The organism is Donghicola sp. XS_ASV15 (assembly GCF_041224595.1).
Taxonomy (GTDB): Bacteria; Pseudomonadota; Alphaproteobacteria; order Rhodobacterales; family Rhodobacteraceae; genus Donghicola.
Map to the genome: position 1 here is coordinate 1 of NZ_JBGFGN010000151.1, position 111,989 is coordinate 111,989.

At 59.0% G+C, this 111,989-nt stretch carries 114 protein-coding genes and 1 tRNA gene (1 of these 115 running past the window's edge); 43 read left to right on the forward strand and 72 right to left on the reverse strand.

Going from position 1 to position 111,989, the window contains the following annotated elements; all coding sequences use genetic code 11:
- Positions 1–135 precede the first annotated feature (135 nt).
- Genes AB9K37_RS12565 through msrP form a run of 3 tightly spaced genes read right to left on the reverse strand, consistent with a single transcriptional unit; the run spans position 136 to position 2,273 of the window.
- Positions 136–726 carry a hypothetical protein gene (locus tag AB9K37_RS12565; protein WP_369839229.1) on the reverse strand — a complete coding sequence of 197 codons (591 nt, stop codon included), beginning with the start codon at positions 724–726 and terminating at the stop codon, positions 136–138.
- Between the two features lie 39 nt (positions 727–765).
- A complete protein-coding gene (msrQ, locus tag AB9K37_RS12570; protein ID WP_369839232.1) occupies positions 766–1,377 on the reverse strand; it encodes a protein-methionine-sulfoxide reductase heme-binding subunit MsrQ in 612 nt (203 codons plus the stop codon).
- Positions 1,377–2,273: a protein-methionine-sulfoxide reductase catalytic subunit MsrP gene (gene msrP / locus AB9K37_RS12575; protein WP_369839235.1), complete on the reverse strand. Its 897-nt coding sequence runs from the start codon at positions 2,271–2,273 to the stop codon at positions 1,377–1,379. The genes msrQ and msrP overlap by 1 nt, the downstream gene beginning before the upstream one ends.
- A 174-nt stretch (positions 2,274–2,447) precedes the next feature.
- On the opposite strand from msrP, the gene AB9K37_RS12580 reads away from it, so the two are divergent.
- Entirely contained in the window at positions 2,448–2,888 is a 441-nt protein-coding gene (locus AB9K37_RS12580) for a DUF302 domain-containing protein (protein WP_369839238.1), read from the forward strand.
- A gap of 191 nt (positions 2,889–3,079) precedes the next feature.
- Positions 3,080–3,559 (forward strand): fasciclin domain-containing protein, encoded by a 480-nt coding sequence (locus tag AB9K37_RS12585; protein WP_369839241.1) that lies wholly within the window; start codon positions 3,080–3,082, stop codon positions 3,557–3,559.
- A 61-nt stretch (positions 3,560–3,620) separates the two neighbouring features.
- Here the strand turns inward: AB9K37_RS12585 and clpB are convergent, their stop codons facing one another.
- Entirely contained in the window at positions 3,621–6,239 is a 2,619-nt protein-coding gene (clpB, locus tag AB9K37_RS12590) for an ATP-dependent chaperone ClpB (RefSeq protein WP_369839244.1), read from the reverse strand.
- Between the two features lie 178 nt (positions 6,240–6,417).
- Between clpB and pyrF the strand changes: the two genes are divergently transcribed.
- Both pyrF and AB9K37_RS12600 read left to right on the forward strand, forming a co-directional pair.
- Positions 6,418–7,131, forward strand: coding sequence for an orotidine-5'-phosphate decarboxylase (pyrF, locus tag AB9K37_RS12595; RefSeq protein WP_369839247.1), 714 nt, complete (start codon positions 6,418–6,420; stop codon positions 7,129–7,131).
- Positions 7,132–7,246: 115 nt separating this feature from the next.
- A complete protein-coding gene (locus AB9K37_RS12600; RefSeq protein ID WP_369839250.1) occupies positions 7,247–8,500 on the forward strand; it encodes a DNA polymerase IV in 1,254 nt (417 codons plus the stop codon).
- Here AB9K37_RS12600 and AB9K37_RS12605 read toward each other — a convergent pair whose 3' ends face one another.
- The gene (locus tag AB9K37_RS12605; protein ID WP_369839253.1) at positions 8,501–9,364 is read right to left on the reverse strand and encodes an N-formylglutamate amidohydrolase; all 864 of its coding nucleotides are present in this window, start codon (positions 9,362–9,364) and stop codon (positions 8,501–8,503) included.
- Between the two features lie 141 nt (positions 9,365–9,505).
- Here AB9K37_RS12605 and AB9K37_RS12610 point away from each other — a divergent pair.
- A tRNA-Val gene (locus AB9K37_RS12610) sits at positions 9,506–9,580 on the forward strand.
- Positions 9,581–9,648: 68 nt separating this feature from the next.
- Entirely contained in the window at positions 9,649–9,774 is a 126-nt protein-coding gene (gene ykgO / locus AB9K37_RS12615; protein ID WP_012177066.1) for a type B 50S ribosomal protein L36, read from the forward strand.
- Positions 9,775–9,907: 133 nt separating this feature from the next.
- Here the strand turns inward: ykgO and AB9K37_RS12620 are convergent, their stop codons facing one another.
- From AB9K37_RS12620 to AB9K37_RS12655, 8 genes are all read right to left on the reverse strand, one after another.
- A complete protein-coding gene (locus AB9K37_RS12620; protein WP_369839259.1) occupies positions 9,908–11,125 on the reverse strand; it encodes a phenylacetate--CoA ligase family protein in 1,218 nt (405 codons plus the stop codon).
- A gap of 10 nt (positions 11,126–11,135) precedes the next feature.
- Entirely contained in the window at positions 11,136–11,960 is an 825-nt protein-coding gene (locus AB9K37_RS12625; protein ID WP_072709367.1) for an ABC transporter ATP-binding protein, read from the reverse strand.
- 70 nt (positions 11,961–12,030) lie between these two features.
- Complete coding sequence (locus AB9K37_RS12630) at positions 12,031–13,323, reverse strand: ABC transporter substrate-binding protein (protein ID WP_369839263.1); 1,293 nt, start codon at positions 13,321–13,323, stop codon at positions 12,031–12,033.
- A gap of 83 nt (positions 13,324–13,406) precedes the next feature.
- On the reverse strand, positions 13,407–14,483 hold the full coding sequence (locus AB9K37_RS12635) for a branched-chain amino acid ABC transporter permease (RefSeq protein WP_369839266.1): 1,077 nt from the start codon (positions 14,481–14,483) through the stop codon (positions 13,407–13,409).
- 29 nt (positions 14,484–14,512) lie between these two features.
- Positions 14,513–14,758 carry a hypothetical protein gene (locus AB9K37_RS12640; RefSeq protein ID WP_369839269.1) on the reverse strand — a complete coding sequence of 82 codons (246 nt, stop codon included), beginning with the start codon at positions 14,756–14,758 and terminating at the stop codon, positions 14,513–14,515.
- Positions 14,759–14,760: 2 nt separating this feature from the next.
- Complete coding sequence (locus AB9K37_RS12645) at positions 14,761–15,720, reverse strand: branched-chain amino acid ABC transporter permease (RefSeq protein WP_369839272.1); 960 nt, start codon at positions 15,718–15,720, stop codon at positions 14,761–14,763.
- Positions 15,721–15,732: 12 nt separating this feature from the next.
- Entirely contained in the window at positions 15,733–16,545 is an 813-nt protein-coding gene (locus AB9K37_RS12650; RefSeq protein ID WP_369839600.1) for an ABC transporter ATP-binding protein, read from the reverse strand.
- A 76-nt stretch (positions 16,546–16,621) separates the two neighbouring features.
- The gene (locus AB9K37_RS12655) at positions 16,622–18,595 is read right to left on the reverse strand and encodes an AMP-binding protein (protein WP_369839275.1); all 1,974 of its coding nucleotides are present in this window, start codon (positions 18,593–18,595) and stop codon (positions 16,622–16,624) included.
- Between the two features lie 192 nt (positions 18,596–18,787).
- On the opposite strand from AB9K37_RS12655, the gene AB9K37_RS12660 reads away from it, so the two are divergent.
- Genes AB9K37_RS12660 through AB9K37_RS12675 form a run of 4 tightly spaced genes read left to right on the forward strand, consistent with a single transcriptional unit; the run spans position 18,788 to position 23,192 of the window.
- Positions 18,788–20,707 carry a PAS-domain containing protein gene (locus tag AB9K37_RS12660; protein WP_369839278.1) on the forward strand — a complete coding sequence of 640 codons (1,920 nt, stop codon included), beginning with the start codon at positions 18,788–18,790 and terminating at the stop codon, positions 20,705–20,707.
- Positions 20,704–21,405 carry a response regulator transcription factor gene (locus tag AB9K37_RS12665; RefSeq protein ID WP_369839280.1) on the forward strand — a complete coding sequence of 234 codons (702 nt, stop codon included), beginning with the start codon at positions 20,704–20,706 and terminating at the stop codon, positions 21,403–21,405. The genes AB9K37_RS12660 and AB9K37_RS12665 overlap by 4 nt, the downstream gene beginning before the upstream one ends.
- Positions 21,406–21,463: 58 nt before the next feature.
- A complete protein-coding gene (locus tag AB9K37_RS12670) occupies positions 21,464–22,117 on the forward strand; it encodes a histidine phosphatase family protein (RefSeq protein WP_369839283.1) in 654 nt (217 codons plus the stop codon).
- A gap of 19 nt (positions 22,118–22,136) precedes the next feature.
- The gene (locus AB9K37_RS12675; protein ID WP_369839286.1) at positions 22,137–23,192 is read left to right on the forward strand and encodes a saccharopine dehydrogenase; all 1,056 of its coding nucleotides are present in this window, start codon (positions 22,137–22,139) and stop codon (positions 23,190–23,192) included.
- A 24-nt stretch (positions 23,193–23,216) separates the two neighbouring features.
- On the opposite strand, the gene AB9K37_RS12680 is transcribed toward AB9K37_RS12675, so the two are convergent.
- The 6 genes from AB9K37_RS12680 to AB9K37_RS12705 form a co-directional block, all read right to left on the reverse strand.
- On the reverse strand, positions 23,217–23,603 hold the full coding sequence (locus AB9K37_RS12680) for a DUF3775 domain-containing protein (protein ID WP_072709349.1): 387 nt from the start codon (positions 23,601–23,603) through the stop codon (positions 23,217–23,219).
- 80 nt (positions 23,604–23,683) lie between these two features.
- Complete coding sequence (locus AB9K37_RS12685; RefSeq protein ID WP_369839289.1) at positions 23,684–24,415, reverse strand: SDR family NAD(P)-dependent oxidoreductase; 732 nt, start codon at positions 24,413–24,415, stop codon at positions 23,684–23,686.
- Positions 24,412–24,960, reverse strand: a complete 549-nt coding sequence (locus AB9K37_RS12690; protein WP_369839603.1) for a DUF3833 family protein — start codon at positions 24,958–24,960, stop codon at positions 24,412–24,414. The genes AB9K37_RS12685 and AB9K37_RS12690 overlap by 4 nt, the downstream gene beginning before the upstream one ends.
- Positions 24,961–24,972: 12 nt before the next feature.
- Positions 24,973–26,196 (reverse strand): MFS transporter, encoded by a 1,224-nt coding sequence (locus tag AB9K37_RS12695; RefSeq protein ID WP_369839292.1) that lies wholly within the window; start codon positions 26,194–26,196, stop codon positions 24,973–24,975.
- Positions 26,193–26,948 carry a DUF1365 domain-containing protein gene (locus AB9K37_RS12700; RefSeq protein WP_369839295.1) on the reverse strand — a complete coding sequence of 252 codons (756 nt, stop codon included), beginning with the start codon at positions 26,946–26,948 and terminating at the stop codon, positions 26,193–26,195. Before AB9K37_RS12700 ends, AB9K37_RS12695 begins: the two co-directional genes overlap by 4 nt.
- Positions 26,945–28,246 carry an NAD(P)/FAD-dependent oxidoreductase gene (locus tag AB9K37_RS12705; RefSeq protein ID WP_369839298.1) on the reverse strand — a complete coding sequence of 434 codons (1,302 nt, stop codon included), beginning with the start codon at positions 28,244–28,246 and terminating at the stop codon, positions 26,945–26,947. The genes AB9K37_RS12700 and AB9K37_RS12705 overlap by 4 nt, the downstream gene beginning before the upstream one ends.
- A 181-nt stretch (positions 28,247–28,427) precedes the next feature.
- Between AB9K37_RS12705 and AB9K37_RS12710 the strand changes: the two genes are divergently transcribed.
- A complete protein-coding gene (locus AB9K37_RS12710; protein ID WP_369839606.1) occupies positions 28,428–29,006 on the forward strand; it encodes a sigma-70 family RNA polymerase sigma factor in 579 nt (192 codons plus the stop codon).
- A 5-nt stretch (positions 29,007–29,011) separates the two neighbouring features.
- Positions 29,012–29,659, forward strand: coding sequence for a ChrR family anti-sigma-E factor (locus AB9K37_RS12715; RefSeq protein ID WP_369839301.1), 648 nt, complete (start codon positions 29,012–29,014; stop codon positions 29,657–29,659).
- A gap of 24 nt (positions 29,660–29,683) precedes the next feature.
- Here the strand turns inward: AB9K37_RS12715 and AB9K37_RS12720 are convergent, their stop codons facing one another.
- From AB9K37_RS12720 to AB9K37_RS12770, 11 genes are all read right to left on the reverse strand, one after another.
- Positions 29,684–30,106, reverse strand: a complete 423-nt coding sequence (locus AB9K37_RS12720) for a lytic transglycosylase domain-containing protein (RefSeq protein ID WP_369839609.1) — start codon at positions 30,104–30,106, stop codon at positions 29,684–29,686.
- A gap of 195 nt (positions 30,107–30,301) precedes the next feature.
- A complete protein-coding gene (locus AB9K37_RS12725) occupies positions 30,302–31,453 on the reverse strand; it encodes a DNA recombination protein RmuC (protein ID WP_369839304.1) in 1,152 nt (383 codons plus the stop codon).
- Complete coding sequence (locus AB9K37_RS12730) at positions 31,450–31,758, reverse strand: hypothetical protein (protein WP_369839307.1); 309 nt, start codon at positions 31,756–31,758, stop codon at positions 31,450–31,452. Before AB9K37_RS12730 ends, AB9K37_RS12725 begins: the two co-directional genes overlap by 4 nt.
- Positions 31,755–33,662, reverse strand: coding sequence for a DNA mismatch repair endonuclease MutL (mutL, locus tag AB9K37_RS12735; RefSeq protein ID WP_369839309.1), 1,908 nt, complete (start codon positions 33,660–33,662; stop codon positions 31,755–31,757). The genes AB9K37_RS12730 and mutL overlap by 4 nt, the downstream gene beginning before the upstream one ends.
- Positions 33,663–33,705: 43 nt before the next feature.
- Positions 33,706–35,004, reverse strand: a complete 1,299-nt coding sequence (locus tag AB9K37_RS12740; RefSeq protein WP_369839312.1) for a M16 family metallopeptidase — start codon at positions 35,002–35,004, stop codon at positions 33,706–33,708.
- Between the two features lie 2 nt (positions 35,005–35,006).
- Positions 35,007–36,362 carry a M16 family metallopeptidase gene (locus tag AB9K37_RS12745; protein WP_369839315.1) on the reverse strand — a complete coding sequence of 452 codons (1,356 nt, stop codon included), beginning with the start codon at positions 36,360–36,362 and terminating at the stop codon, positions 35,007–35,009.
- An 88-nt stretch (positions 36,363–36,450) separates the two neighbouring features.
- A complete protein-coding gene (locus AB9K37_RS12750) occupies positions 36,451–36,912 on the reverse strand; it encodes a DUF3035 domain-containing protein (protein WP_369839318.1) in 462 nt (153 codons plus the stop codon).
- A 55-nt stretch (positions 36,913–36,967) separates the two neighbouring features.
- Complete coding sequence (lspA, locus tag AB9K37_RS12755; protein ID WP_369839321.1) at positions 36,968–37,459, reverse strand: signal peptidase II; 492 nt, start codon at positions 37,457–37,459, stop codon at positions 36,968–36,970.
- A 10-nt stretch (positions 37,460–37,469) separates the two neighbouring features.
- Complete coding sequence (gene purH / locus AB9K37_RS12760) at positions 37,470–39,059, reverse strand: bifunctional phosphoribosylaminoimidazolecarboxamide formyltransferase/IMP cyclohydrolase (protein ID WP_369839324.1); 1,590 nt, start codon at positions 39,057–39,059, stop codon at positions 37,470–37,472.
- Positions 39,060–39,086: 27 nt separating this feature from the next.
- Entirely contained in the window at positions 39,087–40,832 is a 1,746-nt protein-coding gene (locus tag AB9K37_RS12765; RefSeq protein WP_369839327.1) for a heparinase II/III family protein, read from the reverse strand.
- Between the two features lie 81 nt (positions 40,833–40,913).
- The gene (locus AB9K37_RS12770) at positions 40,914–42,188 is read right to left on the reverse strand and encodes an RsmB/NOP family class I SAM-dependent RNA methyltransferase (RefSeq protein ID WP_369839329.1); all 1,275 of its coding nucleotides are present in this window, start codon (positions 42,186–42,188) and stop codon (positions 40,914–40,916) included.
- A gap of 70 nt (positions 42,189–42,258) precedes the next feature.
- Between AB9K37_RS12770 and AB9K37_RS12775 the strand changes: the two genes are divergently transcribed.
- Complete coding sequence (locus AB9K37_RS12775; RefSeq protein ID WP_369839332.1) at positions 42,259–42,438, forward strand: DUF1674 domain-containing protein; 180 nt, start codon at positions 42,259–42,261, stop codon at positions 42,436–42,438.
- Between the two features lie 6 nt (positions 42,439–42,444).
- On the opposite strand, the gene AB9K37_RS12780 is transcribed toward AB9K37_RS12775, so the two are convergent.
- Entirely contained in the window at positions 42,445–42,801 is a 357-nt protein-coding gene (locus tag AB9K37_RS12780; protein WP_369839334.1) for a dihydrodipicolinate reductase, read from the reverse strand.
- An 88-nt stretch (positions 42,802–42,889) separates the two neighbouring features.
- Entirely contained in the window at positions 42,890–43,699 is an 810-nt protein-coding gene (gene dapB, locus AB9K37_RS12785; RefSeq protein ID WP_369839337.1) for a 4-hydroxy-tetrahydrodipicolinate reductase, read from the reverse strand.
- Positions 43,700–43,803: 104 nt separating this feature from the next.
- Between dapB and rbfA the strand changes: the two genes are divergently transcribed.
- The 3 genes from rbfA to truB are packed head-to-tail and all read left to right on the forward strand — an operon-like array spanning position 43,804 to position 45,909.
- Entirely contained in the window at positions 43,804–44,199 is a 396-nt protein-coding gene (gene rbfA / locus AB9K37_RS12790; RefSeq protein ID WP_303961538.1) for a 30S ribosome-binding factor RbfA, read from the forward strand.
- Positions 44,199–44,942 (forward strand): phosphodiester glycosidase family protein, encoded by a 744-nt coding sequence (locus tag AB9K37_RS12795; RefSeq protein WP_369839340.1) that lies wholly within the window; start codon positions 44,199–44,201, stop codon positions 44,940–44,942. Before rbfA ends, AB9K37_RS12795 begins: the two co-directional genes overlap by 1 nt.
- Before the next feature lie 55 nt (positions 44,943–44,997).
- Positions 44,998–45,909, forward strand: a complete 912-nt coding sequence (truB, locus tag AB9K37_RS12800) for a tRNA pseudouridine(55) synthase TruB (protein WP_369839343.1) — start codon at positions 44,998–45,000, stop codon at positions 45,907–45,909.
- Positions 45,910–45,912: 3 nt separating this feature from the next.
- On the opposite strand, the gene AB9K37_RS12805 is transcribed toward truB, so the two are convergent.
- Positions 45,913–47,343 (reverse strand): calcium-binding protein, encoded by a 1,431-nt coding sequence (locus AB9K37_RS12805; RefSeq protein WP_369839346.1) that lies wholly within the window; start codon positions 47,341–47,343, stop codon positions 45,913–45,915.
- 169 nt (positions 47,344–47,512) lie between these two features.
- On the opposite strand from AB9K37_RS12805, the gene AB9K37_RS12810 reads away from it, so the two are divergent.
- The 4 genes from AB9K37_RS12810 (at position 47,513) to rpsO (ending at position 49,714) form a co-directional block, all read left to right on the forward strand.
- A complete protein-coding gene (locus AB9K37_RS12810) occupies positions 47,513–48,025 on the forward strand; it encodes a DUF1643 domain-containing protein (protein ID WP_369839349.1) in 513 nt (170 codons plus the stop codon).
- The gene (locus AB9K37_RS12815; protein ID WP_369839352.1) at positions 48,022–48,294 is read left to right on the forward strand and encodes a DUF5665 domain-containing protein; all 273 of its coding nucleotides are present in this window, start codon (positions 48,022–48,024) and stop codon (positions 48,292–48,294) included. The genes AB9K37_RS12810 and AB9K37_RS12815 overlap by 4 nt, the downstream gene beginning before the upstream one ends.
- An 82-nt stretch (positions 48,295–48,376) precedes the next feature.
- Entirely contained in the window at positions 48,377–49,318 is a 942-nt protein-coding gene (locus AB9K37_RS12820; protein WP_369839355.1) for a calcium-binding protein, read from the forward strand.
- Positions 49,319–49,444: 126 nt separating this feature from the next.
- Entirely contained in the window at positions 49,445–49,714 is a 270-nt protein-coding gene (gene rpsO / locus AB9K37_RS12825; protein ID WP_072709302.1) for a 30S ribosomal protein S15, read from the forward strand.
- A gap of 56 nt (positions 49,715–49,770) precedes the next feature.
- On the opposite strand, the gene ureG is transcribed toward rpsO, so the two are convergent.
- Genes ureG through AB9K37_RS12870 form a run of 9 tightly spaced genes read right to left on the reverse strand, consistent with a single transcriptional unit; the run spans position 49,771 to position 55,059 of the window.
- Positions 49,771–50,382, reverse strand: coding sequence for an urease accessory protein UreG (gene ureG / locus AB9K37_RS12830; RefSeq protein WP_369839358.1), 612 nt, complete (start codon positions 50,380–50,382; stop codon positions 49,771–49,773).
- The gene (locus AB9K37_RS12835; RefSeq protein ID WP_369839361.1) at positions 50,379–51,032 is read right to left on the reverse strand and encodes an urease accessory protein UreF; all 654 of its coding nucleotides are present in this window, start codon (positions 51,030–51,032) and stop codon (positions 50,379–50,381) included. The genes ureG and AB9K37_RS12835 overlap by 4 nt, the downstream gene beginning before the upstream one ends.
- Positions 50,998–51,438 carry an urease accessory protein UreE gene (locus AB9K37_RS12840; protein WP_369839364.1) on the reverse strand — a complete coding sequence of 147 codons (441 nt, stop codon included), beginning with the start codon at positions 51,436–51,438 and terminating at the stop codon, positions 50,998–51,000. The genes AB9K37_RS12835 and AB9K37_RS12840 overlap by 35 nt, the downstream gene beginning before the upstream one ends.
- 4 nt (positions 51,439–51,442) lie before the next feature.
- Positions 51,443–53,203, reverse strand: coding sequence for an urease subunit alpha (gene ureC / locus AB9K37_RS12845; protein ID WP_369839366.1), 1,761 nt, complete (start codon positions 53,201–53,203; stop codon positions 51,443–51,445).
- A 9-nt stretch (positions 53,204–53,212) separates the two neighbouring features.
- Positions 53,213–53,530, reverse strand: coding sequence for an antifreeze protein (locus tag AB9K37_RS12850; protein WP_293710663.1), 318 nt, complete (start codon positions 53,528–53,530; stop codon positions 53,213–53,215).
- Entirely contained in the window at positions 53,527–53,835 is a 309-nt protein-coding gene (locus AB9K37_RS12855; protein WP_369839369.1) for an urease subunit beta, read from the reverse strand. The genes AB9K37_RS12850 and AB9K37_RS12855 overlap by 4 nt, the downstream gene beginning before the upstream one ends.
- Positions 53,832–53,999: a hypothetical protein gene (locus AB9K37_RS12860; RefSeq protein ID WP_177218592.1), complete on the reverse strand. Its 168-nt coding sequence runs from the start codon at positions 53,997–53,999 to the stop codon at positions 53,832–53,834. Before AB9K37_RS12860 ends, AB9K37_RS12855 begins: the two co-directional genes overlap by 4 nt.
- A gap of 24 nt (positions 54,000–54,023) precedes the next feature.
- A complete protein-coding gene (locus AB9K37_RS12865) occupies positions 54,024–54,326 on the reverse strand; it encodes an urease subunit gamma (RefSeq protein WP_072709289.1) in 303 nt (100 codons plus the stop codon).
- A 1-nt stretch (position 54,327) separates the two neighbouring features.
- On the reverse strand, positions 54,328–55,059 hold the full coding sequence (locus AB9K37_RS12870; protein WP_369839373.1) for an urease accessory protein UreD: 732 nt from the start codon (positions 55,057–55,059) through the stop codon (positions 54,328–54,330).
- Between the two features lie 468 nt (positions 55,060–55,527).
- Between AB9K37_RS12870 and urtA the strand changes: the two genes are divergently transcribed.
- From urtA to urtE, 5 genes are all read left to right on the forward strand, one after another.
- On the forward strand, positions 55,528–56,820 hold the full coding sequence (gene urtA, locus AB9K37_RS12875) for an urea ABC transporter substrate-binding protein (protein ID WP_369839375.1): 1,293 nt from the start codon (positions 55,528–55,530) through the stop codon (positions 56,818–56,820).
- A gap of 78 nt (positions 56,821–56,898) precedes the next feature.
- Positions 56,899–58,839, forward strand: a complete 1,941-nt coding sequence (urtB, locus tag AB9K37_RS12880; protein WP_369839378.1) for an urea ABC transporter permease subunit UrtB — start codon at positions 56,899–56,901, stop codon at positions 58,837–58,839.
- A 4-nt stretch (positions 58,840–58,843) separates the two neighbouring features.
- The gene (urtC, locus tag AB9K37_RS12885) at positions 58,844–60,013 is read left to right on the forward strand and encodes an urea ABC transporter permease subunit UrtC (RefSeq protein ID WP_369839381.1); all 1,170 of its coding nucleotides are present in this window, start codon (positions 58,844–58,846) and stop codon (positions 60,011–60,013) included.
- The gene (gene urtD, locus AB9K37_RS12890) at positions 60,010–60,747 is read left to right on the forward strand and encodes an urea ABC transporter ATP-binding protein UrtD (RefSeq protein ID WP_072709283.1); all 738 of its coding nucleotides are present in this window, start codon (positions 60,010–60,012) and stop codon (positions 60,745–60,747) included. The genes urtC and urtD overlap by 4 nt, the downstream gene beginning before the upstream one ends.
- 3 nt (positions 60,748–60,750) lie before the next feature.
- Positions 60,751–61,446 (forward strand): urea ABC transporter ATP-binding subunit UrtE, encoded by a 696-nt coding sequence (gene urtE / locus AB9K37_RS12895; protein ID WP_369839384.1) that lies wholly within the window; start codon positions 60,751–60,753, stop codon positions 61,444–61,446.
- A 44-nt stretch (positions 61,447–61,490) separates the two neighbouring features.
- Here the strand turns inward: urtE and AB9K37_RS12900 are convergent, their stop codons facing one another.
- A complete protein-coding gene (locus AB9K37_RS12900; RefSeq protein WP_369839387.1) occupies positions 61,491–62,003 on the reverse strand; it encodes a hypothetical protein in 513 nt (170 codons plus the stop codon).
- A 368-nt stretch (positions 62,004–62,371) separates the two neighbouring features.
- Here AB9K37_RS12900 and pnp point away from each other — a divergent pair, with 368 nt between their 5' ends.
- Complete coding sequence (pnp, locus tag AB9K37_RS12905) at positions 62,372–64,504, forward strand: polyribonucleotide nucleotidyltransferase (RefSeq protein WP_369839390.1); 2,133 nt, start codon at positions 62,372–62,374, stop codon at positions 64,502–64,504.
- A gap of 124 nt (positions 64,505–64,628) precedes the next feature.
- On the opposite strand, the gene AB9K37_RS12910 is transcribed toward pnp, so the two are convergent.
- Positions 64,629–65,276, reverse strand: a complete 648-nt coding sequence (locus tag AB9K37_RS12910) for a peroxiredoxin (RefSeq protein WP_369839393.1) — start codon at positions 65,274–65,276, stop codon at positions 64,629–64,631.
- Between the two features lie 134 nt (positions 65,277–65,410).
- Here AB9K37_RS12910 and AB9K37_RS12915 point away from each other — a divergent pair, with 134 nt between their 5' ends.
- Positions 65,411–66,838, forward strand: a complete 1,428-nt coding sequence (locus AB9K37_RS12915) for an aldehyde dehydrogenase family protein (RefSeq protein WP_369839396.1) — start codon at positions 65,411–65,413, stop codon at positions 66,836–66,838.
- A 42-nt stretch (positions 66,839–66,880) separates the two neighbouring features.
- Positions 66,881–67,924, forward strand: a complete 1,044-nt coding sequence (locus AB9K37_RS12920) for a serine/threonine protein kinase (RefSeq protein ID WP_369839399.1) — start codon at positions 66,881–66,883, stop codon at positions 67,922–67,924.
- Here AB9K37_RS12920 and AB9K37_RS12925 read toward each other — a convergent pair whose 3' ends face one another.
- Both AB9K37_RS12925 and AB9K37_RS12930 read right to left on the reverse strand, forming a co-directional pair.
- Positions 67,925–68,572 (reverse strand): RluA family pseudouridine synthase, encoded by a 648-nt coding sequence (locus tag AB9K37_RS12925; protein ID WP_369839401.1) that lies wholly within the window; start codon positions 68,570–68,572, stop codon positions 67,925–67,927.
- A complete protein-coding gene (locus AB9K37_RS12930; protein ID WP_369839404.1) occupies positions 68,569–69,027 on the reverse strand; it encodes a GAF domain-containing protein in 459 nt (152 codons plus the stop codon). Before AB9K37_RS12930 ends, AB9K37_RS12925 begins: the two co-directional genes overlap by 4 nt.
- A 213-nt stretch (positions 69,028–69,240) precedes the next feature.
- Here AB9K37_RS12930 and AB9K37_RS12935 point away from each other — a divergent pair, with 213 nt between their 5' ends.
- The 3 genes from AB9K37_RS12935 (at position 69,241) to AB9K37_RS12945 (ending at position 71,639) form a co-directional block, all read left to right on the forward strand.
- A complete protein-coding gene (locus tag AB9K37_RS12935; RefSeq protein WP_369839407.1) occupies positions 69,241–69,591 on the forward strand; it encodes an STAS domain-containing protein in 351 nt (116 codons plus the stop codon).
- On the forward strand, positions 69,581–70,000 hold the full coding sequence (locus tag AB9K37_RS12940) for an ATP-binding protein (protein WP_369839410.1): 420 nt from the start codon (positions 69,581–69,583) through the stop codon (positions 69,998–70,000). The genes AB9K37_RS12935 and AB9K37_RS12940 overlap by 11 nt, the downstream gene beginning before the upstream one ends.
- Positions 70,001–70,061: 61 nt before the next feature.
- Positions 70,062–71,639 carry a gamma-glutamyltransferase family protein gene (locus tag AB9K37_RS12945; protein WP_369839413.1) on the forward strand — a complete coding sequence of 526 codons (1,578 nt, stop codon included), beginning with the start codon at positions 70,062–70,064 and terminating at the stop codon, positions 71,637–71,639.
- A 32-nt stretch (positions 71,640–71,671) separates the two neighbouring features.
- Here the strand turns inward: AB9K37_RS12945 and hspQ are convergent, their stop codons facing one another.
- Complete coding sequence (hspQ, locus tag AB9K37_RS12950; protein WP_369839416.1) at positions 71,672–72,001, reverse strand: heat shock protein HspQ; 330 nt, start codon at positions 71,999–72,001, stop codon at positions 71,672–71,674.
- A 202-nt stretch (positions 72,002–72,203) separates the two neighbouring features.
- Here hspQ and AB9K37_RS12955 point away from each other — a divergent pair, with 202 nt between their 5' ends.
- Entirely contained in the window at positions 72,204–72,788 is a 585-nt protein-coding gene (locus AB9K37_RS12955; RefSeq protein ID WP_369839419.1) for a transglycosylase SLT domain-containing protein, read from the forward strand.
- Between the two features lie 18 nt (positions 72,789–72,806).
- Here AB9K37_RS12955 and AB9K37_RS12960 read toward each other — a convergent pair whose 3' ends face one another.
- From AB9K37_RS12960 to AB9K37_RS12975, 4 genes are all read right to left on the reverse strand, one after another.
- A complete protein-coding gene (locus AB9K37_RS12960; protein ID WP_369839422.1) occupies positions 72,807–73,418 on the reverse strand; it encodes an outer membrane lipoprotein carrier protein LolA in 612 nt (203 codons plus the stop codon).
- 79 nt (positions 73,419–73,497) lie between these two features.
- Complete coding sequence (locus AB9K37_RS12965) at positions 73,498–76,491, reverse strand: DNA translocase FtsK 4TM domain-containing protein (RefSeq protein WP_369839424.1); 2,994 nt, start codon at positions 76,489–76,491, stop codon at positions 73,498–73,500.
- Between the two features lie 12 nt (positions 76,492–76,503).
- The gene (locus AB9K37_RS12970) at positions 76,504–77,700 is read right to left on the reverse strand and encodes an aminotransferase class I/II-fold pyridoxal phosphate-dependent enzyme (RefSeq protein ID WP_369839426.1); all 1,197 of its coding nucleotides are present in this window, start codon (positions 77,698–77,700) and stop codon (positions 76,504–76,506) included.
- Between the two features lie 117 nt (positions 77,701–77,817).
- Positions 77,818–79,149: an amidase gene (locus AB9K37_RS12975; protein ID WP_369839429.1), complete on the reverse strand. Its 1,332-nt coding sequence runs from the start codon at positions 79,147–79,149 to the stop codon at positions 77,818–77,820.
- Between the two features lie 86 nt (positions 79,150–79,235).
- Between AB9K37_RS12975 and AB9K37_RS12980 the strand changes: the two genes are divergently transcribed.
- Entirely contained in the window at positions 79,236–80,462 is a 1,227-nt protein-coding gene (locus tag AB9K37_RS12980) for an FAD-dependent oxidoreductase (protein WP_369839431.1), read from the forward strand.
- A gap of 6 nt (positions 80,463–80,468) precedes the next feature.
- Here the strand turns inward: AB9K37_RS12980 and AB9K37_RS12985 are convergent, their stop codons facing one another.
- From AB9K37_RS12985 to AB9K37_RS13005, 5 genes are all read right to left on the reverse strand, one after another.
- On the reverse strand, positions 80,469–80,651 hold the full coding sequence (locus tag AB9K37_RS12985; RefSeq protein ID WP_369839434.1) for a Trm112 family protein: 183 nt from the start codon (positions 80,649–80,651) through the stop codon (positions 80,469–80,471).
- Positions 80,648–81,295 carry an LON peptidase substrate-binding domain-containing protein gene (locus AB9K37_RS12990; RefSeq protein WP_369839612.1) on the reverse strand — a complete coding sequence of 216 codons (648 nt, stop codon included), beginning with the start codon at positions 81,293–81,295 and terminating at the stop codon, positions 80,648–80,650. The genes AB9K37_RS12985 and AB9K37_RS12990 overlap by 4 nt, the downstream gene beginning before the upstream one ends.
- 26 nt (positions 81,296–81,321) lie before the next feature.
- Complete coding sequence (trxA, locus tag AB9K37_RS12995; protein WP_303964030.1) at positions 81,322–82,245, reverse strand: thioredoxin; 924 nt, start codon at positions 82,243–82,245, stop codon at positions 81,322–81,324.
- A 55-nt stretch (positions 82,246–82,300) separates the two neighbouring features.
- The gene (locus AB9K37_RS13000; RefSeq protein WP_369839615.1) at positions 82,301–83,089 is read right to left on the reverse strand and encodes an exodeoxyribonuclease III; all 789 of its coding nucleotides are present in this window, start codon (positions 83,087–83,089) and stop codon (positions 82,301–82,303) included.
- 205 nt (positions 83,090–83,294) lie between these two features.
- The gene (locus AB9K37_RS13005; protein ID WP_072709244.1) at positions 83,295–83,981 is read right to left on the reverse strand and encodes a response regulator transcription factor; all 687 of its coding nucleotides are present in this window, start codon (positions 83,979–83,981) and stop codon (positions 83,295–83,297) included.
- Positions 83,982–84,146: 165 nt separating this feature from the next.
- Here AB9K37_RS13005 and ribA point away from each other — a divergent pair, with 165 nt between their 5' ends.
- Both ribA and AB9K37_RS13015 read left to right on the forward strand, forming a co-directional pair.
- Positions 84,147–85,235, forward strand: a complete 1,089-nt coding sequence (gene ribA, locus AB9K37_RS13010) for a GTP cyclohydrolase II (protein WP_369839438.1) — start codon at positions 84,147–84,149, stop codon at positions 85,233–85,235.
- Entirely contained in the window at positions 85,232–85,732 is a 501-nt protein-coding gene (locus tag AB9K37_RS13015; RefSeq protein ID WP_369839440.1) for a L,D-transpeptidase, read from the forward strand. Before ribA ends, AB9K37_RS13015 begins: the two co-directional genes overlap by 4 nt.
- Here the strand turns inward: AB9K37_RS13015 and AB9K37_RS13020 are convergent, their stop codons facing one another.
- The 4 genes from AB9K37_RS13020 to AB9K37_RS13035 all read right to left on the reverse strand — a co-directional run bounded on the left by AB9K37_RS13020 (position 85,733) and on the right by AB9K37_RS13035 (position 89,393).
- Positions 85,733–86,128, reverse strand: a complete 396-nt coding sequence (locus tag AB9K37_RS13020; RefSeq protein ID WP_369839442.1) for a hypothetical protein — start codon at positions 86,126–86,128, stop codon at positions 85,733–85,735. It abuts the gene before it with no gap.
- A gap of 60 nt (positions 86,129–86,188) precedes the next feature.
- Positions 86,189–86,842, reverse strand: coding sequence for a YggS family pyridoxal phosphate-dependent enzyme (locus tag AB9K37_RS13025; RefSeq protein ID WP_369839445.1), 654 nt, complete (start codon positions 86,840–86,842; stop codon positions 86,189–86,191).
- Positions 86,823–88,310 (reverse strand): sulfotransferase, encoded by a 1,488-nt coding sequence (locus AB9K37_RS13030; protein ID WP_369839448.1) that lies wholly within the window; start codon positions 88,308–88,310, stop codon positions 86,823–86,825. Before AB9K37_RS13030 ends, AB9K37_RS13025 begins: the two co-directional genes overlap by 20 nt.
- Before the next feature lie 123 nt (positions 88,311–88,433).
- Entirely contained in the window at positions 88,434–89,393 is a 960-nt protein-coding gene (locus AB9K37_RS13035; RefSeq protein WP_369839451.1) for a porin, read from the reverse strand.
- Positions 89,394–89,689: 296 nt separating this feature from the next.
- Between AB9K37_RS13035 and AB9K37_RS13040 the strand changes: the two genes are divergently transcribed.
- On the forward strand, positions 89,690–90,175 hold the full coding sequence (locus AB9K37_RS13040; protein ID WP_369839454.1) for a DUF3576 domain-containing protein: 486 nt from the start codon (positions 89,690–89,692) through the stop codon (positions 90,173–90,175).
- Positions 90,176–90,304: 129 nt separating this feature from the next.
- Here the strand turns inward: AB9K37_RS13040 and AB9K37_RS13045 are convergent, their stop codons facing one another.
- From AB9K37_RS13045 to AB9K37_RS13060, 4 genes are all read right to left on the reverse strand, one after another.
- Positions 90,305–93,226 (reverse strand): COR domain-containing protein, encoded by a 2,922-nt coding sequence (locus AB9K37_RS13045; RefSeq protein WP_369839456.1) that lies wholly within the window; start codon positions 93,224–93,226, stop codon positions 90,305–90,307.
- Complete coding sequence (locus AB9K37_RS13050; RefSeq protein ID WP_369839458.1) at positions 93,223–93,663, reverse strand: hypothetical protein; 441 nt, start codon at positions 93,661–93,663, stop codon at positions 93,223–93,225. The genes AB9K37_RS13045 and AB9K37_RS13050 overlap by 4 nt, the downstream gene beginning before the upstream one ends.
- A 151-nt stretch (positions 93,664–93,814) precedes the next feature.
- Complete coding sequence (locus AB9K37_RS13055) at positions 93,815–95,131, reverse strand: hypothetical protein (protein ID WP_369839461.1); 1,317 nt, start codon at positions 95,129–95,131, stop codon at positions 93,815–93,817.
- 580 nt (positions 95,132–95,711) lie between these two features.
- On the reverse strand, positions 95,712–96,968 hold the full coding sequence (locus AB9K37_RS13060) for a glycosyltransferase (RefSeq protein WP_369839464.1): 1,257 nt from the start codon (positions 96,966–96,968) through the stop codon (positions 95,712–95,714).
- 154 nt (positions 96,969–97,122) lie between these two features.
- Between AB9K37_RS13060 and leuS the strand changes: the two genes are divergently transcribed.
- The 3 genes from leuS to holA are packed head-to-tail and all read left to right on the forward strand — an operon-like array spanning position 97,123 to position 101,214.
- Positions 97,123–99,702: a leucine--tRNA ligase gene (gene leuS, locus AB9K37_RS13065; protein WP_369839466.1), complete on the forward strand. Its 2,580-nt coding sequence runs from the start codon at positions 97,123–97,125 to the stop codon at positions 99,700–99,702.
- The gene (lptE, locus tag AB9K37_RS13070) at positions 99,689–100,189 is read left to right on the forward strand and encodes an LPS assembly lipoprotein LptE (RefSeq protein WP_369839469.1); all 501 of its coding nucleotides are present in this window, start codon (positions 99,689–99,691) and stop codon (positions 100,187–100,189) included. The genes leuS and lptE overlap by 14 nt, the downstream gene beginning before the upstream one ends.
- Positions 100,186–101,214, forward strand: a complete 1,029-nt coding sequence (gene holA, locus AB9K37_RS13075) for a DNA polymerase III subunit delta (protein ID WP_369839472.1) — start codon at positions 100,186–100,188, stop codon at positions 101,212–101,214. Before lptE ends, holA begins: the two co-directional genes overlap by 4 nt.
- On the opposite strand, the gene AB9K37_RS13080 is transcribed toward holA, so the two are convergent.
- Positions 101,211–102,368 carry a TIGR03862 family flavoprotein gene (locus AB9K37_RS13080; RefSeq protein ID WP_369839474.1) on the reverse strand — a complete coding sequence of 386 codons (1,158 nt, stop codon included), beginning with the start codon at positions 102,366–102,368 and terminating at the stop codon, positions 101,211–101,213. The two genes, holA and AB9K37_RS13080, sit on opposite strands and share 4 nt — an antisense overlap.
- A gap of 55 nt (positions 102,369–102,423) precedes the next feature.
- On the opposite strand from AB9K37_RS13080, the gene AB9K37_RS13085 reads away from it, so the two are divergent.
- A complete protein-coding gene (locus AB9K37_RS13085; RefSeq protein ID WP_369839476.1) occupies positions 102,424–102,729 on the forward strand; it encodes an HNH endonuclease in 306 nt (101 codons plus the stop codon).
- A gap of 73 nt (positions 102,730–102,802) precedes the next feature.
- Here AB9K37_RS13085 and AB9K37_RS13090 read toward each other — a convergent pair whose 3' ends face one another.
- Positions 102,803–103,720 carry a rhodanese-related sulfurtransferase gene (locus AB9K37_RS13090; protein WP_369839479.1) on the reverse strand — a complete coding sequence of 306 codons (918 nt, stop codon included), beginning with the start codon at positions 103,718–103,720 and terminating at the stop codon, positions 102,803–102,805.
- Between the two features lie 100 nt (positions 103,721–103,820).
- Here AB9K37_RS13090 and pncA point away from each other — a divergent pair, with 100 nt between their 5' ends.
- From pncA to pncB, 3 genes are all read left to right on the forward strand, one after another.
- A complete protein-coding gene (gene pncA / locus AB9K37_RS13095; RefSeq protein WP_369839482.1) occupies positions 103,821–104,429 on the forward strand; it encodes a bifunctional nicotinamidase/pyrazinamidase in 609 nt (202 codons plus the stop codon).
- 70 nt (positions 104,430–104,499) lie between these two features.
- On the forward strand, positions 104,500–106,737 hold the full coding sequence (locus AB9K37_RS13100; RefSeq protein WP_369839485.1) for a response regulator: 2,238 nt from the start codon (positions 104,500–104,502) through the stop codon (positions 106,735–106,737).
- 56 nt (positions 106,738–106,793) lie between these two features.
- Entirely contained in the window at positions 106,794–108,083 is a 1,290-nt protein-coding gene (gene pncB / locus AB9K37_RS13105; protein WP_369839488.1) for a nicotinate phosphoribosyltransferase, read from the forward strand.
- Here the strand turns inward: pncB and AB9K37_RS13110 are convergent.
- The 6 genes from AB9K37_RS13110 to AB9K37_RS13135 all read right to left on the reverse strand — a co-directional run.
- Positions 108,080–108,331 (reverse strand): hypothetical protein, encoded by a 252-nt coding sequence (locus AB9K37_RS13110; RefSeq protein WP_369839490.1) that lies wholly within the window; start codon positions 108,329–108,331, stop codon positions 108,080–108,082. The two genes, pncB and AB9K37_RS13110, sit on opposite strands and share 4 nt — an antisense overlap.
- Positions 108,331–108,915, reverse strand: a complete 585-nt coding sequence (locus AB9K37_RS13115; protein ID WP_369839493.1) for a helix-turn-helix domain-containing protein — start codon at positions 108,913–108,915, stop codon at positions 108,331–108,333. Before AB9K37_RS13115 ends, AB9K37_RS13110 begins: the two co-directional genes overlap by 1 nt.
- 504 nt (positions 108,916–109,419) lie before the next feature.
- Positions 109,420–109,842 (reverse strand): alternative ribosome rescue aminoacyl-tRNA hydrolase ArfB, encoded by a 423-nt coding sequence (gene arfB / locus AB9K37_RS13120; protein WP_369839496.1) that lies wholly within the window; start codon positions 109,840–109,842, stop codon positions 109,420–109,422.
- Between the two features lie 303 nt (positions 109,843–110,145).
- Positions 110,146–110,772: a queuosine precursor transporter gene (locus tag AB9K37_RS13125; RefSeq protein WP_369839498.1), complete on the reverse strand. Its 627-nt coding sequence runs from the start codon at positions 110,770–110,772 to the stop codon at positions 110,146–110,148.
- A 117-nt stretch (positions 110,773–110,889) separates the two neighbouring features.
- Positions 110,890–111,831, reverse strand: coding sequence for a penicillin-insensitive murein endopeptidase (gene mepA, locus AB9K37_RS13130; protein ID WP_369839500.1), 942 nt, complete (start codon positions 111,829–111,831; stop codon positions 110,890–110,892).
- Positions 111,813–111,989, reverse strand: partial view of an MFS transporter gene (locus AB9K37_RS13135; RefSeq protein ID WP_369839502.1) — the end only. Its footprint extends 1,176 nt past the window's final position; 177 of the gene's 1,353 nt are visible here — the last part of the coding sequence; its start codon lies off the right edge, out of view; it ends in the stop codon at positions 111,813–111,815. Before AB9K37_RS13135 ends, mepA begins: the two co-directional genes overlap by 19 nt.

The window sequence follows — 111,989 nt, forward strand, 5'->3', positions numbered from 1 at the left end:
CATGTTGGTTTTGGTCATCGGGGTCTCCGTGTGGTTCGTGGTTGAAGCGGTCAAACTCCACCTCGACCATACACCTCGATGGCCACCCGGGATTACACCGTTGGCGGTGCGGAAATTACACCACGTGCTCGGACACTAACAGACCCTACGCCGCACCATCCCCATCGCACCCAAAGCGCCAATCAGAAGAAAGCCAGCACCAGGCAGCGCGATCGGAGGAGGTGTATAAGCCTCGAATCCCATGACTGCGAGAACAGTGCGGGCCTGCCAGTTCCAGCTTTCGAAATCGCCATCAATCGTGAATTCAGTGTTCGCGGGAATGATGACATCGTCATCAGCCAGGTCCAGCCAACCCCAAGAATACGAAGGGAAGACCAAATCACCGACCTGAATCGCATCTTCGAGTAAGATAGAAAGCGGCAGGCTGGCACCACTGGGATCCAGCAAGGACGACTTTCCATTCAACGTTGTGATCTGAATGTCCTGATCCGCGACCATGGTCACAGCATGCATATGTGAGTAACCAAAGCTCAGGCCGCTATTTCGGTAAAATCGTTCGGGTGTTCCCGCAGATTCGGCCCAGAATGTGAAAGCCACCCCATCAATCGTCGTCGACACAGTCGAGCTATTGTCCGAGAAAAGTGAAGTCGTGAAATCAACTGTGGCAGCTTGGGCCATTTGGCCCATCGCTACCAGAGCCGCGGCTGTGATCAGTGCCTTTGTCATTTGCGCCCCCAAATGTTGTGACGCAGATGGTCTTACCCCTCAACGTTTAACGAAGGCTTGCCGAAAAGCTGAAAGGGGCATCCAACGCATTGCAATCAGCAACGCGATCACTGCGAGGTAGACGAGCGGCTCTAGCTGAAACCCCTTGGCTTGCATCACCATATGCACTCCGGCAAGCGCGACAGCTGGATACACGAGTTGGTGCAGTTTGCGCCAACGCCCCCCCAGCTTGCGGATCGACCAATTGTTTGATGTCACCGCAAGCGGCAGAAGCAAGACCAAAGACACCATGCCGACAGTCACATAAGGCCGTTTGATAATATCCGCGATAATCTGAGAGGGGATTTGGACATCCAAGACAAGCCAAGTCAGAAAGTGGACCAGCACATAGAAGAAGGCCAGCACACCGATTGGTCGGCGAAGCTTGATCAGTCGCAGCGGTGTAGTGCGCTGCAGAGGGGTCACGCACAGCCCCGCGATCAGCAACCACAGCGCCCAAAGTCCCAAGTTACGCTCGATCACATCCACGGGGTCGGGCCCTAGGGCATTCTGGAACCCTCGAACGTACAGCCAGATGACGGGCACTGCGCCCGCCACATAAATCACCCAGTTCGGGATAGCCCGTACCGACCGGTTCACTAGGTCGATCATCAGAAGTTCTTCCGCAGGTCCATGCCTTGGTACAGTGAGGCGACCTCGTCATAGCCATTGAACATCAAAGTGGGCTCGCGTTTGGCGAACAGACCCGCACCAATCCGGCGCTCGGTTGCTTGGGACCAACGAGGATGGGCGACTTCGGGATTCACGTTGCTGTAGAAGCCGTACTCTCGCGCGTTGGCCATATTCCAACTGGTCGGCGGCTGTTTGTCCGTCAGGGTGATGCGCGAAATGGATTTGGCATATTTGAAGCCGTACTTCCACGGAACAACCAGTCGGATGGGCGCGCCATTCTGATTCGGCATGGGTTTTCCGTAAATACCTGTGGCGAGCAGCGTCAGCGGGTGACGCGCCTCGTCCAGACGCAGACCTTCGCGGTAGGGCCAGTCGAGAACAGGGAAGCGCGTGCCCGGCATTTCCTCGGGGCGTAGGACAGTTTCAAAGGCCACATACTTGGCGCCGCTCTTTACCCCGACCAGATCCAGCAGATCCGCCAATTCGAAGCCATTCCACGGCACAACCATCGACCACGCCTCGACGCAACGGAGGCGGTAGATGCGCTCTTCGATTGTCATTTGGGGGACCAGATCGGACAGCGCGTAATTGCCGGGCTTTTGAACCATTCCGTCAATCTTGATGGTCCACGGATCGGTGGTGAGTTGACCAGCATTACGCGAAGGATCATCCTTGCCGGTCCCAAACTCATAGTAATTGTTGTAGCTGGTAATGTCCTCGAAGCTGTTTGGCTCAAGACCAGCGGCACGCAGAGGGGAGCCAGACAACCCCAGCCCAAGCGCCGCGGCCCCCGCCATCATTTGACGGCGGTTCAGGAACATCGCCTCGGGGGTGACATCATCAGAAGTCAGTGTATTGCGCCAGCGGTTCGCCATCGGATCCTCCTTGAAAGCTCTGCATGACATAGCATCGGCGCCCCTATTGACCAAAAAACTCCTTTTCACACTGTCGTAAGGCACCTGAAACGTTTGACCGCGCCATTGCCAGAAGCCCGAACACCGTGCCATAAATTCATAAAATCGAATTTGTCTTCTCGGGGAGGAAACACCATGAAGCATTGGATCACAGTCGGCCTGATCGTCGCCGCTACGACGGCTGCTGCCGAAGAGCCCTTTATGTATGTCACGGACCAAAGCTTCGACGACGTCACCTTTGGACTGGAAAGTGCGATCATCGACGCAGGGCTCGTGGTCGACCACATCAGCCACACCGGCGAGATGCTGGAGCGGACCCGCGCCGATGTCGGCTCGGACGTGGTGCTGTTCGAGGCCGCCGACGTCTATAGCTTCTGCTCGGCCACTGTGTCACGCAGCGTGATGGAGGCAGACCCCCTGAACCTGATGTATTGCCCCTATGACATCTTTGTCGCCGTGATGGCGGACAAGCCAGGCGAGACCATTATCGGCTTTCGGCCCTACCCAGACGGCCCGATGCAAGAGGTTCACGACCTGCTAGACGGCATCGCACGTGCCGCAATCGGGCTGGAATAACGACCGGTTCAATCACGACCGCTGACGAAAATGTCAGTGGTCTTCTCCAAAAGCGCTGGCTTAGTCGGCAGATCGCTCAGATCAAGAAATTAAAGATGATTTTTTCAGTGATCTTTTTCGCGGCTGGCGCGTACTCCCTGCAACAACGCCAACACTGGGTTGTGACAGAAACTAAATTTTGGAGATACATAATGTTCCGTCGTACTGTTCTTGCTCTTGGTACCGCAGCTCTGATGGCAGGCCCCTCGCTTGCTGAAAGTCATTCCATGGATATCGTCGACACCGCAGCTGGTGCAGGCAACTTCAACACTCTGGCGGCCGCAATCGAAGCTGCCGGTCTGACTGAGACGCTGAAAGGCGAAGGCCCCTTCACCGTATTTGCCCCCAACGATGACGCATTCGCCGCTCTGCCCGCCGGCACGCTGGACACCCTGCTGGCCGACCCCGAGGCACTGGCCGAAATCCTGACATATCACGTAGTCCCCGGTGCAGTCATGTCGAATGACATTGAGGAGGGCATCATGCCTGTCACCACCGTCAACGGTGCAGAAGCAACCGTGACCAATAGCGACGACGTCATCTCGATTGATGATGCGACCGTGGTGGGTGCCGACATCGAAGCATCGAACGGCGTGATCCACGAAATCGACGCTGTGATTATGCCCCAATAATCACCACTCATGCGAAAGGCCCCGGAGAGCGATCTCCGGGGCCTTTTTTTATGTCTGGGTTTTAGTGAACGACGGCGTCATCCGGCTTTGGGCGATTGCTGGCACCCACACGATCACCAATCAACAACCCCTCGGCCCCCGCGCTAACGGTCACGACAGTATCGTCGCGCACATCCCCGCCAAGGATCATCTCGGCCAGCGGGTCTTGCAAGGCCCGCTGGATTACACGCTTCAGCGGACGCGCACCGAAGACCGGATCGTAGCCTTCGTCGGCCAGCCACTTGCGGGCGTCCTCGTCCAACTCCAGCGAGATTTTCCGCGCAGCCAGACGTTTTTCCAGACGGCGCAACTGAATGCTGACAATGCCATCCATATCCGCACGACCCAGACGGTCAAAGATGATCGTCTCGTCCAGACGGTTCAGAAACTCGGGGCGGAAGTGTGCCCGCACCGCATCCATCACATCACGCTTCGCATCAGCGGCATCCGCCCCATCGGGCAGATTACTCAGCGACTGGGCCCCAAGGTTCGACGTCAGAATGATCAACGTCTGCTTGAAGTCCACCGTCCGGCCTTGGCCATCGGTCAGAACACCGTCGTCCAGAACCTGCAAAAGCACGTTAAAGACATCGGGGTGCGCCTTCTCGACCTCGTCGAACAGTACCACCTGATAGGGACGGCGACGGACCGCTTCGGTCAGAACGCCACCTTCGTCATACCCGACATAGCCCGGAGGGGCACCGATCAGACGGCTGACCGCGTGTTTCTCCATGAACTCGGACATGTCGATGCGAACCATCGCGTTGTCATCGTCAAAGAGGTACTCGGCCAGAGCCTTGGTCAGCTCGGTCTTACCCACACCCGTCGGCCCGAGGAACAAGAAACTGCCCAAGGGACGGTTCTCGTCGTTCAGACCAGCGCGGGCACGGCGCACGGCGTTCGACACGGCCTTGACCGCCTGACGCTGACCGATGACGCGGCGTCCCAGCTCCTCTTCCATCTTGAGCAGCTTTTCACGCTCGCCTTCCAGCATCTTGGTGGTCGGGATACCCGTCCAACGCTCCACGACCTGAGCGATCTGCTCGGGGCGCACAGCCTCTTCGACCATGACACCGTCGGCTTCTGCGGTCTCGGCGTCACCTAGCTGTTTTTCCAGCTGAGGGATCACGCCATAGGACAGCTCACCGGCGCGGGCCAGATTACCTTCGCGTTTCGCCTGCTCCAGTTCGGCGCGGGCACGGTCCAGCTTTTCTTTCAGGTCGCGGGCACCGGCCAGCTTGTCCCGCTCTGCCTGCCAACGGGCGGTCAGTTCAGCACTGCGGTCTTGCAGGTCTGCCAGTTCCTTCTCCAGCTTTTCGAGGCGGTCGCGCGAGGCATCATCATCCTCTTTCTTCAGCGCTTCGGCTTCGATCTGCTTTTGCAGGATCTCGCGGTCAATGGCGTCCAATTCTTCGGGCTTGCTGTCCACAGCCATACGCAGACGGCTGGCGGCTTCGTCCATCAGGTCGATGGCCTTGTCCGGCAGAAAGCGGTCCGTTATATAGCGGTGCGACAGGGTTGCCGCCGCCACAAGGGCCGAGTCACTGATCCGCACACCGTGGTGGAGCTCATACTTCTCTTTGATGCCGCGTAGAATACTGATGGTATCCTCGACCGTGGGTTCCTCGACCACGAGGGGCTGGAACCGGCGGGCCAGAGCCGCATCTTTTTCGATGTACTTGCGGTACTCGTCCAGCGTGGTTGCGCCGACGCAGTGCAACTCACCCCGTGCAAGCGCAGGCTTGATCAGGTTGGCCGCATCCATCGCGCCATCGGTTTTACCCGCGCCGACCAGAACGTGCATCTCGTCGATGAACAGGATGATCTCGCCAGCAGCGGCGGTCACCTCGTTCAGAACGGCTTTCAGACGCTCTTCGAATTCACCGCGGTATTTCGCACCGGCGATCAGCGCCCCCATGTCGAGCGCGAGCAGCTTCTTGTTGCGCAGGGATTCAGGCACGTCACCATTCACGATCCGTAGGGCAAGCCCCTCGGCAATCGCGGTTTTACCCACGCCCGGCTCACCGATCAGAACAGGGTTGTTCTTGGTTCGGCGAGACAGGACTTGCATCGCACGGCGGATTTCCTCGTCCCGGCCAATGATCGGGTCGATTTTGCCGTCGGCAGCGCGCTGAGTCAGGTCGGCCGCGTATTTCTTTAGGGCGTCATAGCCATCCTCAGCCGACGCGCTGTCTGCGGTGCGTCCTTTGCGAATGTCGTTGATCGCTTCGTTCAGCTTTTGCGCAGTCACATTGCCTGCATCCAGAGCGTCCTTGGCTTTGGTTTTCACCATCGCCAGCGCCATCAGAATGCGTTCGACAGGCACAAAGCTGTCACCGGCCTTTTGCGCCAGCTTCTCGGCTTCGGCCAGAACTTTGGCAGTGGTCTGGGACATGTAGGTTTGTCCGGCGTCACCGCTCACCTTGGGCAGTTTGTTGACGGCCAGTTCAACAGCTTGAACAACTTGATTGGCCTGACCACCAGAACGCGTGATCAGATTAGCGGCCAAGCCTTGGTCGTCATCCATCAGAGCCTTCAGCAGGTGCTCGGGGGTCAGTTGCTGGTGCCCCTCGCGCATAGCAATTGTCTGCGCGGCCTGAAGGAAACCACGCGACCGCTCCGTGAACTTTTCTAAGTTCATGGCAGTTCTCCTCTATATAAGCGCCCGATTACGGCGATGCCCGCTAAGCGGCACATCATGTTGTGGGCCTCTTACAGAAAGATGGAGTGCACACGCATGGGTTTCAAGAGGTCACACACTCTTGACCGTTCGATTTTCACAGCGCATCACGGGCGAAATTTTCCCACAGGAGACTGCCATGATCGCCGATGACCGCCTGATCGTCGCACTAGACGTGCCGAACGCAATCGAAGGACTGAAAGTTGCCGAAACCCTTGGTGATGCGGTCAGCTTCTACAAGATCGGTCTGGGGATGCTGACCGGTGGCGGTTTGGCCCTGGCCAATGAGCTGAAAGACGAGCACGGCAAAAAGATCTTTCTGGATATGAAGCTGTTCGACATCGGGCAGACTGTCGAGAATGCAGTGCGCGGGCTAGCGCAGTTCGACCTGGACTTCCTGACCGTCCACGGCGACCCCTATGTGGTGAAGGCCGCCAAAGAGGGCGCGGCTGGCAGCAACATGAAAATTCTGGGTGTGACGATCCTGACTTCGCTGGATCGCGGCGATCTGGATGGCGCACTGATCAAAGACGGCGCCATCGACGATCTGGTGGTCGAGCGCGCAGGCAAAGCCTTTGACGCGGGCGCGGACGGCATCATCTGTTCGCCAAACGAGGCGGCGCGTATCCGCGCCCTGGCTGAATCCGAAGGCCGCCTGATCGTGACCCCCGGGGTGCGCCCTGCGGGCAGCGCGACCGACGACCAGAAGCGTATCGCGACCCCCGCTATGGCGGTGGAGAGCGGCGTGGACCACATCGTCTGCGGTCGCCCGATCTGGCGCGCAACTGATCCGCGACAGGCCGCCTTGGACGTGGTTGCTGAAATGCGCGCCGCGGCGGCTCCGAACGCCTGAGTTTGGCACTGACGCGCCACGGCCTGCGGCCGGTTGGGTATTTTTACCAAGATGAAGGAGGCGGGTGCCATTAGGCGTCCGCCTCTCTTATATTTGCTGCCGGAGGTGGGGTCCGATGCCTGCACTGTGTCGCAATTGTTTGCATGAGTTCGAGAACGGGGCGCGATGCCCCAAGTGCCGCAGCCCCCGCGTGGTTGCGCATGAGGAATTGTGGGATCTGGGGATCGCCCACATGGATTGTGATGCCTTTTACGCCAGTGTTGAGAAGCGGGATCGGCCTGAACTGGCCGCCAAGCCGGTGATTATCGGTGGTGGGCGGCGCGGGGTGGTCTCGACTGCCTGTTATGTGGCGCGGATTCGCGGTGTACGGTCCGCCATGCCGATGTTTAAGGCGCTGGAGCTATGCCCCGATGCCGTAGTGATCAAACCCCGCATGGAGGTTTACGCCGAGGTTTCACGTGACGTGCGGGCGCGGATGGAGGCGCTGACACCTGCGGTGGAGCCATTATCCCTTGATGAGGCGTTTATGGATTTGCGCGGGACGGCCAAGTTGCATGGCGCTCCACCAGCGGTTCTGGTTGCGCGATTGGTTAAAGGCATGAAGGACGATCTGGGGATCACCGGGTCCATCGGGCTGTCGCATAACAAGTTCCTCGCCAAGTTTGCCTCAGAGATCGACAAGCCCAACGGGTTCGCGGTGATCGGCAAAGCCGAGACAGCAGACTTTCTGCGCGACAAAGATGTGGGAATCATTTGGGGCGTTGGCGGTGCGACTAGGGCATCGCTGGACCGCGCAGGCATCAGGACCATCTCTGATCTGCTGCGCTGGGACGAGGCGGAACTGGTCGCGCGGTTCGGCAGCATGGGGCTGCGGCTGTACCATCTTGCCCGCGGTGAAGATGCGCGCGCTGTGAAACCCGATCGAGGGATGAAATCCGTCAGCAACGAGACAACCTTTGACGAAGATATCTCGGATATCGACCTGCTGGACGGCCATCTGTGGCGCATGGCTGAGAAGGTTTCGGATCGTGCCAAGGCGAAAGGGATCGCGGGCCGCACCGTGACCCTGAAACTGAAACGCGCGGATTTCCGTCTACTGACCCGTCGCGTGACCCTGACCGATTCGACCCAGTACGCCGACAAACTGTACCGCGCGGCCCGTGGGCTATTGGATCATGCAATAGATGCAGCGCCGTTCCGTTTGATCGGCGTCGGGCTCGGTGATCTGGTGGATAGCGGAGATGCGGATCGGTCCGGCGATCTGTTGGACCCTGACGCAGAGCGGCGCGCCCGCGCCGAAAAGGCCACTGATGCTATCCGTCAGAGGTTCGGAAGTGACGCGATCATCAAAGGGCGCTCTTTGCGGTAATCACTCGGCCGCCATACGCGTGGGCGTTGCCCTCGCAAACTCTGCCATCCCTGCGATCACACGGCCGATCAGCGCCTTGAAGTCTTCATAGCCCTCATGCGGGGTGATCGTCTCTTCGTTCATATAAAGAGAGCGATCTATCTCGATCTGGATCGCGTGCTGATTGCGGCCAGGTCGTCCGTAATGCTGCACGGTGTAGGCTCCCGCAAAGGGGCTGTTGCGTGTGACCACCAAGCCCTCGGCGCGGAACAGGGACTCAAGATGAGCGACTATGGCCAAATCAGCAGAAGCTCCGAAACGGTCCCCCAGAACGACTTGTGGACGCGGTAGGTCGCTGCGCACCAGATTATCGACCGCTTCGTGCGGCATCGAATGGCAGTCGATCAGAATCGCCCGATCAAAGGACGCGCTAGTGTCTTCCATCAACCCGCGCAAAGCCTGATGGTAGGGCACCCAGCATCTCTCGATCCGTTCTTGCGCCGCGCCTTGGGTCATCTTGCCCCGATAGATTGCGCGCCCGTTGGACACCACTCGGGGAATCACACCAAGCCCCGATGCAATTCTCGGAGAGTTGTAGCGGCGGCGGACGCCTTCGATCAGGGCGGGGTCCAGTTCGTCGCGGCTGCGGTTCAGATCCAGATAGGCGCGCGGGAATCGCGCGGACAGAAACGGCGCGCCGTTATCGGGCGCGCTGCTGAACAAGTCGTGGACATAGGCATCTTCGGACGACCGGATGGTGTGCGCGTCAAGGATCGTGCGCTCCATCAAATCTATCGGATATTCATTGCCGCTATGAGGGGATGCAAAGACCACCGCAGTGGTCTGCCGCGCAGGGCGGTCCAATTCGAATATCCGGTGATGCATGGCGGCTCCTTTGAGACAAATCCTAAACCGAAAAGAATCCTTGTCAAAAGCCCTTGAACACCCCGACGACTCCTTTTATAGAGCGCGAACCGAAACGAAGCAGACGGGTTCTTCGGGGCCTTTGACGCAGACATTTGGTAAGCGCGCGTAGCTCAGCGGTAGAGCACTACGTTGACATCGTAGGGGTCACTGGTTCAATCCCAGTCGTGCGCACCACGAATTCACCGGTCCTTTCTGGGCCAACTGCTAACAGGCGCACGCGCGCCGCGACAAGGAGAGATCAGATGAAAGTCAAGAACTCACTCCGCTCGCTCAAGCAGCGTCACCGCGATTGCCGTGTCGTGCGCCGTAAGGGCCGCGTCTACGTCATCAACAAGACGCAGCGCCGCTTCAAAGCCCGTCAGGGCTAAGCGCATCCTGAGCAGCAGAATAAGCCGTCCTTCTGGGGCGGCTTTTTTCTTTGGCGGTCCATGTGATCGTACAGAAAAAAGGCGGCCCTCTGGTTCAGAGGCCGCCTTTTTCGGCATACCGCTTCCTGCCGGATCAGCCGAAAGTGCGCTGGTCGTCGATCACCTTGCCATCATTGGGCAAGCTCCCCACGGGCACACACTCGACCGCACCCTTTAGCTTTAGCACCTCGGCCACAGAGCCTTCGTAGGAGGCCGCATCGTTGCCCCCCTCGATTTGGACCCGCATGACATCCATCTCGCCCTCACGCAGGGCGATGACGCGCGCTTTGGTGATCTCCGGGTGCTTGGCCACCAGTTGGGCGACCTGTTCGGGGCGGACGAACATGCCCTTGATCTTGGTGGTTTGGTCCGCACGGCCCATCCACCCTTTGATCCGTTTATTGGTGCGGCCGCAGGGGCTTGTGCCCTCCATGATCGCGCTCAGGTCACCTGTGGCAAAACGGATGAGCGGGTAGTCGGGGTTCAGGCTGGTCACAACGACCTCGCCCACTTCGCCTTCGGCAACAGGGGTCCCTGTGCCGGGTCGGACGATTTCCACGATCACGCCTTCGTCGATGATCATCCCGTCCATCGCGGGGCTCTCGTAGGCGATGTTACCCAGATCGGCGGTCGCATAGCACTGCAGGCAGGAAATCCCACGATCAGTGTATTCCTGACGCAGACTCGGGAACAGCGCCCCGCCACCCACAGCCGCTTTGGTGATTTTCAGCGCAACACCCATCTCGTCGGCCTTATCCAGAATCACCTTCAGATAATCTGGCGTGCCCGCGTAGGCCGTCGTGCCCACATCTGCTGCCGCCCGCACTTGCAGTTCAGTTTGACCGACACCGGCCGGCAGCACTGCGGCCTGCACAGCCCGGGCCCCACTTTCAAAGATCATGCCCGCAGGCGTCAAGTGATAGCCAAAGCAGTTCTGCACGATATCCCCGCGCCCGATACCCGCCGCGTGCAGGAATCGCCCGACGCGCCACCAATCATGGCTGATCTCGCCGGGTTCATAGATCGGGCCCGGAGATTGGAAGATATGGGCGAACTCGCCCGCCGTTTTGGCCGTGAACCCGCCAAAGGGTGAACTCTGCCCCTGAGCGGCCCCAAGTTCCGACTTTCTCAGAACCGGCAGGACTGCCAGATCGGCCATTCCGTCGATCTCTGACGGATCAATCAGCCCCAACGAATCGCGATATCCCCGCAAGCCCTGCACCGCGCGCAGTTGCGCACGCAAAGCTTCCATCTGCGCGGCCTCACGTTCATCAGCGCTCCGCGTTTCGAGGTCATCAAAATATGTGGTCATCGGCGCCTCCTCAGCTCAGCCAACGCTTGCGGCGGCGATAGCTCCGCACATCGCGGAAACTCTTGCGGCCCTCTTCGGACATCCCGAGATAGAATTCTTTGACGTCTGGGTTTTCGCGCAGATCGGCGGCGCTGCCGTCCATCACAACGCGGCCCGATTCCAGAATGTAACCGTGGTGCGCGTAGCGCAGCGCCACATTGGTGTTCTGTTCGGCCAGCAGGAAGGACACGCCCTCGTTCTCGTTCACCGATTTCACGATCTCGAAGATCTGCTCGACGAGCTGCGGCGCCAGACCCATGCTGGGTTCGTCCAGCAGAATGCACTCGGGACGGGACATCAGCGCACGACCAATTGCGACCATCTGCTGCTCACCGCCCGACGTGTAACCGGCCTGCGATTTGCGGCGCTCTTTGAGGCGTGGGAAATAGTCATAGACCATCTGCAAATCCGCATCGACCGCGCCGCGCCCATCATGACGTGTATAGGCACCAGTCATCAGGTTTTCTTCGACGGTCAGGTGTTCGAAACAGTGACGGCCTTCCATCACCTGAATGACACCCTTTTTCACCAGCGCCGCGGGGTCCAGATCCTGCACCCGCTCGCCTTTGTAGATCACTGAACCTTTGGTTACCTCGCCGCGTTCAGAATGCAGCAGGTTGGAAATGGCCTTCAAAGTCGTTGTCTTGCCTGCCCCGTTCCCCCCGAGCAGCGCCGTAATGCCGCCCTTGGGGACCGACAGACTCACCCCCTTCAGCACAAGGATGACGTGGTTGTAGATCACCTCGATATTGTTAACCTCGAGCAAGGTCTCTTGGGTTCGTCCCGCGTCCAGCATGGCTCTTCTTCTTTGGAAAAATACCTAAAGGTTCTCCGGCGGCGACCCGCGCCGCCGGAGCCGTTTCAGATCAGCTGCCGCACTCGACGACGGGCCAAGGCGCGTTGGCCTCGGCATATTCAGCCGCTTTGGCTTCAGCGAGCGACTTGATCACCGACTGGTCGGCCTGCAGCAGATCGCTGGCTTGGGTGAACTTTGCGCCATCCCATTCCAGAATCCACGCGCCCGAGTGACCGGTGTGGTTCGAGCAAGACGTCGAGAACGGCGGCACCATGCCTTCCATTCCCAGCTCTGCGAGCTTCTCGTCGGTGATGTTCAGGTTCTCGAGACCCCAACGCAGGTCTTTGGGACCGATGGTTGCGTTGCCGGTATGCTCCTGAGCGGCCTTGATGCCTTCGGCCAGCATCATCGACATGACTAGACCACGCTGATAGAAAACGCTGTTCAACTGGTCTTCGGTGGTCTGGGTTTTGCCGGTGTCGATGACGTACTTCTTGATGTCCGCCATCAGAGCGCTGTCAGGCTGCGGCATCGACCAGCTGATCGACTTGTAGCCTTTGCCCTCTTCGCCAACAGCTGCCAGATCGGGATCGTGGCCCGCCCACCAGACGCCATAGAACTGATCCATGGGATAGCGGGTTTTGACCGCTTCTTGGATCGCGGCGCTGTTCATCGCACCCCAGCCCCACATGATCACGTTGTCCGGACGCTCGCGCCGGATTTGCAGCCATTGCGCAGACTGGTTCTGCATTTCTTTCAGGCCAACGGGGACCGGAACCAGTTCAAAGCCATGCTCTTCGGCCATCTGCTCCAGCAGGGGCAAGGGCTCTTTGCCGAACGGGTGGTCAAGGTGCAGGAACGCGATCTTCTTGCCCTTCAGGGTCGACATGTCACCGCCCGCAATGTGCGAAACGATCATATAAGCACCGTCCCAATAGGACGCAGGTGGGTTATACGCCCACTGGAAGGTGCCGCCCTCAGACATGGGGCTAAAGCCATAGCCGGGCGCAAGGATCGGGATCTCGTCGACATTGGTCTTGGGCAGAACCTGCAGGGTGATGCCGGTCGACCAAGGCTGGGTCACGATCGCAGTGCCTTTGGTCTTTTCATAGCACTCGACGCCTTTTTCGGTCGAATAGCCGGTCTCGCACTCCGAGAAATCAACGGGAACACCGCCGACACCGCCATCGCGTTCGTTCAGCATGGTCATGTAGTCAGCCTGACCGTTCATCAGCGGGATACCCAGCGCTGCGAACGGGCCTGTGCGGTAGGCCATGTTCGGGGCATACAGGCCCTCTGCCATGGCTCCGCCTGCAATTACGGTCAGCGCAGTTGCGGCTGCCAGTTTCTTCCACAGTTTCATCCGGTCTCCTCCCTTGGATCACGTGGATGGAATTCAGCGCGCTCCCTCCTCAAAGAGCACGCCAATGGTTGGGCTGCCCCGCGTCAGTGCGGGAACGGCCAGATCACGAGCTTCTCACGGATCAGCGCCCATAGGCGGGCCAAGCCGTGTGGTTCGATGATTAGAAAAAATACGATCAGTGCACCGACGATCATGATGTTCAGGTGTTCGACCGTGGCCGAGCTGATCGGAATGCCAAAGGTTTCAGGCAAGGTGTTCAGGATCACAGGCAGGCCCACAATCAGGATCGCGCCCAAGTAGTTGCCCAAAATCGAGCCAAGACCGCCGATAATCGCGATGAACAGGATGCGGAACGACAGCGGAATGTCGAACAGGTTCGGCTCTGCCGCACCGCGCCACATGAATACGAACAGCGCCCCCGACACACCCACGATGTAGCTGCTGATCGCAAAGGCGGTCAGCTTGGACTTCATCAGGTTAATGCCAATCAGTTCAGCCGCAATGTCCATGTCGCGGGTCGCTTTCCACGTCCGGCCCAGCGTACCGCGTGTCAGGTTGATGCACAGGATGGTCATCAGACTGACGATCCCCAGCACCACATAATACTGCACATGGCTGCTGGCGGTGGGGCCAGCAACGGTCACGCCGAACATCTCCAGCGTTGGCACCTGAATCGCGCCCGAGGCATTGTAGTTGTACAGCCACGCCCACTTCTCGAAAAGCCAGACGAGGAAGAACTGCGCCGCCAGCGTGGCAATCGCCAGATAGAAGCCCTTGATCCGCAGGCTGGGGATACCAAAGGCCACCCCGACCCCCGCCGAGAACACTCCCGACAGCAGGATCGCCACCACAGGGTTCATCCACGGCATGATCGTCACCAGCTTGTAGCAGGCATAGGCGCCGACCCCCATGAACGCGGCAGTCCCAAGGCTCAGTTGCCCCGCATAGCCGGTCAAAATATTCAGGCCCATCGCGGCCAGCGAATAGATCAGGATCGGGATCAGCAGGGTCTGAAACGCGAACTCGCTCGCGGTCAGGGGCAGGATCACCCAAGCAAAGGCCAGAATAACCGCCAGAAGGATGGCATCCTGACGGACCGGGAACAGGGCCATATCTGCCGTGTAGCTGGTCTTGAACTGGCCAGACGTACGATAAAACATCGGTTCTCTTTCTTGTTCTTAACCGGAGATCAGACTGCGGACTCGACGGTGTCTTCTTTGACCGCCCACTTCGGCGGCTGCGCTTTGCCGGCGCGTTCGGAATGGCGGACCAACCACAAGTGCGCCCACATCCCGATCGCTCCACCAGCCGCGGCCAGTAGCACCGCTGTCACCATCCGGTCGGCCTGTCCGGTGTTTTCGGTCAGCGCCAGATACCCAAAGGCCCAGAACCCACACCACGCGACAACGTTCAGAATTGCGATAAGCTTCGGCATCGTCAGACCCTCTCGATAATGCGTTCGCCGAACAGACCCTGCGGGCGGAACAGCAGAACAATCAGCGCCAGAACAAAGGCGAACCACGTCTCGGTGTTGCCGCCGAGCAGCGGCTGGCCCCAGTAAATCTCGAACAGTTTTTCCAAGAGCCCGATCATCAGACCGCCAATGATGGCCCCCGTGATCGATTCCAGACCACCCAGCATCAGAACCGGCAGCGCTTTGTAGGCGATGACCTCCAGCGCAAAGCTGACTCCAGCGCGCGCACCCCAAGCGATGCCTGTCACCAGCGCGATGATACCTGCGATGAACCAGACCAGAACCCAGATCGTCTGCAGGCTGATGCCCACGGACAGCGCCGCCTGATGGTCATCGCCCAGAGCGCGGATCGCACGGCCCATGCGGGTTTTATTGAGGAACGCGAGCAGCGCAATCACTAGCACGGCAGCCACGACCACAGCGGTCACGTCCTTCTGCTCTAGCAAGAGGAAGCCGCCGAAGGGTTCAAAGATGAACTCACCGGTGGGAATACCCAGCTCTTCGGTGATCATGATCTTGTTTTCTCCGCCGAAGATCAGCTCACCAAAGCCGATCAGGAACAGCGTGATCCCGATAGTTGCCATGAACAAGATGATGTCCGGCTGGCCCACCAGCGGGCGGAGGACAACCCTTTCGATGCTGACCGCCAGCACGAACATCACCCCCAGCGATAGGATCACCGAGATCCACGCTGGAACACCCATTTCATGGAAGCCCACCAGCGTCAGCGCGGCGAACACCACCATGATCCCTTGGGCAAAGTTAAAGATACGGCTCGATCGGAAGATCAGCACAAACCCCAATGCGATCAACGCATAGAGGATGCCGGAGACCAGACCCTCCCACAGCACCTGCATCAAGAAGTCAGGCGCCGCGAACATGTCGGCAAAGGGTTGCACCAAAAGGCTATTCAAAAAATCCATCTGCTCGTTCCCTTAGTGCTGCACGCCAAGATAGGCGTCGATCACGTCTTGATTGTTGCGCACCTCGTCGGGTGTGCCGTCGCCAATCTTCTTGCCGTAATCCATCACGACCACGCGGTCGCTCAGATCCATCACCACGCCCATATCGTGTTCGATCAGGGCAATCGTGGTCCCGAATTCGTCGTTCACATCCAGAATAAAGCGGCTCATGTCCTCTTTCTCTTCGACGTTCATGCCCGCCATGGGTTCGTCCAGCAGCAAGATCGACGGCTCTGCCGCCAGCGCCCGCGCCAACTCCACCCGCTTTTTCAGACCATAAGGCAGACGCCCCACGGGCGTTTTGCGGATCGCCTGAATTTCAAGGAAGTCGATGATCTCCTCAACCTTCTCGCGGTTCGCGACCTCTTCGGCGCGCGCCTTGCCCCACCACAGCGCCTGAGACGCGATCCCCGCCTTCATCTTGGTCAAACGGCCCGTCATCACGTTGTCCAGAACAGTCATGCCCTCGAACAGGGCGATGTTCTGGAACGTCCGAGCCACCCCCATCCGCGCCACTTCATAGGGGCGCATTGGGGGACGCGGCGCACCCTTGTACCAGACCGACCCTTCGCTCGGGGTGTAGAACCCCGAAATGATGTTCAACATCGAGGACTTGCCCGCCCCGTTTGGCCCGATGATCGCGCGGATCTCGCCCTCCCGGATGTCAAAGCTGATGTCCTTGATCGCCACCACGCCGCCAAACCGCAGGGTGATGTTCTTCATCTCCATCAAGACGCCGCCGATCTGGCGACCGTCCTCGGTCACGTATCCTGCGCTCGCGTCCATCACTGCGTCCGCTCCTTCAAACACAGGTCCATCCCTTCTTTTTGCTGAAAATACTCATGCTGACTGATCCACCGGTTCATTCGGCTGCCACCCTCTGGGTCGCGACCGGCGCCACTTCGGCATCGCGGATTTCCAGCGTCGCGCGGATCTTGCCCTTGCGGCCATCCTCGTAGGTGACCTCGGTTTCCGTGTAGATGCTCGGCGACCCGTCATAGAGAGCCCCAACGAGATCAGCGAACTTCTCGGCGATGATCTTGCGGCGCACTTTGCGGGTACGGGTCAGTTCGCCATCATCCGCGTCCAACTCTTTGTGCAGCACAAGGAAACGGTGGATCTGGCAGCCCGACAGCATCTCGTCCTGCGCGACACTGCGGTTCACCTCTTCGACGTGGCTCTGGATCGTCTCCAGCACCTGCGGATGCCCCGCCAGCTCCTGATAAGAGGCATAAGCAATATTGTTCCGCTCGGCCCAGTTCCCCACCGCCGTCAGGTCAATGTTGATGAACGCCGTGCAGCGATCTTTGCCTGCGCCGAACACTACGGCCTCGAGGATATTCGGGAAGAACTTCAGCTTGTTCTCGACGTACTTGGGCGCGAACAGGCTGCCATCAGCCATCTGGCCCACATCCTTGGCACGGTCGATGATCCGCAGATGGCCAGTCGAAGGCTCAAAGAAGCCCGCGTCACCGGTGGCGACCCAACCCTCAGGATCCTTGGTGTCGGCCGTGCTTTCAGCATTCTTGTAGTACTCGACGAACGTTCCGGGGCTACGATAGAACACCTCGCCATTCTCGGCGATGCGCACCTCGACACCGGGCGAAGGCACGCCCACCGTATCCGAGCGCACCTCGCCATCGGGCTGCTGCGTGATGAACACGCTGGCCTCGGTCTGACCATACAGCTGCTTCAGGTTGATCCCAAGCGAGCGGTAGAAGTCAAAAATCTCGGGCCCGATCGCTTCGCCCGCCGTATAGCCCACGCGTACGCGGCCAAAGCCCAGCATGTTTTTCAGCGGGCCATACACCATGAATTCGCCCAAGGCGTACTTCACGCGGTCCATCGCACCCACAGATTTGCCGTCCAGAATGGCCGGTCCCACCTTGCGGGCGTGCGCCATGAAGTGATCAAAGATCTTCTTCTTGGTCGGCCCAGCATCCTCCATGCGGATCATGGTCTGGGTCAGCTGGGTCTCGAAAATCCGGGGCGGAGCAAAGTAATAGCTTGGTCCGATTTCCCGCAGATCGGTCATCATCGTCTCGGGGCTTTCGGGGCAGTTCACGCAGAACCCTGTCCAATACGCCTGCCCTATCGAGAAGATGAAATCCCCCACCCACGCCATCGGCAGATAGGCCAGCACCTCGTCCCCTGCCTTCAGATGGTCGAACTCCGACGAGTTCTTGGCGGTTTCGATCATGTTGCGATTGGACAGAACCACGCCCTTGGGCTTACCGGTGGTGCCCGAGGTATAGAGCATCACGCAGGTGCTGTCGTAGTTCAGCTTGGCAGTGCGGCGGTGCAATTCGGGCGTTAACTCGTCGCTCGCCGCGTGCCCTTGTTCCTGAACATGGCTGTATTCGTGCAGACGAGTGTGATCGTATTTCCGCATCCCTTTGGGATCGAGATAGATCATATGCTCGAACTGATGCAGGTCGTCCTGAATATCGATGACTTTGTCGACCTGCTCTTGATCGCCAGCGATCACGAAACGCGCGCCGCAGTGGTCCAGCACATAGGACATCTCTTCGGCGTTTGCATCCTGGTAAAGCGGCACTGGAATGGCGCCCACCGCCTGCGCGGCGACCATGGACCAGTACAGATAAGGGCGATTGCGCCCGATGATGGCGATATAGTCGCCCTCGGCGATACCCATGTTGATCAGGCCAAGCGCCAGCGATTCAATCTCTTTGGCCGTCTCGGACCACGTCCAGCTTTGCCAGATACCGAACTCTTTTTCGCGATACGCCGGTTTGGCCGCGTACAGTCGGGCATTACGCTCCAACAGCGCTGGAAAACTCTCCAGCGCGTCGGACGCAGTATGCGTCAGTGTCACGTTAATTTCCTCCCTTTGTCCGGTCTCCCCTCCGGACAAGCCGCCAAAGCGACTCTTGACCTATTGGGTCATGGTCTCAGCCTGTCGGTCAACTTTTTCCTGAAAATTTCTGAAACCTAACGAATTGTAACAGCCGCCGCGTCGGCCTTGCACCTGCCTGTTCGATAGCGACTAATACCGGTCGGAGGAGACATGTCACAAAGCGATCACGCCATTCACGCGATGACCACGGCGGGGCTGGATTTGATCCAGCAGGCCCTGTCGATTTTCGATTCCGACTTGCGTCTGGTGGTCGCGAACCGCCGTATGCAAGAGATGTTCAATCTGCCCGGCCCATTGGTCACACCCGGCGCCAACTTCGAAGACGTCATCCACTATCTCGCAGAACGTGGAGAGTATGGGCAAATTGATGATATCCCTGAATATGTGGCATCGCGGCTGGACCAAGCCCGCACATTTGCCCCCCATTACATGGAGCGCACCCGCGCCAATGGCCGCGTGATCAGCGTCGAAGGGAACCCCTTGCCCGAAGGCGGCTGGGTCACCGTTTACACCGACATCACCCAGATCAAACGCCAAGAGGCCCTGCTGCGCGCGCGGTCCGAAGAACTGAGCGATCAGGTTCTCGCCTACGCCGAGGAGCTGTCGGGTGCGAACCGCGAACTTGCTGCGACGAACGCCGCCTTGGAACAGGCCAAAGCCCGCGCGAACGAGGCCGAAGCCCGCATCCGACTGACGACCGAGATGATGCCCGCCCACATCGCTCGCGTCGATCTGAACCTGCGCTATACCTATTCGAACCGGCAGCTGTCTTGGGTCATGCCGGGCCGGCGCAAGGACATTCTGGGCATGACCATGACCGAGGCGTTGGGCGAATCCTTTCCCAAGGTTCTGCCCTCGGTCCAGCGCGCCCTGTCCGGCGAATCCGCCGTGATCGAGTTCACCGACGCCCCCACGTCCCGCCGCATCCGCGCAGCCTTTACCCCTGATTTCAGCACTGGCCAGATTTCCGGCGTGAACGTTCTGTCCCTTGATGTGACCGAGGAAACCCAAGCCCGCACCGCGCTCCAGCAGACAAAAAAACGCGAAATGGCAGCGCAACTGACCAGCGGCTTGGCCCATGACTTTTCGAACCTGCTGACGATCATTCTGGGGATGCAGGGGAAACTGGCCCGCATGTCCCTGCCCGCTGATGCGGCCGACCTGATCAGCGCCACGATCAATGCCGCGAACCGTGGCGGGCGGCTGTTGAACAAGATCGCCGGGATCACAGCGGGACGCGAATTGCGCCTGCACGCCGTGGAAATGAATGCCTTTACCAAAGACCTGATTACTCTGGCGCGGTCCACACTGCCCGATGGCGTCTACCTCAAGGTCGAGACTGAACTACTCCAGACGCCCCTGATGCTGGACTCCGGCCTGCTCCAAGACGCTGCCCTAAATCTCGTGCTGAATGCGCGCGACGCCTGCGGGGCCAAGGGGCAGATCACCCTGCGCCTGCGGGCGATTAGCGACACGTGGCTAGAGCTATCTGTCGGCGACACGGGACCCGGCTTTTCCGAAACCGCCTTAAAACACGCGCTCGATCCGTTCTTTACGACCAAAGGCGGCGAAGGCTCGGGCCTTGGTCTGCCGATGGTGTACGACATGACCAAAACAGCGGGCGGCACAGTCACCTTGGGCAACACGTCCCAAGGCGCGCGCGTCACCATCCGCCTGCCCTTGCGCGCCGCCCCCACCGCAGTTGCCCCCGCGCTGGTCCTGTTGGTCGAGGACAGCGATGACATCCGCACCACCGTCCGCGACATGCTGACCGACCACGGCCATTCTGTGATCGAAGCGACCTCTGTCGACGAAGGGCTTGCTCTGGCCCGCGACCTGCCCGACATCGCCTACGTGGTCTCTGACATTTCCCTGACCGGAGAGGCAACGGGGCTCGACCTGCGCGCCGCCCTGTTCGCGACGAACCATCCTGCCAAGATTGTGCTCATGACATCCCTTCCCGAAACACACCCCCATCACATCGCCGCTCGCGCCAGCGGAACGGTGCTGCGTAAACCCTTTGACGCGCCCGATCTGGCCGCGGCTCTCGGGTCGGAGGAGCCAGCATGACCGAACCTCTTGTCACCATTCTGGACGATGAACCCGAGATCCGGCAGCTCTTGGCCGACACGCTCCAAGAGGCTGGCTTTCGCACCATGTCTTTTGGCCGCGCGACGGAATTCGAGGCCGCGCTGAAGTCCTGCCAGCCCGATCTGTGTCTGGTGGATCTGTCCTTGCCGGATCGTGACGGGCTGACCTTGGTCCACAGGCTGGCGCTGGAACAAGGCGCGACGGTCATCATCATCTCGGGGCGTGCGCAGGTACAGGACCGGATCACGGGGCTGGAACTGGGGGCCGATGACTACATCATCAAACCCTTTGACCCGTCCGAGGTCGTCGCCCGCATTCGTGCCCGCCTGCGCAAGGGCAAAGCCACCAAATCCAGCGGGGATACTGCCCAATTCGAAGGCTGGACGGCGCATTTCGACCGCTTCACTCTAGAAGACGCCGAGGGCACAGAAACCCCTTTCAGCCATGCCGAAGGGGCGGTGCTGCGGCTGTTTCTGGAAAGCCCGAAACGTCTGGTCACCCGCGCCTATATGCAGGAAACCTTGGGCGGTGCTGCGGGCGAAAGCTTTGATCGCGCGATGGACGTGCGGATCTCACGTTTACGGACCAAACTGCAAGAAGACCCCAAGAACCCCCGTCTGATCAAAACGATCTACGGGGCGGGCTACATCTTTCTTGGTGATGTGAGCTGGCGATAGGGGTTGCGACCCGCCCTGCCCCCAGCCTAAGCACCAGAGGCAAGAACAGGAGTCGCAGATGACCGAGATTACACTGGTGCGCCACGGGCAGGCCAACACCGGCGCACAGGACGAAGCCAGCTATGACCGCCTGTCTGAACTGGGCCATCGGCAGGCCGCGTGGCTCGGCGAGCATCTGGAAACCGTCGCGCCCTATGACCGTATTATTTCTGGCGCGATGCGCCGCCAGATCGAGACCGCGCAAGGCCTGAACCGCCGCGCCTTGCCCCACGACACAGACGCACGCCTGAACGAGCTGGATTACTTTGGCCTCGCCGAGTCTCTGAAAAACAGCCACGGCGTACCAATCCCGACCTGCGCCACCGAGTTTGCCGCCCACGTCCCCCAAGTGCTGGACGCCTGGCGCAATGATGGGATCCACCCTGATGTCGAAAGCTATGACGCTTTTCACGACCGGATTTTCGCCGCGCTTCGGTCGGCGGCTGGCACAGGCGAGCGCTGCCTGCTGGTCACATCCACAGGTGTGATTTCGACCCTAACCGCGATTGCCTTGGGTCTGGAGACCGCCGCCAAGGTCAAGATGTTCCTGGCTGTTGCCCACACCTCGGTCCACAAATTCGAATTGCGTGGGGATGACTTGTATCTAACCCAGTTCGGCGCGACGCCGCACTTGGATGTGCCCGATCGCATCCACGCTAAAACCCATGCCTGATATACCAAAGGAAACCACGATGACTCACCTCTGGGTCCGCACCGAAAGCCGCCAGAACGAACAGCGCGTCGGCATAACGCCCGAAGGCGTGGCCGAAATGATCGCTGCCGGATATCGGGTCACCGTCGAGGAAAGCAGCCAGCGCATCATCCCGATCACCGCCTACCGCAAGGCAGGCGCCGAAATCGCCCCCGAAGGCAGCTGGCCAGGCGCTCCGAAAGACGCCATCATCTTTGGCCTCAAAGAGCTGCCAGAAGAGGACACGCCGCTCATTCACCGCCACATCATGTTCGGACATGCCTACAAAGGTCAGTCGGCAGGTCAGCGCCTGCTGAAACGCTTCAAAGCTGGCGGTGGAACGCTGTTCGATCTGGAATATTTGGTGAATGAACAGGGGCGCCGCGTGGCCGCGTTTGGGTATTGGGCCGGTTACGCGGGTGCAGCCGTGGCGCTGCGCGCTTGGGCCGCGCAGAAATCCGGCGGGATTTGCCCCCCGATGCAAGGCTACGCCAACGCAAAAACCATGTGCGCCATGCTGCGGGACGAACTGGACCGCACCGGTCAGCTCCGCCCCGACGCCATCGTCATAGGCGCGCTTGGCCGCGTCGGAACAGGCGCGAGCGATCTGTGCGGCGAACTAGGTGTGGACGTGACCAAATGGGACATGAAGGAAACCGCTCACGGGGGACCTTTCCCAGAAATTCTCGAACATGACGTCTTCCTAAACTGCATTCTGGCAGGACCAAACACGCCAGTGTTCGTTCCCGCGTCTGCCAAAGAAGCGGCACGAAAACTGTGTGTCATCGGGGATATCGCCTGCGATCCGGACAGCGACTTTAACCCTGTGCCATTGTACCATGAGGCCACCACTTGGGCAGAGCCCGCGACCCGCGTCCACGACGATCCGCCCTTGGATGTCACCGCGATCGATAACTTGCCCTCGATGCTACCGCTCGAAAGCTCTCAGGATTTCTCGGGACAATCGCTGCCATGGCTGATGCAAATCACAGACACCAATTCCGGTGTGTGGGGCCGCGCGATGGCGACCTATCGCAAGCATCTGATGCACGTATAACAAAGGGGGCCGCGGCCCCCTTTCTCACATGATGTCGTCTTCTTCGTCCTCGGCAGAGATGCCAAATGCGTCCAAACCGCTTTCCAGATATTCCGCAAGCTCGGGCATCCCCAGCAGGTAATCTGCCGTTTCGCTGGTGGCTTCGGACACAACGGTCGCCCGCGCTTCGTCCAGTTCATCAACGGTAAAGGTGTCGCGCCCGATCCACGCCAAGGCGATAAGATCGGTTTGCTCTTCTTCATTCAGATCGCCGATGAAAGAGCGGATCGCGTCATCGTCCATCCGTCCCATGGTTTGCACTTCGTCTTCAGACAGGTCTTCGGTCAGGATTTCCATTTCGCCCGAATTCATCCGCAACTCGTGCGCCAGCAAAATGATCTGAGCAACTTTTGACGAGGATATTCTTAGCATGGCTCATTTCCTTCTTCGGCCCTGATCCAGCATCCGGCGTTCTCGGTCAGCCGTCCTTGATCTAGGGCAACACACAACGATCAAGAGACAATTCGAAAATAGGCCCAGTCCGGCAGGATTTTGGCCACCCGGAATAGCCAGGAAAAGACCGTCGGAAAGCTTCGCGCAAAACTGGGAGAATTCATGTGGTCGAAAATCTCACGCGCCGCGTCATCTGGCTCCATCAGAAACGGCATCTTGAAGTCATTCTTCTCGGTCAGACGGGTTTTGATAAAGCCGGGGTTTACCAATTGCACCCGAACGCCCGTCTTGCGCAGATCGGCATGCAAGGTTTCAGCCAATGACATCACACCCGCCTTTGAGGCGCCGTAGCCTACAGCGCCAGGGAGCCCGCGAAAGCCCGACAAACTGCCGGTAAAGATCAAATGGCCGCGATCCTGCTCAACGAACTTCGGCACCATGACACCTGCCACGCGCATCGCACCACCTAGGTTCACATCTGCCATCAGCGCCATCTTTTCGGCGTCGATGTCTTTGGGCTCCATCGGCCAGTACACACCGGCCAGATAGATCACGCCATCCACGTCGCCCACCTCTTCGGCCGCTTTGGTTACGCTTTCCAAACTGGACACGTCACAGGCAACGGCTTTGGCACGACCGGGGAGCTCTTCGGCCAACTCCTCGAGGCGCTCCTTTGAGCGCGCACTCAGAATGACCTCAACGCCAACTCGGCTTAGTTGATGGGCCAGAGCGCGGCCAAGCCCTTCGCTCGCGCCAATCAACCAATATCTCTTTTCGTTCCAATCCGTCACGTAACCTCCTTTGGGCGCATGGTGGCGACCAGCTCGCCCACCTTGATCCCGAATTTTCTGAACTGGCTACGGTTCATGATTACCCCGTTCGGCGTCAGATACATCCAGTCCGTCACATCCAAAACGTGGCCCCCTGCGTCCTCCATCAGGCGAATCCGGTAGTTGAGCTGCACCGCATCCCCGCGCTGCCATCCCTGTCCCGATCCAACCAGATCTTCGGCCTCGGCGCGGATGCTACCATCGTCAGAAACGGTGAGCTGCCATTCGCGCGCCTGCGTCGAGCCACTGTCATATGTGAAGAATTCGCAGAGCGTCCCTTTGTTCCCGTCCCAACGCCCCTCCATATCGGCACAAAAGCGTGATGCGACACGGCCGGTCGGGCCATAGATCACACCTTCGCACTGGATAGGTCCAGACAGCGTCGAGCGAACGTCGAAAGTGGCCGCGCCATCGTAGTCAGACGGCTTCTGCGCCGAAAAGGATGCTTGGCTGCGAATGATCAAAGACACAGCCAAAGCCACGAAGAATCCTACCGCAATCCACATAACGGTCATTGTCTACAGCTCCTTTTCCATTGGGGTGCGGGTCAACAGACCTATTGCGCACAACTTCAAAACACACGGTACGCCCGCATAGAGTACCGAGAGCGTCCCGAGTGCTTCGGCAGAATTTGGTCCCCCGCTCCGAAAACCTGCCGCTTGCAACAGAGGCAGAAGGACAGCGGCGGCAAGAGCGAGACTTGCTTTGGTGGCGAAGGACCACAGACCAAACCCCGCGGCCCCTTGGGGATCGACCCGAGCCATCCGCGCCGCAAAAGCTGCGGGCAAAATCGTCATATCCGCGCCCAATGCCACGCCTGTGGCGACGCAAATTGCGGCGAACGGCCAAACGTCCCCTGCATCAAGCGAAAGTGCCCACAAGAACGCCGCAACGGACAAGCCCATACCGATCAGCAAAGCGGCGCGAGGGCCAATACGCTGTGCGATCACCGACCAGATCGGCGCGCCGACGGCGGCGGATACAAAGAACAGCACCAAAAGAGGGCCTTCGCTGCCTGCACTGGCAAGGCGGCTTTCGACAAAGAACAAAAACAAAGTCGACGTCACCGCGACCGGCGCTGCGTTCACAATCCCGAGGAGCAGGAGCCACCTAGCGTTCGCGTCCTCGAGCACGCCTCGCAAGTTGGGCAGGCTGGGGTGCTGTCTGATCGACCACTCCGGTGTCATGAACCAAACCGATATACCCGCGCACACTGAGAACACGGCAGCAAACCCCGAGAACGGCTGATCAAAAAGCCTGACCAAAGCGACTGGCGCAATCGCGGCGAGGCAAACGCCGACCAAAGCGCCGCCCTCTCTCCAACCGGCCAATTTTAGATGGGCGCGGCCCGCAGACTCGGCGCGGCTCACCCCAGCGGCGTAGAAAGTGATCGTCAAAAAGCTGTAGGCCGAGAACATGAGCACCAGCATCACAGCGAACCAGACCAGAGGATCAAACGGCGGCGCAACAGCAAACAGACCGACCATCGCGGCGGCCAGAACTGCCATTGCGATCGCCACCGACAGGCCTTTTGATTTGAGCCGCGCCGAAAGCAGGCCAAACAACGGGTCCTGAAACAGGTCCAATAGGCGCAGAACGGCTAGGATCGCCCCCAGACTACCGAGCTCCACTCCATAACTATCGACGTAGAATTTGGGGGCATGGATGTAGATCGGAAGCCCCGCTGCCGCCAAAACACCCGCAAAAACAGAGTAGGGCCAAAGAGGCCGAGCCTGTGTCACCGGCTGACCTCTGTCTCGGGGGCATCAGGGCACGGGCGATAAATGGCGCGCTTCAGCTTGAGCTTCAGCGCCTGCCAAAAGATCAAAACTACCACGCGGCGCGCGCCGAGCGGTCGCCGAACAAGGGACCGCAGAACCGACGTGTTGGTCAGCGGTCGTCTTGGCCCTGTCAGGGTCGCGGTTAGGCCACCTTCGGAGTGGGTTAGATCAATCCATATCCCGATCCGGTCTTCGCGGATGTCAAAGCGGAACTGGTAGTCCCCCGCGATCGGCTGAAAGGGCGAGACGTGGAAGATCTTGCGCGCGACAAGCTTATCCTGCGCGGTGATCTCGGACAGGTCGTCATGATGGCACAAGTAGCTGTGTCGCTGGCCAAAGGTGTTGGTCACCTCGGCAATCACTGCGCGCAATGTCCCTTTTGCATCATAGCAGAGCCAGAAACTAACAGGGTTAAAGACGTGACCAAGCACCCGCGGCTGGGTCAGCAGGACGAGTTTGCCATCAAGCTCAATCCCATTCTCGCGCAAGGCGCGCCGGGCCCAGACAGCGCCCTCGCCATTTTTGGGCGCGCCGCCATGGTCGCGGTCCCGAACAGAGAACACATTGGCCGCATTCCGAGAGAACAGGCTCGGTCCACGCATCGGCTTCTCCGGGTCAAGCATGACGTAGTCGATGCTGTACCGGAAACCATTCTCGATATCGCCCTTGCGACCGTGCCACGTATGCCCCTCGATGTGATCGACCGTTTTCATTCAGCCGCCACCTGTTGTCGAATCCGGGCACGCAGGTTCTCGGCCACTTCGAGCCCGCTACTCAGCCCGTCTTCGTGGAAACCGTTCTTCATCCATGCACCGCAGAACCACGTGTTGAATGCGCCATTGGTCGCTGCGACCTCTTTTTGCGCTTTCATGGCAGCCAGATCGTAGACAGGGTGCATCAGTGTGACTTCATCGTAAATCAGTTCATCCTTGATCTCGCGACGCGAGTTCAAAGTGACGAAGTGCGGATCATTCATGGGGATGGGCTGAAGTGAGTTCATCCAGTAGGTCAGATCAATCCGATCGCTCGGGGCATTCTTGTCTTCGGTGTAGACCCAAGACGACCAACACAGACGGCGCTTTGGCATCACGGACTCGTCGGCGTGTAGTACAATTTTGTTTGGCTGATACCGAACATCCCCCAGCAGTTGGGTTTCGCGGGGTGTCGCATCCTCGAGCAGAGCGAGCGAGACATCAGAGTGAGTCGCAAAGACCACTTCGTCGAACAGCTCCCACTCCCCGCCATGTCCACGAACCTCGGGACCGTTTAGAGTGCGGCGCACGCCAGCGATCGGGGTACCTTTGCGCATTGTCACACCTTTGCGCCGCAGCGCTGCGATCAGGCGCGTCACATACTGGATCGAGCCGCCTTCAACCGTGTACCACTGGTGCTGCCCCTTATGGCTGAGCAGGGCATGGTTCTTAAAGAAGTTGATCAGCGCCAATGCCGGGAAATCCATGATTTCGGCCGTGGGAGTCGACCAGATCGCGCCTGAGAGTGGTGCGAGGTAGTATTTGCGAAACCAGTCTCCAAGCTGAAAATGCTCTAGCAATTCGCCGATCGATGCATCGGGCATACCCTCTGCCGCCTCGACCGCGTTGGCGTTGAACTTAAACACGTCCCGTAGCATCCGCAGATATTCTGGACGGAATAGGTTGCGGCGCTGCGCAAAGACCGAATTCAACGAATTAAAACCATACTCCAGCCGCCCGCCGTCAATGGATGCGCCAAAGCTCATATCGCTTTTGACCGTCGGCACATTCAAGCGCTCGAACAGTTTTACCATATTGGGGTAGTTCACATGGTTGAATACGATGAACCCCGTATCCACGGGCTGATCACCATTTTTGCCCGCTTTTACTGTGCGAGCATGCCCCCCCCAGCGATCTTCGGCCTCGAACAACGTGACATGGCAATCGTCTGACAGGGCATAGGCTGCACCCATTCCAGAGATCCCTCCGCCAATTACCGCGATTTTACGTGTGTAGGGGGCCGAGGTCTCGAAAGGCATTGGGTCGTCTCCTGTGATTATGTCCATGTTACGTAGAGCCAAGCCAAGCGGATGAAAAAAATAATTGGTCAGTGATCCAGTTTTCCTCGTGCGTCGTAATAGCGGTATGTTGATGGAACAGTTGGACATTTCGGAAAACAGGTTGCCAGCACACGCCAAGCGTCGTGTTATGGGTGCTGACATGCGCCCTCAATCCCCGAAAGGCTCCAGAGTGCCTGACGCCAAAACACAACCGACCCAGGATTGGACAAACCATATCCTGCGTATCCGGAACCAAGATCAGGTCGCGTTCAAAGAGCTGTTCGCGCACTTTGCACCCCGGGTGAAGGGGTTCTTGATCAAATCCGGAGCCGACGAAGCCTTGGCCGATGAATGCACCCAAGAGGTGATGGCCACGATCTGGCGAAAGTCAGAGATGTTTGACCCATCGCGGGCTGGCGTTTCCACGTGGATCTTCACGATCGCGCGGAACCGCAAAATTGACATGCTGCGCAAACGGCGCCGCCCCGAACCCGAGGATCTGCCTTGGGGACCAGAGGCCGAGCCCGATGCCGAAGATTCGTTCGTGATGCAGCAAGAGTCACAAAGACTGGGGGAAGCGATCCGCGCTCTGCCAGAAAAACAAAGGCAGCTGGTCGAGAAAGCCTACTTTGGCGATCTAACGCACAGTGAAATCGCCGAGGAAACGGGTCTGCCCTTGGGCACGATCAAATCTAGGATACGGTTGGCGCTGGACCGCTTGCGCCACCAGATGAAGTGACTGTGATGATGCGCGATATTAAACACCACCTGACCGACCAACTGTTGATGGCCTACTCTGCCGGGACTCTGCCAGAAGCCTTTGACCTGATCGTTGCCGCCCATCTTTCGATGTGCGACGCCTGCCGTGCGGCAGCCGAGAGCTTTGATGCGACCGGCGGAGCCTTGATTGAGGATTTGGATACCGCCGAGCTGTCCGATGACAGCTTTGCTGCAACAATGCGCCTGATCGAAGGTGCGCCAAAGTTGTCCGTCCCAAAACCCCGCAAAAAGGGCGTTCTGCCCGGTCCGGTGCAAGACTTCGTTGGCGGCGACCTAGAGAGCGTAAAATGGCGGTCGATCGGCATGGGTGTAAAACAAGCGATCATCCCAACCCAAAAGGACGCAACCGCGCGCCTGCTTTATATCCCTGCAGGATGTGCTGTGCCGGATCATGGGCATCGCGGGACCGAGTTGACCTTGGTGCTACAGGGCGCGTTTCAGGATGAAACAGACCACTTTGGCCCCGGTGATATCGAAGTTGCGGACGAGGATCTGTTCCACACACCAGTTGCGGATATCGGTGAGGATTGCATCTGTCTGGCTGCGACGGACGCACCGCTGCGCTTCCGCAGCTTGCTTCCGCGGCTCGCGCAGCCGTTCCTGCGCATCTAACTTTAGACAAGAAAAAAGGGCTGCTTAACGCAGCCCTGTTTCGTCCAGCAAACCTTTGGCTTTGGCCGCATAGTAGTAGCCGCGTGCGTAGTGCATGACGGCTTCTTTTTCGTCGCCATCTGCCACCAGATAGGCACCGCGCAGGTACTTGCCCGCGTATTTCAGATTGGTTTCCGCATCTAGCAGGTCCGCCGGCTCGCCTTTGAACCCCATGCTGCGGGCGGTCGCGGGCAGGATCTGCATCAGACCGTAGTAAGGGCCGTTGCGAGCCCATGGGCGGTGAGTGCTTTCGCGGATCACAACGCGTTGGATCAGCGAAGGTGGAATTTCATACTCTTCTGAATATTTCAGAATGAGAGAACGAAGTTCTGGTGTTTCATTCGGATAAAGAGGGTCAGCATAGTCGGCAAAAGCGAGAGGTTTTACTTCGGGGTCCGGCTCAGCCATCTGACTACAAGCACTGGTCAATACGAATAGGCCAAAGGCCACACAGGTGAGGGTGCGCTTCATCATGTCTTCCACTATCGTCCCAATATCGCCACTGCGCGCTCAGGCACGTCTTCGGCAGAATTGCGGGGAAGAAACACAGAAATTTCGGTTGAGTCACCCCTGAATTGTTCGCGTGGCGAACGATCGGCGGATTTAGACAGTTTTTTGCGTATTGATGGCTAACTGATCGGCGGTTTCTGGCGCAAGTTCTTCGAAATCGAAATTATCCAGTCGACGAGCGCGTTTGCCTGCCTTTTCGGCACTAATCTTGATTTCAGAGATATCCTTGGCCGCCTGATTGAAATGGCGGTCCAGATTTTCAACCCGTGAACCCAAACGGTCCACGTCCGAATAAAGCAGACCCAACTCTTTTCGAATGGCACCCGCCTGCTCTCGCATCCGCGCATCCTTGAGGATGGCGCGCATAGTGTTCAGGGTCGCCATGCAAGTGGTCGGAGACACGATCCAAACCCGCTTTTCAAACCCTTCGCGCACCAGTTCGGGGAAATTGGCGTGCAGCTCTGCATAAACAGCCTCGGACGGTAAGAACATGATCGCGCCGTCAGCGGTCTCGCCCTCTAGGATATATTTTTCGGAAATGGCCTTGATATGGTTGCGCACCGACTGGCGCAGCATCCGCGCTGCTTCGTTCAACAAGGCCTGCGTGTCGGCCTTACGCAGCGCCTCGTAAGCCTCGAGCGGGAATTTACTGTCGATGACGATTGGACCCGGCGGATTGGGCAAGTGGATCAAACAGTCCGCCCGGCGCCCGTTAGACAGCGTGTGCTGCAGCGCATAGCTGTCCGACGGCAATGCCTTACCTACAATGTCGTTCAACTGGATCTCGCCGAATGCACCACGGGTCTGTTTGTTTGACAGAATATCCTGAAGGCTCAGAACATCACCGGACAGTTTGGTGATGTTCTCTTGCGCCTTGTCGATCGCGACGAGCCTCTGCTGCAACTCCCCCAGCGATTTTGCTGTCCGCTGCGCCGATCCGTGCAGGTTCACATTCATCTGCTCGGTCACAGTCGCCAGACGCTGCTCCATCAGTTGTAGCATGTGCTTTTGACTAGAGGCCTGCGCCTCTGACACATGGTTCAATCCCCCCGCTAATTGCTGCTGACCATCAGAAAGAGACTGAACGCGCTGGTCCAGTGCCCACATCTGACGCGCCATCGGCTCCATCATCTGGGCAGACTTTCCAGCAGAGCGCATGACCGCGAACAGCATAAGCAGCACCAATCCACCAAGGATGAGGGCACCCAGAACCAAAGGATTCTGAAATACTGTTTCGAAAGTCACTTTATTCTCATTTTCGAAAACGAGCCAACGCCAGCGCTCTTCGAAAGCCTCTTGCCAGAGGGATCAGAGGTATCGATGCGGGTTTCTATTGCCTCAGCTTCGAAGGTTTGGCCAGCATGAGTGATTCGAACCTTCGCCTTCCCCCCTGCCTTTACACCATTTTCTGCAATCAACTCAGCGAAACCAATTGGAAGAGAGATCATGATGCGCGCACTACCACCATCGTACTCGCTTAAGGTTGCAGTGCAGTTGGAGATCAACGGAGCCTTCGTAGGTTTATAGTCTCTTAAAAATTCTTTTTTCATGTGCGCCCGAACAGCCTTTCGATGTCAGAGAGTTTGAGCTCCACGTAGGTGGGGCGGCCATGATTGCACTGACCGGAATGGGGTGTCGCCTCCATCTCGCGGAGGAGTGCATCCATTTCTTCGGCGCGCATCCGTCGGCCGGATCGGATTGAGCCATGGCAGGCAACACGGGACAGGATCGCCTCGAGTCGCGCCTGCAGGGAAAGGCTTTCGCCCTGATCAATCAACTCATCCAGAATGTCGAGAACCATCGCCTTGGCGTCCACATTGCCCAGAATCCCCGGGGTCTCGCGGACTGCGACAGCACCAGCGCCAAAGGGTTCAATGCTCAGCCCCATGCGCGCCAGATCACCCGCGTGTTCTAGCAACCGCGCGCTGTCGCCCTCGGACAGATCCACGACCTCGGGGATCAGCAGGGCTTGGGCCGCGACGCCATTTTCAGCCATCTGCTTTTTCAGTTTTTCGTAGACCAGACGTTCGTGAGCGGCATGCTGATCGACGATCACCATACCGTCTTGGGTCTGCGCGATGATGTAGTTCTCGTGCACCTGACCACGTGCGACACCCAAGGGCAGATTCGCAGGCTCGGGCGCTTCGGTTTCAAGTTCGGGACGCATGTCAGGGACAGGCGGGGTTTCCACGACGCGCCCGCTATAGGCGGTCGAAAACTCGGCAAAGCCTGTGTCACGCGGTGGGACAGGCTGCATCGCAGGAGCTTGCCCCATGTAGCTGGCACTGCGCGCGGCAGCAGACGGCCGATCCATCTGGTACTGGAACACGCGCGGCTGGGTCGGCTCAGTCCGCATCGCCCCCAAAGTAGCGCCCGCGACGGTGCTAGAAGCGCGATGCCCGGCTTCGGCCAAAGCGTGGCGCAAGGACGAGACGATCAATCCGCGCACCAGACCGGGGTCGCGGAACCGAACCTCGGACTTGGCAGGGTGGACGTTCACGTCGACCTTTTGCGGGTCACAATCAACGAACAGAACAGCTGCGGGATGTCGGTCACGGGATAGGAAATCCATGTAGGCGGCGCGCAATGCGCCGGTGAGCTGTTTGTCCCGCACAGGCCGCCCGTTCACGAACAGGTACTGTGAGACGGCCGCACCGCGAGAATAGGTGGGCAGAGCCGCGTAGCCCGTCAGGCGGACGCCTTCGCGTTCGGCATCAATCGCCAGAGCATTTTCAGAGAACTCTCCACCGAGGACTCCGGCCAACCGCCCGCGAAGCGCGTCGAACAGATCACCTGTTTCGGGATCGCTGCGAAAGGTCACGCGCCCCGAACCGCCACCCGAAACATCGCGCAGGGTAAACCCAATCGAGGGCTCGGCCATCGCCAGACGTTTGACGACATCGCTGATCGCTTGGGACTCGGCGCGGTCGCTGCGCATGAATTTCAGGCGGGCGGGGGTCGCGTAGAACAGATCACGCAGCTCAACCACGGTCCCGCTGGTCAGGGCCGCTGGTTTGACAGGGCCCATCTCGCCGCCAGCGACGGTAATTTGCGCAGCGTCCTCGCCCGTCGGGCGCGAAGTAATGGTCAGCCGCCCGACAGCGCCAAGGGACGGTAGCGCCTCGCCCCGGAAACCGAAGGTGTGAATATTCAAGAGATCAGAGCCGTCGATCTTGCTGGTGGCATGGCGGGACAACGCCAAGGGCAAGTCCTCTGCGGACATGCCACAGCCGTCATCCGTCACGCGGATCAGGGTCTTGCCGCCATCGGCCACACACACCTCAATTCGGCGTGCGCCAGCGTCGACAGCATTCTCGACCAGCTCCTTGACGGCCGATGCGGGCCGCTCGACAACCTCACCAGCGGCGATGCGGTTGATGGCGCCGCTGTCAAGCTGGCGAATTACAGGTCGAGATGCCTGATCTGTGGATATCTTGGGGCTGCTCATGGTCATACCCCAAGAATTAGCACGCGATCTTACGAATCTCTAGGGCAGATCAGAGCCCGGCAGGCTGCCCAACCACGACAAATGTCAGCGCATCCGGCTGCATCAGATCGCGAGCGACGCGGTTGATCTGTTCAAGTGTCACGGCATTAACCATGTCATTGCGCGATGTCACATATGACGTCGGCAAATCCTGCATTTGCATCCCGACAAGGATCTTGGCAATCGCTGCATTGCTGTCAAATCGCAGAGGATATGCACCAGTCATATAGGTTTTGGCTTGGTCCAGCTCTTCTTGGCTCACGCCCTCGGTCGCGAGCTTGGCCCACTCATCACGGACAACGCTGATGGCATCCGCAATCCGGTCGTTCCCCGAGGCAACCTGCCCCACCCACAACTCGGCGTAATCGCGCGGAACCAGGTAGCTGCCAATACCGTAGGTCAGGCCACGTTTTTCACGCACTTCGGTCATCAGGCGGCTGTCAAAGCCCGATCCACCAAGGATCTGGTTCAGAATATAAGCAGCAAAGTAGTCCGGATCGTCCCGCTTCATACCGGGCTGCGCAAAGAGAGCGACCGACTGCGGCGTCTCGAACGGAACGACATGGGTTTCGCCATCAAAAGTCAGTCTCGCCTCTTGGGGAAGCGGCGCGCCTGTTTCGGGCAAATCGGCTAGAAGATCATCCAACAGGACACCCAGTTCTTCGGCGGAAATATCACCAACCGCCGAAACATAGAGCCGATCCATGGCCAAGGCATTCCTATGCGCCGCAACAATGTCATCACGGGTCAGGGTTGCGACACTTTCTGCGGTGCCTTCGTATTCAGTTGCGTAAGGGTGGTCTCCGTAGACCAGCGCGCCAAATTCGCGGCTCGCGATGTCGTTGGGGTCGGTCTGACTACTGCGAATCGAGGTCAGCACTTGCTGACGCACGCGCTCTAGGGCGGCCTCGTCGAAGCTGGGGCTTACCAGAGCCTGCCGCAGCAGGGCCATAGACTCATCCGTGTTCTCTGTCAGGAACCGCGCCGAAACAGAAACGTCGTCGGCACCGGTGTCGAACCGATAGGACGCCGCCAGCGAATCCCGTGCCTTGGCAAAAGCACGGGCGTCCATGTCGTTGGTGCCCTCTTCGAGCAAGCCCATCATCAGGTTGGTTGCGCCACGCTTACCATCGGGGTCCAGATTACCACCGCCAAGGAACCGAAGCTCTAACGCGACGAACGGGATCGAAGGCTCCTCGACGAGCCATGCCTTGATACCACTCGGGCTCTCGACCTCTTGGATATCGACGGCGGCCACTGCGCGCAGAGCGGAAAACGCGACAAGACAAATAGCGATCAAATATTTCATACTTAGCCCTCTGTCCCTGTGTCGGCATCCATGCCCGATGTGATGTAGCCTGTGACGGACCGGCGTCGGTCCAGAACGGATTTTGCCGCGTCGACGATTTCTTCTGCGGTGATGTCCAGAACGGTGGGTGTCCACTGCTGCACGTCTTCGACGGTTAGGCCGATGGCCAGCGCCGCACCGTAGCGGTTCGCTCGCGAGCTGGTGCTGTCCATCGCGTAGATCTCAGAGGCGCGGAACTGTGTCTTGATCCGTTCCAAATCTTCGGGGGCCGGCCCTTCCGCGATGAAGTCCGCAATCGCTTGATCCATAGCCGCTTCCGCCTCTTCCAACGAGACGCCGTCTGCCGGTACCAGAACAAAGGTGAACTTTGTCTTATCCAGTGACATGCCTGCATAAGACGTTCCGGAATATACAGCGGTCTGCGTGTCGAACTGAAGCTTGGTCGCCAGATAGGATGTGGTGCTATTCCCCCCTAGCAAGCGCGACAGCAATGTCAGCGCGGCTGCTTCACGCTGATCACCTGCATTGCGTTCGGGCGCCAGATAACTGCGCAAGAGATAGGGCTGACTGATCCTGGGATCAGAAAATTTCAGTCGGCGCTCTGCCAGTTGGGGCGGTTCCTGCGGGCGCACGCGCGGCCCAAGGTCAGGATTCGGCGCGATCGGCCCGAAATGCTCTTCGGCCATGGCGCGCACGTCCTCGGGGTTCACGTCGCCCGCGACAACCAGAATCGCGTTATTCGGTGCGTAATATTCCTTGTAGAATGACAGGGCGTCCTCTTGGCTCAGCTCCTCCATCTCTTGGCGCCAGCCGATCACGGGGATGCCATAAGGGTGGTTCATGTAGAGCGCCGCATCCGACTGTTCGGAAAACAAGGCCTGTGGGCTATTCTCGACCCGCATATTCCGTTCTTCGAGGATCACATCGCGCTCTGTGCCGACCTCTTGGTCCGTCATGCGCAGATCGACCATTCGGTCGGCCTCCATTTCCAGCATGAGGTCCAGCCGATCCGCTGCCACATTCTGATAGTATGCCGTGTAATCCTGAGAGGTGAATGCGTTGTCGGTCCCGCCATTGGCCGCAACGGTGGCAGAGAATTCTCCCGCAGCCATGTCATCGGTACCCTTGAACATCAGATGTTCCAGAAAATGGGCGATGCCAGATGTGCCTGCAGGTTCGTCAGCGGCCCCGACACGATACCAGACCATATTGGTCAGAGCTTGGGAGCGGTGATCCTCGATCACCACGACGTCCATGCCGTTTTCCAGCGTAAAAGTGGTGACGTCTTCGCTTTGCGCCAGCGCGGTTGACGCGGCCAGCGCCAAGGTCAGACTAAACGGCGTGAGGATTGCTCTCATGTCAGCTCCCTATTTTTCAAGGAAATCTACGACATGAACGCGCGCATTCAAGAGGGCTGACGGGACTGTGACCGCCCCGCCTGTATTCTTACTCTTCCAGAGGCGGCGGTGTCGGAACCCGATAGCCGCGTGCGCGATACAGATCGATCAGTTCATAGGGATCGAGGCGCATCTCTTCGTAGGGCAGTTCCGGCCCCAGCAAACGACGACGGCGCTTCACAAAGATCTCGTCCTCGTCGGCCAGAACACTGCGGATGTCCGACGACAGGCCCGCACGAGCCGCATACGTCACCAAGGCACCGTCGGCAGCAGGGAATTGACCATCAGGGCTGGCTTGGCGCCCGCCAAGCGCGGCAGCCCCATCTGCCAGCGGCGTCAGGTCTGCGCGGTTATCACCTCCGGGTGCAGGCAGATCTGCCGTGACCGGCATTTCCAGAGGTTTCACAGGAACAATGGCAAATTCGTCCGGTCCCCGAGACAGACGATCGGGGTTTCCGTTATCGCAGGCCCCAAGAGCCAACGCTGCAATGACGAGCACGAAACGCTTCATGCCTAACTAGACCTCCGCTACTTTGCTCCACGCTTAACAGCAGATAAGGGCGGCGTCACGCACCCTTTTTCCGTGCTTTGCCCGGTTCGAAGAGCACGAGGCCAATGGCCCCAGCAAAAATAGCAATATCTGCAATATTAAACGCATAGGGATTGTTGATCCCACAGCATGACATGTTCAGGAAATCGGCGACCGCGCCATAAAGAACGCGATCCACCACATTTGCGAGAGCGCCGCCCACCAGCACGCCAGCGGACAAGGTCGCCCAACGACCGGGCTTGGTGCGCAGGGTCCAAAGGATCACGCCGATGCTGATTACCAGCGCAATCGCAATCAGAACCCAACGACCCATATCCCCATCCGAGGTAAAGAGGCCAAAGTTGATCCCGCGGTTCCACGCCATGTGGAATTGCAGGAACGGCGGCAGCACGTCAATCTGCCCAAGGGTGCGCAATTCCATCATGTGAACCACGATGTACTTGCTGGCTTGGTCCGCCAGAAACACCCAGAAGGCAGGCCAGAAGAGATGTGCTACCGCGCGGGTCATGGCCGTCCTCTTAGTGGCGGAAGTGACGCTGGCCGGTAAAGACCATCGCGAGGCCAGCCTCGTCAGCTGCCTTGATCACTTCTTCGTCACGCATGGAGCCACCGGGCTGGATCACAGCAGTCGCACCTGCTTCGGCGGCGGTCAGCAGACCATCGGGGAAGGGGAAGAACGCGTCCGATGCCACAACAGAGCCCATGACGGTGGGTTCTTTGAGGCCCAGCACTTCGGCCATGTCTTGGCTTTTGCGCGCTGCGATACGGGTCGAGTCCACGCGGCTCATCTGGCCAGCGCCAATGCCCACGGTCGCGCCGTTTTTCGCGTAAACGATGGCGTTCGACTTCACGTGCTTGGCAACTTTCCAAGCGAAGAGCAGATCTTCTAGCTCCTGCTGGGTGGGCGCAACCTTGGTCACGACCTTCAGGCCTTCGTAGGTCATCATGCCGTTGTCGCGGTCCTGAACCAGCAGACCACCGGACACCTGCTTGAATGCCAGACCCGCCGACGCCGCATTTGCCAAACCGGGGGTGGTCAGCAGGCGCAGGTTTTTCTTCTTGGCAAAGATTTCTTTGGCCGCATCGTCCGCACCGGGGGCAATCACAACCTCGGTAAAGATCTCGGTGATCGCCAGAGCGGTTTCTGCATCCAGAATCTGATTCAGAGCGATGATGCCGCCGAACGCGCTGGTGCGGTCACAATCGAATGCGCGCTGATACGCTTCTTTCAGGGTTTCGCCGCGCGACACACCGCAGGGGTTCGCGTGCTTGATGATCGCACAGGCCGGACCGTCCTTGGGCAGGAATTCCGAAACCAGTTCGAAGGCTGCGTCGGTGTCGTTAATGTTGTTGTACGACAGCTCTTTGCCCTGATGCTGTTCGAAGTTCGAAACGCCGGGGCGGTTGCCGCCATCGACATAGAACGCCGCTTGCTGGTGGGGGTTTTCACCGTAACGCAGGGTCTGTTTGATTTCACCTGCAAAGGCACGGCGGCGCGGGGTCTCAATGCCAGCAGCGCCAGCCATCCAGTTCGACACAGCCGCATCGTAGGCAGCGGTGCGGGCGTATGCGTTCTGCGCCATCTTCTGACGGAAGCCGTAGGTGGTCTTCCCGTCGTTGGCTTCCAGCTCTGCCAGCAGGGCGTCGTAATCTTCGACATCAACAATGGTGGTGGTGAAGCCGTGGTTCTTGGCCGAAGCGCGGATCATCGCGGGGCCGCCGATGTCGATGTTCTCGATCATCTCGTCATATTCTGCGCCGCGAGCCAGAGCGGCTTCGAACGGATAAAGGTTCACGACCAGCAGGTCGATCTCGGGGATGCCGTGCTCTTGCATCGCCTGAACGTGGGTGCCGTTGTCGCGCAGCGCAAGCAGGCCGCCGTGGACCATGGGGTGCAGCGTCTTGACGCGGCCGTCCATCATTTCGGGGAAGTTGGTGATCTCGGAGACGTCTTTGACGTCCAGACCTGCGTCGCGCAGGGCTTTGGAGGTGCCGCCGGTGGACAGCAGCTCGACGCCGCGTGCGGCCAGCGCTTTGCCCAGATCTACGAGGCCGGTTTTATCGGATACGGAAATGAGCGCACGGCGCATGGGTGCGAGGTCTTGCATCGAGGGGTCTCCTAAGGTCGCGTTCGGTCAGTCGGTCTCGGCCGTGGCAGGGGCGAGATCACGGATCGCGCCTTCGCTATCCTGTGCTTTGGCAAAAGACCAGCGGATGCGGGTCGCATAATCCATCGCGCGGGCAGATAAAACGATCTGTTTCGTGGTTCGGGGCCGAATCCGGCCTTTTTCCAGATAAACACTCGGCTGTAAGGCCAATTCACCCACGCCATCGTGGCGGAACACCCAAACCTCACCACTTTTGAGTGTCATGGACACAGCCGCCCCGCCCATGTCCAGAGTCGGCTCGACGTCCGGATGCAGATGGAACCGCAGGTCAAAGGGCACGCCGGTCAGCGCCGTGTCATCCAAAGCCGCATTGAATTGACGGCGATCTTTGTGGCTGATCGTGGCCAACAAGTCTTCTCCGACCAGAGCACGGCCATCGTAGCTCAGGTCCAGCATTCGCGCGTGGGTCAGACCGTAAGAGGGAACGTAGCCATTGTGTCCACCTTCGAACTGCATTCCTTCGGTCGTGCGGATGATCTGTGCGCGGACGTCATCAGGCGCATTCACCAGATATTCGCGGTAGATTCCCCCCCGCCATGTCCCTGGCCCCAGTTGCGCAGACGACAAACCACTGATCCCCAACGTGGAATGCGATGGGGTGGCACGACCCGCCCGGCGCCAATCACGGCCAAAATCACGCCCTGAGCCGCAGTTCACCACCAATGGGCGGCGCCCCGATGTCAGTTCGATCGCCATGGTGGACGCATGAGCGGCAAAACCAGTGAGACCTGTGTCCGGTGCCTCCGCATCAACCACAACGCTGGTTCGGCCCGCTGACAAACGGGCATATCCCATGGCCAAACCGGTGCGCGACGTGGCTTTGATTCGCGCATTTGCGAGCGCACGATCCAACCGCCCTTCAACGCCGCGCCCTCCGCCATGAAAGCGGGCCAATTCACCGTCCGCATGGCGAAGCGCCCGCAATGTCGGAGCGATTCGCTCTAGTGCATCCATCAAGCCGCGCGGCACGGGCAAGTCTGCATCGACGAGTGCGACCTTGACCCATGCCAAAAGGTTAAACACCTCAAGCAACTCTTCGGGATTACGCGAAGCAATGCCTCCGCTCGCATCCACATGGCTGTCGCAATGGCGGGCAAGCGCATCAACCGCGGGCCCAACCAAATCCTCCATGCCTTCGAGGGCAAGCCCCGCGTAAACCAAACCCGCTAACGCCTCGGTCCGTGGCAAACCCGCACCGGCGACACGCCACCGACGGGACAGAAAAATGGTCTGGCGGGCAAGCGCCGCGTAGAACTTGTGAGAGGTCTCGGGCTCCGCACCGCGCAGGATAACCAAAGCGTGGTTGATCCAGCGGATGATCCGTCGGCCTGTCAAATCAGGTGACCAGCCCTTACCTTTTCCTGCGCCATAGAGGGTGATCCAGTCCATCACCCATTCCTGCGCCTTTGCCCGTGCGTCCGGCGTGCCCAAGGCCGCAAGGTCATCTAGCCAAACGCAGCCGTGCACCTCCATCGCGAAGCGGCCGGTCGGCATTTCTATGTTCCAGATGGAGGTATCGGGCGCTTCGATCAGGTTGCCAGCAAACAGAAAGTTCCCAGCGAGCAGTTGCCGCCCCCGAGACACCGAGCCAATGGTGCGCGGCTCCGGGCTTGATGTGAACGCAACAGCCTTGGCCCCGAACCCCGCAAGACGCGCATGAATCCGGTTGACCGTGAGCGTGCTACGTTCCTGCAAACTGAAGTGATCTGCCATTTGTTAGCCTGCCTGCCAAAGCGGGCGCCGTTTCGGCGTCCCTGATTTTGACCGAAAGTGTACATCCGGCAGGTGGTAAAGTCACGCAGTCAAGCGCAGGGAAACCACGTAAAATCCGTCCATACCACCCTTATCCACCCAATAATCGGGGCGCAGGCGCAATCCGCCCTCGGGCGAGCGCCACGCGTCCTCGACCCATGGCAGGTCCATTGCAGCAGTATCAACTTGAACATTTGGGTTACGCGCGAGCAGTTCTTCGATCTGGACTTCACCTTCGTCAGGCAGCAGCGAACAGGTGCAATAGACCAGACGTCCGCCGGGTTTCAGCAGCGTCAGGGCACGGTCCAGCATGACCTCTTGCAACTCGATCAAAGAGAAGAAGCCGCTGCCATCCTTAGCATACGGCAAATCGGGGTGACGACGGATCGTGCCAGTGGCCGAGCAAGGCGCGTCCAGCAGGATCGCATCGTACTGGCCTTCGTGCTCTAGCGCGTCACCTTGGACAACGTTCGCCTTCAGCCCGCAGCGCTCCAGATTTTCGTGGACGCGCTTGAGACGGTCGGCGGAGATATCAAGCGCCGTGACTTTCGCGCCAGCGTTGGCCATTTGCAGGGTTTTGCCGCCGGGCGCAGAGCAGAGATCCAGCACCTTTTCGCCCGATTGAGCATTCAAGATTTTGGCTGGGACAGCCGCTGCAGCGTCCTGTACCCACCAATCGCCTGTCTCATAGCCGTCCAGAGCGGTCACCTGCCCGGGATCGCGCAGACGCACAGAGCCCATGGGCAGAAGTTCGGCGCCCAAACGCTCTGCCAGAGCTGCTGCGTCGCCTTTGGCGGTCAGATCGAGAGGTGCGCCAGCAAAGTGCATCTCTTCCATGGCAGCGATGGGCTTGGCACCCCAAGCTTCGGCCAGCGGATCACGAAGCCATTTGGGCATACGCGGGGTTCGCAGGGCATCCCATGCCTCTGGCCCGTCTGTGGTGAACTTGCGCAGAACGGCGTTCACCAGACCTTTGAGCATGGCGTTGCGTTTATTGCGCGAGATGAGTTCGACGTATGAATTTACAACCCCATGTCCGGCCTCGCGGCGGGCACAGATCTCGATGACCCCAAGGCGCAGCGCGTTTTTCACGGTCAGCGAGGGTTCCTTGCGCAGATGCTTTTGCAACATACGGTCCGCGCGCTCCATCCCGCGCAGGGTGTCCATGACCAGGCCTTGGGCGCGCGCACGCTCCTCTGGGGCCAGACGTTCCAGAACGCCGCTGGCGACCATCTCGGCCATCAGGCGTCCTTCGCCGGTGATCTGATCTAGCAGGTACAGCGCCGTACGGCGCGGGGCGAGGCCGCTCTTGTCCATGAAACACTCCGTCATCTTGCCCGTGGGCAGATGCTGCGTATATCAAGACAATAGCCGGAAAGGAACCAAGATGAGCGAAGAGCAAAAGCGTGACCTGCCGCCTGCTGCACAGCGGGCACTGGCCGAAGCCGAAGAGCGCCGCAAAAAGGACCAAGGACTGGACCTGCCGCCAGAGCTTGGCGGACGTGACGGCCCCGAACCCATCCGCTATGGCGATTGGGAGAAAAAGGGCATCGCGGTCGATTTCTGACCGCGATTAATCCAGTCCGAAATTGGCGTGGCGCCCCGCGCCGCGGTCCGAAGTAAAGCGGATATCGTTGCCGTCCAAGGCGACCTGCTGGCAGTTATTGCCCAGATCCTGCTGCCCCCAGAACAGGCTGCGGCAGAAGTAGCTGTCATGCCACTGCCACGCGCCAGACACCTGTTTTCCAAAGGCGCGGCCCGTGATTTCACCGTTTTCAGAGACTTGTAGCGTGATCCCCAGACGGGTCAGATCACGCCCTTTGACCAGATTTAGAAACGCGCTCTGATCCTTGACCACCTGCAGTTCTGCAGAGGCAACCGTTGCCGTCACGCAGAGGGCAAGGGTAGAAAGTAAAGCATTGGTCTTCATCACGGCCTCCGTTCACCTAATAGTAGAGAAACGTCTCGGAGGCCGCTTTGGTTTTTACGTCGGGTTCACCATTCGGTGAACAGGCGACTCACAGCCCCAGCACGTCCAGCATATCATAATCGCCGGCCTCTTTCCCCTGTGCCCAGAGCGCTGCTTTGATGGCGCCACGGGCGAAAACGCCGCGATCAGAGGCAACGTGGCGCAGGGTAATGCGCTCGCCATCAGCTGCGAACAGCACGTCATGCTCGCCTACAATGTCCCCGCCGCGAATCACACTGAAGCCGATGTCACCGCGCTTGCGCTCTCCAGTGATGCCGTCACGAGCGCGGTCCTCAACGTCTTTCAGCGCCACACCGCGACCTTCGGCGGCCGCCTCACCCAGCATCAACGCGGTGCCAGAGGGGGCGTCGACCTTGCGGCGGTGGTGGGCTTCAATCACCTCGATGTCGAAATCTTCGTCCAGTGCGGCGGCGACCTTTTTGGTCAGCTGCACCAGCAGATTCACACCAAGGCTCATGTTGCCCGCGCGGATGGTGACGCCGCCCTGACCCGCTACGGCCAGAGCCTGTAGGTCATCTTCGGTGAACCCAGTGGTGCCGATGATATGCGCCGCGCCAGCCTCTGCCGCTGTTTTGGCAAAAGAAATCGTGGCCGCAGGAGCCGTGAAATCAATCACAGCCTGTGCGCCGGCAAAAGCTGCTGCGGGATCGTCCGACACAACGACGCCGCTTTTGGTGCCCCCCATCAGAACGCCCAGATCCTGACCGACCCAGTCATGGCCCGCACGCTCGACAACCCCCGCCAGATGGACGCCGTCGCGCTCGATCACGGTTTTGACCAGCATCTGCCCCATACGGCCCGATGCGCCTGTGATGACAATACCGATGCTTTCCGACATAACCCGCGTCCTTCTTCTGCTATGATGCAGGTGTGACTAGCCGAGAGTTGCTGCTTTGGCAAAGGCTGCTTGGCACGGCGCTGGCAAAGGATTAGATGCGCAGTATGGCTAAGAACAAATTCTCCGACGGCCCCGGACCTTCGCAGCGTCAGCTGCGCGTGGGCGAACTCATCCGACGCACCCTGTCAGAGGTGCTGCAACGGGGCGATATCCACGACCCTGACCTGAACCGTCTGTCGGTCAGCGTGGGCGAAGTGCGTACCTCGCCCGACCTGAAGATCGCGACCGCCTATGTCATGCCCTTGGGCGGACAGGGGCAGGATCAGGTGGTCGAACTACTGGCCCGCAACAAGAACGAGTTGCGCCGCGCCATAGGTAAGGTGACCAACCTGAAATACACGCCCGACCTGCGCTTCCGCTTGGACGAGACCTTTGACCAGATGGACGAGACGCGCCGCCTGTTCGATCAGGACACCGTCCGCCGCGATCTGGAGGAGTGATGCGCCGACTGCTTCTTGCAGCCGCGATCCTGACAGGCAGCGCGATGACAGCGCAGGCCTCTGATTGCCGTGATCTAGAGTATCAGGGCAATGACTACACCGTTTGCGCGGTCGATCTGACCCAAGAAGACGTGCGCCTGTTTTTGAACGACGGGGACGGCGACATTTGGGGCCAGTTCCGCAAACTGGACAACGGACTCAAGGCCAAGGGGATGCAACTTGGCTTTGCCATGAACGCGGGCATGTACCACCCCAACCGCAAGCCCGTTGGCCACTATGTCGAGAACGGCCAAGAAGAGATGCGCGTGATCCCCAACGCGGGACCGGGCAACTTTGGCATGCTGCCCAATGGCGTGCTGTGCCTGAACGACGGAAGCGCTCAGGTCTACGAGACCCTGCGCTACGCCGAGGACAAACCGACCTGCCGCGATGCGAACCAATCCGGCCCGATGCTGGTGATCAACGGCGAACTGCACCCCCGTTTTCTGAAGGACTCGGATTCGCGCTACATCCGCAACGGCGTCGGCACGACCGAAGACGGCAAGACGGCGTATTTCGTCATCTCGAACCACACTGTCACGTTCCACGAATTCGGCAGCCTGTTCCGCGACGCGCTCAAGACCCCAAATGCATTGTACTTTGACGGGAATATCTCGCGCCTTTACGCGCCGGAATTGAACCGCCACGACGGGGGGTTCCCGATGGGACCGATTGTCGGCACAGTGGTGCCCGCAGACGATTGACCAAAGCCAGTCGCTGGGGTAGGTCCGCCGACCTTGGCAGACAGTAGGGACCACTATGGCACGCAAGAAAAAAGGCCGCGATATTTCGGGCTGGCTGGTGATCGACAAACCGGCAGGCATGACCTCGACCGCTGTGGTGAACAAGGTCAAATGGGCCTTTAACGCGAACAAGGCGGGCCATGCGGGCACCCTTGATCCCGATGCAACCGGCGTTCTGGCCGTGGCATTGGGCGAGGCGACTAAAACCGTGCCCTACATCACCGACGCCATGAAGGCCTATGAGTTCACCGTCACCCTTGGCGCGGCGACCAACACCGACGACGAAGAAGGCGAAGTGATCGCGACCTCGGCCAATCGCCCGACGGATGACGAGATCAAAGAAACGCTGTTCGGCTTTGTCGGCGACATCATGCAGGTTCCGCCCAAATTCAGCGCTGTGAAGATCGACGGCCAGCGCGCCTATAAACTGGCCCGCGATGGCGAAGACGTGGAACTGGCAGCCCGCCCCTTGTTCGTTGAGGAACTGCTGCTGGTGGACCGTCCCGACGCGGACCACGTGGTTCTGGAAATGACCTGCGGCAAGGGTGGCTATGTCCGCTCGATCGCGCGCGATTTGGGCGCAAAGCTGGGCTGCCATGGCCACGTGCAGCGCCTGCGCCGCATCTGGTCTGGCCCCTTTGATGCTGCCGAAGACGGCGTAACGCTGGAGCAGATCGAAGAAAGGGCCCGCACGCCCGAGCTGGATGAATTCCTGCTACCCGTAGAAGCGGGCCTTGATGACATGACCGAAGTGACCGCCACCCCCGAGGGCGCCGTGCGCCTGAAGAACGGCAACCCCGGCATGGTGATCGCATCGGGCGTTGAATACGGCGAAGAGGTTTGGGCCAGCTACGAAGGCAAGGCGCTGGCCGTCGGCACCTTCAAGTCCGGCAACCTACACCCCGTGCGCGTATTCAATCTGGACTAAGCGTCAGCCGATCTGGGAAATCTGGGTGATGTTTTCGTGGACCTCCACGATGACATTCGCCCGAAGCCCTTCGGCCAAGGGTTGGCCATCCAGCCCATACACGGTGTCATCGCCGCCATTCACGTAGCCGATGGTGGCCCAAGTGCACCCTTCCAGAATCACAGCTGGCTCACCGTCGATCAAGACGCGGGTCGTGCAACTTTCTTCGTCATAGGCCGATGTAACACGTCCGCTCAGATCATAGCTGGGCTCGGCCTGCATCGCGCTATCGAGCTCTGCATCTGACAACTCGCCTATCAGAGTGCCCGTCCCGTGGGTTATCATTGCCCCGCCAGTTTCATAAATCCGCAGGGTTTCCTGCCCGGGGTGGAAATCCGTGATCACCGAGGCTTCATCTCCCGCAATCGCTGTAAAGGTATCCACGCCGTTGCCGCCGCTGACTGTGTCGCCTGCATCGATAAACTCGATCAGGTCAGCGCCGTCATTTCCCTGAACCTGATCAATGGCACCGTTCCCACCCAGTGTCACATCGGCGATGCGGGTATAGGTCGTGACACCCATATCATCGCCCATATAGCTATGGGACACCATGTCGTCGCCGAGGGTCACTGTATCTTTGCCCGCGCCGCCGATAATCGTGTTGGAGCCATAGGAGGTGATGTGGTCGTTACCGCTTCCGCCCCGCAGAATTGCGTTATCGCCGTTTGCAGTCAGGCTGTCATCGCCTTGGTTCCCGTTCAGGATGCCGCCACCGCCTGTCACCAGATCATCGGCGCCCGCACCTGCCTGAACGTTTGACCCCGAGGAGTCACCCGTCATTCGGATCACATCGACCCCGGCACCACCAATGACAGAGGCACTGCCCGTACCAATCACATATCCGGTCCAGTCATCACATAGAATGGCCGTGTCTTCGTCTTCGACGTGGACCACAGTATAGCCCGCGCCGTCGCAGACCAGCACCGTGTCTGCACCTTCGCCCGTCCTGATTTCAGATGCAGCATGGCCCCAGACTTCGATCCAATCATCGCCTGCACCGCTCGCCACGTGGATCAAGTCTTCGCAGTCTTCCGCAGTGTCATGCCCCGTATCTGGATCAGAGTGATCGTCGCCTTCGTAAAACCAAGCCATGACGTCTTCGCCATCCAGCATGGTCTCCAAATCGCTGCGCTTGGCATAGGTCCAACCATCTGAACCGTCGCTTTGGGCTGTGACGTAGATCTCGTCATCACCGCCACCTGACGCAAAATCGACGAGTTCAGAGAGCTCAAAAGGCCCCTCCGGCTGTACTTCGACCGCTTGTTCTTCGGAGTCGATCAGCTCTTGCTCCTGGTCAAGCAGTTCATCATCCTGAAACAGCGCAAGACTCCGATCCCACCCGAACACAAGGCTCGAGACGGCGCCGCCCAACCCTAACAGTAACCAAAGCTCCATCGACTTCTCCGATCGCGGGGCAAGAGTCTGCCCATCTATGTATTCGGATCGAAAGGTTGGGATTTTAGGCCTGCGCCCAATTTATTAGAACTTTGCCGTACATCATTTGATCACAAGCGCGTTAACATGTTGGTTGCAATCACGGCACTTTTGCCTTCAGACATACTTTATGCTGACACGCACCCATATAAAAGATGATGCGCCCTCTGTAGCGACCTATTCCGATTGCGAACGCTACAGATACAGTCTGACCCGCACTTGGGATCCCGCAGGCAAAAGGGCGCTCTTTGTGATGCTCAATCCGTCGACCGCGACCGAAGTGCAGAACGATCCAACCGTCGAGCGCTGCGAGCGGAGGGCGCGCACGTTGGGCTTCGGCAGCTTCGAGGTCACAAATATTTTCGCTTGGCGGGATACGGACCCCAAAGCCATGCGCGCAGCTGCGGACCCAGTCGGTCCCCTGAATGACGAAGCGATCCGGAACGGCGCGTTGCAAGCCGATCAGATTGTCTGTGCTTGGGGCACCCACGGCGCTCATCTTGGCCGCGGCGGGGTCGTCGAGGATCTTTTGCGAGCAACCGGATTGCCTCTCTATCACCTTGGCCTCAGCAAGGCAGGCCACCCGAAACACCCGTTGTATATCGGCTATAGTGTACAGCCTGTCCTTTGGAGCGCGCCATGAATACCTCTGAAACCGAGAAACTGACCGAAGAAATCGAACGGCTCAATAACCACAAGTTTCTGCGGGTCCACGACAGCTATCTGAAGATGATGTTCTATCAGTTGCTCCGCGGGATCTCCTTTGGTCTTGGCTCCGTGCTTGGCGCGACGATTCTGGTTTCATTTGTTGGCTTCTGGCTCTCGAAAATCGAGTTCATTCCGCTGATTGGCGACTACGCCTCCCAGATCGCCACCGAGATCATGCAAGAGATGCCGGACGACACGCGTTAACTGCTTTCCCAGAAAGCACTGCGATTCCATCAGGTTCTGGACTACCTTCGACACTGTAGATGTGTAGGAGGCCGAAATGCTAATGCTGGCCAGTTTACTGAGTGCCCTGATGGTCGGGGCGATTACCGTAATGCCTGAACCCGATCAGGTCGAAGACGATGCTGACGTTTCCAAAGACCTTGAAACCGATGAAACCAGCGCCGAGGCTGGCAACCCGGGCGGTATTCTCGAAGGGTCGGCGGATGATGACGTTCTGAACGGCAGCACCGGAGATGATCAGATTGTCGGCGGTGAAGGGGATGACGTGCTAAGTGGCCTCGATGGCGCTGACAGTGTCCTTGGCCAAGACGGGGACGACGCAATCCTCGGGGACAATGGCGCAGACTCTCTGGCCGGAGGCCACGGGGCAGACACCTTGGACGGCGGATCCGATAACGACAGTCTGACCGGCATGTCCGGAGGGGATACCCTATTTGGCGATTTCGGAAACGACATCCTCGAAGGTGGGCCGGGGGCGGACTTCGTATCCGGCGGTGACGGGGACGATAATCTCTCTGGCGGCCTTGGTAACGACACCCTCGTCGGAGGTGAAGGGCGCGACGCACTTTTCGGCGGGCAAGGCGATGATCTGGTCATGGACCAGGGCACAGGCACTGACTTTCTGAACGGCGGATTGGGGTCCGATACCCTTGTCGGAGCCGCAGGGGACTATTTTCACGGCGGCGAGGGAAGCGACACCTACGTGATCGAGCTTTCACCCGAAATCAACGAGCTTACCGATCCCGCAATTATTCAAGATTATGACGAGAGCGAGGATGAGCTCTTTGTCCTTTACGATGAGGGCACGGACGATGACGTGCCCACTCTTAGCCTTGACCCCGAACCTGATGACCAAGGTTTATGGAGCATTCGTATCGACGGCCAAGTGATCGCCAAGACCGATAGCACCGACCTGAACATCGACAAGGTCATCCTTCTTGGTGCGAAAGAGGCGGCTACGTTGGGAATCGAAGCCTTTGCCTAAGCTTGGGCTTTATTTTCCACACAGAATCGCGTAACAGCGTGCATCCGCTGTTGCGGATATCTCCAAGGGCCTTGCTGGACGACATCCCGGCCTGCGCCATAACCCTTAACCAGACAGGAGACCCCGATGTCGATCACTGTTGAAGAAAAAGCACGCATTCTCAAAGAATTCGCAACCAAAGAAGGCGACACCGGTTCGCCCGAAGTACAGGTTGCTATCCTGACCTCGCGTATCACCACCCTGACCGAGCACTTCAAAACCCACAAGAAAGACAACCACTCGCGTCGTGGTCTGTTGATGATGGTTGCTCAGCGCCGCAAGCTGCTGGACTACCTGAAGGGCAAAGAAGAAGCACGGTACCAGGACCTGATCAAGCGTCTGGGCATCCGTCGCTAATTCAGGAACCTCGACAGGTTTCCAAAGGGTCGCCCAAGGGCGGCCCTTTTCGTTTCTCAGAACCCGCCGATTTTCGACAGTAGATCAATGACCTGATCCACACCCTCTTCTTTTCGGACAGAGGCAAAGACGAACGGCAGTCCTTTGCGAACGCGGTTCGCATCGCGGTCCATGACCTCAAGCGAGGCACCTACATAAGGCGCCAGATCGGTCTTGTTGATCACCAGAATGTCCGAGCGCGTGATGGCGGGGCCACCTTTGCGCGGAATTTCCTCGCCCGCGGCGACATCGATCACATAGATGGTCACGTCCGCCAGTTCGGGGCTGAAGGTCGCCGACAGGTTATCGCCACCGCTCTCGATCAGAACGATTTCCACATCGGGATGGCGTTCCTGCATCTCCGCCACAGCGGCCAGATTAATCGAGGCATCCTCGCGGATCGCCGTGTGCGGGCAACCGCCGGTCTCCACCCCGATGATGCGGTCCTGCGGCAGGATCTGCATGCGCATCAGGGCCTCGGCATCCTCTTGGGTGTAGATGTCGTTGGTGATGACGCCGATCGAATGCGTGACTTTGAGGCGTTTGGACAGGGCGGCGGTCAGGCTGGTCTTGCCAGCGCCGACAGGACCACCGATCCCGACCCGCAGGGGGCCATTCCGTTTGCTCATGTGCGGAAAATCCTTGGGCTTAGTACTTCGTGCTGCATGGCCGCGATGTCGGCGGCAAAGCATTGGCTGGTGATGTCATCGCATCCCAAGCCTTTGGTTTCTTCGGCAACCTCGGCGCAGAGCGGCGTCAGGGCCGTCAAGATGCGCTGGCCATTTGTGTGCCCCAGCGGCATCAGACGTTGCGCAGCTGAGATCATGTTGGAGACATAGGCGTGCAGGTACATCTGGATCGCCAGATCGACCGGCAAGTCCAGCGCCCGCAACCCCTGCCCCAAGGCAACCGGATAGGTCAGGTTGGCCACGGGCAAATCCCAAACATTCGCCAATTGCAGGCAAAACGCACGGCCGATAGACTCGGTCTCCAGCAAGCGTCCGCGACTGGCACAAAAGGCACGGACGGTTTCGTCCACGTCAGCCGGATCATGGGTTTCGGCAGAGGCTCGGATCAGGATCGCGTCAGACCGTCCAGTGCCATGAACCAGAAAATCCGCCAGCCAGTCCTGCAATCCATCAACGGTCAGCCCGCCTGCCACAGCCGACTCGAGGCCGCTGGAATAGGCGAACGCACCCACCGGAAAGGCAGGCGACAGCCATTGAGCCAACAGGATCGTAGCGTCAGTGCGCATGGGAATGGGTGCGGCCGTGACCATAGGCCCCGCCTTCGGGGGTGAAGGGCTCGGTAACTTCGGCCACATCAGCCCCCAGTTTCCCCAGCATGTCGCGGATCACGTGGTCGGGCTGGATCAGCAGACGATCCTCCTCGATCTGACAAGGCGTGTGGCGGTTGCCGATGTGCCATGCCAGCCGCACCAGATGCTCCCCCCGCACTTGTAGCAGGGTTTCGGGGGCGGCAACGACTTCGATCTCACGACCGTCCTCAAGGATCAGGGCTCCACCGTGATCAAGAGAGGTGGTCTGTTCGAGGTCCAGCAGGAATTCGAGCCCGTCGTCCGTGACCAGCACGCGACGGCGCAGGAAGCGCGCCTCGTAAGTCAGGGAAATGCGGGCAGCCGGAGTGCCGTGGGTGTGGTTATGGTAGGTATTTGCGACGATCATAGTCTTAGAACAGGAAGTAACGTTGGGCCATCGGCAGGGACTCGGCGGGCTGACAGGTCAGCAATTCACCGTCCGCGCGGACTTCGTAGGTTTCGGGGTTCACCTCGACCTTGGGCAGGGCAGTGTTCAGCTTCAGATCGCTCTTTCCGATGCCGCGGGTGTTTTGCACCGCGACGGTCTGCTTGAATATCCCCAGCTTCTTGCCGATGTCGTCCGCTTGGGCGGCCTCGGACACGAAGATAACCGCCGAGTTCTCGACCGCACGGCCATAGGCGCCGAACATCGGGCGCGAATAGACGGGCTGCGGCGTCGGGATTGAGGCGTTGGGATCGCCCATCTGGGCCATCGCAATACTGCCACCGATCAGGACCATCTCGGGCTTCACGCCAAAGAACGCAGGGTTCCACAGCACGAGGTCGGCGCGCTTGCCTTCTTCGATGCTGCCGATCTGGTGGCCGATGCCATGCGCAATCGCAGGGTTGATAGTGTACTTGGCGATGTAGCGGCGGACACGGAAGTTGTCGTTGTCGCCGGTTTCTTCGGGCAGGCGACCACGCTGCTTCTTCATCTTGTCAGCGGTTTGCCATGTGCGGATCAGCACCTCGCCGACTCGGCCCATGGCCTGACTGTCCGACGCGATGATCGAGAACGCGCCCATGTCGTGCAGGATATCTTCAGCGGCGATGGTTTCGCGGCGGATACGGCTCTCGGCAAAGGCAATGTCTTCGGGGATCGATTTATCAAGGTGGTGACAGACCATGAGCATGTCGAGGTGTTCCTCGAGCGTGTTCACAGTGAAGGGGCGGGTCGGGTTGGTGGACGAGGGCAGAACATGCTCTTCGCCGCAGATTTTGATGATGTCGGGGGCGTGACCACCGCCCGCGCCTTCGGTGTGGAAGGCGTGGATGGTGCGGCCCTTCATGGCCTTGACCGTGTGCTCGACAAAGCCGGATTCGTTCAGGGTGTCCGTGTGGATCATCACCTGAACGTCCATCGCATCCGCCACGCCAAGGCAGCAATCGATCGCGCCGGGGGTAGTGCCCCAGTCCTCGTGCAGTTTCAGTGCGCAAGCACCGGCTTTCACCTGCTCTTCCAACGCGGCGGGGATCGACGCATTGCCCTTGCCCGCAAAGGCGAGGTTCATCGGGAAGGCATCCGCCGACTGCAGCATCCGGCCAATATGCCAAGGGCCAGGGGTACAGGTCGTTGCCAACGTGCCGTGCGCGGGGCCAGTGCCACCGCCAAGCATCGTGGTTAAGCCCGAATGCAATGCGTCCTCGATCTGCTGGGGGCAGATATAGTGGATGTGGCTGTCGAACCCGCCTGCGGTCAGGATGCGGCCTTCGCCTGCGATGACCTCGGTGCCGGGGCCGACGATGATGTTGACGCCGGGTTGGGTGTCAGGGTTACCCGCCTTGCCGATCTTGTGAATACGCCCGTCCTTCAGGCCAACATCCGCTTTGTAAATGCCAGTCCAGTCTACAACGAGCGCATTGGTGACCACGGTATCAACGGCACCGTCAGCGCGCGTTGTCTGGGCTTGGCCCATACCGTCGCGGATGACTTTGCCTCCGCCGAACTTCACCTCTTCGCCGTAGATCGCAGCGTTGGGGCCATCACCACCAGTGCGGGCGGCACCGACGGCTTCGGCGGTCAGGTCGCGCTCGACCTCGATGATCAGATCAGTGTCGGCTAGGCGCAGACGATCGCCCGTGGTCGGGCCGAACATCGCTGCGTAATCGGAGCGTTTAATCGTTGCGGGCATAGGAAACTCCTAGAAAGTCTTCGGACCGAGGCGGGTCAGGCGTTTGTGGTTGGCAGAGGTCCGGCGGCGCAAAGGCTTCGCAGCTTCCATCATCACGACGTCCGCGGTTTTCCCGCTCATGGCCGCGATAAAGGCCTTTTGGCTGGACTTGGCAAAAGCGACTTGTTTTTCGCTGATCATGCGGCTGTTTTCGCTGCTTGGAACGGCCCACAGACCCGACATACCCAGCATTCGCATTCCGATGACGGCAGAGGCCTCAATGGCCATTGCGGTGACATACATCTGTGCACTGAATAATTTGAACGGGTCCGGGAAGGGGTTGTTCATTCAAGCTCGCCCATGATCTGTTGATTGAATCCGTAAATTTTGCGGGCACCGCCCACGGGGATCAGTTGCACTTCGCGGCGCTGGCCCGGTTCAAACCGGACGGCAGTCCCTGCGGCGATGTCCAGCCGCATTCCGCGCGCCGCGGCGCGGTCGAAATCGAGCGCCGGATTGGTTTCCGCAAAGTGGTAATGGCTGCCGACCTGAACGGGGCGGTCACCCGTGTTTGCAACCACCAGGGTGATCGCCTCGCGATCTGCGTTCAGGGTCAGGTCCCCATCGGCGGGGAAGAGTTCTCCGGGGATCATTGGCGCGCCTTCCATGCAACCGCAGCCAGCGCGATGATTCCCAACGCGACCGCAACGGGCAGCCAGTTTTCGGTGCCGTGGGGATGCATGTGGATGCCATCGTTGTGAGCCTGAGCAGCAGTCGCGGTCAGAAGAACGGCCAAGGGAGCAACAAAACGTTTCATGATAAATGTCCTCTGATCGGGAAGTTAGCGAATAGGGTTGTGGACGGTGACCAGCTTGGTCCCATCCGGAAAGGTGGCCTCGACCTGCACTTCGTGGATCATTTCGGCGATCCCATCCATGCACTGCTCGCGGGTGATGACTTCGGCACCGGCTTGCATCAAATCTGCGACCGAACGGCCATCGCGCGCGCCTTCGACCACCGCGTCGGTGATCAGAGCAATCGCTTCGGGGTGGTTCAGTTTAACACCGCGTGACAGACGCTTGCGCGCGACCTCGGCGGCCATAGCCACCAGCAGCTTGTCTTTTTCGCGAGGCGTGAGGTTCATTCTATAGTCTCCATGAACGTGGAAGATCGTTACCCGTCAGCAAATCAAGAACAGGCAAAAGCGATTGGCGCAGGCCAAATCCGTCGGCGGCCAGAAAGCGCATCACCAATGCCCCCTCAGCGACCAAAGAGGCACCAGCTGTGTCAGGCAGTAAATCACGAATCCGGTCAAGGTAAGCTTCGGCATCGGGGGCAGCGTACAGGACAAAGGCCATTGCGCGAGCGCCATTTCCAACACCGGGCCGGTCAAGCTGGCTCGCGATGTCCCCGCGCAACAGAGTTGCATCACGGAACAGCACTTTATCGTCTCGGGTGATGGTGATGCGGTCGGACATTTGCGCCTGCTGCACCGTCTCACCCATCGCGAGACGACCGAATAGCACGGGCTCGACCATAAGGAAGCGACTGTCGCTGGTAATGGACGCCTCTAGACTGCGGCGCAGGTAGGCATTGTCGAACAGAATGGTCTCTTGCGGCAGCCAATCCAGCCGCGATCCGGGCTCTGCACTCAGCCGGGTGGTCACGGACCCAGCGGTCTGGTCACTGCTGCGATAGATCCGCTCTGCCGCTTGCGTGGTGAGTCGCAGGGTCGAATCGGCACCTGCGTGCGCGTCGATCCGCAACGTGTCGCCGCCCGTAATCCCGCCCGACGTATTAATGACGACGCCTTCGACCGCATCTCGGCGCGAGACCGATAGAAACTTGGCAGAGCCCTGCTGACGCAGGGTTCCCAAAGAAGAAGCCCCACGCTTCAATGCCTTGGAGGAAATCTGCAACGTCCCGTGCGATCGAGGCTGCGTATTGGATATGGTGTCGAGACAGGTGATCTTTTTTCTTCCGGTAAAAATCTTGCTCTCTGGATAGGCAGTTTGACCGACAAGATGCCAGATCTGCACGTCAAATCAGCATGATGCTCAATATTTTAGATTAAATATTACGCACACAACCCACAAACAGCCCAACAATTAATCAAATAGCTGCGTTCCTTCACGAAGTTTGGAACCAGCACTTTCAATCAAGCGACCAAGCGGCAACCAATTCCGACACCAACAGGTGAGACTTCTCACAAGGGTGTGTGGCGGCCGAACGACTGCAATCAAACAACCGCCACACTTAGTGCAACTCAAGTTGCAGGGCATCGCTAAGGGAACCGGCCACGCCAAACAAGGCCGTCAGCCGTGCTCTGCTGGAGAAAAGGTATTATGAACATCAAAACCGCCCTGCGTACTGTACTTCTGGCCAGCACCATCGCTTCGCCCGCTCTGGCAGCAGACTGCCCCAAAGATGGCCCGGTCAAGGTTGGCGTTCTGCACTCGCTGTCGGGCACCATGGCCATTTCGGAAACCACTCTGAAAGACACCATGGAAATGCTGGTGGCTGCTCAGAACGAAAAAGGCGGCGTCTTGGGTTGTGAACTCGAAGCGGTCGTCGTTGACCCTGCGTCCGACTGGCCCCTGTTCGCTGAAAAAGCGCGCGAGCTGCTGACCGTGCACGAAGTTGACGTCATCTTTGGCAACTGGACCTCGGTGTCGCGTAAATCGGTTCTGCCCGTCATCGAAGAACTGAACGGCCTGCTGTTCTACCCCGTTCAGTACGAAGGCGAAGAGTCCTCGAAGAACGTGTTCTACACCGGTGCGGCTCCGAACCAGCAGGCAATCCCTGCGGTTGACTACTTCCTCGACGAACTGGGTGTAGAAAAGTTCGCGCTGCTCGGCACCGACTACGTCTACCCCCGCACCACCAACAACATCCTCGAGTCCTATCTCGAAGGTAAGGGCATCGCGGCCGAAGACATCTTCGTCAACTACACCCCCTTCGGTCACTCGGACTGGTCCAAGATCGTTTCCGATGTTGTCGCACTGGGAGCAGACGGCAAGCAAGTTGGCGTGATCTCGACCATCAACGGCGACGCGAACATCGGCTTCTACAAAGAACTGGCAGCCGCTGGCGTTTCGGCTGACGACATCCCCGTCGTTGCATTCTCGGTCGGTGAAGAAGAACTGTCGGGTCTCGACACTTCGAACCTCGTTGGTCACCTGGCAGCATGGAACTACTTCATGTCGGCAGAAACCGAAGCCAACGCAGAGTTCATCAAGCAGTGGCACGCCTTCATCGGTGACGAAGCACGCGTCACCAACGACCCCATGGAAGCACACTACATCGGCTTCAACATGTGGGTGAACGCTGTGACCGACGCTGGCACCACCGACGTTGACGCAGTCCGCGAAGCAATGTGGGGCCAAGAGTTCCCGAACCTGACTGGCGGCACCGCAGTCATGGGCACCAACCACCACCTCGCGAAGCCTGTTCTGATCGGCGAAATCCGCGCAGACGGCCAGTTTGACATTATCAGCCAGACCGAGCCGGTTCCTGGTGACGCATGGACCGACTTCCTGCCCGCTTCGGCAGTTCTGGAATCGGATTGGAAAGATCTGGAGTGCGGCATGTACAACACCGAGACCCAGACCTGCGTTCAGATCGAATCGAACTACTAATCTTACTGAACCAACCAGAGGGGGCCACGCGCCCCCTCTGGCCCCTTACGCCCTCCCCAATTTACGGCGGCTTTTTCCATGAAACGACTGTTCTTTGCGTGCCTTGCCGTACTGGCATGGGCCTCGGTCGGTCATGCCGAGGGGCCTTTGCAAGACATCCTGCAAGAGCACCGCGCCCTGATCGAAAAACCTTCCCGCAAAACCATCTCTCCGGCGATTGACGACATTGCCAACAGCGGCCTCGATCAGGCCCAGCGCATGTTGCAAGCGTGGGAGGCCAGAAACCTGTGGCAGCGCGAGGAAGATGGCCTGTTCTTTGTCGGCAAAGCGCAGGGCCAAGAGCTGACCCTGACCGATGTGGACACCGGCGAAGAGATACAGACAGAAAAATCCGCCGCTGATCAGTTAAAGCCCAACGCGGGCGTCCGTCGTCTGATCTCGAGCGCACTGGTCCAGTTTCAGCTGTCCGACCCGAACGAGACCCGCCGCCTCGAGGCGCTGGAATCGATCGCACGCCGCCCCGAAGAAAGTCATCTTGCGCCGCTGCAAGCCTCGATCGAAGGTGAAGAGAACCGTGCGATCCGTGCGCGCAAAGAACGTCTGGTCAAGCTGTTGTCGATTGCCTTTGCCGACACGCCCGAAGCGCAAATCGAAGCGATCGAAGGCGTTTCAGGCGATCTGAACCTCGAAGTACGTGCGGCACTGAACCCCTTGCTTGCGACGACCCGCAAGGTCAGCGACGTGATCCCTGCAGGCGAAAATGTAGCCCACGTCATGCGCCTTGGCGAAGACATCTCGCGCGATGAGGCCTATGCCGCCCTGGTCGAGGCTGGCTATGCAACGAAGCGCCTGACCCCCACTGCGATCAAAGATATCCTTGCCGCGAACATCGTGGATGGTCAGGTCGGCGGCGTACCCGTCGCAAATCTCGACACACCTGAAGCCCGCGACGAAGCCTATCGCGCTCTGGCTGCCGCGGGCACCGTGCCGCCCTTTGTCTCTGCCGAAGAGGTGGATGAGAAGCTGCGCACCCACGTCATCTACGACGCCTACAACGAACCAAACGGCGATGTGACCAAGGCCGCGCAATCTGCGCTCAAGGCCATCGACCTGAATGTTGGCCTGAACCAAGCTGCGGATCTCGGGCTGGACGCGCTATCACTGGCGTCGATCTACTTCCTTGCCGCCATCGGTCTGGCCATCACCTTTGGCGTGATGGGCGTGATCAACATGGCCCATGGCGAATTCATCATGATGGGCGCCTACACAGGCTACGTGGTTCAACAGGTCATCCCGAACCACACCCTGTCGCTGGTCGTGGCGCTGCCGCTGGCATTCGTCATCACCTTTGCCGCCGGTGTCGCGATGGAGCGTCTGGTGATCCGCAAGCTCTATCATCGCCCCTTGGAAACCCTGCTCGCGACCTTTGGTATTTCGATCGCGCTACAGCAGTTGGCCAAGAACATCTTCGGCACCCAAGCCCGCCCCCTGACCGCTCCCGGTTGGCTGGATGGCGCGTGGGTGCTGAACGACGTGGTGTCCATCAGCTACATCCGTATCGCGATTTTCGTCTTGGCTCTGTGCTTCCTGTTCCTGTTCCTCTTCATCATGAAGAAGACCCGCCTGGGTCTGGAAACCCGCGCCGTCACGCAGAACCCGCGCATGGCATCTTCTATGGGGATTAACCCTGACAAGGTGAACATGCTGACCTTCGGCCTCGGCTCCGGCATCGCAGGAATTGCAGGCGTCGCGATTGGCCTATTCGCCAAAGTGACCTCGGAGCTTGGCAACGACTACATCGTCCAAAGCTTCATGACCGTTGTGGTCGGTGGCGTCGGCAACATCTGGGGCACCCTTGCGGGCGCCGCCATGATCGGCACGCTGCAAAAGGGGATCGAATGGCTGAACCCGTCGAACACGCTGGCGGCTCAGACCTTCATGATCATCTTTATCATTATCTTCATCCAGTTCCGCCCCAGAGGCATCGTTGCCCTCAAGGGCCGCGCCGCAGGAGATTGATCCGATGGGTAAGTCTTTCCTCAAAAACCACCCGACCATGCTGGTCTTTCTGGCCCTTCTGGCGCTGTTCACGCTGGCGATCACGATCTTCTCCGAAGCGTATGGCTCTGGCCTCGTCTCGACCAGCTTCGTCAAGACTTTGGGCAAAACCCTGTGTCTCTGCCTTGTCGCCATCGCGATGGACGTGATCTGGGGCTATGCGGGCATCCTGAGCCTTGGTCACTTCGCCTTCTTCGGCCTTGGTGGCTACATGATCGGCATGTGGCTGATGTACGAACGCACCAAAGAGGTCGTTCTGCGCAGCCTTGAAAACCAGACCATCCCGCCAACCGAGACCGAGATCAGCGACGCCATAGCCACGCAGATTTTCGGCGTGGTCGGCAGCTCTGACTTCCCGCTGATCTGGAGCTTTGCACACAGCCTGACCCTGCAACTGATCCTCGTCGTCGCCGTTCCCGGCATTCTGGCGCTGGTCTTTGGCTGGCTAGCGTTCCGCAGCCGCGTCACCGGTGTTTACCTGTCGATTCTGACGCAGGCGATGACCTTGGCGCTGGCGCTGTATCTGTTCCAAAACGACAGCGGTTTGCGCGGAAACAACGGCCTATCCGGCCTGCAGAATCTGCCCCATGTCACTGCGCCTCAGTCCGAGATTTCGATGTGGTTCCTTTGGGCCTCTGCAACGGCGCTTGGGTTTGGCTACGTGTTCTTTACCATGATGCTGTCGGGCAAGTTCGGCATGGTCGTCAAAGGCATCCGCGACAACGAACAGCGCGTGCGTTTCCTTGGCTATGAGGTCGAGCATTACAAGCTGTTCCTGTTCACCGTGACCGCGATTGTGGCTGCTGTGGCGGGTGCTCTGTACTACCCCCAAGCCGGCATCATTAACCCTGCCGAGATCATGCCGATCGCCTCGATCTACTTGGCTGTTTGGGTCGCAATTGGTGGCCGTGGTCGTCTATACGGTGCGGTGATTGGCGCGGCGTTCGTCAGCCTGCTGTCCACCTGGTTCACTGGTGGTCAGGCCCCCGACATTCCGCTTGGGTTCTACACCATCTCTTGGGTGGACTGGTGGCAGGTGCTGCTGGGTGTCAGCTTTGTGCTAGTCACGCTCTACGCACCCAAAGGCATCGGCGGTCTATTTGACCTACTGAAACGCAAGGAGGTGCAGAAATGAGCACCCTTCTCGAAGTCTCCGGCGTCTCGGTCAGTTTTGACGGGTTCAAGGCGATCAACAATCTGTCCTTCCAGATCGGCAAGGCCGAACTGCGGGCGGTGATCGGTCCAAACGGCGCGGGTAAAACCACGTTCATGGACATCATCACCGGCAAAACCAAGCCCGACGAGGGCCGCGTGATCTGGGGGGATCGCTCGATCTCCTTGCTCGGGATGTCCGAAGCCAAGATCGCCCAAGAAGGCGTCTGCCGAAAATTCCAGAAACCCACGGTGTTCGAAGACCAAAGCGTCCGCGACAATCTGATGATGGCCCTGAAACGCGGCCGCTCTGTCTGGGACGTGTTGAAGTACCGCCCCGGTGCGGACAACGCGCGACTAGAGCAGCTGGCCGACGAAATTGGCTTGCTGAGTGAATTCTCGCGCCCGTCCGGCGAACTCAGCCACGGACAAAAACAGTGGCTCGAAATCGGGATGCTGCTGGCCCAAGACCCGCAACTTTTGCTGGTGGACGAACCGGCTGCAGGCATGACGCCTGCAGAGCGGGAACACACCACCAATCTGCTGGTCGAGGCCGCTAAAACCCGCGCGGTCGTCGTGGTTGAGCACGATATGGAATTCATCCGCCGTCTGAACTGCAAGGTCACCGTGCTGCACGAAGGATCGGTTCTGGCCGAGGGCAGCTTGGACCACGTGACCTCGAACCAAGAAGTCATTGACGTATATCTGGGACGCTGAACGATGCTCTATGTTAACGATCTAACCCTGCATTACGGGCACAGCAAAATCCTGAATGGCATTTCGATGAACGCTATGACTGGTGAAATCACCTGTGTGATGGGACCTAACGGGGTTGGTAAAACCAGCCTGATCAAAGCGATCTCGGGAACGCACCCCCGCTCTGGCGGCACCGTCTCATTAGATGGCGAGGACCTGTCGGTTCTGCCTGCCCATGCCCTAGCGCAAAAGGGTATCGCAATTGTCCCACAGGGGCGCGACATCTTCCCCTTGCTCACGGTAAGGGAAAATCTGGAGATCGGGTTTGCTTGCCTGCCAAAAGAAGAGCACTTCGTACCCGACGAGATTTACGAATTGTTTCCGGTGCTAAAAAAGATGACAGCGCGGCGCGGCGGGGACCTGTCTGGAGGGCAACAGCAGCAGTTGGCCATCGCGCGAGCGTTGATCACCAAACCAAAACTCCTACTGCTGGACGAACCGACAGAGGGCATCCAGCCCAACATCATCCAGCACATCGGCGAGGTCATTAAACACCTGCGCAGCCAAGGGAAAATGGCCATCGTTCTGGTTGAGCAGTACTTTGATTTTGCGTGGGATCTGGCGGACCAATTCGTCGCTTTGCGGCGCGGAGAAGTCATTCTCTCTAAAGCCAAGGGCGACACGACAAGGGACAAGGTCTTGGAGCTGGTCTCTGTCTAAGTCAAAAAGCGCGCCCGAAACGGCGCGCTTTATCAGTTCTATGCTTAGGCGTTGCCAGCTGTAATCAGGCATCCCGCGTCATCGAGCAGGATCGCAACGCCAAATTCGGCATCCCATGCGCACTCCCCTGTCACCGAAATCATGATACGCTCCGAACCATCGGGGCCTGTTGCGCACATCAGGTGAACTTCGGTCAAGCTGACATAAGACATGATGTCTTTCGGACCTGTCGGGCCAGTAAGCCCCCAGCGCTTGCCCGAAACCTGCGCTTCTTTTGCGATGTGATCCGCCAGTGTATCGCCGGGAGATCCATACTCGACGGCAAAGTCCCGAGCCGCGCGCCACATATACTCCTGAATTCTCTCAATCAGACCGGCCGAGGAATTCTCGAAGTTGCGGATCGCAACAACTGCACGCTCACAGCTGCCACTTTCAAAGTACCCTTTCACGGGTAAGATGTCGTCATTTAGAAAGGGAACGCGGACCACTGCGGGCACGAGGGGGAATGTGGACGCAAGTGGATTTGCAGCCACGAATTGTAGTGCTGAATGAGCCATTAAATTGGTACTCTTATTATATCTACTCGTTAACTCTCATTTTCAGATACAATATTATCTCTCATATGTCACCTAAACTGACACTTTATTACACAAGTTTATGCACAAGCGCGTATTAGATTTCGAAGCAAGACAAGAGAGACGCCGACGTACCCGCCCCGGTCGCTCGGTTCGCGACCTCTGTGTGACCATTTGAAACGATCTCTTTCCCAAATAGGGAATTTCGTGTATGGCGGCCCAATCTGAGACGTGGTGCGCAGACCTCCGTACCGTGAAAGAGAATGATGATTGAGGTCGGCGGCAATGGGGCCGCCATGCAAACGGGAGCCCCAAGAGGGCTTGGAAGAGCTCCCAGCTAGGATACGCTGATGTTCAACGAATTCAAAAAATCTATGCAGTGGGGCGAAGAGACCCTCACGCTGGAAACCGGTAAGGTTGCCCGCCAGGCAGACGGTACCGTGATCGCCACCTTGGGTGAGACCTCGGTTATGGCGAACGTGACCTTTGCCAAAGAGGCAAAGCCGGGTCAGGACTTCTTCCCCCTGACCGTCCACTATCAGGAAAAATACTACGCAGCCGGTAAGATCCCCGGTGGCTTCTTCAAGCGCGAAGCCCGTCCCTCGGAAAAAGAGACCCTGACCGCGCGTCTGATCGACCGTCCGATCCGCCCTCTGTTCGTCTCGGGCTTCAAGCACGAAGTTCTGGTGATGTGCACCGTGCTGAGCCACGATCTGGTGAACGACCCCGACGTCGTTGCGATGATCGCTGCTTCGGCTGCTTTGACCCTGTCGGGCGTTCCCTTCATGGGTCCGATTGCTGGCGCGCGCGTTGGCTTCTCGAACGGTGAATACGTCCTGAACCCCTCGGTCGAGGATATGGATCACCTGCGCTCGAACCCCGAGCAGCGTCTGGACCTGGTCATCGCTGGCACCAAAGACGCCGTGATGATGGTGGAATCCGAAGCTTACGAGCTGACCGAAGAAGAAATGCTGGGTGCTGTCCAGTTCGGCCACGACGCAATCAAGCCTGTTGTTGATCTGATCATCAGCCTGGCCGAAGAGTGCGCGAAAGAGCCCTTTAACTTCGTCGCCCCCGACTACAGCGATCTGTATGCCAAGGTCAAAGCCGCTGGCGAAGACCAGATGCGCGCAGCCTTCGCGATCAAAGACAAGCAAGAGCGCGTGAATGCTGTTGCCGCTGCCCGCGACGCAGTCAAGGCAGCCCTGACCGAGGAAGAGCTGGAAGACAGCAACCTTGGTTCGGCGTTCAAGAAGTTGGAAAGCTCGATCCTGCGCGGCGACGTCATCAACGGCGGTGCACGTATCGACGGCCGTTCGAACACCGACGTTCGCGCGATCTCGTCCGAGGTCGGCATTCTGCCCCGTACCCACGGTTCGGCTCTGTTCACCCGCGGCGAAACTCAGGGTCTGGTTGTGACCACTCTGGGCACCGGCGACGACGAGCAGATCATCGACGCGCTGCACGGCAATTCGCGTTCGAACTTCCTGCTGCACTACAACTTCCCTCCCTACTCGGTTGGTGAAGTGGGTCGCGTTGGTTCGCCCGGTCGCCGCGAAATCGGCCACGGCAAGCTGGCATGGCGTGCGCTGCAGGCGGTTCTGCCCGCGGCAACCGACTTCCCCTACACCATCCGCGTTGTGTCCGAGATCACTGAATCGAACGGCTCGTCGTCGATGGCGTCGGTCTGCGGCGGTTCGCTGTCGATGATGGACGCAGGCGTTCCGCTGACCGCGCCTGTTGCTGGCGTTGCGATGGGTCTGATCCTGGAAGACGACGGCCGCTTTGCGGTTCTGACCGACATTCTGGGTGACGAAGATCACCTTGGTGACATGGACTTCAAAGTTGCAGGTACCGAAAACGGCATCACCTCGCTGCAGATGGACATCAAGGTTGCAGGCATCACCGCCGAGATCATGAAGCAAGCTCTGGCTCAGGCCAAGGACGGCCGCATGCACATTCTGGGTGAGATGTCGAAGGCGCTGACCTCGGCTGGCGAATTCTCGGTCCACGCACCGCGCATCGAAACCATGCAGATCCCCACCGACAAGATCCGTGAAGTGATCGGTTCGGGCGGCAAGGTCATCCGCGAAATCGTGGAAACCTCGGGTGCGAAGGTCGACATCAACGACGACGGCATCATCAAGATCGCATCGTCCGACGGCGAGGCCATCAAAAAGGCCTACGACATGATCTACTCGATCGTGGCAGAGCCCGAAGTTGGCCAGATCTACAAAGGTAAAGTCGTCAAGATCGTCGACTTCGGCGCCTTTGTGAACTTCTTTGGCAAGCGCGACGGTCTGGTGCACGTGTCCCAGCTGGAAGCACGCCGCGTCAACCATCCTTCGGATGTCGTAAAGGAAGGTCAGGAAGTCTGGGTCAAGCTGCTTGGCTTTGATGACCGCGGTAAAGTCCGTCTGGCCATGAAAATGGTTGACCAGGAAACCGGTCAGGAAATTGCTCAGGAAGAAAAAGCCGACTAATCGGCCCCTTTCGACGAAACAGAAGGCCTCGCAGGTTTTGCGGGGCCTTTTTCGTTGGGAGCGCAGGCATAAAAAAGGGCCTCGCATCGCTGCGAGGCCCCAATTAGCCCAAGGTCCGAAAAAATCAGGCCTTGGTGGTGCGCAGGTAGGGCAGCTTGGCTTCGAAGTCGCCGAACTTTTCCTTGGCCTGATCGTCGTTCAGGGACAGAGCGATGATCACGTCCTGACCTTCGGTCCAGTTCGCAGGGGTCGCCAGAGGCGCGCCAAAGGTTTTCTGCAGACCATCTACGGCGCGCAGAACTTCAGCAAAGTTACGACCAACAGACATCGGGTAGGTCATCGACAGCTGGAGTTTTTTGTCGGGGCTGATGATGAACACCGAACGCACCGAAGCCGAATCCGCTGCGGTGCGGCCATCGGGCAGGTATGCATCCGCGGGCAGCATGTCGAACGCCTTGGAGACGGTCAGGTCTTCGTCCGCGATGATCGGGAAGGTCGCTTTGGCCCCCGAGAAAGTCTCGATGTCGGCCTTCCAGCCTTTGTGCTCTTCCACACCATCTACCGACAGGCCAATCACTTTGACGCCGCGCTTTTCCCACTCGTCAGCCAGCTGCGAAACAGCGCCGAATTCGGTGGTGCAGACGGGGGTGAAATCTTTGGGATGCGAGAACAGGATCGCCCAAGAATCACCGATCCAGTCGTGGAACGCGAACTCGCCCTGATCGGTTGTCAGCGTCAGGTTAGGCACAATATCGTTAATGCGCAGGCCCATGGGAATACCCTCCTTAGGTCATGGAAATTGCAGTCGGTCCCTTACGTAGGAATTTACCTGCGCGGCGTCACCCCCTCTCTTGTCAGAACCTCTGTGCGGTGACACATTGACGCTAGCTCTATGGAGAAAATATTATGATCAAAAAGCGCGAGTTCTACATCAACGGTCAGTGGATCGCTCCGACTCAGGCTCATGATTTCGACGTCATCGACCCCTCAACCGAGGAGGTTGCAGCCGTTATCTCATTGGGATCACAGGACGATACCAATGCTGCGGTCGCTGCCGCCAAAGCCGCTTTTCCGGAATGGTCTGCCAAACCGCTGACCGAGCGCACTAATGTGATCAAAAAGTTCCTAAAAATTTACAAGGAACGGGCTCAGGAAATGGCAGAGGCCATGACCACAGAGATGGGCGCGCCCAAAGATTGGTCTCTGGAAGAGCAAGTTGGCGCAGGCTCTTGGCACACCGAAGGCTTCCTTGAGGCGCTTGAGCATTTCGAATTCGAACGGCGCTACACTGCAACCGAGATGCACGTGATGGACCCGATCGGCGTCGTTGGCCTGATCACCCCGTGGAACTGGCCCATGAACCAGATCTGCCTCAAGGTCATTCCCGCACTCGCGGTCGGCTGCACCATGGTGCTGAAGCCCTCTGAAATCGCGCCACTCTCTGCGCTTCTCTTTGCCGAAATGATGGATGAAGCGGGCGTTCCCGCCGGCGTTTTCAACTTGGTAAACGGTGATGGACCCGGCGTCGGCACCCAGCTGTCGACCCACCCCGACGTCGCAATGATCAGCTTCACCGGTTCGACCCGCGCAGGCATCGCAATCAGCAAAGCCGCTGCCGATACCCTGAAGCGTGTGAGCCTAGAGCTCGGCGGCAAGGGTGCGAATATCGTGTTTGCCGATGCGGATGAAAACGCGGTGACGCGCGGCGCGATGCAGTGCTTCAACAACTCGGGCCAGTCATGCAATGCCCCCACCCGAATGCTGGTCGAGCGGTCACGCTATGATGCTGCAGTAGAGGATGCTCTGAAGGCTGCGGAAACGCGCGGCGTCGCTTCGGGTCACGAGCACGGCACTCATATCGGCCCTGTCGTCAGCGAGTTGCAGTTCAACAAAATTCAGGACCTGATCCAACAAGGCATCGACGAAGGCGCGCGCCTCGCTGCCGGTGGCACGGGCCGCCCTGCGGGTCTGAATCGCGGGTATTTTGTGCGCCCGACAGTGTTTGCCGATGTGACGAACGACATGACAATCGCGCAGACTGAGATTTTTGGTCCAGTTCTGTCAATCATCCCCTTCGACACCGAGGATGAGGCCATCGCGATCGCCAATGATTCACCCTATGGCTTGACCCATTACGTGCAGTCCCAAGACGACAAGAAGCGGATGCGCGTGGCACGCCGACTCCATGCGGGAATGATCCAGACCAACGGCAAGGGTCTGGCCAAGGGATCACCCTTTGGCGGCGTCAAAGCCTCTGGCAACGGACGCGAGGGAGGCCACTTCGGTCTGGAGGACTTCTGCGAAGTAAAGGTGATTACCGCTTACGCTGATTAACGGTTGTTGCGCGATCCGTTCAGTCAGAATAGTCAGGCGGGCATGAAAACCTTGCCCGCCGATACTCAATTCGTACAGGAAACTGTACACAAACGTGATCCATTCTCGGAAACCGTGTCCGGCTACGCCGCGCATGCCCCCGAAGAAAAGCTGGTCATGCGCCGTCTTGGCTCTTTGCCGCTTTGGTCCCGCTGGGTGGGGTGGGCGCTGGCCCGCAAAGAAATCCGCGGTCTGCGCGCCGTCGCGGGGATCGAAGGAACACCACAGTTGATCCGCGTCGACCAAGAGGGAATTCTGCGCACTTGGAGCCACGGGACCCCGCTGCAATTGGCAAAACCCAAAGACGCCGAATGGTACAAAGACGCCAAGCGCTTGCTCCGCGAAATGCGTAGGCGCGGTGTCACCCACAACGACCTCGCGAAGCCGCAGAACTGGCTCATGACGCCAGATGGCCGTGCGAGCGTAATCGATTTCCAACTGGCCGCACTGCATCCGAAGCGCGGCCGTATGCACCGCATCATGGCCTACGAAGACCTGCGGCACCTGCTAAAGCAGAAACGCAAATATGCCAAAGCGCTGCTCACGCCCGCCGAACGCAAGATGCTCGAGCAGCGTGCTTTGCATTCGCGGATTTGGATGGCGACAGCCAAGCCGCTTTATAACTTTATCACGCGGAAATTGATGAACTGGTCCGATGGCGAGGGCACCGAAAATCGCGTTTCAAAAGAAGGCCCCGCGCTGCGCGAAGAGCTGATGTCACACCCGCGTGTACAGGACGTGGCCTTTGCCACCTTCGCTCTGCCGGCGCGCGGGGTGGGTCTGTATGGATTCGTAGAAACCGATCTGGATCAGTCCATCGTCCGCAGCTTCATCCCAGAAAAACGGGTCGAACATCTGCAAGCTGTGATGCGGCTACCGCGGGATCTGGATGGCAACGTCCGCTCAGATCTCTTGCAGCTCGTCGCTATGAACCGCGCTGATGAATTGCACGAGGTTTTGGCTCAGGACCCCGCATTGGCCGACACGCTCAGGCCGATTGTAAACGAACGCCTGAATTTGACGGACCGGCAACTGCGCGGGCAATAATCAAAATGGCGCTTTGGCGCGGAACCGCATGCCGCGCCCGTCTTCGGGGTGCTTCAGCTTCAGTTCTTCGGAATGCAGCATGAGGCGCGGAAACTCCCGTGCTGGTCCCTCTGCGTAGAACGGGTCCCCCAGAATGGGATGCCCCAATGCCAGCATGTGAACCCGCAACTGGTGACTGCGCCCCGTTTGCGGCATCAATCGCATCCGAGTCTCTGTATCCGTGCGGCTGATCGCCTTCCACTCGGTGACCGCAGGTTTCCCATTCTCATGGTCGACCATCTGCTTGGGTCGATTGGGCCAATCCACGATCAATGGCAGATCAATCGTTCCAGAGGTTTCAGGCGGCACACCCCATACCCGCGCAACGTAGGTCTTCTTGGTCATGCGTTTTTCAAATTGCAGACCCAGATGCCGCTGCGCCGCTGGGGTCTGCGCAAAAACCATGACGCCCGAAGTATCCCGATCCAGACGATGCACCAACAAAGCCGTTGGAAAGGCAGCCTGAACGCGCGCGATCAAGCAGTCTGACAGATGTTCGCCGCGCCCCGGGACGGACAAAAGCCCGCTGGGTTTATTGACCATGATGATGTGTGCGTCCTCGTGCAACACCTCGAGCGGGTCCATTGGGGGATTGTAGATATCACTCATCCCAGATGCCCGAATGTCGCGGACAGAATCTCTGCCAGCCGGTCGGCGTCGGTCTGGTCAAAGGCATTGGCCTGATTGCTGTCGATATCCAGAACGCCGATCACCTCTCCGCTTTTGTTAAAAACGGGCAGAACGATCTCTGACCGCGTCGAAGACGAGCACGCTATGTGGCCTGGGAAATCTTCTACGTCGGCGACCAGTTGGGTCTGCTTCGTGCGCGCCGCAGCCCCGCATACCCCGCGTGAAAACGGGATCTCCAGACAACCATGCCCCCCTTGATAGGGACCGATCTTGAGCATCTCTGGCGCAGTGACGCGATAGAAACCGGTCCAATCAAAGCGGTCGTCCGCATGATGCACTTCGCAAGCGACCGTCGCCATGAGGGCGACAACATCATCTTCGCCATGCGCCAATGCAGCGACGTTTTGGGCTAGGGTGTCGTAGTTTACGCGCATCACAATCCTGTCCGATTTTCGCACCCTTGGGCACAATTGGTCCATCGGGGCCGTCGATAGTTCGCCCCGCATTACAGCGATTTGTCTGGAATCGCCAGCCACAGCACCCAAGCCGCCAGCTCAGGCCAGTTTGTGTCAAATCCGCCCTAAAAGGACCATCCACGTTACCGAATTGATTAAGGAAGGGCCCCTAGCGTGGCCGTGGAACCACCCATGGAGGGGAAATTGGAGCTGACCCATACAGACTATCCCGGTTTGCGCGTGATCCATGTTGCCGCATCCCGCATTGATTCCGCTGCTGCGATCCAATTCAAAGATCAGATGCGCGCGTTGACCGATGACCTGACGTATCGTGCTGTTCTCGATCTGAGCGCAGTGTCGTTCATCGACTCCAGCGGCCTCGGGGCGATTGTTGCATCGCTCAAGCAAATGCCCTCGGGGATCCGGCTGGACCTCGCTTCTTTGCAAGAGGACGTCGCCCGTGTCTTGCGGCTGACGCGGATGGACAAAGTATTTATTATTCACGATGCCCTAGATCTCGCGGTGGCTCCCAATGGCCACTAGGCAAAGCGCGCGCTTCACATGCGAAGCCACGGCGCTTGCCGTGCGGCATACGCTGCAAGAGATGACAGGACGACTGGCGGATTGGGCCATTCCATCAGATCCTCGGGTCGAATTGGCCGTGGCAGAGGCGATGAACAACATCGTCGAACACGCGTATGCCGACAATCCCAGTGGCCGGATACAACTGGATGTTTCATTGATTCCGCAGGGCCTTTCGGTTGCGCTGTCTGATCGCGGGCTTGCCATGCCCGATGGCGCAGTGCCTATCGGCGAAATGCCCGCGCCAGAGACCCTTCCCGAGGGCGGTTGGGGATGGAGCCTGATCCATGCCTGCTGCGATGGCCTTCACTATGAACGGACCAAAGGCGCGAACGAGTTGACCATGGTTTTCCAACAGGTGGAAATCTAACGCAGACCGCTTGGCTTCTGCATCGCGCACGCTAATCTCGCTTGCGAATGAGGGAGGAAGCATGCGCGATTTTCATCAACCCGGTCGATCCATGGTGATCGCCGCAAACGGGATGTGCGCCACGTCGCACCCGCTCGCGGCGCAAACCGCAATCGGCATTCTGCAATCTGGCGGTAACGCGATGGATGCAGCCGTCGGTGCTGCCATTCTCCTCGGGATCGCCGAGCCCCAAATGACCGGAATCGGGGGAGACTGCTTTGTTCTCTTCAAGCCAGCTGGCAGCGAAGAAGTCCGCGCATTAAACGGCTCTGGCAGAGCCTCTGCAGCAGCGAACGCCGAGTCTCTGCGATCACGCGGCCTTACGACTGTGCCGACCGAAGGTGCAGATCCGGTGACCATCCCCACTGCAGTGGATGCCTTTTGCCGGCTGAATGCGGACTGGGGCAAGATCGGACTTTCCGAGGTTCTCGCCCCCGCCATTCACTACGCCGACGAGGGCATCCCGATCGCGCCTCGCGTGGCCTTTGATCTGGCCAAGGACGCGCACCGTCTCAGCGAATCAGGCCGCCGGCATTTTCTGATTGATGGCGACGCGCCGCGGACCGGTCAGATATTCCGTGCACCCGGTCAAGCCGAGGTTCTGCGCAAGGTCGCCAGCGCAGGTCGAGATGGTTTTTATACCGGCGAAGTTGCCGAAGACATGGTCAACACCCTGCGTGCCGCTGGCGGTTGCCATACGCTCGACGACTTCGCGGCAGCCGAGGCGAACTATACCAAGCCGATCAACAGCAGTTACCAGGGGATCGAACTTCTCGAGCATCCGCCCAACGGACATGGCGCGACCGCTATGTTGATGCTGAATATCCTGTCGCACTTTGATCTACCCTCAATGGGGTTGCTGAGCGCGGATCGCGCCCATGTGGAAGCAGAAGCCGCCAAACTGGCCTATGATACCCGCAACCGGGTCATTGCTGACCCAGATCACTGTGCGCGACTTGAACATATGCTGTCTCTGGAAACGGCAGAGAAACTGGCCGGTCTGATCCGGATGAACCAAGCGCTCGCCATGCCCGCGCCAAGCGCCGAAGCGATCCACAAAGACACCATCTACATCACGGTCGTCGACCAAGACCGGATGTCCGTATCGCTGATCTACTCGATCTTTCACGGATTTGGCTCGGGTCTGGCCAGTGATAAATTCGGCATCCTGTTCCAGAACCGTGGTGCAGGCTTTACCCTGACCGAGGGTCATCCGAACGAACTTGGGCCGCGCAAACGCCCCCTGCACACCATCATCCCCGGAATGCTGCGCGAAAATGGGCGCGTGACTATGCCATTTGGCGTCATGGGCGGAGCCTATCAGCCCAATGGCCACGCACGGCTGATCACAAACATCCACGACTTTGGTTTGGACGTGCAGGCGGCGCTGGACGCTCCGCGCAGTTTTGCCGATGGGCTAACCATGCAAGTCGAGCGCGGATATTCCGACACAGTGCGCGCCGATCTGGCAAATCGCGGCCACGACGTCGTCGTCCCCGAGACACCATTGGGCGGCGGTCAGGCGATCATTCTACGGGGGGATGGTTTGCTAGAAGCAGGCTCTGATCCGCGAAAAGACGGGTGCGCTTTGGGCTATTAAGTCGACTTGGTCCCGTCCGACTTCGGGCGGGGTCAGTTCAGTTGGACGTGCAACGGATAAAATCCACCGGAATCATAGGGACCGAACAATTCCGGAATATCGGGGTGATCGACCGGCTCACCAGAAGTGTCCATGATCAGGTTTTGCTCGGAGACATATGCCACGTAGTAAGTGGTCTCGTTCTCGGCAAAGAGGTGGTAGTATGGCTGATCGCGCAGGGGCCGGCTATCTTCGGGGATCGCTTCGTACCATTCCTCTGTGTTCGAGAACTCTGGATCGACATCAAAGATCACGCCGCGGAACGGATGATTGCGATGACGGACCACTTGGCCCAGATGATATTTGGCGCGAAACGTCTGCATACACGGGGCCTAACGGTCTCAAACCAAGGCCGCAAGGGGCCAAGAGCGATTCCAATCCTCGAATCTGAAAATTCGTAAGACCGCACTAGGTGGCTATATCCGGCTATCTTTCAATGGGGGAAACACGAATTCTTACATAGTGTGATTTGCCGTGAGATCGCGTATTCCCTATAGTCAAACCAAACAAAAGCGAGAGAGGCAGATGAGCAGACCCTTCCGCGCCCTGATCCTTGTCCTGCTGTTGGCCTCATGTGGCGGCGGCGAGCATCGCGCACCCCGCGATCTGGAAAACGCCTGTGCGATTGTCAAAGAGCGCCCCCACTATCTTCGGGCGATGCAACGTGTAGAGCGGAAATATGGCGCCCCCGTTCCGGTTCTGATGGCCATGATCCATCAAGAAAGCAAATTCATCGGCAACGCGAAAACCCCGCGAAGCTATGCGCTTGGCGTGATTCCCATGGGGCGCGTAAGCTCTGCCTATGGTTACTCGCAAGCGCTGGATGGCACTTGGGAAGAGTACCAGAAGGAAACGCGCAACCGCCGTGCGCGCCGCGACGACATCGATGACGCGACCGATTTCATGGGCTGGTACATGACCAAGACGGTCCAGAAAAACGGCATACCGATGCACGACGCACGCAACCAGTATCTTGCCTACCACGAAGGGCACACAGGATTCCGCCGGGGGTCGTATCGCAGCAAGGGATGGCTCGTGAATGTTGCGAATCGCGTCGCATCACGCGCTCAAGTTTACCAAGCACAGCTTATCGCCTGCCGCCGCCGCTAAGCGACGGCAGGACCGAATTTATCGGGATGTGCGGCGAAGACGCTCTTGCTCGATATTGAACAGCGCGTTGCTCAGGTTCATGCCCGTCTTTGTATCGCCGAGAATCATTGTCGTCTGATTCCCGCTGTCATCGGTGATGACCCACTGGCGCAGCTGGACCGGATTGTCGGTGAAAACCAGCTGGATGTTTCCGTATTCAGGATGCGCCGGGTCCTGTGCTGTCACGACGGTGGTGTTGTCCACTTCGCGATGTGCGACGACCATCTTGGCCTGCCCCAAATTCACGTTCCGCGCCAGAATGATGCTAAGCGGCGTGCGGCTTAGGGGGTAGATGTTCGCGTTGTCGGGCGACACCGGATCAAACACAGCCACCTGACTGCCCCCCGCCATCACCAACGCGTTGTTCGGCGCGTTATATTCGAACCGCGCTCGGCCGGGACGGCGCAGATAGATCGTACCGGTGTCGATGCTGCCATCGGCATTCACTTGGGTGAAGTCGCCCTGCACGGTCTGAAGGTCATTCAGGTAGGCCGACAAACGGTTCAAAGAGATCGGGGCCGCGAATGCTGGCGCAGCGATGCTCAGGAGGGCGCCGACCAGCGGCGCAATGACAAAGGCACGTCTTTTCATAAGGCAATAAATAAGGGCTGTATGTGTTTCATACAGCCCCCAACGTTTTCACAAGGCAGTAAGTTGCCTGTCACAATCGCTATTCTTGCTCTGGCACGAGAATTTCGCGCTTGCCCACATGGTTGGCGGGACTGACGAGCTGGTTTTCTTCCATCTGTTCGACCAGACGCGCGGCTTTGTTGTAGCCGATGCCCAGTTTCCGCTGGATGTAACTGGTCGAGCATTTGCGATCCTTGATCACAATCTGCACCGCTTGGTCGTAAAGGGCATCCTCGCCACCCGTATTCCCGCCGGTGTTCAGGCCCAAAACCGCGTCGAGTTCCGATTCCTTCTCGGCATCGGGACCAGACTGCACGCCGCTGACGTATTCGGGCGGGCCGTAAGCCTTGAGGTGGTTAACGATCTCTTCGACTTCCTCGTCACTGACAAAGGGGCCGTGGCAACGCTGGATACGGCCACCACCGGCCATGTACAGCATGTCACCCATCCCCAGCAGCTGCTCGGCGCCCTGCTCGCCTAGAATGGTGCGGCTGTCGATCTTCGACGTCACTTGGAAAGAGATACGGGTCGGGAAGTTCGCCTTGATCGTACCGGTGATCACGTCCACCGAGGGACGCTGGGTCGCCATGATCAGGTGGATGCCGGACGCACGGGCCATCTGCGCCAGACGTTGGATGCAGGCTTCGATCTCTTTGCCCGCAACCATCATCAGGTCGGCCATTTCATCGACGATAACGACGATATAGGGCATCGCCTCGGGTGCGAATTCCTCGGTCTCGAAGACGGGATCGCCAGTTTCATCGTCAAAGCCGGTCTGAACGGTGCGGCTGAACATCTCGCCCTTGGACAGGGCATCCTTTACGCGGCCGTTGTAGCCGTCGATGTTCCGCACGCCCATCTTGGACATCTTGCGGTAACGCTCCTCCATCTCGGCCACGACCCATTTCAGAGCCACCACGGCCTTTTTCGGGTCGGTCACAACGGGCGACAGCAGGTGCGGGATGCCGTCATAGACCGACAGTTCCAGCATCTTGGGGTCGATCATGATCAGGCGGCACTCGTCCGGCGTCAGGCGATATAGCAGCGACAGGATCATGGTGTTGATCGCCACCGATTTACCCGAACCCGTCGTACCCGCGATCAAGAGGTGAGGCATCTTGGCCAGGTTCGCGACAACCGGATCACCGCCGATATCCTTGCCCAAAGCCAGAGGTAGCTTCAGCTTGTGATCGTCGAACGAACGGCTCGACAGGATCTCGCGGAAGACGACCATTTCGCGCTTTTCGTTCGGCAGTTCGATACCGATCACGCTGCGGCCAGGCACGGTAGACACACGGGCCGACAGGGCCGACATCGAACGGGCGATGTCGTCCGCCAAGCCGATCACACGGCTGGCCTTCAAACCGGGCGCAGGCTCCAATTCATACATGGTGACAACAGGGCCAGGGCGAACAGAAACGATTTCGCCTTTGATACCGTAGTCATCCAGCACGTTTTCCAGCATCCGCGCATTCTCTTCGAGCGCGTCGTTGGACAGGGTGTAACGCTCGACGCTGTCGGGACGGGTCAGCAGATCCAGCGGGGGCAGCTCGTATTCGTCTTCGGGCGAGTGGTAGATCGGCACGGCGCTGCGCGGCTCATAAGAACTCTTGGGCGGCACGACGGTCTGCGGACGGGGCGCAGGCGCCTCGGAGGCAGACTTGTCGTAGGACTGGTAGGCGACGGGTTCAGGCTGCGACTCTGCGGGCTCAGGCTCGGCGGCGTAGGTTTGGACCTCGTCTACCTTGGGCTCGGGTGGCAGAGGCAGTTCGATGCGTTCGGAACCGTCCTGCAAGGAAATCTGGATACCGGCCAAATTCTCCATCCCCATTGCAGGGGGAACCTCTGCGGCAGGCATTTCGGGCGCGACATCGACCTGAGTGGCCGCAACCTCTGGCACGATCGGGGCCATAACGGGCGGCTCTTCACGGCTTGCGGTCAAAGGCGGCTCGCCGCGGCGGCGGTTCGGCTGGCTGGTGTCCAGAATCAGAGCGTCGGGACGACGACCACGACCTTTGGTCAGCGGGGCCTCCTCGGCAGCGGGGCGGCGCGTTCGGGTCCGAACGACATCAGTAATGCGCGCACGAATACGGTCCTCGGCGGGGGCTTCGATCTCGTGATCTGGCCCCTCATTTTCGACCAATTCCGGTTCGGGCATGACAGCTGGCGCTTTGTTCCGCCGCAAGAGGTTCGGCATCAGGCCACGCAGGCCGCCTTGCTCTTCGGGAGCGCCGTCCTCGACCAAGAATTCGGGATCTTCTTCGTAGGCATCCTGACGGATCACACGGGCGGTGCGCGACGGTCCATAATCCTCTTCGATCATGTCGTAGTCGTCTTCGGTATTCCGACGTGCACTCATGGCACGGGCCCCAGCGAGCGCGCCACCAGCGCCACGGCCCATCAGGCGCATCAGCCCGTCATAGGCGTGGATCAAACCGTGCAGCAAGAAGCGGCCACCACGGCGTAATTCGTCCTTTGTGAAACCCAGAACCAGCGCGGCCAGCGCCAGCACCACAGGCCCCAGCAGCAGCGAAATCAGTTTTAGGGAAATGCCGGTCGAGAGAGGCAGAATGGCCAGCGCCATCCCCATCAACATATCGCCCAAATGGCCACCCAGACCGCTGTCCTGCGTCCAAGCCTCGCTCGGGGACAACGACGACGCATACATCGCGCAAATCACGACCCAAACAGGCGCCATCATCAGGCGAGACACCGCACGGTCAGACCCGCGATGCAGCACAAAGCGCAGACCCCAGCCGATGAGCAGCGCGACAAATGCCAGCGCGCCCCAGCCGATAATCATGAACACGGGCGCCGCGATCGAGGCACCAGTTCGCCCCAGCATATTCTGCACAGGCGCGTCGGTTGCGGACAGGAATGACGGGTCGGACGGCGTGTAGGTCAGACTCATCGCCGCACCAGCCAAGCCGAGCACGGTCAGCGCCAGCCCGAACAGCTCTTTGCCACGGCGTTCAATCAGTTCCTGCGTGTTGCTATCCAACAGGGGGTCACGTTGTCTTGTCTGATAGGCCATCGGTCCTCCCTCTTATTGCTCGTAGAGACACGCTTTGATCGCGGTCAGGCCGCGGCGCACCTCTTCTGCCGAGGCGACAAGCGCCACGCGGATGTATTCATCGCCCGGGCTCACGCCGTTGGCGTCGGGCTTGCTCAGGTAGCGACCGGGCAGCACACGCACACCGGTTTCAGTCCAGAGCTTGACGGCAGCTTCTTCGCCATTCGGCACCCGCAGCCACAAGAAAAACCCCGCTTCGGGCGACATGTAGCCCGGCGCATTCCCCAGAATTTCGTCGGCGATCTCGAACTTCTCGCGATACAGGCGGCGGTTCTCGATAACGTGGTCCTCGTCTGCCCAGACCTTTTCGGACACACGCTGGATCGGCAGAGGCAGCGGCGCACCGGAATAGTTCCGCAACTGCTTCATATGCTTCAGGCTCTCGGGGCCACCCACGGCAAAGCCAGAGCGCAAACCGGGTAGGTTCGAGCGCTTGGACAGAGAATGGAAAATGATGACCCGCTCGGGGTCCGCACCCATCTTGGTCGCGATTTCCAGCGCGCCGGGGGGCGGTGTATCGCGGTAAATCTCGGAATAACACTCATCCGCCAGAATACGGATGTCATGCTTTTCGGCCAAAGCGATCAGATCGCGCCAGTATGATTCCGACGCCACGGCCCCTTGGGGATTCGCGGGCGAGCAGATGTAAAGCATGGCCGCGCGGTCCAAAACGTCCGTCGGAAGGCCCGCGAAATCAGGCAGGTGACCCGTCTCGGCCGTGGCAGACACGAACACAGGCTCGGCCCCCGCACTGATCGAGGAAATCATGTAGACCTGATAGAACGGGTTAGGCATCAGAACGGTCGGACGCTGGCCGTTTTTCTGTTCGGGACAAAGGGCCATTCCGACGTTGTACAGACCTTCGCGCGTCCCGTTCAGAGGCAAAATCTGGGATGCCGCGTCGATTTCGACACCATATCTGCGATGAACCCACCCTGCGATGGCCTCTCGCAACTCGGGCGTGCCATCATTCGGGGGGTAGCTGTTGAACCCGTCCACATTGGCAGAGAGCACGTCCTTTACCCAGTCGGGAAACGCGTGCTTGGGCTCACCAATTGTCATGTGGATTGCATCGCCTCCGGGCTGGAGATGATCCAGCAGCGCCCGCAGACGCGGGAATGCATACGGGGGCAGCGACGCAAACCGCTCGGGGAACGGGTCGTTTGTCATGGGTCCTGCTATTTGCCTCTTATCAGGGCGCGATGGCCCTTGTTTTTTGGCAAGAATAGCTAACCCTCGCCTTCACGTCCAGTTCAGCGAGGCTCCCATAAGTATGGGTGTGGCTTTTCAGGCGCGAAGCGCAGCTTCGGCGGCAACCCCGATATGCAGCAGGCGCTCTTCGCTGCCCGCCAGACCCATCAGGCTGATCCCCGTCGAAGGCACTCCAGTCGGCAGCGTCAGCGCCGCGCCGCCGGTCAAATTCCCGATCCGTGTGTTTCGCAAGGCCAGCAGATTTTCCTGCGCAAAGTACCCGTGATCCGCCATCAGATCGTCGATCTTTGGCGGCATAGAGGGCGCGGTGGGCAGCAGAACTGCATCGAAGCCCGCGACCTTGGCGGCATAGCTTTGGCGCAGGTTCTCCAGTGACAGCCACGCTTTGACATAGTCTATCGCGCTATGGTCACGTCCTGCGCGGAAACGTTCGAGCACGGGCGGGAACATCTTTTCCGGCGCACTCTCGATCAGATCGCCGCAAGTGCCGTAGGTTTCCGGCGTGTACAGAACACCCGCCATGCCCATGATCTCTGCTACTTCGGGGATTTCGACCTCGACCAGCGTTGCACCTGCCGCTTCGAGTTTGCGGAGCGCTGCCGAGAAACCTTCGGCAGGTGTGTCGCGCAGATCGTCCTGCGCCACGGTTTTCAGCACGGCAAAGCGGCGACCGGACAGGCTGCTACCCCCAAGGTCGACCGCCTTGGCACCTGTCAGCATGGCGAACATCAGCGCCGCATCTTCAACCGAGCGTGTGAGCGGGCCAACCGTGTCGAATTTCGCGGCCAGTTTCACCACGCCATCCAGAGAAATCCGCCCCGAGGTCGTCTTGAGGCCCACCAGATCGCTCCAGCACGCGGGCACACGCACCGATCCGCCTGTGTCCGACCCGACAGCCGCCGCCGCCAAGCCCCATGCAACCGATGCCGCCGCCCCAGAGGACGACCCTCCAGAGACCGCTTCAGGGTCGTTCACGTTCGGCGGACTCTCGGTCACGGGGTTCAACCCGAGGCCCGAGAACGCCAGTTCAGTCATGTGGGTTTTGCCCAGACAGACGCCACCTTGCAGGGTGGCATCGGTCAGAACTGCGGCGTCTGCATCAGGCACGCGGCCCTCAAACAGCGCTGAGCCTGCCTCGGTTGCGACGCCCGCGCTGTCGAACAGGTCCTTCCAACTGATCGCAACGCCATCCAAAATGCCCCGACGCACCCCGTTTTTAGCGCGAAACGCCGCTGCTTCGGCCTCTGCCATCGCGCGTTCCCGCGTAAGCCGGGCATAGATGCGCGTGCCGTGCGGATGATTGGCAGCCGCGTCCAGATAGGCTTCGGTCAGTGCGACAGGGTCCAAGGTCCCCTGCCCGATCGCACGTCCTTGATCTGCCGCGCTTTTCGTCAACCAATCCTGCATTGCTGCCTCCGTCTAAATGCCGCAGATCGACCCTATCCCTGCCGTATCCCGTGGACAATCCCGACCGGCAGCGCATATTGCAAGGCATGACCCAGACGAGTGACATCCTGATCGTCGGCGGTGGGCTGGCTGGCCCATCCTTGGCGCTTGCACTGGCCCAACAGGGCCTGACGGTAACCATCATCGACGCCCTGCCTGCCACCACGCGGGCAGAGAGCGGCTTTGACGGGCGCTCTTATGCGCTGTCGCTGGCCAGCCAGCGACTGCTTGGCGCGCTCGGCCTCTGGCGCGATCTGGCGGACACCGCGCAGCCCATGCTCGAGATCAAGGTAACGGACGGCCGCGCGGGCGAAGGCCCCTCGCCGTTCTGGATGCATTTTGATCACGCCGAGATCGAAGAAGGCCCAATGGGATATATGGTGGAGGATCGTCACCTGCGCCCCGTTCTCTTGGCCGCAATGGATGCAGAGCCGAATATCACCCAGATTTCAGGTCATACCGCAGTCGACCAAACTGTCGATCCCACAGGCGTCACTGTCACGCTGGACAACGGCGACACCCTGCGCACGCGCCTGCTGATCGGCGCCGATGGCCGCCGCAGCGGCGTGCAGGCCCGCTCGGGCATCAAACGCAGCGGGTGGGACTACAACCAGACCGCTCTGGTCTGCGCGATTGAGCATGAGAAGCCCCACTTTGGCACCGCCCACCAGTTCTTCATGCCGCCCGGTCCGCTGGCAATCCTGCCCCTGCGCGGCAATGTCAGCTCTATCGTCTGGAGCGAGCGCACCGATCAGGCTGCTGCGATCAACGCGCTGGACGACGCCAGCTATATCGAAGTTCTGCGCCCCCGCTTTGGTGACTTCCTTGGCGACATCAAACTGGCTGGCAAGCGCTTCACCTACCCGCTGAACATCACCATCGCGAACAGCTTTGTCGCCGAACGCGTGGCGCTGATCGGGGATGCGGCCCACGGGGTTCACCCCATCGCCGGTCAAGGCCTGAACGCAGGTCTAAAAGACGTCGGCGCATTGGCACAGGTTCTGATCGATGCACAACGCCGCGGCGACGATATCGCCAGCCCGGTGGTTCTAGGGCACTATCAGGAATGGCGCAGGTTCGACGCGACCTCAATGGCGCTGGCCATGGACGCGTTCAACAAGCTGTTCTCGAACGACAACCCGCTCCTGCGGGTGGGTCGAGATCTGGGGATGGGTGTGATCAACGCGATGCCGCGTCTGCGCCGGACCTTTATCCGCGAGGCAGCGGGTCTGACCGGCGATGTACCCCGCCTGCTCAAGGGCGAGGCGCTGTAAGCCGGATCAATCCAGCTTACGAGCCTCATCGGGCAGCATAATCGGGATACCGTCGCGGATCGGGAACGCCAGCTTGGCTGATTTCGAGATCAGTTCCTGCTTTTCCGCGTCGTATTCCAGCGTGGTCAGAGTCAGCGGACACATCAGCGCCTCTAGCATACGGCGGTCAAAAGCGGCTGCTTGGGTCATTGCATGAAATCTCCGGAGTCATTGCCACTGTGCAGGGCGTATTCGAGCAGGGTTATGATCGTCTCGCGCCGCGTGGTCAATGACGGCGCCTCTAGCAGCGCTTGCTTGTCTTCGGGCGAGAACGGGCACAGCATCGACAGCGCGTTGATCAGCATCTCGTCATCCGCATCGCCAAGGCTTTCCCAGTCCGTCGACAGGTCTTGGGAAGCAAAGTAGCGCGACAGCAGATCCATAAACGGTCCGCGATCAAAGGCCCCGTCGATCTCGGGTTTCCCCAGATCGCGCTCGAACCCGCTCCAGTCCACTTCGCAGCGGCGATAGGGCGTGAACCCGTCGATCTCGCGCTTCATGCGGAACCGCGACACGCCGGTCAGGGTGATCATGTAGCGCCCATCCTCGGTTTCCGAGAATTGGGTCAACCGACCGGCACAGCCGATAGTACTTAGGCCCGATGCGCCCCCTGCCGGCCCCTTTTCGGGCTGGATCATGCCAATCAGACGCTGGGGCGTCTTCATGCAGTCTTCGATCATCGCCAGATAGCGCGGTTCGAAAATATGCAAAGGCAACCGGGCACGCGGCAAGAGCAGCGCACCAGGCAGAGGAAAAATCGCAATTGTTTCGGGCAGATCAGATGATGACAGCATACGCATCAACTAGGCCCCGTTAGCGATCAGGCAAATATCATCGAGCTCAATTTACGGCGCCCATTTAGCACAACCGGATCATTGGGCTTCAGCGCCTCGAAGATGGTGAACAATTGTGCTTTGGCAGCACCGTCATTCCATTCTCGGTCCTTGCGGAAGAGGTCGAGCAGTTCGTTCACCGCACCTTCGGCATCGCCGTTGGCATAAAGCGCCTGCGCCAGATCAAAACGCGCCTGCAGATCGTCTGGGTTCGCCTCCACTTGCGCACGCAGTTCAGCCACAGGACCCGCGTCAGACGCTTGCTTGGCCAGCTCCAGCTGCGCGTGGGCCGCTTCCAGCTCGGGGGCTTTCGAAATCTCGGCGGGGGCGCCATTCAGGATGGCCTCTGCCTGCTCCAGATCGCCGGTCGCGATATGGGCACGGACCAGTCCGCCATAGGCTTTGGCATGGTTCGGGTCCTCTTCGAGGATCGCCGCGAACACCTGCGCCGCATCCACAGCCTCGCCGTTTTCCATCATCTCCTCGGCCGCTGCGATCGCGTCATCCAGACCGCCGCTGGCATCACCGCCAGCTGCCTGAACCACACGCTCGACGAACGCCTTGATCTCGGAGCCCGGCACAGCACCTTGGAATCCATCCACCGGCTGACCCTGCCAGAAGGCATAGACCGTCGGGATCGACTGCACGCGCAGCTGGCCCGCGATCATCTGGTTTTCGTCCACGTTGACTTTGGCCATCTTAACCGCGCCTTTGGCCGCCTTCACGGCATCCTCAAGCTGCGGGCCTAGTGTTTTGCACGGGCCGCACCACGGGGCCCAGAAATCCACGATGACAGGGGTGGTCATGCTGGCCTGCACGACCTTGTCCATAAAGTCCGCTTCGCTCACATCCATAATCAGATCGTCGGCGGCGGGGGCGGCGGTTGCATTGCCTTGTCCCAGTTCGAACATCGTCAAATTCCCTTAGTGGTCTGTTGCACCCTATATGAGGGCGCAAGAATGAATATCAAAGGTCAAAGCTCGCGAAAACAGGTGCGTGGTCGCTGGGTTGCTCCCATCCACGCACGTCGCGGCGGATTCGGCTGGAATGACCCGCGTTCGCGATGTCCTGCGTGGCCCAGATGTGGTCCAGACGGCGGCCTTTGTCCGCTGCTGACCAGTCCTTGGCACGGTAGGACCACCAGCTGTAGAGCTGGCCTTCGGGGATGTCCTGACGGGTCACGTCGACCCAGTTTCCTGCGTCCTGCGCCTGCGCCAGATGCTCTACCTCGATCGGAGTGTGGCTGACGATCTTGAGCAGTTGCTTGTGGCTCCAGACATCATCCTCGCGCGGGGCGATGTTCAGATCACCCACCATGATGGATTTCTGCGGCGCGTTCGCGTGCCACCAGTCCCGCATCTCGGTCAGATAATCCAGCTTCTGCCCGAACTTCTCGTTGATCTCGCGGTCGGGCTTATCGCCACCTGCAGGGACATAGAAGTTGTGCACCGTCACACCATTTTCCAGCTGACCCGCGATATGGCGCGCATGGCCCAAACCGGCAAAGTCAAAGCTGGCCACTTCGGTGATCGGCTGCTTGGACAGAATCGCGACACCGTTATAGCCCTTCTGGCCGCGGGCAATCATGTGCTCGTACCCTAGGGCGCGAAACGCCTCCATCGGGATCAACTCGACGGGGCTCTTGCACTCTTGCAGGCACAGGACGTCAGGGGCATCTTCGGTCATCAGACGCTCGACCAGACCCGCGCGCAGCCGGACCGAGTTGATGTTCCACGTTGCCAGAGTAAAGCCCATGTCGCCCTCGTTCATTCAAAGTCTTCCCCAGCGATATACCTGCCCGCCTTCCATGACGAAAGGCGATGCCGGAATAAAAAAAGACCCGAGCCGAAGCCCGGGCCAAGTCCAACAGGGAGGTACATGTCATAACCCGGACATGCGCGGGGTACTTAATTCTAGAGTGCCTGCATACAGCGTGCCAAACATTGATCTGCCGCAAAGCTTAGGCATTTAGTCGATAGCCACCGGACTCTGTCACAAGCAGACGCGCATTCGAGGGATCGGGTTCGATTTTTTGGCGAAGCCGGTAAATGTGCGTCTCTAGCGTGTGCGTTGTCACCCCAGCGTTGTATCCCCATACTTCATGCAAGAGGATGTCTCTGGCAACTACCCCATCGGGAGAGCGGTGTAGAAACTTTAGAATATTCGTCTCTTTCTCGGTCAGACGGATCTTTTTCTCATCAGCAGTGATCAACATTTTCATCGAAGGCTTAAAAGTATAGGGCCCAACGACGAAAACTGCGTCCTCGCTTTGCTCGTGCTGGCGCAGCTGTGCGCGAATCCGAGCCAAAAGAACGGGGAACTTGAACGGCTTGGTCACGTAGTCATTCGCGCCAGCGTCCAGACCCAGAATGGTGTCAGCGTCGCTGTCATGGCCGGTCAGCATCAACACGGGCGCTTTGACACCCTGCTTGCGCATCCGGCGGCACAGCTCGCGACCGTCAGTGTCGGGCAAGCCAACATCCAGAATCACCAGATCGAACAGACCGTCTTTGACCTTTTCCATGGCTTCGGCGCCGTTGCCGGCCTCAAAGACATCAAAATCCTCGGTCATCACCAGCTGCTCGCTCAGCGCTTCGCGAAGGTCCTCGTCATCGTCTACCAAAAGGATCTTACGCAGTTGCGACATTTTAGTTCTCCGTTGTCTCTCTTGCGTGTGAGATGAGCTTCACACAGGCTCACGACAAGGTTTGTGGCACCAACTTCACGCCCTCGTGTCGGGGTGAAGGGTTTTATTTCAATTTCCGGCTCAAAGAGTTACAGAACTCTTCGAATTAAGAGAGGAGCCGAAACAATGGCCTTCGCCCCTGACATCATCGAGGATCTGGCCCGCGCCCGCGGCGATTTGCGAATGGGCGTGCCTATTGTGCTGCGTGGCACCGACTCTCTGCTGGTCATGGCCGCAGAAAGCCTGTCCGTTGCGCGTCTGGCCGATCTGCGCAGTCTGGGGAAACCGCCGGTCGTTGTCCTGACCTCTCATCGTGCCGAAACTTTAAAGGCGACGCCATATGACGGCGATTTGGCACGCATCACCGTGCCGGACGAGGCTGACCTCTGGTGGGTGCGCGCCATGGCAGACCCCAAGCACGACATGGACGTGCCCATGAAGGGACCGTTCCAGATCGCCCGTGGCGGGGATGCCAGCCTGCACCGCTTGGCCATCCAGCTTGTGAAAACCGCGCACCTATTGCCCGCCGCGCTGGCGGTCCCTCTGGACAACCCCGATGCATTCGCTGCTGAACACCGCCTGACCTTGATCGACACGGGCCTCGCCGGACCTGCCATCGCCGCCGAAGCGTCCTTGCACCCCGTCGCCGCCGCGCGCCTGCCCATGGTCGCGTCCGAGGCGGGTCGCCTGCACATCTACCGCCCCGAAGACGGCAACGAAGAGCACTACGCGATCGAGATCGGAAATCCCTCTCGCGATGAACCCGTTCTGGCCCGCCTGCATTCTGCTTGCTTCACCGGTGACGTGTTGGGCAGCCTGAAATGCGACTGCGGCCCCCAGCTCAATGGTGCCCTACAGCAGATGGGCACCGAAGGCGCGGGCGTCCTGCTCTATCTGAACCAAGAGGGGCGCGGCATCGGCCTTGCCAACAAAATGCGCGCCTATGCCTTGCAGGATCAGGGCTTCGACACGGTCGAGGCCAACCACCGTTTGGGTTTCGAGGATGATGAACGCGATTTCCGCATCGGTGCCGCGATCCTGCGTCGTCTGGGCTTCAACTCGGTCCGCCTGATGACAAACAACCCGCGAAAAATGGCGATGATGGAAAAGATGGGCATCTCGGTTGCCGAGCGCGTACCGCTGATCCTCGGGCAGACCCCGCAGAACGCAGCCTACCTCGCGACCAAGGCCAAGAAGTCGGGGCACCTGCTATGAACCGCCACGATCTGGTCGTCACCCCGACATGCGTCCGCTTCTTGAACCGCCGCTTTCCCCGCACCATCGGGCGCGGCGGGATCACCAGCGCCATCGACAAACGCGAGGGCGATGGCGCCACCCCGCGCGGGACTCACCGCATTCTGGGAATGCTCTATCGCCCCGACCGCATGGCGCGCCCTGCCGACTGGGCCGTGCCCATCCGCCCACGCGACCTGTGGTCCGACGATGTCAAAGATCAGGACTACAACTTGATGGTCCGCGCCCCCTACCCCCACAGTCACGAGGCCTTGCGCCGCGCCGATCCGCTCTATGATTTGGTGCTGATCACCGACTGGAACTGGCCTCGCGCCGAACGCGGCAAAGGCAGCGCGATCTTTATCCACCAGTGGCGCCGCCCCGGATATCCGACAGCAGGCTGTGTGGCATTCGATCCGCAGGATCTGCGCTGGATTGCCCGCCGGATCACTTACGAAAGCAAGCTGATCGTTCTGTAATTATTCAGGGTAGTTCCGACGGCGCCACGCGGTGATGATGTGCTGGTAGCCATTCAGCGCACTCACACGCCATTCGTAGGTGTGGATCGCATTCTTGGGGCAAGGGCTGGCATAACGGAACACACCCGACGGGATCACAACATCCCCAGTCACGTTCAGTTTCAGCCGCTTTGACCCGTGATTGGCCCCGGGGTTGTCCAGATCAATCATCCGGAACAGCAAATGTGTCGTGTTTTCCGGAACGTCCTTCAGGATAAACTCGGGGTTGGGGACAGCGTTGGGCCGACCCGTCGTGCACCGCGGAATCTTGCCCCATTCAAACACAACAGACATCTCTGCAGCGGCAACCGAAGGCAAAGACAAAAGAGTCGCCAGAACCAAAAAACGAAAACGCATTTATTACTCCAAGTCCAATGCACTCAGTCGAGCATTTGGCCAGCGCAAGAGCAAGTCACATTACCCGTAGTCGCGCGCACCAAAGATCGCGCTACCCACACGAACATGTGTCGCGCCAAAACTGATGGCTTTTTCAAAGTCATCGCTCATGCCCATGGACAAACCAGACAGGCCGTTTCGCTCTGCAATCTTGCGTAACAAAGCGAAATGCAGGCTTGCCTCTTCGTCCACCGGCGGGATGCACATTAGGCCGCGAATGGGCAGGTCCATGCCCTGACATTCCTTGATGAACCCATCTGCATCAGCGGGCGCAATACCTGCTTTTTGCGGCTCTTCGCCTGTGTTCACCTGAATGAACAGCTCGGGGCAGTGGCCCATTTCCTGCGCCAAACGGGCGATTGTGGTGGCGATTTTCGGGCGATCGACCGTGTGGATCGACTGCGCCAATTCCATCGCCTGTCGGGCCTTGTTGCTTTGAAGCGGGCCAATCAGGTGCAATTCGATCCCGTTATAGGACTCGCGGAACATGGGCCATTTTCCCGCCGCTTCCTGCACCTTGTTTTCACCAAAAACGCGGTGACCCTCTTTCAGCACCTCTTCGACGCGCGCGTTGGGCTGCACCTTGGACACCGCGATCAGGGTGACGTCCGCCTCGTTGCGACCATGGTCGGCGCAGGCTTTGGATAGACGCTGTTTAATCTCGGAGAGGGACATTGCTGAGGGCCTCGTAAGTCTCGATAAAGGGTTTCATCTCGTCGGCAAAGCGGCGCCAGCCACCTTTGGCAGACTTGTAAACCGGCACGCGCACCTGTCCAAGGCTCAATGTCCGCACAGCGCCCTCGCCCTCTTCTGGATGAAGGCAGGCGTCCTGCCACTGCAAATTTACGCCGTTCACAAGACGCGGGATCTGGGTGTCGGGGTCCTCGACCAAGTCCTCGTACTGCACCTCGATCATGCGGTCGCCCATCTGGTCGCGAAACGCCTCGACGCATTTCTGGAACAGGATCACTTGCTTGGCGATGTCCTCGAGCTTGAACGCGTACTTGTGCGTTCCCTCGGCAAAATGGTTCCGATAGATCGACAAGGCGACATCGCGCGGGTCTCGGCGCACCACGACAAACCGCGCGTCAGGCATCGCCATTGTCAGCGCAGGCATGGTGAGAAAGGTCATAATCGATTTGTCGGTCACATATTTTGCGGAGCCATCCGCACATTCCGTGAGCGCCGCTCGCAACCGGCGGGCAACCGTTTCTAGGGTATTTTGCGCGACGTCCTTCAGATTTCCGGGCTCTTTGGTCGTACCACCAAGAGAAGCGCGCGCCAGTTTACTGCCAATCGCCAGTTCTTCGGCATTCGTCACCTCTGAGTGGCGCCCCAAGATACGCTCTACCAGCGTAGTCCCCGAACGCGGCATGCCGCAGACGAAAATCGGGATCGGGCGGGCATCTGTTTCCGTGATCGGCGGCAGCACCACGTCCTGCTGCGCAGCAATCAACCGATCAACCTCTTCTGCCGCGCCCTCCATATTCGGAGCAGCGTATTCCCGCTGCAACCTGTTGGCTTCGTGCAAGTAGGTGAACACCTTGTCGTCTTCGCGCAGGTCACCGTACGCTTTGCCCAAGGCATAGGCCAAATGGCAGCGTGATTTGGCTGTCACCTCTGGTAGATCGTAGACCGCCAGCATCTTGTCGATAATCGGATCGCCTGCCTGAATGCGGCGCGGCTGAACGTAACTGCGGTAGTTCTCGCCATAGGTAGGCACTTCGGTGATCAACCCTTCGATCAGCTTGTTCGAGGCATCGAAATCCCCCAGCTGCATCCGGATCAGAGCTTCGTCCAGACGAATAGACCGCTTCTTCGGCAACAGCATGCGCAGTCGGTTCAGGGTCTTGAGCGCCTCTTTGTGTTGGTAGCACGCCATCTGCGCCGAACAGAGAGCCTTGAGGATTTCGGGGGTTTTCGGCTTCAGACGATCTGCCGTCTTCAGCGCTTTCACCGCGGTGCGGGGCAGGTGCAACTCGCTGGCGGTTAGGGCCAGATGATAATGCGCTTCGGCCAAGCGCGGCGCGACCGCGAGGACCTTCTGCAAGAGTTGGAGCGACTGACTAAACTGACCGGACTGACGCAACTGGATCGCTTGCTGCATCGCGGACTTGATTTGCGAGGGCGAGGGGGGGGCCATCTCAATTCCTTTGGAAACAATACCCGACCGAAATAAGCCTTCGCGTTTCCAAGGGAAAGGCATTCCCCAAAAGAAAAGAGCGGGCAATTGCCCGCTCTTCCCTAATCAAAGATCTAGATGACCTTAGAAGGACATCGCCAGACCCAGCGAGTACATGTTGACCGACTTGTCGAACACGTTCTCGTTTTCCGAACCCTGCTCGCCGTAGCCAGCTTTCAGAACCAGGCCACCGCCCAGGTCGTAGTTCGCTGCGATGCCAACACCCGAAGTGGTCGAGCCCATTACGCCGTCAGCGTCGGTGTGGGTTTCGCCGTACATCAGGCCAACCGACAGAGCGTCCATGGTGTAGACTGCGCCGAAGCCGTATGCTGCGGTTACGGGGTCAACAGCACCGATGGTGTTGTCACGGCCTTCGACGTAGTTTGCAACCAGGTCAAAGCCTGCAAGGCTGGTGCCAACCGAAAGGCCCCACTGCTCTGCATCTTCACCGCCTTGGTAACCAGCGCCGAAGTCGTAGCCTGCTACCGAGTAGGTTACGCCGAAGCCCCAGGTCGAACGATCAACGCCTTCGTCGTCGGTTTCAGCCGACAGCGACAGGCCGAAGCCAGCGATCGAGTAGTCGTAACGAGCAACCTGCTCGTCCAGGTTGCCATCGATGCCTGCGTCAACAGTCGAGTAGGTGGTCGATGCGTCAGCGATATCGCCGATCAGGTCGTTGCCAGCAACTGCTTTGTCCAGAGCGCCGTCGGTGTCGCCCATGGTCAGAGTGCCGAAGTCACCCGAGATGAAGACCGAGTGGTCGGTCATGCCGCTGTCGCCGAAGCCAGCGCCGAACTCGTCAGCGTCGATGGTCGCGCCGAAAGTGATGCCGTTGTCCGACTCACCCGACAGGGTGAAGGTGATGTCGATGTCGTTGTGGAACTGATCAGCGTAGTGCTCGTCGTTGTTTTCACCAACAACGTGAGTGATGCCCTGGTCACCACCTTTGATACCCATTTCAGCCGAGCCCGAGAGGCTCACTTCTGCCGCGGCAAAGCCTGCGGTTGCGAACAGCGCGGTGGTCGCGAAAAGAACGTTTTTCATTTTTTCCCTCATGTGTCGTAAGGCACGTACCAATCCGGTGTACCGGTTTTGATGAAGTTTGAATGCACCCAACGCCCCCCCTGTTGCAAGCCAACGATGGCACCCCTTGGCAACAAACAGTTAAGTGATGCTCATTTGCCACAAGAGTTTTTCCGGACCATTTGATCAGCCTTTCGGAGTCTTTTGCCTCACTATTTGCGGGGTTGCCCCTTATAAGGTCCAAAAGCCGCCTTGCTCGTAGAGATAAGGCCGGCTAAGCAGCTTAAGTGACTTTTCGACTTTTTAGGAGAGCCCGCATGACCCGCGCGATGGCCCGTATTGTATGTCTTACTCTTGCGACGGCAATTGGCCTGTCCGGCTGCGGGAAATATGCCACCGAGAAATCTCCGGACGAGGCATATGATGAGTACCTAGAAGAGCAAGGTATCTCCAAGGATCGCACCAGTGTTCTGAACATGCTGATCAAGCCTGACCGCGCAGAGGTTGGCGAAGTTAACCGATTCCTTTGGAACGCGTCACTCGAAGTTTTGAACTTTCTGCCTGTTGAAACGATCGATCCGTTCTCGGGCGTGATCTCGACCGGCTATGGCACACCTCCGGGTGGCGGCCGCGCCTATCGCGCGACGATCTACGTGACAGACAGCGCTCTGGACGCGCGCTCTTTGAATGTGGCGCTGCAAACGCGCGGCGGCGCCCCCGTCAGCATCGACACCCAGCGCGCGGTCGAAGACGCGATTCTCACCCGTGCCCGTCAGCTTCGGGTGGCCGATCTGGGCATGTGATTCTTTCACGTTAATCGGAGAATACGAAAAGGGGCCGCAGGGCCTAGCCCTTACGGTAAATGTTGATAATTCGAAGCGCGGGGACTTTCCTGCGCTTCGCTGCTTTTGGCGGGCACCGAAACAGCGACCTCAGGTCAGTTTATCGAAATCGGTTTCCCGCAGGCACGACCCGACGTAGCGCAAGATGGCACCGGTCTGGGATTTGAACCCGTTTATTGCGTTTCGGGTTTGCACGGTGAGGTCGTCGACCGTTCCCATTTCTTTAATCTCTTCCGAGATTACTTCGAATTGTTCGTTCCAGAATTTTCTGTAGACAGCGATGTCCGTTGGGAGCCGTATCTTCACATCGCCGAGAATGACTTCTACGCGATTATTGAATAATGCGCGGGCCTCGTCATTGGTCGTTGCCTCCAGTTCGGAGCGCTTCCAGATCTCGTGCAGTTCAAACATGCAAAACGGCGATCGGAGATAATTTTCGGTCAGCCAGATGTAGATTTTGGCACCCTTGGACAATTCGCGCATGAACGGCTCGATTGCCTCGCCGGTCTTAAGCTCGTTCACATCCCGCCGGATTTTTACGCCCTGTTCGCGCTCGACTTTTTCGCAAAATGTCGCAACCGGACGGTTTTCGTCCGCCAGCTCATCTGCATTCGCATAAGAGAAGAACCAACCACTGTCTTCGGCACTGGGGCGGGTGTAGCTCAAGGCAGGCTCTGATTGATCGTCAGAGGCCTTGGGCAGGGATTTCGATGAAGGGCTGTCGGACGCGATTGCTGGAAACCCAAGTCGGCCTTCTTCCCGCTCCACAATCTCTTCAATGCGTGCCAGAAGCTCTGCGGCGCGCGTACCGCCAGTCCGGATGATGATCTGTTCGGAGGAGGTATCCCCTGACGCCATCTCGATCCGTACCCAGCCTTGTAAAGTACCCTCGAAGACGCAGAGGCCGGTTCGCCAGAATTCACCCTTTGTGCCTGCTTGGGCGCCGATGGCACATATCACGCTCCGCATGAGGGCAGCAGGATGCGCACTATAGGTTCGGATCTGTGTGGCCCCGGCATCCTCACCATCCCAAGAAGGCGATGCCGTTTCTGGCAGGAGGTCCGGTGCGATGTAGGTTACTGGCGTGTGCCTAGTGCTCTGCTCATACTCAAAGCAAATCCCGCAGGCTTCCATCATGCTGATGAACAACTCTTGTTCTTCAGGACTATACCCATCGCGGTTCCACTGCATCTCGCCCAACAGAGCCTGTTGGAATTTGCCTTGCATACCTTTGATGATTGCGAAGGTGGATGTCTCCCGTTCGAGGACGGAGTAGATCGCTGTGATCGCCCATTGCTGGTCCAAGATGATCTCGTCCGAGAAGAACCCGTCGCGATAGAAGACCACGCCAGCGTTGTGCAGCGTCTCCAAGAACAGATCGGGGCGTGTGACCCCACCATGGGCGTCGCAGAGCGCGGCGAACTCATCCAACGTCATCGTGCGCCTGTTGCCCTCGGCAATCATGTCCTCCAAGGCGCGTTTGACGCCAAAGCGTGTCTTGCCGATTAACGGCTTGTCGATCAATTGATAGGCTTCAAGGAGCGCATCATTGAGGTCACCCTGACCACGTCCAGTCTTGGCACTGTGATCAATGGAGAGTGCATTAGAGAAGCCCTCATACGCCGCCTGTGCGTAGTCTGGAATAGCCCTGCGGTCACGCAAGGTATCCGCCTGTGTCTGGACAACAATCAGCGGCGCTTCCTTCCCAGCAAACGCATTGATCTGGTTTAGCCAGTAGGGCAGCTGATGGTTTCGAAAGGTGTGGCCGCCCACACTGTGGGTGTCGTTGTCCTCATGCTCGGGCGTCCAAGCGAGCAGGTACATTCCACGGCTTTTCATGAACATGGTGTGGGTCGCGTGGTAAATGTCCTGACCGCCAAAATCCCAGAGCTGAATGCGCGGCTCCGGATCTGAGTCGGTCGGCAGATCAAAGCTGCGGACGATGATCCCATGTGTGGAGGCGACTGAAGGGTCGTATCTGTCGTCCAACAGCGTCCGGCTCAACTGGGTTTTGCCCACGCGGCCATTTCCCAGCACGAGCAGCTTTGCATCCCCAAGAGCGACAGGGTCAGGACCGAGATCGAGAAGGTGGGCACGCAGGCGGTCGGCGCAGTTGTCGTCCCAACTCTGGGAAAGCACTTCCGTCGGAACACCCGAGAGAGTTGAGAGCGTCAGTTTTTCAATTTGCTCACGACAAAATAGCTCCGGCGACCACTTGGCGATGTCGTAAAGCAGTGCGTGAAGACTGGTCAAGTTTGGCAATTCCGAAAGCGGTCGCAGATCGCTCACTTCGGTCCTATCGCAGTCAAGGCTCTGCAGAGCGGTGATACCCGAGAGTGGACTGAGATCGCTAATGCGGGTTTTGCGGCATGCAAGGCGCTGCAGGGCGGTGAGGCTCGAGAGTGGGCTGAGATCGCTGACGCGGGTCCAGCCGCAGTGAAGGCTCTGCAGGGCGGTGAGGCCCGAGAGCGGGCTGAGATCGCTGACGCGGGTGTGGTCGCAGTGAAGGCTCTGCAGGGCGGTGAGGCCCGAAAGTGGGCTGAGATCGCTGCCGCTGGTCTTCCAGCATTTAAGGCTCTGTAGGGCGGTGAGGCCCGAGAGTGGGCCGAGATCGCTGATGCGGGTCCAGCCGCAGTGAAGGCTCTGCAGGGCGGTGAGGCCCGAGAGTGGGCTGAGATCGCTGACGCGGGTGGCGGCGCAGTCAAATTTCTGCAGGGCGGTGAGGCCCGAGAGTGGGCTGAGATCGCTGACGCTGGTGATGGCGCAGTCAAATTTCTGCAGGGCGGTGAGGCCCGAGAGTGGGCCAAGATCTGAAACCCCTCGGGCGCCTGTTATCCCTCCGGATTTACGATTATTGACCGTCAAAAATAGCTCGGTCGGATTGATCTCCCCGATGCACTCAGGAATTTCGATCAGCCCTTCAATTGCGAGGTCTAGTGCCTTGCCGGGCTGCCAAGCCTTGATGCGCCGGACAGCCTCTGCGTAGGCCTCTTTTGCTGTCAGCGTCCTCATTGCGCAGCTCCGGGCACAATCATTACAGCCCCCGCCACAAGGACGCAGAGTAGCATCAGGGCAGCGTAGAGGGTCCAGACCGACCAGCCAAAGGCGGATTGGCCGAGAGTTTGCTGTTTCGCAATCTCGTCGGGGATCTTCAGGCTCAGGTCTGCAGGGGTGTCGGGGAGGCGCACGATATCGTAAAGCCCCCGGTATTGCCGCTCGAGCGTGAGGTACTGGCCATCCAGCAGCCAGAAGACCGCCAGTAACGGCGCCCCTGCCATAGCCAGATACCACGTGTCGGTCGCTGCCGCCGTGGAATTGACCGCTGCTGTCACTGCCAGCGCGTAGCGCTTCATCGCGGCACTTTCCGAGGCCATCCGTGTGATGATCGCCTGGATGAACTCCAGATATTTGATCTTCTGGCTGCTCTGCTCAGCTGCTGGCTCGGTCATGCTCAAATCCCCCACGTGTAATGGAAAACAGGGTTATACAAGCCTGAGAGCATTTCCAAGATTCGCAGGATCTGGAAAACCATTGTTTCGCTGGGGCTTGCGTCTGACTGGCGGGTCTCGTTGCGAGACAGCTTTACAAGTCGCGCACGCGTCAGGTGTAGCTGAACAGATCATCTGCGCGGACAACGCCCTTGGCCAGGCCGATCCGCATGGCAGGCGTTTGATTGTCCGGGCCCTTCAGCATGTAGTTCTGATAGAAGCGCAGGATGTTCAGCATCTTCACGACCATCTCGGGATCGTAAAAGGCGTAGGCATACCACGTGCGTCCCGCATTGGAGGTCGAGGAACTGCCCCGCTCAAAGCCCGCCACACGTCGACGCAGGCGCGCAAAATAGGCATCCGCAGGATGGGTCGACCCTCGGCAGAGCAGCCGCGCCAGCGTCACCGCCGTATGCTGCGCCGAGCCGGTCCAGAGATAGATGGTTTTGTTCGGCTCGCCCTTGTTGTGGAAGGGCCACTTGAAGCCGTCAGTCTTCAATGCGCGAGCGCGCTCCTCGGGGGATGTCATCTCATCCGACTGCTCCAGCAGGATCGCGACCAAGGCCTCTTGTTCTGTCAGGGCGGGATGCTCTGCCCTGATCCTCTGGATGTCGTGGAAATAGGTTTCCCGAAGGTCCCTGTAGGCCCTATCACCAATGGCCTTATAGGCCTGCTTCTTGTCGTTGCTCAGGCCCTTCTCGAACTTGATCTGCGCTATGTCCACCCTTCCGCGGGTGACTTCGTTCACCATGAGCGCCGCAAGTGCAGGCGCGAGCACGCTGTCGGGATCGAGGCAGAACTGCGCGTGTCGGTAGCGATCGCCGATCAGTTTCTTCACATGCATCAGATGGCCATAAGCCGCGTAATCTGTCCGGACACGGCATCCGGTTCCCGGTAGCTTCAGGCCATTGCCGACCCAAAGGTCGTCCTGAGAAATGATGGTCGCATTCTGGCTCATCACCGAGCGTTCGTATTCGCGTTTGGACCAGAGCCGGGCCTGGCTGCGCATGGACAGCGGACGATCGAAATCCCCCACGGCTTCCATGTAATTGTCGACCTCTTCCGGGCTGATGTCCGGATCATAATCCAGCGTTGAGGCCAACACATACTGGCTGCCTTGATGCACGGTACATAGGTGTAGAAAGGGAATGATGCCCCGCCGTTCCCGCGCCGGCCAGTTCACGGTCAACACCTGCGCATCTGTTGCGAAAACAACAGACTTCCCGGCCAAGGCAGCCCCCAAGTCCGCCTCTCGCCGGTTTGCGAATTTTAGAACCTGCGCGTTCAGGAAATCGATCTTCGAATAGATATGGGCTGGTGTGACGTCGAGGATCTCTGTCAGCCTCGAGATCGAGGTCTTATTGGTCAGAGCCTTGAAAATAGAGATGGTCTCATGGGTTTTCTTGTGCCGGCGCGTGGGTTTGCCCAATGAAAACGTCTTTTTGCAGGCTTTGCACTGGGTCCGCGGATCGCCAGCGGCGGTCTTGCCAAAGCTCCGGTAGGACTTCGGTGCCAGATGAACGGGGATCCCAAAGTTGACGCAAGATGCGGTCTGACAACTTGCGAAAAACTTTTTCCTATACAGTCGTCCCAGACGCGCGTATTCCTCAAGCACAGCCTGATTTGACTTGAGGGTATGGAACGTCTGGCAGCTTGGGCACTTATAGGCCCGTTCAGCCCCCCTTCCGGTCACCGCGCCAGTATTCTCGAGGCCACGGCCCCGAGTGTCGAAGGGATCCGGCAAAATGCCGTACCGCTCACAGAGCGGGTTGCGACAAAAATTAACCGAAAACCCGCCCGGAGACCGTGGCAAACGCCGCGCTCGCCCTCCCGGAGAAATCTCCGGCCGTAAAACTGGCCGTTTTACCACCCCAAAACCACCTGAAGTCACTGATACACAACAAAAAAGTGCCGACACCGTAGCGTCGACACCTCAGAAGATCAACATTTATCCTAAGGGCTAGCCGCAGGGCCCCTTTGTTGTTTCTACAGACTTGCGGCGGTGCGCCTTAGTCAGTCGGTTCGATCCTCGGACGCGCGATCAGATTTTCGATCCAGTTCAACTGGCAGGGCAAGCAAACCCGCTTGAGATCGTACTTTGAGACCGCCAATTCGCGAGCATTCTTGCCCAAACGACTCGCAAGCTCTTTGTCTTCCAGCACGTTGCACACCTGATCCACCAAGGCGCCCTTGTCGAAGAAATCCACCAACTGCCCGTTGTGACCATCCACGATGACCTCTTTCACAGGGGCCACATCGCTTGCCACAATCGGCGCCTCGCTGGCCATTGCCTCGATCAGCGACCAAGACAAGACAAACGGATAGGTCAAATAGACGTGCGCGCTGGTGATCTGCAGCATCGTCAGGAACTTGTCGTAGGGAATCTTGCCAAGGAAGTGGACGCGCGCCCAATCCTCGTCGGGAATCTGCCCGCGCACCTGATCAATAAAGATCTGCTTCCAGGTTTGTCCTTTGGGCGGCGCGGCTCCATAGCTGACCCCGTCCCCGCCAACGATTAATACCTTGGCGTTGGGGCGGCGCTTCAGCAGTTCGGGCAGCGCCCGCATAAAGATGTGGTAGCCTCGGTATGGCTCGAGGTTACGGTTCACAAAGGTGACAACCTCGTCCTCTTTGCTGAGCGACAGCCCCTCAATCTCTAGACGCGCTTCGGAATTCGGGCCGATGGCATCTGTATCGATCCCGTCATGAGAGATGGTGATCTTGGTCTTGAGCGCGTCAGGATAGGTCGACAACTGAAAGCTGGTCGGACAGATGCCGGCATCCATGATCTCGTGATGCAGTCGGTTGTTTACGTTCTTCATCCGGATGCGCATGGGCTCTGTCGCCGCCTCGCGCGCTGGGAATTCGGGATCAAAGTTCATACCGCCGTCAGAAGACTGGTAGTAGAGCTCGCAGAACAAACCGAGGCGGGTGTTGGGCCACACGTCCTTCATGAACAGCGACTCGCCCCAACCGGGGTGCGCAATCACAGCCGCAGGGTTGAAGCCTTGTTTCTTCAGGTCCATCGCGGCGCGATACGCGCCCTCTGCGCGGTGCAATTTGGTGTCCATATCCAACAGCCATGGATGCACGTGTTGCGCCTTCGGAGCCTTGATCGTGTAGGGGATAATCTGGACACCCTGCCACTTGGTGGGCTTGTTCACACGCGGAGTCAGCGCCAATACACGGTGCCCTTTGGCCGCCAAAGCGGGCGCAAGGTGCTTGAACTGCCCGGGGAAGTTGTTGTGAATAAATAAAATGTCCATCAAGTACGCTACCACAATTCTGCCTAAATCAGAGATAGGCCGAAGAAACGCGACTGCACAACGGTAAATCCGTAAAAAAACAGGCTGCCTCTGGACCAAAAGGCCACACACGCCTATCACCCCGCGCAAGTATCGCATGATCGGGGTCCGTCTGATGTCACGCTATGAAGCCAACGCAATCGAAGCCAAATGGCAAAAATCCTGGGAAGAGGCCGGTGTGTTCACCGCCGAACGCAGCGACGACAAGCCAAAGTACTACGTGCTCGAGATGTTCCCCTATCCGTCGGGCCGCATCCACATGGGCCACGTGCGCAACTACACCATGGGCGACGTGATCGCGCGCTACAAGCTGTCCACCGGCCACAACGTACTGCACCCCATGGGCTTTGATGCCTTTGGCATGCCTGCGGAAAACGCGGCCATGAAGTCGGGCGGTCATCCCAAGGACTGGACCTATGGCAACATCGACGAGATGGTTGCCCAGATGAAGCCCATGGGCTGGTCGCTGGACTGGAACCGCATGTTCGCCACCTGCGACGTGGAATACTACGGTCAGCAGCAGGCGCTGTTCCTTGATATGCTGGAAGCGGGCCTCGTTTACCGCAAGAACGCCGTCGTGAACTGGGATCCGGTCGACATGACCGTTCTGGCGAACGAACAGGTGGAAAACGGCCGCGGCTGGCGTTCAGGCGCTCTGGTCGAGCGCCGCGAGCTGACCCAGTGGTTCTTCAAGATCAGCGATTACTCGGACGAACTTCTGTCCGCGCTCGACACGCTGGACAACTGGCCCGCCAAGGTGAAAACCATGCAGGCCAACTGGATCGGCAAGTCGCGCGGTCTGCAGTTCGCCTTCTCGACCGTGGACGCACCCGACGGGTTCGACCGCATTGAGGTCTACACCACCCGCCCCGACACCCTGATGGGCGCCAGCTTTATGGGCATCTCGCCTGACCACCCGCTGGCCAAGCAGCTGGAGCAGACCAACCCCGAGATCGCGGCCTTCTGCGAAGACTGCCGCCGCATGGGCACCACCGAGGAAGAGCTGGAAAAAGCCGAGAAGAAGGGCTTTGACACCGGCCTGACCGTGCGCCACCCGTTCGACACCTCGTGGGAGCTGCCGATCTATATCGCGAACTTCATCCTGATGGACTACGGCACCGGCGCGATCTTTGGTTGCCCCGCCCATGACCAGCGGGACTTTGAATTCGCCACCAAGTATGGCCTGCCCATTGCCCCTGTTTTCGTGTCTGCGGACGTGGAAGCGGACGGTGCAGATGAGTATTTTAAGCAAAAAGAAGAGGCCTTCGTCCCGATGAAATCGGAGACGGTCCGCTACATTCGCGGGTTCTGTGGCGCCGAGCTGCAAACCGGCGAAGATGCCGTCGCCGCCGCGATCGAATTCTGCGAGTCTCAAGGCGTCGGCCACGGGGTGACCAAGTTCCGTCTGCGCGACTGGGGTCTGTCCCGTCAGCGCTACTGGGGCTGCCCGATTCCCGTGGTGCACTGCGAGGCTTGCGGTGTCGTTCCCGAGAAGAAAGAGAACCTGCCGGTCAAACTGCCCGACGACGTGACCTTTGACGTGCCGGGCAACCCGCTGGACCGTCACCCCACATGGCGCAACTGTGACTGTCCGTCCTGTGGTGCGCCCGCGCGCCGCGAGACCGACACCATGGACACCTTTGTGGACAGCTCGTGGTACTTTGCCCGCTTTACTGCGCCGCGCGCCGACACCCCGACCGATGCGGCCGAGGCCGAGTACTGGATGAACGTCGACCAGTATATTGGCGGGATCGAGCACGCGATTCTGCACCTGCTGTATTCGCGCTTCTTTGCGCGCGCAATGAACATCACCGGCCACCTGCCCGAAAAGTCCAAAGAGCCATTCAACGCTCTGTTCACCCAAGGCATGGTGACCCACGCGATCTACAAAACCGAGGACGCTGATGGCCGCCCCGTCTACCACTACCCCGAAGAAGTGGAGACCAAGGATGGCAAGGTTGTCTTGAAAGACTCCGGCGCCGAGGTCGAGGTTGTGCCCTCGGCCAAGATGTCGAAATCCAAGAACAACGTGGTCGACCCGCTGGCGATCATCGACACCTATGGCGCGGACACCGCCCGCTGGTTCATGCTGTCCGACAGCCCGCCCGAGCGTGACGTGGAATGGACTGCATCGGGTGCCGAAGCGACCTACAAGCACCTGAGCCGCGTTTGGCGCATTGCCACCGATGCTGCAGCGGACGAAACAGCTGCGAACGATCAGGACAAAGCCCTGCTGCGCGAGATGCACAAGGCGATCCACGATGTGACCGCAGGCGTCGAAAGCTTTGGCTTCAACGCCTCGATCGCGAAGCTCTATGGTTTCACCAACACGCTGGCGAAATCCAAGGCAGGCGGTGATGCGAAGCGCGAGGCGACCAAGATCCTTGCGCAGCTGATGTCGCCCATCACCCCCCACTTGGCCGAGGAAATCTGGGCCTTGCTTGGTGGCACGGGTCTGATCGCTCAGGCCGACTGGCCAAAGTCGGACGAATCGATGCTGGTCGAGGACGAGGTCACCCTGCCCATCCAGATCAACGGCAAGCGCCGCGGCGAAATCACCGTCCCCAAAGATCTGGCGAAGGAAGAGGTTGAAAAGCTGGCCCTCGCACACGAAGCTGTTGTGCGTGCGCTCGATGGAAACGCACCGAAAAAGCTGATTGTTGTGCCGGGACGGATCGTCAATGTCGTCGTTTAACCTGACCCGCCGCACCTTTGTTCTGGGTGCGGCAATGACCCTGGGTCTGGCCGGATGCGGTTTGAAACCGTCTCTGGCGCCGGGCGGGGCTGCGCAGTCGCTGTTCGGGCGGCTGCGGGCGCGGGACCCCGAGAACCGGTTGGAATATCTGTTCGTGCGCCGGTTCGAAGAACGCGCAGGCCTGACCACGTCGGGCGATCTGGTGCTGACCTACGATCTGGACATCACGCGTTCGGCCCAAGGCATCACGTCCGAACAGATCACCAGCCGCTACATGCTGTCGGGCAAGGCCACCTATTCCGTCCGCCGCGCGGGCAGCGAGGCGTCCTTGGCCCACGGGTCTGTCACGGCCTTTACCGGCTATTCGGCCACCGGCTCGACCGTTGCGACGCAGGCCGCCCAAGCGGATGCCGCCGAACGTCTGGCCACCCAGCTGGCCGATCTGGTCGTCGCCCGTCTGACCGCAGAGGCCACGCGCCTGCAATGAAACTGTCTCCGCGCGACGCCAGCAGCTATATCGCGCGCCCTGACCCAGGGAGGCCGGGGATACTGCTGTACGGCGCAGACCCCATGCGGGTCGCCGACCGCCGGCAGAAAATCGTCTCTAACCTGATCGGCCCCGACGGCGAATCCGAGATGCGCCTGAACCGCGTCCAAGGCGCGGACGTGCGCAAAGACGGCGCGCTCTTGTTCGACGCTTTAAAAGAACAAGGTTTCTTCCCCGGCCAGCGCTGCGTGTTTGTCGAGGATGCGACCGACGGCTGTGCCAAACCCATTGCCGCAGCTTTAGAAGGCTGGCGTCCGGGCGATGCCGTTCTTGTGGTCACGGCAGGCCAGCTTGCTGCCAAATCTGCCCTGCGCAAAGTGTTCGAAAGCCACCCTCAGGCCTATGCGCTTGGCATCTACAACGACCCGCCGGGACGAGAAGAGATTGAGGGCATCGTGCGGGAATCGGGCCTCGACCTGCCCGACCGCGACGCGATGGACGGGCTGGTTGCGCTGGCCCAAACGCTGGAACCCGGCGATTTCCGCCAGACGGTTCAGAAGCTGGCCCTCTACAAATATGGCGACACCTCGCCCGTCACCGCCGAGGATATCACCGCCTGCGCCCCCGCCTCGACCGAGGCCGCGATTGATGATGTGCTCGATATCGTGTCGGACGGCCAGCCGCAAAAGCTTGGCCCCGTGATGCGCCGTCTCGAGGCTCAAGGCACCAAGCCGACCGAGTTGATGATCTTTGCCCTGCGGCATTTCAAAACCCTGCATGCCGTGGCCTCTGCCCCCGGCGGCCCTTCTGCTGGCATCGCTGCGCTCCGTCCTCCCGTTTTCGGCCCCCGCCGCTCGAAACTGGAACGTCAGGCCGGCCGCTGGCCCAGCCTGAAACTCCAAACCGCCATCGGGCTTTTGGTGGAAACCGACCTCAAACTACGCTCGGCGGGGCAAACCGCCCCCGACATGGCGCTGGTCGAACGCGCGCTCCTGCGCCTTACGATGCTGGGAAACAGCCGTTAATACCGCGCCGCGGCCAAGCCTGCCCAGCGCCCACTCGCCAGACACGCGGTCAGCAGATAGCCCCCCGTCGGGGCCTCCCAATCCAGCATCTCGCCGCAGGCAAAGACACCGGGCCGCTCCCGCAGCATCAGCTTCCCGTCCAAAGCGCTGAACCGCAGTCCCCCCGCGACCGAAATCGCCTCGTCCATTGGACGCGGCCCCACCAACGACAAAGGCAACCCCTTCAGCACCGGCGCCAGATCATCGGGCAAGGGCCGCGCGAATTCCTGTACCAAAGCCACCTTCACCGCCGGCATCGACAACGTCTTGCGCAGCCGGTTGGCCAGCGAATCCTTCGCCTTGCCCCGCGCCAAACGCTTGCGCACCTCATCCACGGACAAATGCGGCAGCAGGTCGACGCGCAGGTCCGCCCCCTCGCGGACCGCCCGCGAAACAGCGTAAATTCCGCCGCCCTCGACCCCACGCGCCGAGACAACGAACTCCCCACGCTCCACCTGATCCCCCGCGATCAGGGCCACATCCTTGACCGGCTCGCCAAAATGCTTGGCCATATGCTCGGACCAATCGACCAGAAACCCCATGTTCGCAGGCTGGAACGGGGCCACATCCCCCACATACTCCGCCCAAGCGCCATCAGACCCCAGCCGCGCCCAGCTCGCACCACCGCATGCCAGCACAGTCACACCAGCGCGCAACACGACACGCCCCTCAGGCCCATCGACCAACACGTCATCGCCATCCCAACCGGCCCAGCGGTGCCGCACCCGAATCTCGACCCCGTATCCGTCCAGCCGCCGCAACCAACTGCGCAACAAGGGCGAGGCTTTCATCACCTTCGGAAACACTCGCCCCGAGCTGCCCACGAACAACGGCACGCCCAGATCTTCGGCCCAGCCCATCATCTCGACCGGCCCAAAATCGCGCAGCGCCGGAACCAAAGGCTCCACCCCCGCCCCATAGGCCGCCACGAACGCCGGCATATCCTCGTCTTTGGTGATGTTCAGCCCCGACTTACCCGCCATCAGGAACTTGCGCGCCACGCTCGGCTTAGCCTCCAGAACAACCACGCGCCGCCCCTCGGCGCCCAGCATTTCGGCCGCCATCAGCCCAGCGGGTCCCGCGCCGATCACCAGCGCATCCACAACCTCGACCATGCCAGCCCCCTTGTTCCGAACAGAATTCGCGCCATGATTACTCACCGAGGCCCCGATGACACAAGAGCACCCCGATCCGATCTGCCCCCTTTGCGACCGCCCGATCCCACCGGACGTCCCCCAAAGCTTGCACCACCTGATCCCGCGCCTGCGCGGCGGCAAAGGTGGCCCGACTATCCTGATCCACCACATCTGCCACAAAGAAATCCACGCCGCGATCAGCGAAACAGAGCTCGCGCGCCACTACAACACGCCCGAATCCCTGCGCGGTCATCCGCAGCTGGCCAAATTCTTTGCATGGGTCGCCAAGCGCCCACCCGACTTCATCTCGAAATCCAAGGGCGGCCGCCGCAAACGCTAATCTCTTTCTTGGGTAAAATACCCCGGGGGTGAATTGGCCAACGGCCAAGAGGGGGCAGCGCCCCCCCCCTGCATCACTCGTCCAGTGACAACGTCCCCAAATGGGTCTCGCCCCGCTCGCGGGCCAGTGCCATCTGCTTCTGCCGCTCGCGGAACCGCGCCTTGTCCGCGTCAGACGTCTCGTCCGCGCACTGATGACAGCTCACACCCGCCTCATATTCAGGACGGTCCTTGTCCTCTGGTAGGATGGGGCGGCGACAGGCGTGGCACAACTCGTGCGGCCCTTCCTTCAACCCGTGGCCCACAGACACCCGCCCGTCGAACACAAAGCATTCACCTTCCCACGTGCTCTCTTCTTCGGGCATCTCTTCGAGGTACCGCAGAATGCCGCCCTTTAGGTGGTACACCTCGGGCACACCCTGCTGCAGCAGGAAGTTCGTAGACTTCTCGCAGCGGATGCCGCCAGTGCAGAACATCGCGACGCGTTTGTTGTGAAAGCGGTCCTTGTTCTCTTCCCACCACTTGGGGAATTCGCGGAAGGACTTGGTCATCGGATCGACCGCGCCCTCGAACGTGCCGATCGCCACCTCGTAATCATTGCGGGTGTCGATGGTCACCACATCGGGGCTGCGGATCAGCTCGTTCCATTCCTCGGGCTCCACGTAGTTGCCCACATGGGCCGTGGGGTCCACGTCGGGCTGGCCCATGGTTACGATCTCTTTCTTCAACCGCACCTTCATGCGGGGAAAGGGCGCCTTTTCTGCGGTTGCCTCTTTCCACTCCAGCCCCGCGCACCCGGGCAGGCTACGGATATGGGCCAGCACGGCGTCCAGACCATCACGCGGACCGGCGATGGTGCCATTGATCCCCTCTCGCGCAAGCAAGAGCGAGCCTTTGACATCCCCCGCATCACAGACAGCCTTCAAGGGTTCCTGAAGCGCGGCAGGATCGTCGAAACGGGTGAATTGGTAGAGAGCAGCAATATAATACATGGCCGATGCAATTATTCTCCTCTTTCATACGTATCAAGAGGCATGATTGACGACACGCCCTGTGCGACCTAGCCTAAAAGGTCAAAGAGATGGAAAAAATATGCTGAACGAAGACACCGCTCTGATTGTCATTGATGTTCAGAACGACTTCTGCACCGGAGGCGCCTTGGCCGTCCCCGACGGCGAGGCCGTCGTGCCCCTGATCAATGCCATGCTGCCAGACTACGGCGTGCGCGTCTTTACCCAAGACTGGCATCCATCGGATCACAGCTCTTTCGCCAGTCAGCATAGCGGCAAGCAGCCCTTTGAGACCGTCAGCATGGATTACGGGACCCAAGTCCTGTGGCCCGACCATTGTGTGCAGGGCACCCATGGCGCTGCGTTTCATGCCGACCTTCTCACGGATCCTGCCGATCTCATCATCCGCAAGGGTTTCAGGAAAAGCATCGACAGCTACTCGGCGTTTTTCGAAAATGACCAACAGACCCCAACTGGCCTAATGGGGTATCTTCGCACGCGGAATGTGCAAAAGGTCACGTTAGCCGGACTCGCAACAGACTTCTGCGTGGCGTATTCCGCGCTAGATGCTGCCCGGCTGGGGTTCGAGGTGACAGTCGATTTGCGTGCCTGCCGCGCGATCGATCTGGATGGCTCTTTGACAAGCGCTCTGTCTGACTTGGCGCAAAACTCTGTTCGGGTTGTGACCTAAAGGATCGATGTTCACAGCTTTTTAACAAGCTGCTTTGTTTGTCAGGTCCGGAACGTGAAAGACCAGATGCATGAGTGACGCAACCGCGCCGCAACCCTTTAACAAAGAGATACCAACCGACGAAGAAGGAAAGTTCCGTGGCTATGCCAAAGCCCGGGCGGACTTTTTGCATGTCCGGTTGGTGGTCGCGGCATGTGGCGCGCTGATCATCTACATCCCGCATTCGTGGCACTTTGCACTCATCACGGTCATTGCCGTCTGCCTTGCCGAAGCGCTGGACACGATCTCTTTGAACCAGTCGATCAAGCGTCTGAACAGCGGTGCACCCCTGCGCCCCGAGCTAAGATTCAGCCTGTACACCGCAGCGTTCCAAGCCCTTCTGTTCTCGGGAGTCGTGATTGGCGGGGCGATCCTACAGCCGCGCGTCACAATCGACATGTTCCTGATCTGCTACCTTTTCGCAGCAGTGATGAATGCAGGAATGCTGCTCTACTTCAATTCTGCCGCAACTTACCTGCGCCTGTTAATCTACGGCATAACGATGATCCTGATCATCTCGATGCGGTGGATGTATTTTGCCGGTGCCCCTGTGCTGGCCTACGAGACCGCCGCCACCTTGCTGTTGGCATATATCGCCTTTCGCGTGATCGACTTCGTCGAGAATAACTTCCGCGAACAAGAGCAGGACAAGGTCAACGCTCTCTCCCGTCAGAAATCAATGAAAACCCAGTTGGAGGTCTACGCCAACAAAGAAAGGCATCTGCTCCAGTTGGCTGCTGTGGCCAAGCACGCAAATGACTCGGTCATTGTGTTCGACAAGACCGGCCGGATTACATGGGTGAACGACGCATTCACCGAAATCACGGAATACCCGCGGGACGAAGCCATCGGCCGCCGCGCCGGTACGATCCTGAACGGCCCGATGACCTCGCCGGAAACCGTGGCCAAGATCGAGCACGCAGCGGCGACCCACAGCCCCCTGCGGATCGAAATCCAGTACTACACCAAATCCGGTGATCCGATTTGGGTTGAAACGAACCTCGTGCCTCTGCCCAGCAGTCCGGAAATGGATGGCGGTATGATCGCAATCGAGCGGAACATCACCAACTCCAAACTTCGCCAGAGCGAACTCGCCAACGCCATGCGCAACGCAGAACGGAGCGAGCGCGCCAAAAGCGAATTCCTCGCCACCACCAGCCACGAAATTCGCACACCGATGAATAGCATCGTGGGCCTGACCGATCTGCTGTCAGAACATGATCTCGACCCAGCGGCACGCGAATACGTGGTGGCCCTGCAAGACAGCGCACAGTCCCTTGTCCGGATCGTGAATGACATTCTGGACCTGTCGAAACTCGAAGCAGGTAAACTGAAAATCACGCCTTCCGTCTTCGAACCCGGCCACTTCTTCAACAAGCTCGACAACCTGATGCGCCCCCGAGCCGAGGCCAAGGGCCTGTCGCTCAGCATCGATCTCCCCGACGACCTTCCGCTCCTTTATGCGGACGAAGGGCGCATTCGTCAGATTCTGGTGAACCTGATCGACAATGCGATCAAGTTCACCCGTAGCGGCGGTGTCACTGTCGCGGTCCAAGGCGCCCGGATCGCCAACACCTGCCGCTTCTCGGTGGATGTGACCGACAGTGGTATCGGCATCTCGGAGTCTGGGATGCGCAGGCTCTTTGGCTATTACGCGCAGGCCGAGGATACGACCTCTCAGAAATATGGGGGCACGGGCCTTGGCCTTGCCATTTCGCGCCATTTGGCCCGCGAAATGGGCGGCGATCTGACTGCCGTGTCGCACGAGGGTCAAGGATCGTGCTTCTCGCTCTTCCTGCCCATTGCCTGCACCGACCAATCCCTCGAAGGTATCGAAGAAGTCACCCAGATCCCCGAAGCACCAACGGCCAACCTCGCGGAACGCACCATCCTCGTGGCCGAGGACAACGCCACCAACCGCATGTTGATGAGCAAATTCCTCGAAAAATGCGGCGCAGAGATTGTATTCGCCGAAGATGGCCAACAGGCCGTAGACCTCTTCTGTGCCAAGCAACCCGACCTTATCCTCATGGACATGCAGATGCCGATCTTTGACGGGGTCGAAGCCACAAGCCGTATCCGCGCACTGGACGCCCCCCAGCCCTATATCGTGGCCCTCACCGCGAACGCCCAAAAGGACGATCGCGACCGGTGCCTCAAATCTGGCATGGACGACTTCCTGACCAAGCCCGTGCGCAAGGTCGAACTGCTCGACACCATCTACAAGGTTCTGGCCGACCGGCCCATGATGGAAAAACCACTTTCATAACAAGGCGCGCCTAGCGTACACCTGTCCTGTTACCGCGACCGCAAGGGATCCGTACCATGGACATCGCCACCCGCGTCTATAACCACAAGTGGAAGATCGACCCCATCGTCCGGTCCCTGATCGACACGGATTTCTACAAACTGCTGATGTGCCAATCGGTGTTCCGCAACAAACCGGACACCCGCGTCGCCTTTAGCCTGATCAACCGCAGCAAAACCGTCCGCCTCGCCGAACTGATCGACGAAGGCGAGCTGCGCGAGCAACTGGACCACATCCGCAGCCTATCGCTATCCCGCGGCGAATCCACATGGCTGCGCGGCAACACCTTCTACGGCAAACGTCAGATGTTCCGCCCCGACTTCATGGAGTGGTTCGAAAACCTGCGCCTGCCCCCCTATCACCTCGAGAAAATCGACGGCCAGTACGAGCTGACCTTCGAAGGGTCGTGGCCCGAGGTCATGCTCTGGGAAATCCCCGCCCTCGCCGTGCTGATGGAGCTACGCGGCCGCGCCGTCCTCAACGAAATGGGCCGCTTTGAACTTCAGGTCCTCTATGCCCGCGCCATGACCCAGATGTGGGAAAAGGTGCAGCGCCTGCGCACCATCGACGGCCTGAAAATCGCGGACTTCGGCACACGCCGCCGTCATTCTTTCCTCTGGCAGGACTGGTGCGTCCAAGCCATGATGGAAGGGCTGGGGGACAAATTCACCGGCACGTCCAACTGCCTCATCGCCATGAAACGCGAGGTCGAGGCGATCGGCACCAACGCCCACGAACTGCCCATGGTCTACGCCGCGCTGGCCGAAACCGACGCCGAACTGGCAGAGGCCCCCTATCAGGTGCTGGCCGACTGGCACGAGGAGCATTCGGGCAACCTGCGCATCATCCTGCCCGACACCTACGGCACCGACGGCTTCCTGAAGCGTGCGCCCGACTGGCTGGCGGGCTGGACGGGCATCCGCATCGACAGCGGCGATCCGGCCTCTGGCGCCGAAACCGCCATCTGCTGGTGGCAAGACAGGGGCGAGGACCCCACGCAGAAACTGGTCATCTTCTCGGACGGGCTGGACGTGGACCAGATTGAATCCCTCTCCGCCCAATTCGCCGGCCGCGTCCGCGTCAGCTTTGGCTGGGGCACCCTCCTGACCAACGATTTCCGAGGGCTCGCCCCGAACGACGCCCTCGCCCCGTTCTCATTGGTGTGCAAAGCCGTCAGCGCCAACGGCCGCCCGACGGTCAAACTCTCGGACAACCCCGAAAAAGCGATGGGCCCCAAGGACGAAATCGAGCGCTACAAGCGCGTGTTCGGGGTTGGGGAGCAGGAGAGAAGAGAAGTTGTGGTCTAAAGTAAATATGAAGTTATAAGAAAAAGCGAACCGAAAAATAATAAAGTACTATCCACGCTACTAAAGTCAGAACGCCTTTCGTGCGTAGCCTCTTTTATGTTTCCATATAAGATCTTTAAGCTATCATTTTCCGGCAGACCTCGACCCAAACGCTTCAATTTATAACGAATAAACTGATCTCTAATCGCAGGAAGCGCAAAGAAAATGCCTGCCAACACTCCAAAAAAATCAGAGCAAGTAAAGTCCATCAGACTTCTTTCTCAAAAAAATCGACCTCTACTCCCTCGCTAGAAATCGATTGGATTTCCACCAAAATCTTAGCCAACTCAGCCTCCAGTAGTTCGACTTTCTCTTGAGTTTTCTCACCAATTTCGACGGTTAAGGCTTGCATTCTTTCAATCCGAGCTTGATGGAACGCACTAAGTTTCAGAAGGTTTACCCTTTGAACACCAGAAACGGTATCTGTGATGTTACTCACCGAGAAAGATTCCTCCTGAATCTCTGGAGAACTAACCGCAGCTTCCAATGAAATTTTTAAGTTATAACCAAGTGCGTTCGCATAGCGAAACAGAGATAATATGCCTATGTCTCCGGCACCACTTTCCATTTTACTCACGCCGGATGCAGAGACGCTAATTAGCGAACCTACTTCTTGTTGAGACATATTACGAAGTTCGCGAATCTTTTTTAACGCTTGGCGAATCTCTCGAGAACCCTTCTCAAAATCCTCAAACTTCCGCAATTCGACTTCGACATTCGGGTTCTCTTCAACCAATGCTTTTTCCAATTGGTCGAGAAACTCCATTCCTTCCGTTTTAGTATTCATCTTCATTGGTCTGCCTCCGGATCACACAAGGATCCAACTAGTTCGCGCGCGGTATTCCTATAAGTCTCCAGATCCTCTTTTGTTCCTGGATCGATCAGTGAAATCGGCGCGATTGATGTGAGAGCTTTTCGTCTCGTGTTGTATATACATATTGCGGCAACACAGCCTTCGTAAGCGATGCATCTCCAAGGCGGGCACACGATCAAGTTGTGCTCCCCGTCCACTGACACCAAGAACGTAGAATTGGCCTCGACATCTATGGCGGCGCTTTTCAACCGCTGGAACAGCAACGCAGCAGCCGCTGGATCTCTGTGCGCGAGTCCTAAGAGTCCGCTGGCAAAGCCTTCTTTCCACAGATCGATCAACCTTCTTGAGTTTGAATTCAATGTTACCCTCCATAAATGGCAAAAAATGAGCTATAAGTCAACACGATTTAAAACACGTAGTGACGCTAACATTTTGTTTTTTTATGACTTTATGGTTATAAAAATATCCGAATGGGTATAAAGTTCAAAGATCTTTATCAATGTTTCCCCTAAGCGCCTTAACCTCCCCCCGCTGCTTCTTCGCGTCCAGACGGCGGCGGACAGAGCCTTTGGTGGGCTTGGTGGGGATGCGGCGTTTGGGGACTTCCAGAGATTTCAGGATCAGCTCCACCAGCCGTTCGCGGGCGATCTCGCGGTTGCGGGCCTGACTGCGGGTGTCCTCGACCCGCAGGATCAGCGCCCCGTCCAAGGTCCAGCGGCGCCCAGCCAGCTTCTTCAAACGTCGTTTCACAGAGTCGGTCAGGGCGGGGCTGCGCTCGGCCTCGAAACGCAGTTCGACCGCCGTTGACACCTTGTTCACATTCTGGCCGCCGGGGCCGGAGCTGCGGGTGAACTGCTCGGTCAGTTCCCAGTCCTGAATTGTGATCTTGTCGTTTACACGCAGCACGGGTGCCCTCCGAACGTCATGACGTTTGCCATACGCAAACCATACGTGGGCCAGACGTGCAATTTGACAATGAAAAAGGGCCGCCGTGAAGCACTACGGTGGCCCTTCCGAAAGTTGCAGGAGGCGGGCGGTTAGGCCGACGCCAATCCGGTGAGTTTAGCGCCCAAGGGCTGCCCTAGACGAAAAACCCTCCGATTGTCCCGACACCTCGCTCCAATACCTTTCTCGACACTGGACCACCTCCTTTCAATATGTTGCTCCTATAGAAAAAGGTGGCACAGTTTCTTGTGATGTCAAAAAGAATTATTGGGTAGTCGCGTTCAACTTTCCGGTAATGATGCGAAACGGAACGAGAGCGATCAAAGCGACAGCAATTTTGACCATCCAGTCAGCCACCGCGAGCGTGACCCACAGAGGCTGGTCCGGCCCAACCGTCATAAAAGGCATAGAATCCAACGCCCAAGCGGTCGCTGCGTCCGAATCTGCCCCAAAACTGATCTGCGCCGAAAACGCGACAGTGAAAAACAGGGCCGTGTCGATCACAGAGCCCACAACGGTCGACGCCAGCGGCGCTTTCCACCAAACACCCCTGCGCAAACGGTCGAACACCGCAATGTCCAGAAGTTGAGCGGTCAGGAACGCAAAGCCTGATGCAACGCCAATCCGCAGGGGCACAGCGGGACCGAACTCTAGCATAACCTGGCTGCCAATCAGCGAGCATATGATGCCCGTGACAAAGCCAACCAGCACGACTTTGCGCGCCTCGGCGGCACCGTAGATGCGGTTCATCAGGTCGGTCACCAGAAACGCGATGGGATAGGTAAACGCGCCCCAGGTCAGCAGACCATCAAGGATCAGGAATTGAACGAGGATGTTCGAGGCAACCACAACGGCTGCCATGGCGATCACGCCAGGAAGGATACGGGTCATGATGTCGGTCCGTTTTTTGTCGAAGGTGACGGCAACTCGCGCCCACACAGGGGCGAACGGACCGCGCATAAGGGGAATCGCCCCCTTATGGCAAGCTCTCCTTTGGTTAACGGATGGTTAACGTGGCGAGAGAATAGCCGCGCATTGTCCTGGCAAGTCAGCAACGCGGATGGTGCGTTTAGGCTTGGGCTTGGGTGCGTTCGGGTTCGGCGGCGGCGGATTTAGGATGTTGTTCACCCATTGCTGCGCATCGGCGCAACCATCCCCAGCGGGCGGCGGGTCTTGGTTGATACACCCGGCCAGGCCAGCAGGACACGAGAGCCGCACATGGAAATGGTAGTGATGGCCCCACCACGGACGCACTTTGCGCAGCCAGGATTTGTTGCCCTTTTCCGCGTTGCACATGGCGACCTTTGCACCGGGAAACACAAAGATGCGTGCGGTACGCGGGTCCTTGGCAGCGGCCTTGATGACCTCCATGTGCTGGGGGGTCCAATTGCTATTGGTGTAAGCACCTGCAGAGCGGCGCATGGAGATTGACGAAATACTCTCGCGCTCCGCCACGCTCAGGTTGAGTCGTTTAGGCGGCAGCATCCAGATGTCTGCGTCCAACCCCATCTGATGGCTGGCATGTCCCGACAGCATGGGACCACCACGGGGTTGGCTCATGTCGCCGACATAAATGCCTTCCCATCCCGGCAAAGCCGCAGCTTTCCGGCTTAGGTCCTGAACAAAGTCCACCAACTCGGGGTGCCCCCAGTTCCGATTTCGCGACAGGCGCATCGCCTGCCATGTCGGACCGGTTTCGGCCAATTGCTCTGCGCCTGAGACGCAACCTTTGGCATAAGACCCGAACGCCGCAGGGGGCTGCGAAGATCCTCTCTTCTCGGCTCCAAACGCAAATTTGGCTACCTGATTCAGGTCCACCCCTTCGGCTGGTGTTTCGGAAAAGGCGATAGGTTGCGCGCGCACTGACGCAGAGGGGGCCGGATCATTTTCCGCCCCACCACACGCGCCAAGGGTCAGTGCAAACAGGGTGATTACGAGGCGTTTGACCATGATGCTGGATCTCCGTCTTTCTCAACGAAGCCTATCAGGAAGAGACCCGCGATAAAAAGAACAATCAGCGGCGTGACTCCGATTTGCTGACTTCCCGTCATGAGAGTAGCCGCCGCGATCAACATCGGCGCGAGGAAACTGGTCGCCTTACCCGCCAG

What these genes read in the sequence shown, in the direction of transcription:
- AB9K37_RS12700 (WP_369839295.1), bottom strand. Translation starts at nt 26,948, where the DNA reads ATGAAAACGGTCGATCACATCGAGGGGCATACGTGGCACGGTCGCAAG.
- AB9K37_RS13030 (WP_369839448.1), bottom strand. Translation starts at nt 88,310, where the DNA reads ATGGCCCCCCCCTCGCCCTCGCAAATCAAGTCCGCGATGCAGCAAGCG.
- pncA (WP_369839482.1), top strand. Translation starts at nt 103,821, where the DNA reads ATGCTGAACGAAGACACCGCTCTGATTGTCATTGATGTTCAGAACGAC.
- AB9K37_RS12915 (WP_369839396.1), top strand. Translation starts at nt 65,411, where the DNA reads ATGATCAAAAAGCGCGAGTTCTACATCAACGGTCAGTGGATCGCTCCG.
- AB9K37_RS12945 (WP_369839413.1), top strand. Translation starts at nt 70,062, where the DNA reads ATGCGCGATTTTCATCAACCCGGTCGATCCATGGTGATCGCCGCAAAC.
- ykgO (WP_012177066.1), top strand. Translation starts at nt 9,649, where the DNA reads ATGAAAGTCAAGAACTCACTCCGCTCGCTCAAGCAGCGTCACCGCGAT.
- mepA (WP_369839500.1), bottom strand. Translation starts at nt 111,831, where the DNA reads ATGGTCAAACGCCTCGTAATCACCCTGTTTGCACTGACCCTTGGCGCG.
- AB9K37_RS12565 (WP_369839229.1), bottom strand. Translation starts at nt 726, where the DNA reads ATGACAAAGGCACTGATCACAGCCGCGGCTCTGGTAGCGATGGGCCAA.
- AB9K37_RS13050 (WP_369839458.1), bottom strand. Translation starts at nt 93,663, where the DNA reads ATGACCGAGCCAGCAGCTGAGCAGAGCAGCCAGAAGATCAAATATCTG.
- AB9K37_RS13060 (WP_369839464.1), bottom strand. Translation starts at nt 96,968, where the DNA reads ATGGACATTTTATTTATTCACAACAACTTCCCCGGGCAGTTCAAGCAC.
- AB9K37_RS12710 (WP_369839606.1), top strand. Translation starts at nt 28,428, where the DNA reads ATGCGCCCTCAATCCCCGAAAGGCTCCAGAGTGCCTGACGCCAAAACA.
- AB9K37_RS12640 (WP_369839269.1), bottom strand. Translation starts at nt 14,758, where the DNA reads ATGCCGAAGCTTATCGCAATTCTGAACGTTGTCGCGTGGTGTGGGTTC.
- pnp (WP_369839390.1), top strand. Translation starts at nt 62,372, where the DNA reads ATGTTCAACGAATTCAAAAAATCTATGCAGTGGGGCGAAGAGACCCTC.
- AB9K37_RS13100 (WP_369839485.1), top strand. Translation starts at nt 104,500, where the DNA reads ATGAGTGACGCAACCGCGCCGCAACCCTTTAACAAAGAGATACCAACC.
- AB9K37_RS12690 (WP_369839603.1), bottom strand. Translation starts at nt 24,960, where the DNA reads ATGTGGATTGCGGTAGGATTCTTCGTGGCTTTGGCTGTGTCTTTGATC.
- AB9K37_RS12805 (WP_369839346.1), bottom strand. Translation starts at nt 47,343, where the DNA reads ATGGAGCTTTGGTTACTGTTAGGGTTGGGCGGCGCCGTCTCGAGCCTT.
- urtC (WP_369839381.1), top strand. Translation starts at nt 58,844, where the DNA reads ATGGGTAAGTCTTTCCTCAAAAACCACCCGACCATGCTGGTCTTTCTG.
- ureC (WP_369839366.1), bottom strand. Translation starts at nt 53,203, where the DNA reads ATGCCCGCAACGATTAAACGCTCCGATTACGCAGCGATGTTCGGCCCG.
- AB9K37_RS12935 (WP_369839407.1), top strand. Translation starts at nt 69,241, where the DNA reads ATGGAGGGGAAATTGGAGCTGACCCATACAGACTATCCCGGTTTGCGC.
- lptE (WP_369839469.1), top strand. Translation starts at nt 99,689, where the DNA reads ATGTCGTCGTTTAACCTGACCCGCCGCACCTTTGTTCTGGGTGCGGCA.
- AB9K37_RS12745 (WP_369839315.1), bottom strand. Translation starts at nt 36,362, where the DNA reads ATGAGAGCAATCCTCACGCCGTTTAGTCTGACCTTGGCGCTGGCCGCG.
- dapB (WP_369839337.1), bottom strand. Translation starts at nt 43,699, where the DNA reads ATGTCGGAAAGCATCGGTATTGTCATCACAGGCGCATCGGGCCGTATG.
- urtA (WP_369839375.1), top strand. Translation starts at nt 55,528, where the DNA reads ATGAACATCAAAACCGCCCTGCGTACTGTACTTCTGGCCAGCACCATC.
- clpB (WP_369839244.1), bottom strand. Translation starts at nt 6,239, where the DNA reads ATGAACTTAGAAAAGTTCACGGAGCGGTCGCGTGGTTTCCTTCAGGCC.
- trxA (WP_303964030.1), bottom strand. Translation starts at nt 82,245, where the DNA reads ATGTTCGAACTGGGACAAGGCAATGCAACCGCCGCCCCCGCCGCCGAC.
- AB9K37_RS12715 (WP_369839301.1), top strand. Translation starts at nt 29,012, where the DNA reads ATGATGCGCGATATTAAACACCACCTGACCGACCAACTGTTGATGGCC.
- AB9K37_RS12775 (WP_369839332.1), top strand. Translation starts at nt 42,259, where the DNA reads ATGAGCGAAGAGCAAAAGCGTGACCTGCCGCCTGCTGCACAGCGGGCA.
- AB9K37_RS12910 (WP_369839393.1), bottom strand. Translation starts at nt 65,276, where the DNA reads ATGGGCCTGCGCATTAACGATATTGTGCCTAACCTGACGCTGACAACC.
- AB9K37_RS13015 (WP_369839440.1), top strand. Translation starts at nt 85,232, where the DNA reads ATGAACCGCCACGATCTGGTCGTCACCCCGACATGCGTCCGCTTCTTG.
- AB9K37_RS12840 (WP_369839364.1), bottom strand. Translation starts at nt 51,438, where the DNA reads ATGATCGTCGCAAATACCTACCATAACCACACCCACGGCACTCCGGCT.
- AB9K37_RS12740 (WP_369839312.1), bottom strand. Translation starts at nt 35,004, where the DNA reads ATGAAATATTTGATCGCTATTTGTCTTGTCGCGTTTTCCGCTCTGCGC.
- AB9K37_RS12810 (WP_369839349.1), top strand. Translation starts at nt 47,513, where the DNA reads ATGCTGACACGCACCCATATAAAAGATGATGCGCCCTCTGTAGCGACC.
- leuS (WP_369839466.1), top strand. Translation starts at nt 97,123, where the DNA reads ATGTCACGCTATGAAGCCAACGCAATCGAAGCCAAATGGCAAAAATCC.
- urtE (WP_369839384.1), top strand. Translation starts at nt 60,751, where the DNA reads ATGCTCTATGTTAACGATCTAACCCTGCATTACGGGCACAGCAAAATC.
- AB9K37_RS12860 (WP_177218592.1), bottom strand. Translation starts at nt 53,999, where the DNA reads ATGAAACGTTTTGTTGCTCCCTTGGCCGTTCTTCTGACCGCGACTGCT.
- truB (WP_369839343.1), top strand. Translation starts at nt 44,998, where the DNA reads ATGGCACGCAAGAAAAAAGGCCGCGATATTTCGGGCTGGCTGGTGATC.
- AB9K37_RS12900 (WP_369839387.1), bottom strand. Translation starts at nt 62,003, where the DNA reads ATGGCTCATTCAGCACTACAATTCGTGGCTGCAAATCCACTTGCGTCC.
- AB9K37_RS12850 (WP_293710663.1), bottom strand. Translation starts at nt 53,530, where the DNA reads ATGAACAACCCCTTCCCGGACCCGTTCAAATTATTCAGTGCACAGATG.
- AB9K37_RS12585 (WP_369839241.1), top strand. Translation starts at nt 3,080, where the DNA reads ATGTTCCGTCGTACTGTTCTTGCTCTTGGTACCGCAGCTCTGATGGCA.
- pncB (WP_369839488.1), top strand. Translation starts at nt 106,794, where the DNA reads ATGGACATCGCCACCCGCGTCTATAACCACAAGTGGAAGATCGACCCC.
- AB9K37_RS12660 (WP_369839278.1), top strand. Translation starts at nt 18,788, where the DNA reads ATGTCACAAAGCGATCACGCCATTCACGCGATGACCACGGCGGGGCTG.
- mutL (WP_369839309.1), bottom strand. Translation starts at nt 33,662, where the DNA reads ATGACCATGAGCAGCCCCAAGATATCCACAGATCAGGCATCTCGACCT.
- AB9K37_RS12985 (WP_369839434.1), bottom strand. Translation starts at nt 80,651, where the DNA reads ATGACCCAAGCAGCCGCTTTTGACCGCCGTATGCTAGAGGCGCTGATG.
- AB9K37_RS12925 (WP_369839401.1), bottom strand. Translation starts at nt 68,572, where the DNA reads ATGAGTGATATCTACAATCCCCCAATGGACCCGCTCGAGGTGTTGCAC.
- AB9K37_RS12580 (WP_369839238.1), top strand. Translation starts at nt 2,448, where the DNA reads ATGAAGCATTGGATCACAGTCGGCCTGATCGTCGCCGCTACGACGGCT.
- rpsO (WP_072709302.1), top strand. Translation starts at nt 49,445, where the DNA reads ATGTCGATCACTGTTGAAGAAAAAGCACGCATTCTCAAAGAATTCGCA.
- AB9K37_RS13035 (WP_369839451.1), bottom strand. Translation starts at nt 89,393, where the DNA reads ATGAAAAACGTTCTTTTCGCGACCACCGCGCTGTTCGCAACCGCAGGC.
- AB9K37_RS12980 (WP_369839431.1), top strand. Translation starts at nt 79,236, where the DNA reads ATGACCCAGACGAGTGACATCCTGATCGTCGGCGGTGGGCTGGCTGGC.
- AB9K37_RS13115 (WP_369839493.1), bottom strand. Translation starts at nt 108,915, where the DNA reads ATGAAGATGAATACTAAAACGGAAGGAATGGAGTTTCTCGACCAATTG.
- AB9K37_RS13080 (WP_369839474.1), bottom strand. Translation starts at nt 102,368, where the DNA reads ATGGTCGAGGTTGTGGATGCGCTGGTGATCGGCGCGGGACCCGCTGGG.
- AB9K37_RS12770 (WP_369839329.1), bottom strand. Translation starts at nt 42,188, where the DNA reads ATGGACAAGAGCGGCCTCGCCCCGCGCCGTACGGCGCTGTACCTGCTA.
- AB9K37_RS12620 (WP_369839259.1), bottom strand. Translation starts at nt 11,125, where the DNA reads ATGACCACATATTTTGATGACCTCGAAACGCGGAGCGCTGATGAACGT.
- AB9K37_RS12750 (WP_369839318.1), bottom strand. Translation starts at nt 36,912, where the DNA reads ATGAAGCGTTTCGTGCTCGTCATTGCAGCGTTGGCTCTTGGGGCCTGC.
- AB9K37_RS12855 (WP_369839369.1), bottom strand. Translation starts at nt 53,835, where the DNA reads ATGATCCCCGGAGAACTCTTCCCCGCCGATGGGGACCTGACCCTGAAC.
- AB9K37_RS12650 (WP_369839600.1), bottom strand. Translation starts at nt 16,545, where the DNA reads ATGGACGCGAGCGCAGGATACGTGACCGAGGACGGTCGCCAGATCGGC.
- AB9K37_RS12835 (WP_369839361.1), bottom strand. Translation starts at nt 51,032, where the DNA reads ATGGTCACGGCCGCACCCATTCCCATGCGCACTGACGCTACGATCCTG.
- AB9K37_RS12765 (WP_369839327.1), bottom strand. Translation starts at nt 40,832, where the DNA reads ATGGCAGATCACTTCAGTTTGCAGGAACGTAGCACGCTCACGGTCAAC.
- AB9K37_RS12730 (WP_369839307.1), bottom strand. Translation starts at nt 31,758, where the DNA reads ATGAAAAAAGAATTTTTAAGAGACTATAAACCTACGAAGGCTCCGTTG.
- msrQ (WP_369839232.1), bottom strand. Translation starts at nt 1,377, where the DNA reads ATGATCGACCTAGTGAACCGGTCGGTACGGGCTATCCCGAACTGGGTG.
- AB9K37_RS13085 (WP_369839476.1), top strand. Translation starts at nt 102,424, where the DNA reads ATGACACAAGAGCACCCCGATCCGATCTGCCCCCTTTGCGACCGCCCG.
- msrP (WP_369839235.1), bottom strand. Translation starts at nt 2,273, where the DNA reads ATGGCGAACCGCTGGCGCAATACACTGACTTCTGATGATGTCACCCCC.
- ribA (WP_369839438.1), top strand. Translation starts at nt 84,147, where the DNA reads ATGGCCTTCGCCCCTGACATCATCGAGGATCTGGCCCGCGCCCGCGGC.
- AB9K37_RS12955 (WP_369839419.1), top strand. Translation starts at nt 72,204, where the DNA reads ATGAGCAGACCCTTCCGCGCCCTGATCCTTGTCCTGCTGTTGGCCTCA.
- AB9K37_RS12820 (WP_369839355.1), top strand. Translation starts at nt 48,377, where the DNA reads ATGCTGGCCAGTTTACTGAGTGCCCTGATGGTCGGGGCGATTACCGTA.
- urtB (WP_369839378.1), top strand. Translation starts at nt 56,899, where the DNA reads ATGAAACGACTGTTCTTTGCGTGCCTTGCCGTACTGGCATGGGCCTCG.
- AB9K37_RS12865 (WP_072709289.1), bottom strand. Translation starts at nt 54,326, where the DNA reads ATGAACCTCACGCCTCGCGAAAAAGACAAGCTGCTGGTGGCTATGGCC.
- AB9K37_RS12975 (WP_369839429.1), bottom strand. Translation starts at nt 79,149, where the DNA reads ATGCAGGATTGGTTGACGAAAAGCGCGGCAGATCAAGGACGTGCGATC.
- AB9K37_RS12795 (WP_369839340.1), top strand. Translation starts at nt 44,199, where the DNA reads ATGCGCCGACTGCTTCTTGCAGCCGCGATCCTGACAGGCAGCGCGATG.
- AB9K37_RS12940 (WP_369839410.1), top strand. Translation starts at nt 69,581, where the DNA reads ATGGCCACTAGGCAAAGCGCGCGCTTCACATGCGAAGCCACGGCGCTT.
- AB9K37_RS13020 (WP_369839442.1), bottom strand. Translation starts at nt 86,128, where the DNA reads ATGCGTTTTCGTTTTTTGGTTCTGGCGACTCTTTTGTCTTTGCCTTCG.
- AB9K37_RS13000 (WP_369839615.1), bottom strand. Translation starts at nt 83,089, where the DNA reads ATGGGCTTTACTCTGGCAACGTGGAACATCAACTCGGTCCGGCTGCGC.
- AB9K37_RS12930 (WP_369839404.1), bottom strand. Translation starts at nt 69,027, where the DNA reads ATGCGCGTAAACTACGACACCCTAGCCCAAAACGTCGCTGCATTGGCG.
- AB9K37_RS12990 (WP_369839612.1), bottom strand. Translation starts at nt 81,295, where the DNA reads ATGCTGTCATCATCTGATCTGCCCGAAACAATTGCGATTTTTCCTCTG.
- AB9K37_RS12630 (WP_369839263.1), bottom strand. Translation starts at nt 13,323, where the DNA reads ATGAAACTGTGGAAGAAACTGGCAGCCGCAACTGCGCTGACCGTAATT.
- AB9K37_RS12720 (WP_369839609.1), bottom strand. Translation starts at nt 30,106, where the DNA reads ATGGCTGAGCCGGACCCCGAAGTAAAACCTCTCGCTTTTGCCGACTAT.
- AB9K37_RS12960 (WP_369839422.1), bottom strand. Translation starts at nt 73,418, where the DNA reads ATGAAAAGACGTGCCTTTGTCATTGCGCCGCTGGTCGGCGCCCTCCTG.
- AB9K37_RS12705 (WP_369839298.1), bottom strand. Translation starts at nt 28,246, where the DNA reads ATGCCTTTCGAGACCTCGGCCCCCTACACACGTAAAATCGCGGTAATT.
- AB9K37_RS12675 (WP_369839286.1), top strand. Translation starts at nt 22,137, where the DNA reads ATGACTCACCTCTGGGTCCGCACCGAAAGCCGCCAGAACGAACAGCGC.
- AB9K37_RS13110 (WP_369839490.1), bottom strand. Translation starts at nt 108,331, where the DNA reads ATGGACTTTACTTGCTCTGATTTTTTTGGAGTGTTGGCAGGCATTTTC.
- AB9K37_RS12680 (WP_072709349.1), bottom strand. Translation starts at nt 23,603, where the DNA reads ATGCTAAGAATATCCTCGTCAAAAGTTGCTCAGATCATTTTGCTGGCG.
- AB9K37_RS12605 (WP_369839253.1), bottom strand. Translation starts at nt 9,364, where the DNA reads ATGCATCACCGGATATTCGAATTGGACCGCCCTGCGCGGCAGACCACT.
- AB9K37_RS12645 (WP_369839272.1), bottom strand. Translation starts at nt 15,720, where the DNA reads ATGGATTTTTTGAATAGCCTTTTGGTGCAACCCTTTGCCGACATGTTC.
- AB9K37_RS13040 (WP_369839454.1), top strand. Translation starts at nt 89,690, where the DNA reads ATGACCCGCGCGATGGCCCGTATTGTATGTCTTACTCTTGCGACGGCA.
- holA (WP_369839472.1), top strand. Translation starts at nt 100,186, where the DNA reads ATGAAACTGTCTCCGCGCGACGCCAGCAGCTATATCGCGCGCCCTGAC.
- AB9K37_RS12635 (WP_369839266.1), bottom strand. Translation starts at nt 14,483, where the DNA reads ATGTTTTATCGTACGTCTGGCCAGTTCAAGACCAGCTACACGGCAGAT.
- urtD (WP_072709283.1), top strand. Translation starts at nt 60,010, where the DNA reads ATGAGCACCCTTCTCGAAGTCTCCGGCGTCTCGGTCAGTTTTGACGGG.
- AB9K37_RS13025 (WP_369839445.1), bottom strand. Translation starts at nt 86,842, where the DNA reads ATGTCCCTCTCCGAGATTAAACAGCGTCTATCCAAAGCCTGCGCCGAC.
- AB9K37_RS13005 (WP_072709244.1), bottom strand. Translation starts at nt 83,981, where the DNA reads ATGTCGCAACTGCGTAAGATCCTTTTGGTAGACGATGACGAGGACCTT.
- AB9K37_RS12815 (WP_369839352.1), top strand. Translation starts at nt 48,022, where the DNA reads ATGAATACCTCTGAAACCGAGAAACTGACCGAAGAAATCGAACGGCTC.
- lspA (WP_369839321.1), bottom strand. Translation starts at nt 37,459, where the DNA reads ATGACCCGCGCGGTAGCACATCTCTTCTGGCCTGCCTTCTGGGTGTTT.
- AB9K37_RS13045 (WP_369839456.1), bottom strand. Translation starts at nt 93,226, where the DNA reads ATGAGGACGCTGACAGCAAAAGAGGCCTACGCAGAGGCTGTCCGGCGC.
- AB9K37_RS13090 (WP_369839479.1), bottom strand. Translation starts at nt 103,720, where the DNA reads ATGTATTATATTGCTGCTCTCTACCAATTCACCCGTTTCGACGATCCT.
- AB9K37_RS12670 (WP_369839283.1), top strand. Translation starts at nt 21,464, where the DNA reads ATGACCGAGATTACACTGGTGCGCCACGGGCAGGCCAACACCGGCGCA.
- AB9K37_RS13125 (WP_369839498.1), bottom strand. Translation starts at nt 110,772, where the DNA reads ATGACCCGTATCCTTCCTGGCGTGATCGCCATGGCAGCCGTTGTGGTT.
- rbfA (WP_303961538.1), top strand. Translation starts at nt 43,804, where the DNA reads ATGGCTAAGAACAAATTCTCCGACGGCCCCGGACCTTCGCAGCGTCAG.
- hspQ (WP_369839416.1), bottom strand. Translation starts at nt 72,001, where the DNA reads ATGCAGACGTTTCGCGCCAAATATCATCTGGGCCAAGTGGTCCGTCAT.
- AB9K37_RS12920 (WP_369839399.1), top strand. Translation starts at nt 66,881, where the DNA reads ATGAAAACCTTGCCCGCCGATACTCAATTCGTACAGGAAACTGTACAC.
- AB9K37_RS12600 (WP_369839250.1), top strand. Translation starts at nt 7,247, where the DNA reads ATGCCTGCACTGTGTCGCAATTGTTTGCATGAGTTCGAGAACGGGGCG.
- AB9K37_RS12665 (WP_369839280.1), top strand. Translation starts at nt 20,704, where the DNA reads ATGACCGAACCTCTTGTCACCATTCTGGACGATGAACCCGAGATCCGG.
- AB9K37_RS12965 (WP_369839424.1), bottom strand. Translation starts at nt 76,491, where the DNA reads ATGGCCTATCAGACAAGACAACGTGACCCCCTGTTGGATAGCAACACG.
- purH (WP_369839324.1), bottom strand. Translation starts at nt 39,059, where the DNA reads ATGCAAGACCTCGCACCCATGCGCCGTGCGCTCATTTCCGTATCCGAT.
- AB9K37_RS12625 (WP_072709367.1), bottom strand. Translation starts at nt 11,960, where the DNA reads ATGCTGGACGCGGGACGAACCCAAGAGACCTTGCTCGAGGTTAACAAT.
- AB9K37_RS12780 (WP_369839334.1), bottom strand. Translation starts at nt 42,801, where the DNA reads ATGAAGACCAATGCTTTACTTTCTACCCTTGCCCTCTGCGTGACGGCA.
- pyrF (WP_369839247.1), top strand. Translation starts at nt 6,418, where the DNA reads ATGATCGCCGATGACCGCCTGATCGTCGCACTAGACGTGCCGAACGCA.
- ureG (WP_369839358.1), bottom strand. Translation starts at nt 50,382, where the DNA reads ATGAGCAAACGGAATGGCCCCCTGCGGGTCGGGATCGGTGGTCCTGTC.
- AB9K37_RS12970 (WP_369839426.1), bottom strand. Translation starts at nt 77,700, where the DNA reads ATGACAAACGACCCGTTCCCCGAGCGGTTTGCGTCGCTGCCCCCGTAT.